Annotated in this window: 104 protein-coding genes (2 of these 104 running past the window's edge); 30 read left to right on the top strand and 74 right to left on the bottom strand. The window is 42.8% G+C overall.

The genetic code is table 11. From position 1 onward, the window contains the following. Positions 1-739: the 3' portion of a LysR family transcriptional regulator gene (locus tag DBZ36_RS00590; RefSeq protein ID WP_120352981.1), read on the top strand. The gene continues 218 nt to the left of window position 1, outside the view; 739 of the gene's 957 nt are visible here — the last part of the coding sequence; the start codon falls outside the window, past its left edge; it ends in the stop codon at positions 737-739. A 100-nt stretch (positions 740-839) separates the two neighbouring features. Here DBZ36_RS00590 and DBZ36_RS00595 read toward each other — a convergent pair whose 3' ends face one another. From DBZ36_RS00595 to DBZ36_RS00630, 8 genes are all read right to left on the bottom strand, one after another. Beyond that, positions 840-1,169 carry a DUF3316 domain-containing protein gene (locus tag DBZ36_RS00595; protein ID WP_120352982.1) on the bottom strand — a complete coding sequence of 110 codons (330 nt, stop codon included), beginning with the start codon at positions 1,167-1,169 and terminating at the stop codon, positions 840-842. A gap of 138 nt (positions 1,170-1,307) precedes the next feature. Then, on the bottom strand, positions 1,308-2,501 hold the full coding sequence (locus DBZ36_RS00600) for a BaiN/RdsA family NAD(P)/FAD-dependent oxidoreductase (RefSeq protein ID WP_120352983.1): 1,194 nt from the start codon (positions 2,499-2,501) through the stop codon (positions 1,308-1,310). An 11-nt stretch (positions 2,502-2,512) separates the two neighbouring features. After that, positions 2,513-3,985 carry a hypothetical protein gene (locus tag DBZ36_RS00605; protein ID WP_120352984.1) on the bottom strand — a complete coding sequence of 491 codons (1,473 nt, stop codon included), beginning with the start codon at positions 3,983-3,985 and terminating at the stop codon, positions 2,513-2,515. Between the two features lie 34 nt (positions 3,986-4,019). After that, positions 4,020-4,811, bottom strand: coding sequence for a Cof-type HAD-IIB family hydrolase (locus DBZ36_RS00610; RefSeq protein ID WP_120352985.1), 792 nt, complete (start codon positions 4,809-4,811; stop codon positions 4,020-4,022). A 43-nt stretch (positions 4,812-4,854) separates the two neighbouring features. Beyond that, positions 4,855-5,928: an alpha/beta fold hydrolase gene (locus DBZ36_RS00615; RefSeq protein ID WP_120352986.1), complete on the bottom strand. Its 1,074-nt coding sequence runs from the start codon at positions 5,926-5,928 to the stop codon at positions 4,855-4,857. A gap of 34 nt (positions 5,929-5,962) precedes the next feature. Continuing rightward, positions 5,963-6,424, bottom strand: coding sequence for a DUF2214 family protein (locus tag DBZ36_RS00620; RefSeq protein WP_120352987.1), 462 nt, complete (start codon positions 6,422-6,424; stop codon positions 5,963-5,965). A 104-nt stretch (positions 6,425-6,528) separates the two neighbouring features. Next, positions 6,529-6,912, bottom strand: a complete 384-nt coding sequence (locus DBZ36_RS00625; RefSeq protein ID WP_120352988.1) for a DUF2500 family protein — start codon at positions 6,910-6,912, stop codon at positions 6,529-6,531. Between the two features lie 32 nt (positions 6,913-6,944). Beyond that, positions 6,945-7,973 carry an amidohydrolase family protein gene (locus DBZ36_RS00630; RefSeq protein ID WP_199711741.1) on the bottom strand — a complete coding sequence of 343 codons (1,029 nt, stop codon included), beginning with the start codon at positions 7,971-7,973 and terminating at the stop codon, positions 6,945-6,947. A gap of 19 nt (positions 7,974-7,992) precedes the next feature. On the opposite strand from DBZ36_RS00630, the gene DBZ36_RS00635 reads away from it, so the two are divergent. The 3 genes from DBZ36_RS00635 to DBZ36_RS00645 are packed head-to-tail and all read left to right on the top strand — an operon-like array spanning position 7,993 to position 10,196. Then, positions 7,993-9,693, top strand: coding sequence for an intermembrane phospholipid transport protein YdbH family protein (locus DBZ36_RS00635; RefSeq protein ID WP_120352989.1), 1,701 nt, complete (start codon positions 7,993-7,995; stop codon positions 9,691-9,693). Further along, complete coding sequence (locus tag DBZ36_RS00640; RefSeq protein ID WP_120352990.1) at positions 9,669-9,866, top strand: YnbE family lipoprotein; 198 nt, start codon at positions 9,669-9,671, stop codon at positions 9,864-9,866. The genes DBZ36_RS00635 and DBZ36_RS00640 overlap by 25 nt, the downstream gene beginning before the upstream one ends. A gap of 9 nt (positions 9,867-9,875) precedes the next feature. Then, a complete protein-coding gene (locus DBZ36_RS00645; protein WP_120352991.1) occupies positions 9,876-10,196 on the top strand; it encodes a YdbL family protein in 321 nt (106 codons plus the stop codon). Between the two features lie 50 nt (positions 10,197-10,246). Here the strand turns inward: DBZ36_RS00645 and DBZ36_RS00650 are convergent, their stop codons facing one another. Continuing rightward, complete coding sequence (locus DBZ36_RS00650; RefSeq protein ID WP_120352992.1) at positions 10,247-10,435, bottom strand: hypothetical protein; 189 nt, start codon at positions 10,433-10,435, stop codon at positions 10,247-10,249. Positions 10,436-10,785: 350 nt separating this feature from the next. On the opposite strand from DBZ36_RS00650, the gene DBZ36_RS00655 reads away from it, so the two are divergent. After that, positions 10,786-11,172: a SirB2 family protein gene (locus DBZ36_RS00655; protein ID WP_233558064.1), complete on the top strand. Its 387-nt coding sequence runs from the start codon at positions 10,786-10,788 to the stop codon at positions 11,170-11,172. A gap of 255 nt (positions 11,173-11,427) precedes the next feature. Here the strand turns inward: DBZ36_RS00655 and DBZ36_RS00665 are convergent, their stop codons facing one another. From DBZ36_RS00665 to def, 5 genes are read right to left on the bottom strand one after another with little or no spacing between them, the layout of a single operon-like run. Next, a complete protein-coding gene (locus DBZ36_RS00665; RefSeq protein WP_120352994.1) occupies positions 11,428-12,876 on the bottom strand; it encodes a TrkH family potassium uptake protein in 1,449 nt (482 codons plus the stop codon). 9 nt (positions 12,877-12,885) lie between these two features. Continuing rightward, entirely contained in the window at positions 12,886-14,262 is a 1,377-nt protein-coding gene (gene trkA / locus DBZ36_RS00670) for a Trk system potassium transporter TrkA (protein WP_120352995.1), read from the bottom strand. 37 nt (positions 14,263-14,299) lie between these two features. After that, positions 14,300-15,622, bottom strand: coding sequence for a 16S rRNA (cytosine(967)-C(5))-methyltransferase RsmB (rsmB, locus tag DBZ36_RS00675; RefSeq protein WP_120352996.1), 1,323 nt, complete (start codon positions 15,620-15,622; stop codon positions 14,300-14,302). Beyond that, on the bottom strand, positions 15,619-16,578 hold the full coding sequence (gene fmt, locus DBZ36_RS00680; protein ID WP_120352997.1) for a methionyl-tRNA formyltransferase: 960 nt from the start codon (positions 16,576-16,578) through the stop codon (positions 15,619-15,621). The genes rsmB and fmt overlap by 4 nt, the downstream gene beginning before the upstream one ends. Before the next feature lie 7 nt (positions 16,579-16,585). Further along, the gene (gene def, locus DBZ36_RS00685) at positions 16,586-17,098 is read right to left on the bottom strand and encodes a peptide deformylase (RefSeq protein WP_120352998.1); all 513 of its coding nucleotides are present in this window, start codon (positions 17,096-17,098) and stop codon (positions 16,586-16,588) included. A 103-nt stretch (positions 17,099-17,201) separates the two neighbouring features. Between def and DBZ36_RS00690 the strand changes: the two genes are divergently transcribed. The 4 genes from DBZ36_RS00690 to DBZ36_RS00705 are packed head-to-tail and all read left to right on the top strand — an operon-like array spanning position 17,202 to position 20,481. Continuing rightward, a complete protein-coding gene (locus DBZ36_RS00690; RefSeq protein ID WP_120352999.1) occupies positions 17,202-18,275 on the top strand; it encodes a LysM peptidoglycan-binding domain-containing protein in 1,074 nt (357 codons plus the stop codon). A 58-nt stretch (positions 18,276-18,333) separates the two neighbouring features. After that, positions 18,334-19,431, top strand: coding sequence for a DNA-processing protein DprA (dprA, locus tag DBZ36_RS00695; RefSeq protein ID WP_120353000.1), 1,098 nt, complete (start codon positions 18,334-18,336; stop codon positions 19,429-19,431). A 1-nt stretch (position 19,432) separates the two neighbouring features. Continuing rightward, positions 19,433-19,906, top strand: a complete 474-nt coding sequence (locus tag DBZ36_RS00700; RefSeq protein WP_120353001.1) for a DUF494 family protein — start codon at positions 19,433-19,435, stop codon at positions 19,904-19,906. A gap of 2 nt (positions 19,907-19,908) precedes the next feature. Next, on the top strand, positions 19,909-20,481 hold the full coding sequence (locus DBZ36_RS00705) for a DNA topoisomerase family protein (RefSeq protein WP_120353002.1): 573 nt from the start codon (positions 19,909-19,911) through the stop codon (positions 20,479-20,481). A 17-nt stretch (positions 20,482-20,498) separates the two neighbouring features. On the opposite strand, the gene glnG is transcribed toward DBZ36_RS00705, so the two are convergent. The 4 genes from glnG to glnA all read right to left on the bottom strand — a co-directional run bounded on the left by glnG (position 20,499) and on the right by glnA (position 25,176). Next, the gene (glnG, locus tag DBZ36_RS00710) at positions 20,499-21,908 is read right to left on the bottom strand and encodes a nitrogen regulation protein NR(I) (RefSeq protein ID WP_120353003.1); all 1,410 of its coding nucleotides are present in this window, start codon (positions 21,906-21,908) and stop codon (positions 20,499-20,501) included. Positions 21,909-21,921: 13 nt separating this feature from the next. Then, positions 21,922-22,944: a nitrogen regulation protein NR(II) gene (glnL, locus tag DBZ36_RS00715; protein WP_120353110.1), complete on the bottom strand. Its 1,023-nt coding sequence runs from the start codon at positions 22,942-22,944 to the stop codon at positions 21,922-21,924. A gap of 109 nt (positions 22,945-23,053) precedes the next feature. Further along, positions 23,054-23,602, bottom strand: coding sequence for a DUF4124 domain-containing protein (locus tag DBZ36_RS00720; protein ID WP_120353004.1), 549 nt, complete (start codon positions 23,600-23,602; stop codon positions 23,054-23,056). Positions 23,603-23,769: 167 nt separating this feature from the next. After that, the gene (gene glnA / locus DBZ36_RS00725; protein WP_120353005.1) at positions 23,770-25,176 is read right to left on the bottom strand and encodes a glutamate--ammonia ligase; all 1,407 of its coding nucleotides are present in this window, start codon (positions 25,174-25,176) and stop codon (positions 23,770-23,772) included. Between the two features lie 467 nt (positions 25,177-25,643). On the opposite strand from glnA, the gene typA reads away from it, so the two are divergent. Next, the gene (gene typA / locus DBZ36_RS00730) at positions 25,644-27,473 is read left to right on the top strand and encodes a translational GTPase TypA (RefSeq protein ID WP_120353006.1); all 1,830 of its coding nucleotides are present in this window, start codon (positions 25,644-25,646) and stop codon (positions 27,471-27,473) included. A gap of 92 nt (positions 27,474-27,565) precedes the next feature. Here the strand turns inward: typA and DBZ36_RS00735 are convergent, their stop codons facing one another. The 8 genes from DBZ36_RS00735 to DBZ36_RS00770 form a co-directional block, all read right to left on the bottom strand. Beyond that, positions 27,566-27,784 (bottom strand): hypothetical protein, encoded by a 219-nt coding sequence (locus DBZ36_RS00735; RefSeq protein ID WP_120353007.1) that lies wholly within the window; start codon positions 27,782-27,784, stop codon positions 27,566-27,568. A 43-nt stretch (positions 27,785-27,827) separates the two neighbouring features. Beyond that, complete coding sequence (locus tag DBZ36_RS00740; RefSeq protein WP_120353008.1) at positions 27,828-28,274, bottom strand: HIT domain-containing protein; 447 nt, start codon at positions 28,272-28,274, stop codon at positions 27,828-27,830. A gap of 193 nt (positions 28,275-28,467) precedes the next feature. Then, positions 28,468-29,067 (bottom strand): thiol:disulfide interchange protein DsbA/DsbL, encoded by a 600-nt coding sequence (locus tag DBZ36_RS00745; RefSeq protein ID WP_120353009.1) that lies wholly within the window; start codon positions 29,065-29,067, stop codon positions 28,468-28,470. 96 nt (positions 29,068-29,163) lie between these two features. Then, positions 29,164-30,810, bottom strand: coding sequence for an AMP-binding protein (locus tag DBZ36_RS00750; protein WP_120353010.1), 1,647 nt, complete (start codon positions 30,808-30,810; stop codon positions 29,164-29,166). A 269-nt stretch (positions 30,811-31,079) separates the two neighbouring features. Continuing rightward, complete coding sequence (locus DBZ36_RS00755) at positions 31,080-32,072, bottom strand: serine/threonine protein kinase (protein ID WP_120353011.1); 993 nt, start codon at positions 32,070-32,072, stop codon at positions 31,080-31,082. Continuing rightward, entirely contained in the window at positions 32,069-33,481 is a 1,413-nt protein-coding gene (ccoG, locus tag DBZ36_RS00760) for a cytochrome c oxidase accessory protein CcoG (protein ID WP_120353012.1), read from the bottom strand. The genes DBZ36_RS00755 and ccoG overlap by 4 nt, the downstream gene beginning before the upstream one ends. A gap of 32 nt (positions 33,482-33,513) precedes the next feature. Beyond that, the gene (locus DBZ36_RS00765; protein ID WP_407641473.1) at positions 33,514-33,786 is read right to left on the bottom strand and encodes a YihD family protein; all 273 of its coding nucleotides are present in this window, start codon (positions 33,784-33,786) and stop codon (positions 33,514-33,516) included. Next, positions 33,749-34,921, bottom strand: coding sequence for a GGDEF domain-containing protein (locus tag DBZ36_RS00770; RefSeq protein WP_120353013.1), 1,173 nt, complete (start codon positions 34,919-34,921; stop codon positions 33,749-33,751). Before DBZ36_RS00770 ends, DBZ36_RS00765 begins: the two co-directional genes overlap by 38 nt. Positions 34,922-35,118: 197 nt before the next feature. Here DBZ36_RS00770 and pgi point away from each other — a divergent pair, with 197 nt between their 5' ends. Both pgi and DBZ36_RS00780 read left to right on the top strand, forming a co-directional pair. Then, positions 35,119-36,771, top strand: coding sequence for a glucose-6-phosphate isomerase (gene pgi, locus DBZ36_RS00775; protein ID WP_120353014.1), 1,653 nt, complete (start codon positions 35,119-35,121; stop codon positions 36,769-36,771). A 42-nt stretch (positions 36,772-36,813) separates the two neighbouring features. Next, a complete protein-coding gene (locus tag DBZ36_RS00780) occupies positions 36,814-39,174 on the top strand; it encodes a DNA polymerase II (RefSeq protein ID WP_120353015.1) in 2,361 nt (786 codons plus the stop codon). On the opposite strand, the gene glgX is transcribed toward DBZ36_RS00780, so the two are convergent. Beyond that, the gene (glgX, locus tag DBZ36_RS00785) at positions 39,171-41,246 is read right to left on the bottom strand and encodes a glycogen debranching protein GlgX (protein ID WP_120353016.1); all 2,076 of its coding nucleotides are present in this window, start codon (positions 41,244-41,246) and stop codon (positions 39,171-39,173) included. The genes DBZ36_RS00780 and glgX overlap by 4 nt on opposite strands. Before the next feature lie 175 nt (positions 41,247-41,421). Then, positions 41,422-42,576, bottom strand: coding sequence for a 1-acyl-sn-glycerol-3-phosphate acyltransferase (locus tag DBZ36_RS00790; protein ID WP_233558065.1), 1,155 nt, complete (start codon positions 42,574-42,576; stop codon positions 41,422-41,424). Positions 42,577-42,802: 226 nt separating this feature from the next. Between DBZ36_RS00790 and DBZ36_RS00795 the strand changes: the two genes are divergently transcribed. Further along, the gene (locus tag DBZ36_RS00795; RefSeq protein ID WP_158589002.1) at positions 42,803-44,152 is read left to right on the top strand and encodes an MATE family efflux transporter; all 1,350 of its coding nucleotides are present in this window, start codon (positions 42,803-42,805) and stop codon (positions 44,150-44,152) included. Positions 44,153-46,081: 1,929 nt separating this feature from the next. Here the strand turns inward: DBZ36_RS00795 and DBZ36_RS00800 are convergent. Both DBZ36_RS00800 and nadE read right to left on the bottom strand, forming a co-directional pair. After that, on the bottom strand, positions 46,082-46,681 hold the full coding sequence (locus DBZ36_RS00800; protein ID WP_199711742.1) for a trimeric intracellular cation channel family protein: 600 nt from the start codon (positions 46,679-46,681) through the stop codon (positions 46,082-46,084). A 156-nt stretch (positions 46,682-46,837) separates the two neighbouring features. Next, the gene (gene nadE, locus DBZ36_RS00805) at positions 46,838-47,668 is read right to left on the bottom strand and encodes an ammonia-dependent NAD(+) synthetase (protein ID WP_120353019.1); all 831 of its coding nucleotides are present in this window, start codon (positions 47,666-47,668) and stop codon (positions 46,838-46,840) included. A 139-nt stretch (positions 47,669-47,807) separates the two neighbouring features. Here nadE and pyk point away from each other — a divergent pair, with 139 nt between their 5' ends. Beyond that, entirely contained in the window at positions 47,808-49,244 is a 1,437-nt protein-coding gene (gene pyk, locus DBZ36_RS00810; RefSeq protein WP_120353020.1) for a pyruvate kinase, read from the top strand. Here the strand turns inward: pyk and DBZ36_RS00815 are convergent. Next, on the bottom strand, positions 49,237-49,929 hold the full coding sequence (locus DBZ36_RS00815) for a DUF2786 domain-containing protein (protein WP_120353021.1): 693 nt from the start codon (positions 49,927-49,929) through the stop codon (positions 49,237-49,239). The genes pyk and DBZ36_RS00815 overlap by 8 nt on opposite strands. Before the next feature lie 42 nt (positions 49,930-49,971). Next, on the bottom strand, positions 49,972-50,121 hold the full coding sequence (locus DBZ36_RS20495; RefSeq protein ID WP_158589003.1) for a hypothetical protein: 150 nt from the start codon (positions 50,119-50,121) through the stop codon (positions 49,972-49,974). 215 nt (positions 50,122-50,336) lie between these two features. Here DBZ36_RS20495 and speA point away from each other — a divergent pair, with 215 nt between their 5' ends. From speA to speB, 4 genes are all read left to right on the top strand, one after another. After that, positions 50,337-52,253, top strand: a complete 1,917-nt coding sequence (gene speA / locus DBZ36_RS00820) for a biosynthetic arginine decarboxylase (RefSeq protein WP_233558066.1) — start codon at positions 50,337-50,339, stop codon at positions 52,251-52,253. Between the two features lie 68 nt (positions 52,254-52,321). After that, entirely contained in the window at positions 52,322-53,518 is a 1,197-nt protein-coding gene (locus DBZ36_RS00825) for a saccharopine dehydrogenase family protein (RefSeq protein WP_120353023.1), read from the top strand. 79 nt (positions 53,519-53,597) lie between these two features. Continuing rightward, positions 53,598-54,767 (top strand): carboxynorspermidine decarboxylase, encoded by a 1,170-nt coding sequence (nspC, locus tag DBZ36_RS00830; RefSeq protein WP_120353024.1) that lies wholly within the window; start codon positions 53,598-53,600, stop codon positions 54,765-54,767. Between the two features lie 15 nt (positions 54,768-54,782). Next, the gene (gene speB / locus DBZ36_RS00835) at positions 54,783-55,670 is read left to right on the top strand and encodes an agmatinase (RefSeq protein WP_120353025.1); all 888 of its coding nucleotides are present in this window, start codon (positions 54,783-54,785) and stop codon (positions 55,668-55,670) included. A gap of 43 nt (positions 55,671-55,713) precedes the next feature. On the opposite strand, the gene DBZ36_RS00840 is transcribed toward speB, so the two are convergent. Together DBZ36_RS00840 and DBZ36_RS00845 are read right to left on the bottom strand one after the other, a co-directional pair. Beyond that, complete coding sequence (locus DBZ36_RS00840; RefSeq protein WP_120353026.1) at positions 55,714-56,565, bottom strand: pirin family protein; 852 nt, start codon at positions 56,563-56,565, stop codon at positions 55,714-55,716. 41 nt (positions 56,566-56,606) lie between these two features. Then, entirely contained in the window at positions 56,607-57,206 is a 600-nt protein-coding gene (locus DBZ36_RS00845) for an FMN-dependent NADH-azoreductase (protein ID WP_120353027.1), read from the bottom strand. Between the two features lie 103 nt (positions 57,207-57,309). Here DBZ36_RS00845 and DBZ36_RS00850 point away from each other — a divergent pair, with 103 nt between their 5' ends. Next, positions 57,310-58,200: a LysR family transcriptional regulator gene (locus DBZ36_RS00850; RefSeq protein WP_120353028.1), complete on the top strand. Its 891-nt coding sequence runs from the start codon at positions 57,310-57,312 to the stop codon at positions 58,198-58,200. Positions 58,201-58,352: 152 nt separating this feature from the next. Continuing rightward, positions 58,353-59,120, top strand: coding sequence for a uridine phosphorylase (udp, locus tag DBZ36_RS00855; RefSeq protein WP_120353029.1), 768 nt, complete (start codon positions 58,353-58,355; stop codon positions 59,118-59,120). A gap of 143 nt (positions 59,121-59,263) precedes the next feature. On the opposite strand, the gene DBZ36_RS00860 is transcribed toward udp, so the two are convergent. From DBZ36_RS00860 to mioC, 21 genes are all read right to left on the bottom strand, one after another. After that, positions 59,264-59,914, bottom strand: a complete 651-nt coding sequence (locus DBZ36_RS00860) for a GyrI-like domain-containing protein (RefSeq protein WP_120353030.1) — start codon at positions 59,912-59,914, stop codon at positions 59,264-59,266. Between the two features lie 46 nt (positions 59,915-59,960). Next, entirely contained in the window at positions 59,961-60,761 is an 801-nt protein-coding gene (locus tag DBZ36_RS00865; protein WP_120353031.1) for a MerR family transcriptional regulator, read from the bottom strand. A 228-nt stretch (positions 60,762-60,989) separates the two neighbouring features. Beyond that, a complete protein-coding gene (locus DBZ36_RS00870; RefSeq protein WP_120353032.1) occupies positions 60,990-62,342 on the bottom strand; it encodes a ferredoxin reductase family protein in 1,353 nt (450 codons plus the stop codon). Between the two features lie 129 nt (positions 62,343-62,471). Next, on the bottom strand, positions 62,472-63,152 hold the full coding sequence (locus DBZ36_RS00875; protein WP_120353033.1) for an SDR family NAD(P)-dependent oxidoreductase: 681 nt from the start codon (positions 63,150-63,152) through the stop codon (positions 62,472-62,474). 8 nt (positions 63,153-63,160) lie between these two features. Next, the gene (glmU, locus tag DBZ36_RS00880) at positions 63,161-64,525 is read right to left on the bottom strand and encodes a bifunctional UDP-N-acetylglucosamine diphosphorylase/glucosamine-1-phosphate N-acetyltransferase GlmU (RefSeq protein ID WP_120353034.1); all 1,365 of its coding nucleotides are present in this window, start codon (positions 64,523-64,525) and stop codon (positions 63,161-63,163) included. 67 nt (positions 64,526-64,592) lie between these two features. Further along, positions 64,593-66,089, bottom strand: a complete 1,497-nt coding sequence (gene viaA, locus DBZ36_RS00885; protein ID WP_120353035.1) for an ATPase RavA stimulator ViaA — start codon at positions 66,087-66,089, stop codon at positions 64,593-64,595. Positions 66,090-66,098: 9 nt separating this feature from the next. Further along, positions 66,099-67,736: an ATPase RavA domain-containing protein gene (locus DBZ36_RS00890; protein WP_120353036.1), complete on the bottom strand. Its 1,638-nt coding sequence runs from the start codon at positions 67,734-67,736 to the stop codon at positions 66,099-66,101. Positions 67,737-67,895: 159 nt separating this feature from the next. Then, entirely contained in the window at positions 67,896-68,321 is a 426-nt protein-coding gene (locus tag DBZ36_RS00895; RefSeq protein WP_120353037.1) for a F0F1 ATP synthase subunit epsilon, read from the bottom strand. Positions 68,322-68,351: 30 nt separating this feature from the next. Then, positions 68,352-69,731, bottom strand: coding sequence for a F0F1 ATP synthase subunit beta (gene atpD, locus DBZ36_RS00900; RefSeq protein WP_120353038.1), 1,380 nt, complete (start codon positions 69,729-69,731; stop codon positions 68,352-68,354). Between the two features lie 36 nt (positions 69,732-69,767). Next, positions 69,768-70,631, bottom strand: coding sequence for a F0F1 ATP synthase subunit gamma (atpG, locus tag DBZ36_RS00905; protein WP_120353039.1), 864 nt, complete (start codon positions 70,629-70,631; stop codon positions 69,768-69,770). Between the two features lie 26 nt (positions 70,632-70,657). Next, positions 70,658-72,199 carry a F0F1 ATP synthase subunit alpha gene (gene atpA, locus DBZ36_RS00910; protein WP_120353040.1) on the bottom strand — a complete coding sequence of 514 codons (1,542 nt, stop codon included), beginning with the start codon at positions 72,197-72,199 and terminating at the stop codon, positions 70,658-70,660. A gap of 14 nt (positions 72,200-72,213) precedes the next feature. Then, on the bottom strand, positions 72,214-72,744 hold the full coding sequence (gene atpH, locus DBZ36_RS00915; RefSeq protein ID WP_120353041.1) for a F0F1 ATP synthase subunit delta: 531 nt from the start codon (positions 72,742-72,744) through the stop codon (positions 72,214-72,216). 18 nt (positions 72,745-72,762) lie between these two features. After that, entirely contained in the window at positions 72,763-73,236 is a 474-nt protein-coding gene (atpF, locus tag DBZ36_RS00920; RefSeq protein ID WP_120353042.1) for a F0F1 ATP synthase subunit B, read from the bottom strand. Between the two features lie 28 nt (positions 73,237-73,264). Further along, a complete protein-coding gene (atpE, locus tag DBZ36_RS00925) occupies positions 73,265-73,519 on the bottom strand; it encodes a F0F1 ATP synthase subunit C (protein ID WP_120353043.1) in 255 nt (84 codons plus the stop codon). A 48-nt stretch (positions 73,520-73,567) separates the two neighbouring features. After that, a complete protein-coding gene (gene atpB / locus DBZ36_RS00930; protein ID WP_120353044.1) occupies positions 73,568-74,386 on the bottom strand; it encodes a F0F1 ATP synthase subunit A in 819 nt (272 codons plus the stop codon). Further along, positions 74,376-74,780, bottom strand: a complete 405-nt coding sequence (locus DBZ36_RS00935; protein WP_120353045.1) for an ATP synthase subunit I — start codon at positions 74,778-74,780, stop codon at positions 74,376-74,378. The genes atpB and DBZ36_RS00935 overlap by 11 nt, the downstream gene beginning before the upstream one ends. A gap of 292 nt (positions 74,781-75,072) precedes the next feature. After that, complete coding sequence (locus DBZ36_RS00940; protein ID WP_120353046.1) at positions 75,073-75,996, bottom strand: ParB/RepB/Spo0J family partition protein; 924 nt, start codon at positions 75,994-75,996, stop codon at positions 75,073-75,075. Positions 75,997-76,010: 14 nt separating this feature from the next. Then, a complete protein-coding gene (locus DBZ36_RS00945; protein WP_120353047.1) occupies positions 76,011-76,799 on the bottom strand; it encodes a ParA family protein in 789 nt (262 codons plus the stop codon). A 13-nt stretch (positions 76,800-76,812) separates the two neighbouring features. Beyond that, on the bottom strand, positions 76,813-77,439 hold the full coding sequence (gene rsmG, locus DBZ36_RS00950; protein WP_120353048.1) for a 16S rRNA (guanine(527)-N(7))-methyltransferase RsmG: 627 nt from the start codon (positions 77,437-77,439) through the stop codon (positions 76,813-76,815). Positions 77,440-77,795: 356 nt separating this feature from the next. Then, a complete protein-coding gene (gene mnmG / locus DBZ36_RS00955; protein ID WP_120353049.1) occupies positions 77,796-79,685 on the bottom strand; it encodes a tRNA uridine-5-carboxymethylaminomethyl(34) synthesis enzyme MnmG in 1,890 nt (629 codons plus the stop codon). A gap of 370 nt (positions 79,686-80,055) precedes the next feature. Then, the gene (mioC, locus tag DBZ36_RS00960; protein WP_120353050.1) at positions 80,056-80,496 is read right to left on the bottom strand and encodes an FMN-binding protein MioC; all 441 of its coding nucleotides are present in this window, start codon (positions 80,494-80,496) and stop codon (positions 80,056-80,058) included. A gap of 351 nt (positions 80,497-80,847) precedes the next feature. Here mioC and DBZ36_RS00965 point away from each other — a divergent pair, with 351 nt between their 5' ends. Beyond that, complete coding sequence (locus DBZ36_RS00965; protein ID WP_120353051.1) at positions 80,848-81,780, top strand: exopolyphosphatase; 933 nt, start codon at positions 80,848-80,850, stop codon at positions 81,778-81,780. 48 nt (positions 81,781-81,828) lie between these two features. Here the strand turns inward: DBZ36_RS00965 and dbpA are convergent, their stop codons facing one another. The 9 genes from dbpA to DBZ36_RS01010 form a co-directional block, all read right to left on the bottom strand. Then, the gene (dbpA, locus tag DBZ36_RS00970; RefSeq protein WP_120353052.1) at positions 81,829-83,214 is read right to left on the bottom strand and encodes an ATP-dependent RNA helicase DbpA; all 1,386 of its coding nucleotides are present in this window, start codon (positions 83,212-83,214) and stop codon (positions 81,829-81,831) included. Between the two features lie 108 nt (positions 83,215-83,322). Further along, entirely contained in the window at positions 83,323-84,687 is a 1,365-nt protein-coding gene (gene mnmE, locus DBZ36_RS00975) for a tRNA uridine-5-carboxymethylaminomethyl(34) synthesis GTPase MnmE (protein WP_120353053.1), read from the bottom strand. 70 nt (positions 84,688-84,757) lie between these two features. Then, positions 84,758-86,386: a membrane protein insertase YidC gene (yidC, locus tag DBZ36_RS00980; protein WP_120353054.1), complete on the bottom strand. Its 1,629-nt coding sequence runs from the start codon at positions 86,384-86,386 to the stop codon at positions 84,758-84,760. Between the two features lie 7 nt (positions 86,387-86,393). Further along, a complete protein-coding gene (yidD, locus tag DBZ36_RS00985; protein ID WP_120353055.1) occupies positions 86,394-86,648 on the bottom strand; it encodes a membrane protein insertion efficiency factor YidD in 255 nt (84 codons plus the stop codon). Further along, positions 86,615-86,938: a ribonuclease P protein component gene (gene rnpA, locus DBZ36_RS00990; protein WP_407641474.1), complete on the bottom strand. Its 324-nt coding sequence runs from the start codon at positions 86,936-86,938 to the stop codon at positions 86,615-86,617. Before rnpA ends, yidD begins: the two co-directional genes overlap by 34 nt. Before the next feature lie 36 nt (positions 86,939-86,974). Continuing rightward, entirely contained in the window at positions 86,975-87,109 is a 135-nt protein-coding gene (rpmH, locus tag DBZ36_RS00995; protein WP_055733490.1) for a 50S ribosomal protein L34, read from the bottom strand. A gap of 211 nt (positions 87,110-87,320) precedes the next feature. Next, on the bottom strand, positions 87,321-88,067 hold the full coding sequence (locus DBZ36_RS01000; protein WP_120353057.1) for an amino acid ABC transporter ATP-binding protein: 747 nt from the start codon (positions 88,065-88,067) through the stop codon (positions 87,321-87,323). 2 nt (positions 88,068-88,069) lie between these two features. Beyond that, positions 88,070-88,738 (bottom strand): amino acid ABC transporter permease, encoded by a 669-nt coding sequence (locus DBZ36_RS01005; protein WP_120353058.1) that lies wholly within the window; start codon positions 88,736-88,738, stop codon positions 88,070-88,072. Next, positions 88,738-89,481, bottom strand: coding sequence for an amino acid ABC transporter substrate-binding protein (locus DBZ36_RS01010; RefSeq protein WP_120353059.1), 744 nt, complete (start codon positions 89,479-89,481; stop codon positions 88,738-88,740). Before DBZ36_RS01010 ends, DBZ36_RS01005 begins: the two co-directional genes overlap by 1 nt. A gap of 268 nt (positions 89,482-89,749) precedes the next feature. Between DBZ36_RS01010 and dnaA the strand changes: the two genes are divergently transcribed. The 5 genes from dnaA (at position 89,750) to DBZ36_RS01035 (ending at position 96,418) form a co-directional block, all read left to right on the top strand. Continuing rightward, positions 89,750-91,147: a chromosomal replication initiator protein DnaA gene (gene dnaA / locus DBZ36_RS01015; RefSeq protein ID WP_120353060.1), complete on the top strand. Its 1,398-nt coding sequence runs from the start codon at positions 89,750-89,752 to the stop codon at positions 91,145-91,147. Positions 91,148-91,165: 18 nt separating this feature from the next. Further along, positions 91,166-92,275: a DNA polymerase III subunit beta gene (dnaN, locus tag DBZ36_RS01020; RefSeq protein ID WP_120353061.1), complete on the top strand. Its 1,110-nt coding sequence runs from the start codon at positions 91,166-91,168 to the stop codon at positions 92,273-92,275. A 5-nt stretch (positions 92,276-92,280) separates the two neighbouring features. After that, positions 92,281-93,366: a DNA replication/repair protein RecF gene (gene recF / locus DBZ36_RS01025; RefSeq protein ID WP_120353062.1), complete on the top strand. Its 1,086-nt coding sequence runs from the start codon at positions 92,281-92,283 to the stop codon at positions 93,364-93,366. Next, positions 93,359-95,776 (top strand): DNA topoisomerase (ATP-hydrolyzing) subunit B, encoded by a 2,418-nt coding sequence (gene gyrB, locus DBZ36_RS01030; protein WP_120353063.1) that lies wholly within the window; start codon positions 93,359-93,361, stop codon positions 95,774-95,776. The genes recF and gyrB overlap by 8 nt, the downstream gene beginning before the upstream one ends. 171 nt (positions 95,777-95,947) lie before the next feature. Next, positions 95,948-96,418 (top strand): Hsp20 family protein, encoded by a 471-nt coding sequence (locus DBZ36_RS01035; protein ID WP_120353064.1) that lies wholly within the window; start codon positions 95,948-95,950, stop codon positions 96,416-96,418. Positions 96,419-96,469: 51 nt separating this feature from the next. Here DBZ36_RS01035 and DBZ36_RS01040 read toward each other — a convergent pair whose 3' ends face one another. The 10 genes from DBZ36_RS01040 to fadB form a co-directional block, all read right to left on the bottom strand. Continuing rightward, a complete protein-coding gene (locus DBZ36_RS01040) occupies positions 96,470-97,723 on the bottom strand; it encodes a valine--pyruvate transaminase (RefSeq protein ID WP_120353065.1) in 1,254 nt (417 codons plus the stop codon). Positions 97,724-97,734: 11 nt separating this feature from the next. Next, positions 97,735-98,199 carry a hypothetical protein gene (locus tag DBZ36_RS01045; protein ID WP_120353066.1) on the bottom strand — a complete coding sequence of 155 codons (465 nt, stop codon included), beginning with the start codon at positions 98,197-98,199 and terminating at the stop codon, positions 97,735-97,737. Positions 98,200-98,425: 226 nt separating this feature from the next. Continuing rightward, positions 98,426-100,504: a glycine--tRNA ligase subunit beta gene (gene glyS, locus DBZ36_RS01050; RefSeq protein WP_120353067.1), complete on the bottom strand. Its 2,079-nt coding sequence runs from the start codon at positions 100,502-100,504 to the stop codon at positions 98,426-98,428. A 6-nt stretch (positions 100,505-100,510) separates the two neighbouring features. Continuing rightward, positions 100,511-101,425 (bottom strand): glycine--tRNA ligase subunit alpha, encoded by a 915-nt coding sequence (gene glyQ / locus DBZ36_RS01055; protein WP_120353068.1) that lies wholly within the window; start codon positions 101,423-101,425, stop codon positions 100,511-100,513. Between the two features lie 239 nt (positions 101,426-101,664). After that, positions 101,665-101,931, bottom strand: coding sequence for a sulfurtransferase TusA (gene tusA / locus DBZ36_RS01060; protein WP_120353069.1), 267 nt, complete (start codon positions 101,929-101,931; stop codon positions 101,665-101,667). A gap of 285 nt (positions 101,932-102,216) precedes the next feature. After that, the gene (locus DBZ36_RS01065) at positions 102,217-103,473 is read right to left on the bottom strand and encodes an ABC transporter substrate-binding protein (RefSeq protein WP_199711743.1); all 1,257 of its coding nucleotides are present in this window, start codon (positions 103,471-103,473) and stop codon (positions 102,217-102,219) included. Between the two features lie 23 nt (positions 103,474-103,496). Next, complete coding sequence (locus DBZ36_RS01070; protein ID WP_120353070.1) at positions 103,497-104,936, bottom strand: ATP-binding protein; 1,440 nt, start codon at positions 104,934-104,936, stop codon at positions 103,497-103,499. Further along, entirely contained in the window at positions 104,936-105,652 is a 717-nt protein-coding gene (locus tag DBZ36_RS01075) for a response regulator (RefSeq protein WP_120353071.1), read from the bottom strand. Before DBZ36_RS01075 ends, DBZ36_RS01070 begins: the two co-directional genes overlap by 1 nt. 141 nt (positions 105,653-105,793) lie before the next feature. Then, the gene (fadA, locus tag DBZ36_RS01080) at positions 105,794-106,957 is read right to left on the bottom strand and encodes an acetyl-CoA C-acyltransferase FadA (protein WP_120353072.1); all 1,164 of its coding nucleotides are present in this window, start codon (positions 106,955-106,957) and stop codon (positions 105,794-105,796) included. 16 nt (positions 106,958-106,973) lie between these two features. Then, positions 106,974-109,133: a fatty acid oxidation complex subunit alpha FadB gene (gene fadB, locus DBZ36_RS01085; protein ID WP_120353073.1), complete on the bottom strand. Its 2,160-nt coding sequence runs from the start codon at positions 109,131-109,133 to the stop codon at positions 106,974-106,976. A 533-nt stretch (positions 109,134-109,666) separates the two neighbouring features. Between fadB and DBZ36_RS01090 the strand changes: the two genes are divergently transcribed. From DBZ36_RS01090 to DBZ36_RS01105, 4 genes are all read left to right on the top strand, one after another. Beyond that, positions 109,667-111,373 (top strand): type I restriction-modification system subunit M, encoded by a 1,707-nt coding sequence (locus DBZ36_RS01090; protein ID WP_120353074.1) that lies wholly within the window; start codon positions 109,667-109,669, stop codon positions 111,371-111,373. Next, entirely contained in the window at positions 111,360-113,153 is a 1,794-nt protein-coding gene (locus tag DBZ36_RS01095) for a restriction endonuclease subunit S (protein ID WP_120353075.1), read from the top strand. Before DBZ36_RS01090 ends, DBZ36_RS01095 begins: the two co-directional genes overlap by 14 nt. 100 nt (positions 113,154-113,253) lie before the next feature. Next, positions 113,254-114,411, top strand: coding sequence for a PD-(D/E)XK nuclease family protein (locus DBZ36_RS01100; protein WP_120353076.1), 1,158 nt, complete (start codon positions 113,254-113,256; stop codon positions 114,409-114,411). Then, positions 114,408-115,343: the start of a type I restriction endonuclease subunit R gene (locus DBZ36_RS01105; RefSeq protein ID WP_120353077.1), read on the top strand. Its footprint extends 2,319 nt past the window's final position; only the first 936 of its 3,255 coding nucleotides appear in the window; it begins with the start codon at positions 114,408-114,410; its stop codon lies beyond the right edge, outside the window. The genes DBZ36_RS01100 and DBZ36_RS01105 overlap by 4 nt, the downstream gene beginning before the upstream one ends.

A 115,343-nucleotide genomic window follows, 5' to 3' on the forward strand; every position in this document is an offset into this window, starting at 1 on the left:
CTTAGAAGCCCCTTTAGACGTATTGCTGCAATCTATGCAACAGCTAGTCACGCAAATTTCGTTTAAACCCGAGCACTGTGACACTACTTTTTTACTATCACTGCCCCCATTAATGAGCCAACTGCTTTCGGTCCCCTTAGCCAAACAATTGATGAACCAAGCTCCACAGGCAAGTTTAGTTGAATACCCGACAGCCAAAGATCCCACTCGCCAGCTGAGTGAACGTATTGTTGATTTCACCATTCATGTACAAATGCCAAATAATCTAAAAGAATTCCCTACTCATATAATAGGTGAAACGTTCCCGGTATTTTATGGATCAACTGATCATCCTTTGTTGAGCATCAAGAATCCATGTATTGAAGACTGCCTCAACTTTCGCTTTGTTGATCTAAGTTTAGATATTCGATCAAATGAAGGGATACAAAATCCAATAGACCTGTATTTGAATCAGCGTGGTTTACATCGGGATATTGCTTATCGAAGCGGCCAGCTCAGTAGTTTAGTAGAGGTGATGCAAGACAGTAATTCAATTTTGGTATCGTCGCATCACTTGGCCAATTTGCCTCGATTCAAACAAAGCATCCGGCCAGTTTTACGATTAGGCGACATAGAAGAACTGATTACTCCTATCTACTTAATTGAACACAAGCGCAGCGCTGATAGCCAAGCCCACCAATGGTTTGGAGCCTTAATCAAAAGCACTTTAAAAGACCTTATTTCGCATCCGCGAAATTGAGACTCTCACTGCATTTTAGAGCTGGCTTACGCAACAGAAGGCGAAGACTAGGACTGTCTTCGCCTATTACTATTTAAGAATCTAGCGATAGGTTCTCGGACTAATTGTCATTATCATATTGGTAGTTCACATCCACTACCGCACGATATTGTAGCTCATCACGAACCTGGGCAAATTCTTCAATTTTTACTTCTGCGCCGGCATACTCAAAGGAGTACTGATCAACCCCCAGCATGTTCATGTTAAGCGCTTTACTCAACTCAACTGCGGATAATTCTTGATATTGGTCGATAACATCGAAACCAGCTTCATATGCTTGCGCTTGGCTAGTGTAGCCTTGTGTTAATACCGCTTTGCTGGCGTTGACAGTTGTAGCTAAGGCGCTGCCCGAAAGGAGTATTGTTGCTGCTATAACGATTAACTTTTTCATATTGTTACCTTTTTTTTTGCTTGGGAAGTAACATTAGATTAATGAATTAAACGTAAAGTGTCCGTCACGCAAGGTAAGTTAGAGTAAATACTCTGTAAATAATTATATTAATAGTATTCCTCACTAATACCAACACAACTAACAATCCAAACCACACGCCACACCTGAAGCCCAGGCCCACTGGAAATTAAAGCCGCCCAACCAACCGCTAACATCCATAACTTCACCCACAAAGTACAAACCTGGGGCTTTTTTACTTTCCATGGTCTTTGAGCTTAGTTCATCGGTGTCCACACCGCCCATAGTCACTTCGGCAGTGCGGTAGCCTTCTGTACCATTAAGCAACAACTGCCAATGTTTAAGTTGTGCTTCAATTGCATCCAATTCGGCATGTTCAAGCTGATTAAGGGATTTACTACTGAGTTGTTCGTCAAACAATGCTTCGACTAAGCGTTTGGGTAGCAGTTGTGACAAGGCACGTTTTAAGCTTTGTTTAGGGCTCGCTTCTCTTGCGTTTATTAGTAATTGCGCAACATCGCTATCGGGAAGTAAATCGATCTCAATGGTTTCACCAGGTGTCCAATAACTGCTCGCCTGCAGGGCTGCGGGCCCAGAGAGACCTCGGTGAGTGAATAACAATGCTTCTTTGAATGCCGGGCCATGCTGAGCCTTAACATTGGCATCCACTGCGATGCCTGACAGTTCTTCAAAACGCTGTTTTTGATCTGCGTGCCAAGTGAAAGGTACCAAGCCGGCGCAGGTATCGAGGACTTTAAGTCCAAATTGCTCTGCAAGTTTGTAGCCAAATGGAGTTGCGCCAAGTTTGGGCATCGACAATCCACCAGTGGCAATAACCAGTGAATCACAACTGAGTTTTCCACTCACTAAGTTCAGTTCAAACCCTTGTTCATCAATTTGTCTAACACTTTGTATTTCTTCGCGTAGTCGTACTTGTACGCCAGCCCACTCACACTCGGTGAGTAGCATCTCAACAATCTCTTTAGCGCTGTCATTACAAAACAATTGCCCATGCTCACGCTCGTGGTATTCGATACCGTGACGTTCCACCAGCTCAATGAAGTTCTGAGATGGATAGCGAGCAAGCGCTGACTTTACAAAATGGGGGTTTGAGCAAACAAAATTCTGTGGTGCAACCTGCTGATTGGTGAAGTTACATCGTCCACCGCCACTAATAAGTATTTTTCGCCCTGCTCGTTTAGCATGGTCAAGCAGTAACACGCGTCGACTACGATAGGCTGCGGTCGCAGCGCACATTAGCCCAGCTGCGCCTGCGCCGATAATAATGACGTCATAATCTTTAGGTGTGGACATAGTAACTCGCGTTAGCGCAAACGGGCCGCATTTTTAAATCCAGAGCTTGGCATTGTAAATTGCACGCCACTAGATTGAACAGCCATATTCGCCGAAGATAATTGCGCTGAAACAGGGTAACTTAAACCATCAAATTGCAGCAATTTTTGGGCGGCGATAATGTCATACCAACCCCGGCTACTACTTTGCGCTAGCTCAAAGCTCATTGGCATTTGTAAAATTTTAGCTAAAAATTGATGCGTTTTACCTGCTACAGGCTCGAAGATAAGAAGCTCACAACTTGCTTTATTGCACCAATTTAAATAAGTCAGAATTTCTTGACGGCCGTCACCATTAAGATCGAACTTCCACCATAGGTAACGTTCGCCACGAGGCCTTGTCCGATGTAATTTGAAATAGCGTTGCAGTGCTTGCTCAACTTGCGGATCGTATTGATTGCTAGCTACCAGCGTTTGCGCTGACAATACTGGTAAATTTATCTCGCCGCTGCTGTTTGGTCTTGAGCTAGGTTGGTCTACCCGCATCAGCGTTTGTTGCCACGGTAGTACGGCTAAACCAAGGCTTAGGTCCTCAAGAGGGCTAAGCTGTTGGCCATCCCAACGCATTCTGAGACGCTTATCGATACTCCCGTCAGAATTGAGTAGTACCAAATCAATATCATCTACCGACACCACATACCAAAAGCCTTGTGCACGATATGCCTCATTATTTGCTCTGCTTTGCAGCTCCCAGGACATACTCCAGTCATCATTTAATCGAAGTTGATGCCAATCTAATTCATCACCGGGAAAACTCTGATAAACCCCTTGCCATTGTTTCCCAACAGCATTGATTGGCAAACTTCCGCAACCACTAAAGGTATCTAAATCCAGCTTAAGCTCAGCGCGGTGTGCAAAGAAACTGCCAGCCATTGTGTCATAACAAGCACCTGGCGAAATGGTAAAGCTATTGCCTTCAGTTAGCTTCCAGCTGGTAACTCCTTGTGCAGTCTTCTGTTCAAGCACCTCAAGGTTACGACTTCTACTGATGCTACTGTACTTAAGCTCACTAGCATTAACCTCAACGTTCCATGCAGGCTCATTTCCAAACGCAACAATTTGCTGATTATTATGACGGCAAGTATCCACTTCATTGGAAATAAAGTGCCAATAATTAGGTTGTATAACTGCTTTATCTTCGAGGACTGAAAACTGCCCTTTTAATTTGACAAAAGCTGGTCGCGCTTCGAAATTTTGCAGAACTTTCTGGTCTTTTTCACTCAGTAATAATTGGAATTCGAGCGCATTGTCTTGCCTAGTACTGCAACTACGGAAATACCATTTCCCTTGCTCATAGTTGAGCTGCCCAAACAAATTCAGCACTGCACTTTCTATAGCTGCAACATTTGGCATTGAATCGTCTGGAGAATTGTCACTTTTAGGCTCACTAGTACACGCACTTAGTAAGCTTGTCGCGACAACAAGCAAGGATAAAAGTAATTTCATCAAAACGTTCCTTGTAATTTAAGACATATAAGCATCAGAATTGGTGCTGGTTTAGATACCAAGCAACACCATCTTCAGTGTTACTTTTAGTGCGCTCTAAATAGGGTAAGGCTTCTTTGAGTTTATAGTGGGCGTTTTCCATAACAATCCCCTTACCCGCAACTTCCAGCATTTCTTTGTCGTTAAAACCATCACCAAAGGCAATACAATCTTGCAAAGATAAGCCTTTAGATTCAACAACTTTACTTAATGCTATTCCTTTATTTGCACTAACATTCATCACTTCTAAACAGTGCGGCAAAGAAAATGCAATGTTGAGACTTTCTCCGAATACAGCTTTTGCAGCCGCTTCAATATTCATCAGTTCGTCATGATCACCAACAAAAAAGAGTTTAAGCACATTTGAGTGTTCAAATGTATCAAACGATGTGAGCTGGTATGCAAAGCCAGATTCGGTATGAAAAGTCTCCAAGCGACTATCGACTTCTTCAACAAACCAGGCGTCATCAGTGTAGAGATTACGGTGTGATTTAAAAGGCTTAGACAACTCTAGTAACTGACTGACTTGCGCTTGATCTAAGTTAGAGGAATAGAGTATTTCACCATCTTTATTATGTGCTTGAGCGCCATTAGAAGTAATTAAGTACATTGGAAAGCTAAAGTTTTTAGCGATTTCTTTGACATCCAAGTAGTGGCGACCGGTGGCAATTACAAATTTGTCACCTTGTTCACGGCAACGTTCAACCACTTCTCTTGTAGCTTCGGAGATCCGATGTTGCGGGTTAAGTAAAGTGCCATCGAGATCGGAAGCAATCAGTTTATACATAATTTGACCTTAAGTTTATGCATCCAGTCATAGTAAAGCCGAGCTACTTCCTGTGCTTAGCATAGAATTCAAATGTTAAATCTAAAACTTGAGAACGAATTGGATCGGTTTCAAAATACAGTTCATGCCATGCGCCTTCAATTACTGTGGCTTTTCCACCTTCACAAGCAGTACCAGCGTCCACAACGCTTTGGCAAAATCGGTCTTGTGCCGCATTATCAACGACTGTATCTAGCTGCGCTTGCATAAGCAGTAACGGCGTTTTTTGTTGTTGTACTTGATCATAAATAGTCCCCATGGCAGCAATACAATTCTTTAACCAACGGTTACTAGGCCCACCAATTTGCAGTAAAGGCTGTTGATCGTAAATATCTTTAGAATATTCGTATCTCACTTTGCTGTGAGACAATTGATTATCTTCGAAGGCTGCTCGCTGATAATCAGCTTGACCAAAGGCATATCCGGTCTGACTTTCAAACCAACTATCCCAAATGCTCATCACACTGCTTAATCCAGAGACCAACCATTTAGGTAAGTTTCCAAAGTCGATACCATACATTGGAGCGCTCAAAACTGCTGCATCGAAAGTATCTGGATTTTGTTGCATGTAACGGGTACTTATTGCCCCCCCTAAACTATGACCAAGTAAAAATGTATTAGTGTAGTTTAAAGGGCTTACTTGGGTTTCAATGAGCTGTGAGAAATCGTCAACATAGTACTGAAAATCAGCCACATCACCGTATTGTCGATAAGCTGTTTCTCTATCCGAAAGACCTTGACCGCGATGATCGATAATAAAAACGTCAAAGCCTTGCATAAATAAATCGTAAGCAAGTTCGGTGTATTTTAAATAGCTTTCAGTACGTCCGGGAGAAACAACAATGGCACTATCAGCTTGCTCAGGATGGGAGATTACAACGAAATGGATGTTGAGCTCTTGTTGCCCAACAAAGCTATCGGCTCTAGCGTGTTGCTTCCAAAACTCATCAATTTTTAATAACTGGTGTTCGAATTGTTGTTCACTGGAGTATTGCTGAGAATTTGAGGCTAAACCAAGCATAGGAACTCCAATACTAAACACTAAAGCAATAAGGCTATTTCCGATCCATGGACGCATGTTGTTTACCCTTGCGAAAAAATGAATCTATAGTTTAACTGGAAATACCGAATCCAACACGTGCAAAAGCCGCCAACATTGGAATTAACATCAACGCAGCGAGTTCAAATCGGATGCACCATAGTACGGCAGTATGTTGTCGATAGCTTATCATCGACGGTTGGCCCTGTTTTAGCTCTTTTCGCCAACGATAGAAAGTAAAGGCTGGGTACAGCGAACACAGTACAAAAACTATGAAAATCTGCAACTTAAGCATAAACACACTGCTTTCGAGTAATCTCAGCATTTCGGGTTCAAAGACGTACAAGCGGAGCATCCCTGAACTGGCAATCAGAAGTAGGGAAAAGGCATGCACACTGGCTGAAGTGAGTAAGCGCCGCACGTCGGTTTCACTTAAGCCACTACCAAATAGAAAAAATTGCGCATACAAAGAACCCGATAACGACACGATTGCCGTAACGTGTAAGCCCTCGTTAATTGCCGCAGCTATGCTCATGTATTGCCGATCTCCATGGTCTAAGAATCACGTCAGTGATAGCCTTTGCAAATTAAGTTGACGCAAGCTACCAGAACTTTCCGACAAAGCCAATAGCCACACATCTAGAGCGGTGAATTAAACTCAATCTCTAATTCGGGATTAGTGAACAAAATTAGTCGACTGCCTTGTAGATGAAGCTGGCCTTGTACTCCTTCATCTATAGATTGATACTGCTGTTCATTAACTTCGAATTTTCGCGTTTCACCACCTTCAGCTGGCGAAAAAAACAAATAAAATGGACCAGCACCTTGCCTGGAGTCCTTAGAGAATAAATGTTCTACATTGTCGCGTTTAGATTGCCCATAACACTGTTTGTTACTTAACACTGCTTCCACGATTCGAAGTTCTTGATTGGCGTCCCACTGGCGCTGCTTCTGTTTTCGTCGAGCATGAACCAAGCCAAAAGCAACGAAAATAACCGCGAGTCCAATAAACCATCCAGGCATCTTGTATCCTTATTATTAGTTACGCTTAGGCATCACTTCGGTGTTTGTGCCGCTGGAAGCAAACGTAAAAAGTTAGTGTGAGCAAGCTGGTTAGCTACCTCACTTGAAAGCGCGTCCAGTAAAGTATTAAACGTACGCAGCTCTTTGCCAATATTGCTGAAGTTTCCAACTAAATCAGATCCCAAAACGAAGCGATGAGGGTATGCGTTTATCAGTTTAAGCCACTCGTTCTTGGGCCGCCCTTTGCTATCCAAAATATAGTCATCCAATACGCTCCAAGACAGATCAATATACAAATTAGGGTACTGATTTAACAAGCGAGCAAGCAGCTTATCCAAATCATCCAAAATAACGCCTCGATTAACCGCAGCTGATGTTCCAGCATGTGCCCAAATAAATATCGTTTGGGGATGACGTTGTAATGCTCGCTCCATCTCGGACAGGTACTGAGGTTCATGGATACGCGAACTGGTGAGATTGCTGTGTATATTTACTGGCATTCGATGCTTTGCGGCTAAATCAAACACGGCTCGCAATGCTTCATGGTCAGCCGTTGCAGTCTCGCCGTAAGTTAACGCGGTTAAATCATCATGCCGTGTTATTACTTCCCCAATACCTTGCCAAAGCCCAGGGTAAAGCTCTAGCATAAGCTCTACATGGTTCACTGCATTTAAATCACTAGGGTTGAAGCCAGTAATAAAGGGGTGAAACCGTTGCTGCTGTGACTTTGGTAGAGATAGAACTGCCCGTGCTACAATAACGTCGGTTGCGCTATACCAATATACAGCGCCATCATCAGCCATATAGTATTTGGGTTTTCGTGGTGACTTTTGGTCCCATTTTTTTATCGGACCAAGTCCTGTCAACATCGCGCTGCTCACATTGTTTTTATCCATGGCCTTTATTAGCGCTTGGATCCCTTCACTTTCTTGGAAAAAATTCACATAGTGAAGGTGAGCATCGGTATATTGATAACTTCGGGCTTGGGCCTGAACACTAGCAAGGTTTAATCCAAACCAAGCGATAAAAAGAAAGCAGGAATATCGAATTAAAGGATTCACGCCAAGGTCTCCGTATAAAATGTGGGCCAGAGTTCTACTCTGGATACTGTGCCTTGTTTCAACACCCACGCTTAATGCTCAGAATGTATTCTCATTAGAGAACTTTGAATGGGCTGATTGCCCTGAGCTGCAAATAGATGGCATAACTACTCAGTTAGCAACAAGTCTACAAATCCACATTACAAATCTCAATCTCGATACACAATGTTTGCAAAATTCAACCAGCAATCAGCCCTTAAACCGAGAAACCCTAAAAGCTTTAATTCAAAGCTCGCTGAATCAGATCCAAAACCTCGGTAGTCAGCTTCCAGACTTTAATCTTAGCATTGAAAACCTAAGCATCGTTGATGCTACGCGCAGTTATCACACAAAACTGTATCTAAGCCATGATGCCGGGCACTTCGATTTAAAACTTAATAGCAAACAAGGTTTAGAGCTTGAAGCCCTTATAGACGCGCAGCAATTGTCAATCAACAAGCTTCGTGTAGACGAGGGCTTTCTAAAGTCCTTTGGCTTCAGCCTTGCTGACGAACTAAGCAGCATTGCGCTTCAGGGGTCACTATGGCCTCAATTATCGCTCAAGGCGCAAACCCGTTTAAGAAAACCTTCTCAGTCCATCAACCTTAGTATCAAACACTGGGAAAATAGTCTTATTAAACTTGAGAGTAAAACAGATTTTAATTTTCAACAATGGTTACTGCCGGTTTTTAGCATCTCTATAAAAGAGCAAGGAACTTGGTCCGCCTCTGCCCCAGAACTGCAACTCAGTGCTCAAGGAACTTGGCATTGGCCGACTATGGGACACATCAACACACTTAAAACTACGGGCACTCTAAAAGCAAACTACAATCCGCTATGGTTGAATTACATACCTAATTTAGAGTTCCCTAAAGCGCTGCAACTGTTAAATGCTGCCATCAATGGATCATGGCAGAGTCAAGGACTTCATCTGCCTGAACTCAAGCTTGCGTTATCCGATGGACATGCGCTTTGGGACGACATCAGTATTGATGGCTTAAACATTGAATCTAAAGCAACACAAAACTCTCAAGGTTTGTGGACTCATCAAGGACAACTAAAACTTCATCAGCTTGATATTGGTGTACCCGTTACAGATATTCACGCCCAATGGTGGCAAGCTCTAGCACGCCCCATTGATGATATCAGCGCTTTACGTGTGCAAGCCTTAAAGTTTGAAGTCTTACAAGGCATATTTAGTATTCCTAGCTTACATCTTCCACTTCCGAGTCAAGCTTCTCTTAGTTTTCGTAACTTAGAGATGAGTCAGCTCACTCAATTGTATCCTGATTTGTCCTTAGCGGCTCAGGGTACACTGCGGGGTCAACTTCCACTGGAACTTAGCCAACAAGGCCTGAGCATACACGATGGACATGTAAGGCTCGATCCAGCACGTGGTTATGTGCGTTTAAGCCATCCCAGCGTACTAGAGATGAAGACTCAACATCAAAGTTTGGATTTTTCCTTAAGTTTGCTTGAAGATTTTAGCTTTGAACAGCTGCACGCAGATGTTAGTTTAAGTACAGAAGGTGAAATGAGTTTTGCAGCGCGTATTCAAGGATTTAACCAAAGCGTGACACCGCGGCGTATTGACTTGAACTATACTCACCAAGAAAACATCTATCAGCTGATGCGCAGTTTGCGAATTGGCGATGAACTATCAGGAAAACTTCAAGAATGGATCGATCGCTATTCAAATTAGGAATAATTGCAAGCCTACTGGCTTTGGCAAGCGTTGCCTGTGCACCTCGCGTTGAAGTTGCAGTAGACAAACCAATAACCGTTAATCTCAACGTGAAAATAGATCACGAAATTCGAGTTCGAGTTGATAAACAGCTTGATGATATCTTCAGTGACGACAGCGGACTGTTTTAGGAGGCAATGATGCATTTTAATAAAATTTTAGCTTTTTTACTTCTGGCACTTAGCCTTCAAGCTCATGCTTTAAGCCTTGATGAAGCGAAGCAAAATGGCTGGATCGGCGAACAAACTAATGGCTTATTAGGGATTGTGAGTCATTCCAAAGAAGTCGGTAGCCTGGTCACTGATATAAATACCAAACGCCTAGCTCAGTATCAGAAAATAGCTCAGCAAAACGGCTTAAGTATTGATCAAGTCTCTGTTTTAGCCGGTAAAAAGGCGATAGAGCGCAGTGACAGTGGTGAGTATATACAAAATGCTGCTGGGGATTGGATTAAGAAGTGATTAATACTATAAGGGCTTGTTGTACAACAAGCCCTTATGAAAATTACTAATTAAAGGTGCTGTTGAGAAAACCCTTCAGAGTGATGTAATTGGCTCTGCACTTGCTGCGGATCTAAGCCAAGCTCTACGCAGGCTTCACTAAACGATTTACCCGCATGACACATCAGCATATCGATGGCGGGCATCATCTCATTGAGGCCACGCTGCGCACCTAGCCCATGTATTTGTTCCTTGTCCATTGCTAGCCCCTCAGCTTTTTATACGTTACCCATCACTTTGGCACACAATCCATGATCATATGGGTGATCAATCTCACATTAGACGGTCAGACCATACCAATGTCTAATCTTCGGTGAACTTATACCAATCCCATTATATTTTTGGTCTTTTACTTGTTGTACTAAAACGCTTAGCTTTAGGAAGAACTCGCGGTTATTAGACTTCTAATGACAAGAGTTATGACGACAAGATTGGTGTTTTAGTCAAACAATAGTGATCAATAAATTACTGTGATTGGTATTAGATTTGTCTTGAAGCAAACGCTAATTTACGGCACTTTATGCAGCATTGTCATTTACAAAGCATGGTTATGTCTTTCTACTTACCGATAAAACATCTACACATGACTCTGGCGCTACTGAGTATTGCCGGTTTTATCTTTCGTTGGGCTCTGGCCCTGCAAGGTTCAAGCTGGTTGCAAAAGCGCTGGATAAAAGTACTACCGCATATCATCGATTCTTTTTTACTGTGCGCGGCTATTTATTTGTGTTGGGTTCTCAATCAAGCGCCGTTTTATAACCACTGGTTAAGTGCCAAACTGCTATGGTTGGTCATTTATATTGGTTTTGGGGTTTTTGCCTTAAAACGAGCCCCTACTAAACTTGGGAAGTTTATCTGTGGGATCGCCGCCATTGCTTCGTTCAGCCAAATCTATAAGATTGCAATAACACACAATGCCTGGGGATGGCTGGCATGAATCTAATTTGGGCGTTGTTTCGCCCTATTTTGACAAGCCTTTGGAACCTATCAGTTTTGTATGGGTTTTGGGTTATTGCTTGGGTATATAGTGCGTTTATTCAAACACCTATGTACCAATTTGACGAAGGAGTAAACGCCCACAAGTTTGCCATTGTAGTGTTATATATCTTGTATATTTGTCTGTGGAAATGGCTCAATTGCAACGCTTTGCGCTTGTACCACACGCATCGCACTTAAATTTTCCCGCCTCTAATCAGCTATAACGCCAAAACGCAGGAATAAATAGAACCATCACGGTTAATATTTCTAAGCGGCCCATAAGCATACCCATCGAGAGCACCAACTTTGAAGCGTCGCTTAGACTCGCAAAGTTTGAATCGGGTCCAATGACGTGGCCAAAACCTGGGCCAACATTAGCCACAGCAGTAATCGCTCCCGAAATTGCAGTCACAGGGTCTGAGCCTAACAACGACAGCAAACAAGCAATCACCACAATGCTCAGCACAAAACCAAAACTAAATGCGACCAGTGAGCGAATATGCTGGTCATTAACTTTGCGCCCATTGTAACGAATTGGATAAACGGCTGCCGGATGGATCAGTTGCTTAAGCTGGCGGATAAACAACGCAATGGCGAGTTGAAATCTGAAAATCTTATAGCCGCCGGACGTCGATCCCGAACACGCACCAACCACCATCAAGAAGGCAAATACAACGGTGCTAAAGAAGGTCCAATGGTCAAAACTCCCCAACCCAAAACCAGTGGTCGTTACAATGCTGAGCACATTAAATATTGCAATACGCAAGGCATCCCAAAACTCGAAGCGGTGCTGTACATAAAGCCATAAACAGATGCTCAAACTAGTAACGAGAACAAGCTTAATAAAACCGCGTATTTGTTGATCATGAAAAAGCACTTTTAAATCACGATGACTAAATGCCCGAATGAACAACAAAAAGGGTAAACCGCCAAGTAACATAAACAAACTGGCTACCCAGTGACTTGCCGATGAAAAATGCGACATGGATTGGTCAGAGGTAGAAAACCCACCAGTGGAAAGAGTCGTCATCGCATGATTAATCGCTTCAAAGTTACTCATACCGCTAAATCGATACGCCACCGCGCATGCAATGCTTAGTCCCACATATACAGCTAGCATGTTTGTTGCAACTTGCTTCATACGAGGAGCACTTTTGTCCGACCAGTCCGAAGACTCGGACTGAAATAACCGCATTCCACCGACATTCAAAAACGGCAAAATGGCGACTCCAAGAACAATAAAACCTATGCCGCCAATCCATTGCAAGCACGAGCGCCAAAGCAATACGGTACTTGGATGGCTATCCAAGTTTGATAAAACAGTTGAGCCCGTGGTGGTGAGGCCTGACATGGTTTCAAAAAACGCATTGGCAAAACTGATGTGTTCAATGAATATGAATGGTAGCGATGCGAAGACACTAGCAGCTAACCAAACCACGCAGGTTAGTAAGAACACATCTCGTACTGAGAGGCGAAATGACGCATTTCGCCCATATTGAATTAGCAGTACCCCAACACTTTGGGTCACTACAATGGTATATACGAAATAAATATAGCTGGATTCATCATTAAGCAGGCCGCTTATCAGCGGCACCAACATCACCACTGCCAATTTACTTAATACCAAACCGGTACTAAATGCTATTGGCTTTAGGTTGAGCATTGGTTTTTCCTACAAAAAGAAAGGGCTAGGTTGAAAAAGGCGCTCTATTTCTGGAATATGTTTTTTGTCCATCAAGAACATCACTACGTGGTCGTCTTGTTCGATAACGGTATTGTCGTGGGCAATATGTACCTGATCTTGTCGAACAATCGCTCCAATAGTGGCACCGGCCGGCAATTTAAGCTCGCCAATGGTTTTACCAACAACCTTCGAGGAGTTTTGGTCGCCATGCGCAATCGCTTCAATGGCTTCTGCTGCGCCACGACGCAGTGAATAGACGTTAACAATATCGGCGCGACGGACATGGGTCAAAAGTGCTGATATTGTTGCTTGTTGTGGTGAAATAGCAATATCAATTGGGCCACTTTGAACCAAATCAACATAAGCACCACGCTGGATAAGCACCATGACCTTTGTTGCCCCCATACGCTTTGCGAGCATGGCAGACATGATATTTACTTCATCATCGTTAGTTACCGCAATAAACACATCAACTTGTTCAATATTTTCTTCATGAAGCAGCTCTTGATCAGATGCATCACCGCAAAATACGATGGTATTATTTAGTTTTTCAGCGAGAGCTTCGGCGCGTTCTTGTCGATGCTCGATCAACTTGACGCTATAACTGCTTTCTAGCTGCTTAGCTAGCGCTGCTCCAATATTACCGCCCCCAACAATCATTAAGCGGCGATACGGTTTTTCTAAGCGTTGCAGTTCGCTCATAACTTCACGGATATGCGCTGTAGCAGCAACAAAGAAGACTTCGTCATCAGCTTCAATAACCGTGGTTCCTTGCGGGCGGATCGCACGACCTTGGCGAAAAATGGCAGCAACTCGGGTTTCAATATTAGGCATGTGCTGGCGCAATACTGACAAAGCATTACCGACCAGAGGTCCGCCATAGTAGGCTTTAATTGCTACTAAGCTTACTAAGCCATGGGCAAATTCCATCACCTGCAGTGCACCCGGATAATCGATCAAACGGCTAATGTACTGGGTCACTAACTGCTCAGGGGCAATTAGATGATCAACAGGGATAGCTTTATTACAAAACAAGGTGTCTTTCTCACCGAGTAGCTCTTCCGAGCGGATCCGTGCAACTTTATTGGGCGTATTAAACAATGTATATGCAACTTGGCAGGCCAACATATTGGTTTCGTCACTATTAGTGACCGCCACTAGCATATCGGCATCTTCAGCGCCGGCTTCACGCAAAACATTGGGATGAGTTGCATGTCCAGCAACCACTTGGATATCAAACTTGTCCTGCAATTCACTTAACCGAGCGGAATCTTGATCAACAACAGTAATATCTGACTTTTCTCCAGCCAAGTTTTCGGCTAAAGTGCCGCCAACTTGACCAGCACCAAGAATAATAATTTTCATACCGTCTCGCGTTGTTTAAGCATCACTAAGTTACCCACTAAGCTTTTGCTTTGACTAGTTTTGCGTAATAAAATCCGTCGCTATGCTCAACTCCAGGTAGCAATTGCCAACCGATAGAGCTTGGATCACTTTGGTATTCAATGGCCTCTAGGCTCGCATCGCTTTGACGCGCTAAAAACGCTTCGACTTGCTGACTGTTTTCATCCGGCAATATCGAACAGGTTGCATATACCAATGTTCCGCCAGGACGTAAAAAATGCCACAAGTTATCTAGAATTTTTGCCTGAAGCGCTACTAACGCAGCAATATCAGACTCGCGACGCAACCATTTAATATCAGGATGACGACGAATAACACCCGTTGCACTGCAGGGGGCATCAAGCAAGATCCGATCAAAACACATATCGCTAAAAGCGTCTGCGCTAGCCGCATCAACGGCCATCAATTTAGCATCTAAACCAATGCGGTCTAAATTTTGTTGCACCCGCTCTAGGCGCTGAGCATCAACATCAATAGCAAGCATTGATTTAAGTTGCCCTTGTCGCTCCATAATATGGCAGGTTTTACCACCAGGTGCGGCGCAGGCATCGAGTACAGCATCTCCGGCTTGCGCATCTAGAATATGAGCAGCAAACTGAGCCGCAGCGTCTTGAACTGAGCTTACACCGAGTTCAAATTCAGGCAAACTACCTACACCACACGGCTTTTCAAGACGCAGTGCATCAATTGCAAAGGGGTGGGTATAGCTATCAATTTCAAGCTCGGTGAGTTGTTTTTTATAATCAGCAACAGATGATTTGTTTGAATTAACTCGCAGCCACATTGGAGCTCGTTGATTATTTGCATCAACAATGTTCTTCCAAGTATCCGGATAAGTCGCTTGTAGACGTTTGCGTATCCAAGAAGGATGACAATCAATCAACGCTTGCGGGCCCGATTCAAACTCTAGGTCTGGGTATTCACGTTCAATTGAACGCAGTACGCCATTTAGCAGCTTTTTAAGATTGGCATAACCCAAGCTATGACACGCTTGTACCGTTTCTGAAACGGCGGCGTGGGCTGGGATCCGCATAAAGTAGAGTTGATAAAGCCCAACCATTAATAGGAAGTGTAGGCAGCGAATCTTGCCTTTAAGTGGCTTTTCCATGCGTTCTTGTATGCAGTGCTCAAAGCGAGGTAACCAGCGAAGCACCCCATAACAGAGCTCTTGCAGCAACGCGAACTCGCGCATTTCAACTCGAGCTTGATAGCGAGCTAACATCTGACTTAGGGATTGCCCTTGATCAACAACCTGGAACAAAATTTGAGCTGCAGCGGCACGAACAGCTAACGTTTTGCCTGGTCGATCAGCATTGCTCATTGCGATTCACCAATATTGAGAGTGCTACCTACGGCAAACATTTCTCTACGAGAATTCAGAACATCTTGCGCTGACATTGCTTTTTTCCCAGGCAATTGCAGGCTCTCAATCAACAACGATCCGTCACCACATTTGATTTCAATACCTTGCTTGTCGGCTTTAACAATCGTTCCGGGCTTAGCATTTGAATCATTACTTAGGGTTTTTCCACGCCAGAGTTTAATGGCCTGATTTTGATGTTCAAAATAGCTCATTGGCCAAGGGTTAAAGGCTCGTATACAGCGCTCAATGTGTTGCGCTGAATCACTCCAATCAACCTTAGCCTCAGCTTTGCTCAATTTTTTAGCGTAATTAGATAAGCTATCGTCTTGTACCACTGCCTCCAATTGACCAGCGCTTAGTTGATTCATTGCATCGACCAAGGCACTTGGACCCGCTAGAGCTAGTTTTTCGTACAAGCTGGCGCTGGTTTCATCGTTACTAATAGCACAACGTTGTATCAATAGCATGTCTCCGGTATCAAGACCCTCATCCATTTGCATGATAGTCACACCCGTTTCGCTATCTCCAGCCCAAATTGCGCGTTGAATAGGAGCGGCGCCGCGCCAACGAGGCAAAATGGATCCATGCACATTGATGCAACCCAAGCGAGGTGTATCAAGCACCGCTTTAGGCAGCAGAAGACCATAAGCCACAACCACCATTACATCAGCATTTAAAGCTGATAAATGGGAAATGTCGTCAGCGTTCTTAAAGTTTTGAGGCTGATAAATGGGTAAGTTATGGCTTTGTGCGAGCAGTTTAACCGCGCTAGATTGCAGTTTTTTCCCACGCCCAGCGGGCTTGTCCGGCGGGCTATATACAGCGACAACTTCATGCTTACTTTCGATCAGAGCTAATAAATGCTTAGCCGCAAAATCTGGCGTACCAGCAAATACAATACGTAAGGGTTTCAAATTAAGGCTAACCTTCTTGTGCTTCTCTACGAGCCATCTTTTCAAGTTTGCTGCGAACACGTTGGCGTTTTAACGGTGACAGGTAATCAATAAAAAGCTTACCTACAAGGTGATCAAGCTCGTGCTGAATACAAATAGCCAATAGGCCATCCGCTTCCAACTCAAAAGCTTCACCTTGTGCATTTAAAGCTTTAACTTTTAAAGTTTCAGCGCGCTCGACCTGAGCTCGATACTCAGGGACAGATAAACAACCTTCCTCGTTGAGCATACTGCCGTCTTTCTCTATAATTTCTGGATTAATCAAAACGATACGTTCATCACGTTGTTCTGAAACATCGATTACAACAAGACGATAATGAAAATTAACTTGGGTAGCAGCAAGGCCTACACCTTCTTCGGAATACATGGTTTCAAACATGTTTTCGATTATACTGTGTAGTTCATCATCAAATTTTGTAACATTTTTTGCTACGGTTCTTAGGCGTTCATCTGGGAAACGCAATACTTCCATGGCTGGCATGACTTTATTCAATTCATATTTTGCTTTAGATTAGCGGTAATTCTAGTCATTTCTGAAGCTAATTGACAGTTTTACGAGCATTTGCATAAACAGGGAAAGTTTAATGAAAAAAATCTTGGGTGTTGTCCTAGCTATTTCTATGGCTTGGTCCAACTTTATCTTTGCTGATACCTTGCAGCTCAGAGACGATTTCCCGGAGGTATATATCGTCAAAAAAGGCGATACTTTATGGGATATCTCTAGTTTGTATCTTCGCTCTCCTTGGCTGTGGCCTCGTTTATGGCAAGCAAATAGTCAAATTGAAAACCCTCATTTAATCTATCCTGGCGACCGTCTCAGCCTTATTTACGTTGACGGAGAGCCCCGTTTGGTGAGTAAACGCGTGGTGAAAATGGGCCCAAGTGGTCGTATTAAGCCTAAAGAAAGTGCGATTCCCACCTTGCCGTTGTCAGCAATAAAAGCCTTCATCAACAAAGATCACATTACAGATCCAGAAATGTACCTTAATTCGCCTTATGTCTTGGGCGACAACGAAGCTCAAACGCGTTTAGTAGGTAATCGTACCGCATACGCGCATGGCGACTTAGAGTTGGGACGCTTTTATGGTATTTACCGCGGAGGCGAAATATACATTGACCCCGAAACTAAAGAAGTGCTCGGACAGTCGATGTCGTTTTTGGGTGTCGCTGTTGTAGAAAAAAACTTAGACCAAGACATTAATCAGTTAAGCATTACACAGTATGAACGAGAGATTCGATTGGGTGACCGTCTATTACCCGTGCCTAAAGAAGAATTACTACCCGCCTACTTTTCACCGCAGCCTGGGCATCTTGACGGACACGGCTTGTTACTAGCCAACGCAAATGATATTTCCGTTGCCAGCGTTAATGATGTTATTATCATTAACAAAGGTGAGCGAGATGGATTAGAACCGGGTCATGTGTTTGCGATAAACCAGCCAGGTCGTGAAGTCTTAGACACCAGCAAAAGAATTTCGTATTTGGAAAACGGCTCTGCTTACGACAAATTGTTCTCTGGAGACACCGTTAAAAAATCACTTCCAGACGAAAAAGTTGGCGAATTAATGATCTTTAAGGTTTACGAAAAAACGGCTTACGCCTTTGTAATCGAGTCAAAAACACAGATTCGTTTGCATTATCAAGTCAAAAACTTGTAGTGCTGCTTAGTTAAGTTGTCGGGCAGCAACACCCGACAACTTAGATAAGGAACAAATCATGGCTCTAGCTAATCTAGAGCTCTGGTTACGCATTGATGCAGTAGCGCGACTCGGAGTCACACAACTTACAGCTCTAATCGAGAAAACCGGAAACATCGCAGCACTTTATGACTGTAGTGACCAACAATTAACAGCCTTTGGTTTAAGTGCTAAGCAAATTACAAGTCTTCGGCAACCTAACACTAAGCGGATCGATCGCGTCTTACGTTGGCTTTACAACCCCCGACACCACTGTATAAGTTATTTCTGCCCCACATACCCTGAACAATTGCGCCATATAGATAAGCCACCACTTTTACTCTTTGTTAAAGGAAATCTAAGTTGCTTGCAAGGTACGCAAGTTGCGATCGTCGGTAGTCGCAATGCTAGTTATAGCTCCCAACAACATGCTTATTGCTTTGCACATTACTTAGCACGGTCACTTACAATTACCAGTGGATTGGCGATCGGTATTGATGCCAAAGCTCATCAGGGCGCTTTAAGTCAGTCCAAAGGGCTTACCTTGGCCGTGCTAGCGAGTGGTTGTGACATCATTTACCCCAAACAGCACCATGATCTTGCTGAACATATTTGCGAGCACGGTGCCTTAGTCAGTGAGTTCAGGCCAGGGACGCCACCCAAAGCGGGATTTTTCCCACGTCGCAACCGAATTATTAGCGGACTGAGCCAAGGGGTTATCATGATAGAAGCCGGCTTACCTAGCGGTACAATGATCACCGCTAAATATGCCTTAGAACAAGGACGAGAAGTGTGGGCCTTACCCGGGGAAATTAGTAATCCAAACACAAAAGGTTGTCACCATTTAATCCGAGACGGTGCTACATTGGTCACTGAGCCACAGCAAATCCTTGAAGATTTGAGTTTGTGTCCCCATATAAGCACTAAGAACGAGAAAAATGCTCCATCTTGCGTAAATCATGCCCAACAAAAATTGCCATTTAACCCAATGTTGGATAACGTAGATTACGCCGTCACTCCAATTGATGTTATTGCTATTCGCAGTCAACACCCAATTGCTGAAGTGCTCACGCAGCTTGTAGAACTTGAACTCGCTGGTTTGATTCAAGCCGTACCCGGTGGTTACATTCGGAGGTGATATGTTTGACATCCTCATGTATTTATTTGAAACCTACATCCACAGCGAAGTAGAGTTAATGATGGATCAAGAAGAGCTCACTGAAGAGTTAAGTCGTGCTGGATTTCGCAAGGCTGAAATCTACAAAGCTTTAGATTGGCTAGAGCAGCTCTCTAGCTTGCAAGACAATGAACAAAACCCATACTTAAATTCATCGAACCTAAGCTCGATGCGCATCTATACAGCTGCTGAAGGCGCCAAATTGGATGTCGCTTGTCGTGGTTTTATCTTGTTCCTTGAACAAATGCAGGTATTAACTGCTGATACCCGTGAAATGGTAATAGACCGAGTCATGGAATTGGATATCGTTAATATGGAACTCGAAGACTTGAAATGGGTCATCTTGATGGTTCTGTTTAACGTACCAGGCAGTGAAAGTGCTTATGCGCAAATGGAGGATTTAATCTTCGATATGGGTGAAGGACTGATTCACTAACCATGAGCAAAGACGACAAACCACTATTTTCAGCGCATGAACATGCGCTGGAGCAAGCCTTTGACACCTGCCCTAAATGTGGTCAGCCACTCGTTCATAGAAGTGGTAAGTCTGGTGCCTTTCTTGGATGCAGCGCTTACCCCAGTTGCGACTATATTCGTAGCAGCCACCCCCATGATTCAAGCGTCGAGAAAGTACTTGAAGGCAGTGAGTGCCCTAAATGCAAAAGTGAATTGATGATACGCCAAGGGCGCTACGGCATGTTTATCGCCTGTAGTAACTTCCCTGAATGTCATCACATTGAATCGCAGCAATCCCAAACCAATACAACAGCAGAACCAACATGCCCAAGTTGTGGTAAGGGTAAGTTGGTCAGCCGTAATTCTCGCTTTGGTAAAACCTTTTACGCCTGCGATGGTTATCCTAAATGTAAATATGCACTCAACGATAAGCCAATAGAACAGGCCTGTCCGGAGTGCGATTGGCCGCTTTTAATCGAAAAAAAAACCGCCCAAGGGCGGCGTTTACAATGTGCACAAAAAAACTGCGCATATAAAGGTCCAATTCTCGACTAGACCCACTAACCTTATTGCTATTCCTGAACGTCTAACTCTTTAAGTTTACGAGTTAGCGTATTTCGGCCCCATCCCAGCAAACGAGCAGCCTCTTGTTTATGCCCATGCGTATGCTCTAGAGCTGTGGTTAACATTATTTTCTCAAATTCGGGTAAGGCATCGTCTAGTAATGCTGTTTCGCCTTCCCTTAGTTGCGCCTCAACCCATGTCTTTAACAAATCTTGCCAATGTCCAGCGCTACCCTCGGTGGCTTCACTGAGACTCGGTTGACTAAGCTCGGGTGGTAGGTCACTGATCAAAATTTCTTGACCGCTCGCCATCACCGTTAACCAGCGACAAACATTTTCAAGTTGCCTAACGTTGCCAGGCCATGCCAAGTTCATTAAGAAAAGTCGGGTGTCTTTATGAAGTATCTTAGTTTCTACGTTAAGTTCTTTGGCGGCTCTGTCCAAAAAGTGCTGCGCGAGTTCACCGATATCTTCACGTCGCTCTTTAAGCGAGGGCAAGTGAACTCGAATCACATTAAGCCGATGGAACAAATCTTCTCGAAAATCCCCCGAAGCTACTTTTTGTTCAAGATTCTGGTGGGTTGCAGCAATAATACGTACATCTACCAGAACCGGGGAATGACCACCTACGCGGTAAAACTGGCCATCTGCAAGCACTCGCAATAAACGGGTTTGGATGTCCAGTGGCATGTCGCCAATTTCATCCAAAAACAAGGTACCACCGTTGGCTTGCTCAAAGCGTCCATGGCGTACAGAGTTTGCGCCGGTAAACGCTCCTTTCTCATGGCCAAATAACTCTGACTCAATCAAGTCTTTAGGAATTGCAGCCATGTTTAATGCGATAAAACTTTGCTCAGAACGTGGACTATGTTTGTGCAGCGCATGCGCCACAAGCTCTTTACCGGTGCCACTTTGACCATTGATTAATACACTTATGCTAGAGCGCGATAACCGACCGATCGCACGAAACACTTCCTGCATTGCAGGTGCTTCACCAATAATTTCAGGTACCGGAGAACTGTCTTTAATAGGTCGGCTTTTACTTTTTTGCTCTTTGGCAACACTCTCAGCGCGGCGAACCAATGCAACGGCTTCGTCAATATCAAATGGTTTAGGTAGGTACTCAAACGCGCCTTTTTGATAGGCGTTAACGGCGCTATCTAAGTCCGAGTGCGCAGTCATTATGATGACAGGAACCCCTGGTGCTTGTACTTGTATTTTGGCCAGTAAACTTAAACCATCGATTCCTGGCATTCGAATATCTGATACCACGACATCGGGCTGGTCAAAATCGAGCTGCTGCAACATCAAGTTACCATCGGCAAAACTTTCACATTGGAAGCCTTCGGATTTTAATGCTTTCTCAAGTACCCATCGAATAGAACTGTCATCATCTACAATCCAAACATTTGCGGCCATAGTTGTCGCTTCCTTAACGTCGCAGTGGAATTTGTATTGTGAATTCAGTGTGGCCTGGCCAAGAACTGACCTCAATTTTGCCTTTATGCTGATTCACCAAATTCTGAGAAATTGATAGTCCTAAACCATTGCCGCCGTCCCTTCCGGTAACCATGGGATAAAACAGAGTGTCGGCTAATTCAAGGGGGATCCCAGGGCCGTCATCTTGGATTTTTATTTCTGCCGCCAAACGAAAACGTTCGCCAGCAATGGTAACTTGATGTGCAGTACGAGTGCGGATAAACACATTGCCACCCTTTGCTCCTAGGGCTTGTACCGCATTTTGAACAATATTTAGAAACGCTTGTTGTAGTTGCTCATGATCCATTTCAAAGTCTGGAATACTTGGATCATAATCGCGCTCAATACTGACATTTTCAGGCAAATCCATACGAACCAATTGCCTAACTTTCTCTAGTACAGAGTGCACATTGTGGACTTCATGTTTGCCTGGCCGCTGCGGTCCTAGCAGCCTATCAACCAAATTCCTTAGCCGATCGGCTTGTTCTATAATGACGCCTGTGAATTCTTTAAGATCTTCATTATGCAGTTCTTTTTCTAATAACTGCGCCGCCCCTCTAAGACCGCCTAAAGGGTTTTTTATCTCATGGGCTAGCCCTCGAACGAGTTCCTTGGCGGCTTGTTGTTGCGCGTGCTGATAAAGCTCTTGGGTAATACGCTTTTGTTGCCCTATCGGCCGAAGCTCAACCAAGATGCACAACTGTTCCTCGAAGGAAAGACGCGTAGCCGAAAGCTCGACTAAGACGGACTTCGTGTCGAATACAAGGGTGACTTCGTTATCAGTAAAGCTTTGCCCTGACTCACATAGCTGCGCTAACTTTTCTATATTAAGACTGCTATGCACCATAATGTCAGGAAAACGTTTTTGACTTAAGCGCTTGGCACTTTGAGCAATCAGTTGCTCCGCAGCTGCATTGAGATAGGAAATTTTGAGTTCACTATCGAGCAATACCACAGCCGAGACCTGATTGGCCATAATGGTTTCTAATAATGAGTTGCTGTGCACGATAAAGCCCCTTAGTTATGCACCAAATTAGTGCACTGGCAATCATACCTTCATCACAACTCAAGTGAAATTGAATTGTTTAGCCCGCAAATGGAGTCGCAACGGGTTGGCTTGTACCAGTACGGTGCAAAAACACAGTAATTGTAGGGGTAGATGCAATTTCCTTGCCTGCTCGATCAACTAATTGCACCTGCAGCTGATGTTCTCCGCGATCAACATTGTGCAACACAAATTGAGGCTGCGCCTGAATGGATCCTTGCGGTACTCCGTCCAGTACAATCCGATACCCGTGTTCAGCACTAGGTGCTTGATTACTAGACACTGAGACATTCATAATGCCTTCATTATTGCGCACAGAGCCCTCATCCTGCGGACTAACAAAACTTAATTTGTAATTATTATTTTGCTTAAGATCTTCAGCTTTTTTCAGCGGAGCACGAGCTTCTACAATAGGGCCTTGGCTTGCGGGAGGAGCAACAGAGACTTTGATCTGCTTGGCCCCACTTTGTGCTTTATCACTATAATGAGTCACGCCGCTTTCATCGGTCCATGTGTAGACTTTGTCAGCAAAACTTTGGGCACTAAGCATCATCAGCGAGATAACTAAAAATATTTTTTTGGCTTTCATATGCACATCAACTCTTATACTAAACAATGAATTATATTGGACTAAAGCTTAGGGCTTATCATCTCTCGAAAGCACAGGCTTCAATTCTAACTTGATATAGAGCATACCGGATTGGAAGCAAAAAAAAACCCACTGCAAAGAGTGGGTTTTAAATCATACGCTTAAGATTAAACGCTGTAGTACATTTCAAATTCAACAGGGTGAGTAGTCATGTTTAGACGCTCAATGTCTGCTGATTTTAGTTCAATGTATGAATCAATATAATCATTGCTGAATACACCGCCAGCGGTCAAGAAGTCACGGTCTGCATCAAGAGATTGCAGTGCATCTTCAAATGACGTTGCTACTTGTGGAATTGCAGCTGCTTCTTCAGCAGGCAAGTCATACAAGTCTTTATCCATCGCGTCGCCAGGATGAATTTTGTTTTTAATTCCGTCAAGGCCAGCCATCAACATAGCAGAGAACGCTAAGTATGGGTTTGCCGTTGGGTCAGGGAAACGCACTTCAATACGGCGTGCTTTTGGTGATGGAACCACTGGGATACGGATCGAAGCTGAACGGTTACGCGCTGAGTAAGCCAACATAACAGGGGCTTCAAAGCCAGGTACCAAACGCTTGTAAGAGTTGGTTGAAGCATTGGTAAAGGCATTAATTGCTTTAGCATGCTTAATAATACCGCCAATGTAGAACAACGCCGTTTCAGAAAGACCACCATAAAGGTCTCCTGAGAACAAGTTTTCGCCGTCTTTCCAAATTGATTGGTGCACGTGCATACCGCTACCGTTATCACCAACGACAGGCTTAGGCATAAAGGTTGCTGTTTTTCCGTAAGCGTGAGCTACGTTATGAACAACATACTTAAGCACTTGAGTTTCATCGGCTTTTTCAACAATCGAGTTAAAGCGAGTTGCAATTTCGTTTTGACCGGCAGTCGCCACTTCGTGGTGATGCGCTTCAACAGTTTGGCCCATTTCTTCAAGAACCAAACACATTGCACTACGTAAGTCTTGCGACGAATCAACAGGAGCTACAGGGAAATAACCACCTTTTACACCTGGACGGTGACCGGTGTTACCATCTTCAAAATGCTTGTCTGAATTCCAGCTCGCTTCATCTGCGTCAATTTTGTACATAGAGCCTGACATGTCAGACTTGTATTTAACGTCATCAAAAAGGAAGAACTCTGGTTCTGGACCGAAGAAAGCAGCATCAGCAATACCAGTAGAACGCATAAACTCTTCTGCGCGCTTTGCAACAGAACGAGGATCGCGGTCATAGCCTTGCATTGTTGCAGGCTCAAGAATATCACAGCGAATATTGAGTGTGGTTTCTTCAGTAAATGGGTCTAGAACAGCAGTTGCAGCATCAGGCATCAAAACCATGTCTGACTCATTAATTCCTTTCCAGCCAGCAATTGATGAACCATCAAACATTTTTCCGTCTGCGAAAAAATCTTCATCTACTTGGTGAAATGGAATAGAAACGTGCTGCTCTTTACCTTTAGTATCTGTAAAGCGAAGATCTACGAATTTAACATCTTCTTGTTCAATCAAAGCTAATACTTCAGCTGACATATTTATAACCTCCAGTGTCATCAAAATTTGATGGCTCGTTCGACGTAAGTGATTAATTGTCATGTGTCGAGCAGAATACGACCTATAACGACTAAACGCTTAAATGCCAAAAACGTGCCAAATAAAATTACCACCTTTAAATCAACGATATAGCTCATAGAACGCAAAAATAACGTGCAAAAGTTCCGCTTTGGTGCAATCGAATGCACCAAATAAGGTCGTTAGCGCACACTTATGGTGCATCACTAATTAGGTAACTCTTAGCAGCCATCTTAAAAGAGCTGAAGATCACAATCCAGTCCGCATTACTAAAATGTCAAAACCGTGATCTACTTAAAACTATTTTCTTGTGTCGTTTAATTGTACAATACCGCACTTTTTGCTTTCGCCCACCGTAGGCGAAGATCAATACGCTTGGTGTTTTGATTTACTAAGTGTGAAAACACCTTTATAAGGCCCTATGAAAAATGAGTAATCTCAACAAGTTACGCAACATTGCGATCATCGCGCACGTTGACCATGGTAAGACAACTCTCGTTGACAAGTTGCTACAACAGTCCGGTACGCTTCAGTCTCGTGGCGAAGCACAAGAACGCGTAATGGACTCGAATGACTTGGAAAAAGAACGCGGAATCACAATTCTCGCAAAAAATACCGCTATTGAGTGGAACGATTACCACATTAATATCGTAGATACTCCCGGACACGCCGACTTCGGTGGTGAAGTAGAACGCGTACTATCTATGGTCGACTCAGTTCTATTGCTTGTGGATGCTCAAGAAGGGCCAATGCCACAAACACGTTTCGTAACCCAAAAAGCATTTGCTCAGGGCCTAAAGCCTATTGTTGTGATTAATAAAATCGACAAGCCTGGTGCTCGCCCTGATTGGGTGATGGACCAAGTATTCGATTTGTTCGACAACCTAGGCGCGACCGATGAACAACTAGACTTTAAAGTCGTTTATGCATCAGCACTAAATGGTTGGGCTAGTAATGATGAAGACGTTGCTTCTGAAGACATGACGCCATTGTTCGAAACAATTGTTGAGCACGTTCCATTGCCTGTTACTCACGAAGGTGATGGCCTGCAAATGCAAATCTCGCAACTGGACTACAACTCTTATGTTGGTGTTATCGGTGTGGGTCGTATTGTTCGTGGTAGTGTTAAAACCAATCAACAAGTCACTATTGTTGGTGACGACGGTAAAACCCGTAACGGTAAAGTTGGTCAAGTTCTTGGGTATTTAGGACTAGAGCGCCATGAAATCGATGAAGCAACTGCTGGCGACATTATAGCAATCACCGGTTTGGGCGAACTTAAGATTTCTGACACCTTGTGTGACGTCAACAAAGTTGAAGCCTTGCCCCCACTTAGCGTTGATGAACCTACCGTTACCATGACTTTCCAAGTCAACACTTCACCGTTTGCAGGTAAAGAAGGTAAGTATGTTACTTCGCGTAATATCCTTGAGCGTCTTGAACAAGAGCTTGTCCACAACGTAGCACTACGTGTTGAAATAACTGACGATCCAGATAAATTCCGTGTTTCTGGTCGCGGTGAGCTCCACCTCGGTATCTTAATCGAGAACATGCGTCGTGAAGGCTTCGAGCTAGCAGTATCTCGTCCAGAAGTTATCATCAAGTATGAAGATGGCAACATGCTTGAACCCTATGAAACGCTAACCATTGATGTTGAAGAAGAGCACCAAGGTAGCATCATGGAACAAATTGGTTTGCGTAAAGGCGACTTAACCGATATGGCTCCAGATGGTAAAGGCCGTATTCGTATGGACTTTATGATCCCAAGTCGCGGCTTAATTGGTTTCCAAACTGAATTCATGACGATGACCTCAGGTTCAGGTTTGCTTTACCATACATTTGACCATTACGGTCCGCACAAAGGCGGCGAAATTGGCCAACGTAACAATGGCGTCTTAGTTAGTAATGGCCAAGGTAAAGCCTTGACCAACGCCTTGTTTACCCTTCAAGAACGTGGACGCTTGTTCATTGGACACGGTAAAGAAGTATACGAAGGTATGTTGATCGGGATCCACAGCCGCGACAACGACCTAACCGTGAACCCGCTTAAAGGTAAGCAATTGAACAACATTCGTGCTTCAGGCACCGATGAAGCTCAAATTTTGTCACCACCAATTGTAATGACACTTGAGCAAGCTCTTGAGTTTATTGATAACGATGAGTTGGTAGAAGTGACACCTGAGAGCATTCGTTTGCGTAAGAAGTTGCTAAGCGAGAACGATCGTAAGCGTGCAGGTCGTCCGCCTAAAGCACCATAGGCGCGGACTTAAGCATGATCAAAAAAAGGAGCCTCGGCTCCTTTTTTGTTTTCTTTGATTGCTACAACTAACTTTTAACTAAGTAATACTCATCAGGTGCTAAAGCGCGCCGCATCAATAATGCACCATAAATGTAGACACGCACCGATAATTGCTGGAACAACTAAAACCCACGACCAATAACAAACGCCGATCAATACGAAAAACACAATTGCTGCTAACAGACGCCCTTGTATCAATTGTCCTAGTCCAGGTATAAACACATTACATAATGCCGCAATCACATTGCCGCCAGAGCCTTGAGAAGCCATCGCCATCTCCTAAGTTAACCAGTTATTATGGGGTGATTTAGTCTTAAAGTTCTAACTCAGAGTTACTTGGAACTGATTCTAATCGTTCAGATAGTTTATCTCGAATTAGATCCAGACGAGCTTCAGCTTCTGCCATCGGGTAATCAAGACTAGGACGTTGTCCCCAAATTGGCGCAGGCCATACTGGGTCTGTTTCGTAACGTGCAATATGGTGAACATGCAGTTGCGGTACTACATTGCCAAGTGAAGCCACATTAAGCTTGTCTGGCGAGAATACGTCTACCAAGGCTTGGCTTAGCCATTTTGACTCACGCCAAAACTGAGAGAGATCACAACTGTGTAGTTGGTAAAGTTCAGTTTCTTCACGCTTGGGCACCAAAATAAACCATGGGTATTGATGGTCATCCATCATTAATACTTGGCATAATGGGAAATCACCAAGAACGTAGCAATCTTTCTCTAGTCGAGGGTGAAGCTTAAAGTCTGACATCTTCTAAATCCGTAATCCGTTGGCATAGCAGCATAAAACGTTGTTATGCCAAGTACAAGCCATCCACTCTCAGTTTAGTCGTATAGCTTTATTTGTAGGTCGCTATTGCTACAAAATGTGAGAAATGTCATTTCTGGTTAAACAAAAAAAGGGCCCGAAGGCCCTTTGAACTTACACCAGCTTTCGCTGCTACTTAAGGATTTTTACTTAAATAGACTAATAAATCTTGAAGTTCGTCAATGGTTGTAATTGAGCTTAAAGTAACCAAGTACTTCTCGTTGACCAATAACGAAGGGGTACGACGTATGTCAAATTTTTCAGCGTCTTTGTTCATTTTAGTCGTCATACCACTAACGATGAAACTCTTGTTAGCTGAATCGTATTGGTCGTTATCAATACCAATCGACAAAAATATCTTACGTAAGTCATCTTCTGATTTTATTGGAAGACCATGACCACCTAGCATTGAAAAAACAACTTGGCTAAATTCTTCTTCAACCTTCAATGATTTTGCAACAGCATATGCACGCACCAACTCAGCACCGTAATCACCTAAAAACTTAACATGGCTCTTTTTGAATGCCACGTTATCAGGTAGGTTTTGTTCAATTTGAGCTGCTGCACCTTCAAAGTTTTTACAAGCAGGACAGTAGTAAGAGAAAAACTCTACAATTTCAGGGCTTGCACTAGCTTGGGAATTAACGACCTCGTAATGAGTTCCCTCTTTAAAACTTGCCGCTTGAACCCATGGGCTCAAACAGAAAACTAAGGCTGCAATCATCAGCTTTTTCATTTCAAATCCTTTCTACATTAGAGATAGCGCCAAGCTTAAAGCCATGCAAGTCGCTTAGCAATGTCTGTTGTTAGTAATTGACGTAACTTTACGTTGTTACTTTGGCTCAAATACCACTTTATCGTCGCTTTGTTGAGCGATGAGTTCAGCAAACTTATTCTCAATGTTTTCACGAATAATCTTAAGCGTTGGCGTTAATAAACTGTTTTCTACGTTCCATTCTTCGTTTAGAACCACGATATGCCCCAGACGTTCATGACTTTCTAGTTTCTTATTCACAATCTCCAGAGTGCGCTCCAAACTAGATTTTACTTGTGCTTGGCTATGTGATTTGACCTCTGGCGCCATAACGACCAAAGCGATTGGTTGAGTTAAGGCCGCTCCAACCACGCAAACTTGCTCAATCATCGAGTTACGCGAAACTAATTGCTCAATCGGAACCGGAGCTACGTACTTACCTTTAGTCGTTTTAAAGCTTTCTTTGATGCGACCGGTAATCGTCACATAACCGTCGTCATCAAGCTGGCCTTTATCACCGGTATGCAACCAACCATCAATAATGGTTTCTTCGGTTTTCTCAGTATTAAGGTAGTACGAACTCATGCTGGCTTCGCAACGGCACAAGATCTCACCATCATCACTAATTTTCAGTTCGACACCAGGTGCGGCCTTGCCGATAGTGCCAACTTTATCGCTGCGAAATGGAATATTTAAGGTTCCATAAGCTAGATTCTCTGTCATGCCCCAAGCTTCTGAGATATTAAGACCAATTCGCTCATACCAGCGTAACAAACTTGGTGCAATTGGCGCACTGCCACATCCCAAAATCCGTGCTTGATCTAAACCAATACCTTTATGGATTTTAGCTTTAATTAAGCCACTAATAACTGGAATGGAAAGTAAAATATTTAGCTTCCGAGGCGGCAGTTTCTCAAATACGCCATGCTGAAACTTCGCCCAAAGACGAGGAACAGAGATAAATAGGGTAGGCCGTACTGAACGCATGTTATCGGCAAAGGTATCTAATGATTCAACAAAAGAGACCGACATACCGCCATGGAAAATACTACTGCCTTGAATAAACACGCGCTCGGTAATATGCGCCAAAGGTAAGTAGGACATCAAACGCTCGCTGGCCTGCGCTCCTAATAACACAATGATGTTTTCACAGGCATATTGATAGGCATTGAAGCTGATCTCTGCACCTTTAGGGTCACCTGTTGTACCCGAGGTATAGATTAGAGTCATGGTTTGCTCAGGGCTCCATTGGAAAGGCTGAGAGGCTTCTTCGTTTTCTAACCATTGTTGCCACTGAAACTGGGCCGGCATCGTTGGGTAAGGCATAGCAACCATCGGGATATTACTAGGCACCCCTTCATGCTGTATTTCCCAATTATCCAACTTCCCAACAAACAACATCCTTGCGCCGCTGTGGGCAAGTACATAACGAATCGTTTTCGCATTGGCGGTTGAATATATCGGCACGCTAACAGCACCGATGTAAGTGATCGCCATATCGACGATAAACCATTCAGCGCTATTTTTAGCTAAAATGGCAATTCGATCTCCAGCTTGCACACCTTCATTAAGCATACCTTGCGCCATTTTACGAACCATGGAGGCCACTTGCGACCAGGTATATTCATGGTAGCTACCTTCAATTGGTTGACGTAAATAAACTTGAGTTGGGACAGTTTGTTCCCAATGCAGCAGGGCATCAACGGGCGTTCTAAATGTGGTCATGTGGGTTCCCATTTTAAGGTGTTTATATAACTCTTTGGTTATATTTAACGTTTTGTTTACAAATTTAGACTAACTAGGAAGCCAAATAGGTACAACAAATTTAGACGCACTAACACCAAAAACGGGATCAAGCTCTACAAGTCCAACCAGTTACAGTCTTAAATAGGGGTTTGTTGAAACAAGCCGCAGGCTTCTTTGGACATATTACCCATTGAAGCTTGCGGCTTTATTTACATTAATTTCACATGTTTTTCGTAGAAACTAGAGCACTAATAGAGAGGAATTAATTGCAGGGGAGCTTGCTGTAATCGAGACAACTGTTCCTTTAGACTTAAGATCTGTTGTTCCCAATAATTTTGAGTATTAAACCACGGAAACGCTTGCTGAAAAGCTAAGTCTTCCCAACGCAACGCCAACCACCCCATATAATGAATCATTCGCATAGCTCGAAGAGGTTCTATTAACTTAAGTTCGCCACGGTCAAACTCAACGAACTCTTCGTAACCTTCAAGCACCGTTTCCATCTGCAAGCGCTGTTCAGCATGCTCGCCGCTAAGCAACATCCATAAGTCTTGAATCGCTGGACCCGAGCTACAGTCGTCCAAGTCAACAATGATTGGACCATCACGCCATAGGACGTTTCCCGCATGGCAATCGCCGTGTAGACGCATCATAGAACTTGGATGGTATTGTTCTCGGCATGCTTGAGCAACGTGTTCAGCAATCGTGAAAAATGCCAACGCTATGGATTTAGGCACCCATTTACGCAATCGTTCAAGTGGAATTTCTACATATCGCTCAAGATCAATGGCTAAACGATGTTCAAAGGGCTTAGCGAGACTCACCTGGTGCATTCTGCCTAAATGCTGCCCTAAACGCTCTAAGTGCTCTAAGTTATCGAGCTCAAACGAACGCCCTCCCATGCTAGGAAACAAAGTAAATTGATACCCTTGGTATTCAAAAAGGCTTTGGCCATCGAGTAATAAAGGAGCAACAACAGGTACTTCAGCGGCTTGTAGCTCCAAACTATATTGATGCTCTTCTAATATCTGTTCGCTGGACCAGCGCTGCGGTCGATAAAACTTGGCCACGTAACGCAGGCCATCTTCAGCGATAAACTGATATACCCTATTCTCGTAACTATTGAGAGCCAATAAACCGCTACTGGCATAGATGCCTTTAGATTCAATGGCATCTAGCAGTAAGCTTGGATTTAGGCCGGTAAAATCAAAAGCATTTGTCTGCGTTCCATGAGTACTCATTGCCCACCAATAAAGCGGCTAGGTGAGACCAATCGATAGTCTTCAGATTCAAGTACAAATTCTATATCTAAAATTGGCAATTCTAGATCGTAAGGGTCAACAGCAATGCTTATCGGTAAGCTACTAATTTCACCCGCATTGATTTTAATGACTTGCGGACCTATCCATTCATAATCTTCTGGTAGTCCAGTCACACTCAAACGCATTTCACGCGGGTAATCTGACTTGTTGATAAGTTTTAAGGTAAAGGTGTTTTCAATCAAACCTTCGTTAGTTTCGGTATACAGAGCCTGGCGATCTCGAAGTACATCAATTTGCATCGGATTTACATTAATGATGGTCATCACAAATGCAACTAACATGACTATCAGAACTATTCCGTAGCCAATTAGTTTAGGCCTTACCACATCCGTTTTCTCGCCCGCCAAGTTATGTTCTGTGGTGTAGCGAATTAAGCCTTTTTCATAATTCATTCGCTCCATGGTCATATCACAGGCGTCAATACAGGCCCCGCAATTAATACATTCATATTGCAACCCATCGCGAATATCGATACCGGCCGGACAAACTTGCACGCACAGATCACAATCAACGCAATCACCTAGACCTAAAGCTTTCGGGTCATCTTTACGTTTGCGGGGACCTCTACTCTCACCACGCTTAGAATCGTAACCAACAATAAAGGTGTCTTTATCGAACATTGCAGACTGAAAACGTGCATAGGGACACATGTGAGTACACACAATGGTACGCATCCACCCGGCGTTCGCATAAGTTGCCACGGTAAAAAATGCAACCGTCATATACAAAGCCACTGAAGATGAGCCACTGAAGAAATCAAAGAACAAACTACGAACCGGTACAAAATAAGCGACAAAAGACAATGCAGTAAGCACGGATATAGCCACCCACGCGCTATGCTTCGCAGCTTTTTTGGAGAGTTTTTTGGCGCTCCATGGGCTTTGATCAAGTTTTCGCCGCTGATTCGCTGTTCCTTCAATTTTTTCTTCGAACCAAATGAAAATAAAAGTCCAAACGGTTTGGGGGCAGGAATAACCACACCAAACTCGGCCTAAAAAGGTGGTGATAAAGAAAAGTGCGAAGGCAGCAATAATAAAGATCCAAGCTAACAGTAATAGATCTTGTGGCCACAACGTTAAGCCAAAGATGTGGTATTTTTGCCCAGCAATATCGAATAAAATCGCTTGGCGACCGTCCCAATTAATAAATGGGACGAGAAAAAATCCAACGATAAGCACCCAACCCATCACTTTTCTCAACTTCTGGAAAAGGCCAAACTGGGCGCGAACATAAATTTGTTCGTTAGGATTGTAACGATCGACCGGTGTTTTATTTTTTTTCTTACGTGGCTTCGGTGTGATGTCCTTGATAGGTATATTCTGGCTCATGTTTCCCTCCAAATAAATTACATACTATAAAGCTACGATTGAATGCCACGCGCCTTTAATAATGCGGTGCGAAAGTCGTCTTCACAGTCTTTGGCTATACCAGGAATCATCTGATCTTTGTCTAAAGGATCCATCTTTAATTGATAGATAAGCACGTCATCGGTAATTTCTTTAAGCGGACCTTCAAATCCACTTTGTTGTGCTAATTGAGCAAGTAATTCACACAAATTACTATCAGGCTGTTTTTTCCACACAGGGGTTAGTAACTCAATTAACTCTTCTATTCTGTGTTCTTGCATGCTCATGCTGTTCTCCTCGGCCAGAAATAACGAAGCAATTTCGGCCTGTTTCTTTTGCTTTATAAAGGGCTTGGTCGGCTTTTTCGACGAGTTGTCGAGCACTTTGTTGTGCACTAGGTATCATACAACAAACCCCCATACTTACGGTGACTTGATTCGATACCTTTGAATATTGATGTTGAATATGGGCTTCAAAGATTAGTTTCTGAATACGCTGGATTAGGGTTTGCGCACCTATGGCATCGGTATTAGGCAACACAATTACAAATTCCTCCCCACCGTAGCGTGCTAATACATCATGACGACGAATCATCGCACGCTTTAATAAGGCTGCAATTTCAGACAAACACCGATCGCCAGCCACATGCCCATAGGCATCATTAAATGGCTTAAAAAAATCAACATCGATGAGTATAACGCTAAGCGGGCTATTTGCGCGCTGACACAGGCTCCAATAATGCTCCAATTGCTCTTCATAGTGATGGCGATTATGCAATCGGGTCAGTTGGTCATACTGACTTTGAAACAACATTTTTTGTTGAGAGCTTTCCAGTTCCTCAACCTGAGCTTGATGGCGAAATAGGCGCTGCATATTGTCATCTAACAACAACATGGCTCGACGGGTAGAGAGTAAAATGAAACTATAATTAAACAGCACCACCATCATCGCTGCCAGTTCAAGTCGGTTGCTATAATCCAAGCAAATCAAAAGGGCTAAAAGCGGAGGCAAGCAAAACCCGTTGATTGCTCGCCGACTTAAAGTGAATGCAAATACAACTGAACTTAACAAAGCCAAGCACATCAGTAATAACATCAATCGCATGTCACCACTTAAAGCTGGCATCAGAATCAAAATCCCAATTGCCCATACCAATCCGCTACTACACGCAATACCAAAAATAGGGGTTGATACATCATTTTTAAAGCTTCGGGCACGCTTAACAATAAAAATACGCAGTAAAGAAACTACAAAAATGCCTAGTAACCACAGCGTGGGGGCAGCCATTAAATCGTTATTACTAAACAATAACCACCAAAGTAGCGCATAAACTAAATGAATCAACGAAGCCAAGCGACCGTTCACGTCTATGTGCCGGTAACGCTCCTGCTGTACTTGATTTTCAACGATAGTTTGGGCCATTTTACTCAGTTTTCATCGATGTTGATTATGGACAAAACACACTCAATGCTAGCATCCATAGCCCAAGTGGCTAGAATACGGCGTCGGATACAAAAAAGTTCTCTAGAAATTGATCTGCTTCGTTACTAATGTCTTGAATCGCAGTAAAGTTTACGCAGTTTAAATCGTCAACAAAAGTTAAGTCGAGGAATCTCTAAATGATGGAAAATATTAATCCAACCCAAACCCAAGCTTGGAAAGATCTTCAAGCGCATTTCGAAAGCCAACAAGGTACTTCGTTAGCCGAGCTTTTTAAAGCGGACCCACAACGTTTTTCTACCTTTTCACGCGATTTTGAGAAGCAGATCCTACTCGACTTCTCTAAAAACCTTATCACCAGCGAAACCTTCGATAAATTAATTGCACTAGCAAAAGAGACTAAGCTTGAGAGTGCCATCAAAGCGATGTTCGATGGTGAAAAAATAAACCGGACTGAAGGCCGCGCTGTTCTACATACTGCGTTACGTAATCGTAGCAATACCCCGGTAATGGTCGATGGCGAAGACGTCATGCCAAAAGTGAACGCTGTACTTGAAAAGATGCGTGATTTTTGCGGGCAAATCCATAGTGGTAGCTGGACCGGTTTCACTGGCAAAGCAATCCGCTCTATCGTCAATATTGGCATTGGCGGTTCAGATCTTGGTCCAGTGATGATTACCGAAGCCTTGAAGCCTTATCAAGTTGAAAACATAGAATGCTTCTTCGTATCCAATGTCGACGGTACTCACATCGCCGAAACACTTAAAAAAGTAGACCCGGAAACAACACTTTTCTTAGTCGCTTCTAAGACGTTTACCACTCAAGAAACCATGACCAATGCGCACTCAGCTCGAAGCTGGTTCCTAGAGCATGCCAAAGACGAAGCGTTTGTTGCTAAGCATTTCGCAGCACTATCGACCAACGCCACTGCTGTTTCTGAATTTGGTATTGATACCAATAACATGTTTGAGTTCTGGGACTGGGTAGGCGGTCGTTATTCTTCATGGTCTGCTATCGGTATGCCAATCGCACTTTGCGTAGGATACGATAACTTCGTAGAACTTCTTAGTGGTGCCCATTCAATGGATAATCACTTTGCCCAAACTAAACTTGAAGATAACTTCCCTGTTATTTTGGGCTTATTGGGTATTTGGTATAACAACTTCTATGGTGCACAAAGTGTAGCGATATTGCCATACGACCAGTACATGCATCGCTTTGCCGCTTACTTCCAACAAGGTGATATGGAATCCAACGGTAAATGCGTAGACCGCAATGGCGAACAAGTTGATTATGAGACTGGACCTATCATTTGGGGTGAGCCCGGTACGAATGGACAGCACGCGTTCTACCAATTGATCCACCAAGGAACGAAGCTCATTCCATGTGACTTCATCGCTCCTGCACAAAGCCATAATCCAATTGGTGACCATCACTCTAAGTTGATGTCTAACTTTTTTGCACAAACCGAAGCACTGGCGTTTGGTAAGAGCAAGGCCACCGTTGAAGCCGAATTTGTTGCCGCGGGTAAAGACTTAACTGAGGTTGCTGATTTAGTTCCCTTTAAAGCTTTTGAAGGTAATCGTCCAACCAACTCAATGTTGGTGAAAAAGATTACTCCCTATACACTTGGCGCACTTGTCGCCATGTATGAGCACAAGATTTTTGTGCAAGGTGCAATTTGGAACGTATTCACCTTCGATCAATGGGGTGTTGAACTTGGTAAGCAATTAGCGAATCAAATTTTGCCTGAGCTCCAAAATGATAGTGAAGTGTCTAGCCACGACACCTCAACCAATGGCTTGATTAACGCGTTTAAAGCTTGGTCATAAGAGCCTAAGGCCAGCGCTGTTTATAGCGCTGGCTTACACCTCATGCAAAACACAACTCAAAACTACCTCGGACAAGGCTTCCTACTGACGCGGCATAGTTTTGAGTCCTCACGGAAACTGCAGCTAAGTTACTGGTTAAGTACTGATAATGGGCCCGTAAAACTCAACATCAGCGACCAACGTTGTGTCTTGTTTGTCCATAGCGATCAACTAACCCAAATCCAGTTAGTTTTAGCCAAACACCACATTGATTATCACGCCACTGAACTCGAACTCAAAGACTTTGAGCACCAGTCAATTGCCGGCCTATATTTTGAAAGTAGCGCCCAACTTTACGACAGTCAAAAACTCCTTAAACAGGCCGAAATCACCTATTTTGAAGGCGATGTTCGTCATGTCGACCGGTATTTGATGGAACGATTCGCTAATGCTGGTGTTGAGTTCTCGGGCCAAGCACAACAGCGCCAAGGCTTTATCGAAATACACCAAGCCAAGCTCAAAGCTTGCGACTATCAAGCAAAACTAAGCCTATTGTCACTCGACGTCGAATGCTCTCGCCATGGTGAATTGTTTTCCATCGGTTTGTACAGTGACACCCAAAGCATTGTTTTAATGATCGGTGCCGCGCAAGTTTGTGACACGCCAGTGCATTGGCTCGACAATGAAGAACAACTGCTTCTCGCACTCAATGACTGGATAAACCGACTTGATCCCGATCTTATTATTGGGTGGAATGTGGTTGGATTCGATTTTAAATTATTGCTTAAACGTGCAGAAATCTACCAGCTAAAACTCAAACTTGGGCGCAACCAAAGCCCCATCAATTGGAGAGAAGCACAGAATTCACAACAAGGTTTTGTAAATATTGCCGGACGGGTAATCGTCGATGGTATCGATGCGCTAAAGACGGCCAGTTATAGCTTCGAGAGTTTTAGCCTAGACTTTGTATCACAACAGTTACTTGGCCGAGGAAAAATAGCCGAGGATGTTGAAAATCGTTTGTTCGAAATTGAACATAATTTTCGCTATCAGAAAGCGAAGCTTGCAGCCTATAATCTTGAAGATTGCCGCTTAGTTCTAGACATTTTTAAACATACACAAATTGTCGACTTTCTGTGTTTGCGTAGTCAACTCACTGGGCTTGCATTAGATCGTAGCGGAGGCAGTGTCGCTGCCTTTAGTAATTTGTACTTACCTCGTCTGCATCGTGCCGGCTATGTAGCACCAAATCTAAACCGAGATTTTGTGGCCGACAGCCCAGGCGGCTATGTTATGAGTTCACGCCCTGGCTTGTATCAGCATGTGTTGGTCTTAGACTTTAAGAGCCTCTATCCGTCTATTATCCGCACTTTTAAAATAGACCCAGTGGGTTTACTCGAAGGCTTAAAGAGTCCCGAGACAGCCATTGAAGGATACCGTGGTGGTCTTTTCAGTCGCGATCACCATTACTTACCTAACATCATCGACACCCTTTGGCAGCAGCGTGATGAAGCCAAGCGCAATAAGGATGCACCACGCTCACAAGCCATCAAAATTTTAATGAATTCCTTTTACGGTGTATTGGGTTCCACGGGATGTCGTTTTCACGACCCTCGATTAGCCAGTTCCATTACCATGCGCGGGCATTGGCTAATGAAGCAAACGGCAAGCTGGATTGAAGAAAACGAGCATTATCAAGTCATCTATGGCGATACTGACTCGACATTCGTATGGCTTAAAACCGTGGAAGGCGACCATGATGCTCAAGCGATAGGCCGTGAACTAGCTCAAAACATCAATCAGCTTTGGGACAATTATTTACGCGAGCATTTCGACTTAGAAAGCCATCTCGAGATAGAATTTGAAACCCATTTTAAACAGTTTTTAATGCCCACCATTCGCCATTCGGAATTGGGTAGCAAAAAGCGTTATGCGGGACTAGATCAAAACGATGAAATAATTATCAAAGGACTGGAGACTGTACGTTCAGATTGGACCCAACTCGCAAAGCAATTTCAACGCGGTTTATTAGAACGTGTATTTGCAGGAACTGATACCACTGAATTCGTACTATCGAGCGTTGCAAATCTACTAGAGGGTCAATGCGATGAATTACTCATCTATAAAAAGCGCTTGCGCCGTAAGTTGGATTTGTATCAAAAGAATATTCCACCGCAAGTTCGCGCCGCTCGTGGTGCGGACGAAAAGAACCAAGCCCTAGGCAAGCGTTTGCGCTATCAAAATCGAGGTTCGATTCGATACATTATGACAATGGACGGACCGCAAGCGATTGAATATCAAGATAGTGCCATTGATTATCAGCACTATCTCGACAAACAACTTAAACCCATTGCTGATGCTATTTTGCCTTTTGTCGACCTCGACTTTGGCGCTTTAACTGATCAGCAATTGGGATTATTTTAACGCAATCGCTTTTCTATCATTGGGTTTGCCACCAGCACAACAACTGAGCGAGCAGCAACTTCAATGGTTTCGCTATCCACCAACGGTGCATTAGAGAAATTGTGGATGTCGTTGGGAGAAGCGGCAGCCGTATTAATCAATTCAAACCAATGCCCATCAATATGCGGTATTTCGAACTCTAAATCTTCCCAAAACGCGTTAAACACCATATACATTTGGTCAGATGAGAGCGGATCGCGCATTGTCATCGCAATAGTACGACTTGAGTCAGACCAATCCGGATTTCCTCTACGCACTCCATGCCACTCAAAATTAGAATCATGAATAACTTCTGACAGCGTGGAATGGATTTTCTCTTCCAGTACATCATCGTAACGACGAAACTTAATCAGCTCTTGAACAAAACGTAAAAGTTCTTGGTTCTTATTCACTAAACCCCAGTCAAACCACGATATCTCGTTGTTCTGACAATACGCATTGTTATTGCCACCCTGGGTTCGCTTCACTTCGTCACCCATGGTGATCATTGGTGTACCTAGGCTGACCATCATGGTTACCAGCATATTTTTCATTTGCTGTTCGCGTAATTTGGTAATTCGCGGATCTAAGGTAGGACCTTCGACACCATAGTTGGCGCTAATATTATGGTTATCACCATCACGATTATTTTCGCCATTGTGTTGATTGTGCTTCTCGCTGTACGAAACTAAATCGTTCAAGGTGAAACCATCGTGTGCAGTCACAAAATTAATTGAGCGCTGCGGGGCATGGTTGTCCTTATAATAAATATCTGGACTGCCTAGTAATCGATCAGCAAATCGTCCGACAAAACCTTCATCGCCCCGAAAAAATGCGCGTACATCGTCGCGAAACTTACCATTCCACTCATTCCAGCGGTCACCCACAAACTCACCGACTTGATAAAGACCCGCTGCATCCCAAGCTTCAGCAATAATTTTTGTACCAGCCAAGTGAGGATCGCTATCGATAGACCACAACAAAGGCGGCTCTTTCATGACATGCCCTTGTGAGTCGCGCGAAAAGACTGAGGCTAGGTCAAATCTAAAACCATCGATGTGCATTTCGCTAACCCAGAATTTTAATGAATCCCGGATTAAACGGCGCATTACAGAATGATTGGTATTACAGGTATTGCCGCAGCCAGAATAGTTACTATACCAACGCTGCTCATTCTCAAGCATGTAATAGGTATCGTTTTGTAGGCCTTTCATCGACAATACAGGCCCATCGTGGCCACCTTCTGCGGTATGATTAAACACCACATCCAGAATCACTTCGATACCCGCTTTGTGCAGTTCACGCACCATTAAACGAAACTCGTCGAACACTCCGGTCACGCTTTTATCGGAGCTATATGCTGCATGTGGCGCGCAGAATCCGATAGGGCTGTAGCCCCAATAATTGAGTTTTGCATTGGGGGCGTCTTGAACATCAAACTGCTGCACAGGCATTAATTCAACAGCAGTGACCCCTAATTCTTTAAGATAAGGTATTTTTTCGATGACACCGGCATAAGTCCCGCGCTTATCTGCGCTCACTCCCGATGATTCATGGCTAGTAAATCCCGCCACATGCATTTCATAAATAATGGTATCGCTTAACTTTCGATTGATAGGCTTCGTACCTTGCCAATCGAAGCCACTGTGATCGACCACTGCAGCTTTTATACATTGGTCGACATTGTCACGACCGTGGCGAGCGGCATATGTACGGCGATAATTACTTGGAAAATGGACAACTTTTGCATAAGGATCGAGCAAGACTTTGCTTTTATCGAAACGTAGGCCACGCTCAGGCATCCATGGTCCGTCGACGCGATAGCCATATAAAGCTCCGGCTTCCAAGTTTTCAACTTTTAGATGCCAGTAGAAATCGGTACGATTTACCTGAGGATCGAGATCGATGACTTGATAAGGCTGTTTCGCCTCAATATCATCAAATAGAAGTAATTGAACAGCGGTAGCACCTTTACTGTACAAGCAAAAGTTAACACCGTCTGATAGTTTTGTAGCCCCAAGTGGAAAGGACTTTCCCTGTTTAATTATTAGCATGTTTGGCTCTTATAGTATCCCGCTGCTGACTTGGTTTTATTATGTAATGCGAAACCAATATCGATTGCGTTTGCTAGTTTAGCCTAAACTTACACTAAATAGTTGGATTTATAGCGTCTTAAGCATTAAGCGGTTGATTGTTCGGTGCGCTCAATAACCATACCTTTAGGTTTAACTAAAGACTAGTACCGGATTGGCGTTGAGATTGCAAAATTGGGTTCGCATACATTTGCAGCAATTGGTCACGTACCGAATTCGGCAAATCCTGACAAATGCTTTTAAAGTAGCTTTCACTCAATTTTTCACGACTTAACTCTGGTTGTTCAGACTTCGCTTGAGTATCTAAGTGAGATAAAGCTAACCAATTGCTATCCATCAAACGATAGTTATGAATAACCTGTTCGTCAATTGCTTCAGCCACTTGTTTAGCATTGTCATAGCTGCCGCGAAGCACTTCTCCAAAATGCAAATGAACCTTACCTTTACGGCCGACAATCCCAGTTTTAATGCTGTGAATATCTTCATCTTGCTCTTTGGCATAGCTACCCGTTTCTCGCAGAGCAACCATTTCTTGGGCTTTGGCTACATCACAAGGATCGAACTCGTAAGAAATAGACACTGGAACAATATTTAAACTATGGATATAACTACTAAAATCACTTTCACGGTCACGATTAATACCCAACATTGAGATCAACGCTGAATTTGTGCGATCGATACCATCTTTAGCACGTCCTTCACGTTGGGCAATCCAAACCGAATCGCCTTGTTCACCCAAAGTATTGGCAATATACGCAGACAATTGCTTCGAGTTAGCCAATTTTTCTCGTTTAGAATCAGCACCACGCTTAACGATGAAACACCGATTTAAACGCATGATATCAGCGATCCAAGTTTTACTGAGTAAGTTATCACCAATAGCAATTTGCAGCGTATCTTGGCCATTAATATGCAAGATATAATTTACAAACGCGGGATCTAAAGCGATATCTCGATGATTACTGATAAATAGGTGGGGTTTGCTTAGATCTAGTTTCGAAAGACCGCTACTGCTAAGACCATCGGTCGTAGTTTTAATCATGCGCTGCATGTAGCGTTCAACTAAGCACTGAAAATCAAATACGCTATTTAGGTTTCTGATTTTATAACGAAGCCATAAACGGATAGGCGCCTTCATGAGTTTACGCTGCCAAAGTGCCGATTTTGGAAAGCGAAATTTCAATAACATGGAAACAAGCTCATCCTCTTGAAGCAATTTGCTTAAGACAACTTTAACTTCGTCATCACGATAAGGACGAATATCTTCAAAGGAACTCATACTACGGCTCAATCCAAACTCCACTTAACAATGCAGGCGCACCTTACCTTGTTGCGCATTTTTTAACAATAAAATTGCAGTACTCTATGATCATCAGACTATTTATCTACCATACCTAGCTATTGTATCCCGTTAATTTTTAATAGCCACGCAAGAAGCCTCGCAAAAGAAACATTAGGTGAATTTCCGCCTCACAATGCGTAAAATGTTGTCATACTTCGCTGTGAAACGGACTTTCGTGCAAGCAGAACTACTCTCAGCACCACTTGCGCCATTGATTATTCGAAAAACGCTACCGGTCATGCTTGGAATTTTAAGCATTATTTTTTTCAATTTGGTCGACACGCTATTCATCGCAATGCTGGGCACTGAAGCGCTAGCAGGGATCTCTTTTACCTTTCCGGTTACCTTTGCCCTGACGAGTATAGCCATGGGTCTTAGTACCGCTGTAGTGGTGGTGGTTGGACAAGCTCTAGGGGCCTCAGATCCCAAATTTGCCGCACGCTTTACCCGTAATAGCTTATATTTGGCCTTACTGGTCATGGTGTTGATATCAAGCTTAGGCTTTGCCAACATTCAACGCTTGTTTTTTAGCATGGGGGCTGAGCTAAAAGTACTGCCCTTTATTGAATCTTACATGCGGATATTTTACCTCAGCATTCCCTTACTCGTAATGCTCATGGTTGCTAGCGCCGCGCTGCGCGCTAGTGGAGACACCAAAACTCCAAGCATCATAATGCTTACATCTGGAATACTAAACGGTCTGTTAGATCCACTATTTATTTTTGGCCTTGGACCTTTCCCGCAATGGGGAGTTGCTGGAGCAGCCATCGCTTCAGCCTTAAGTTGGTCAATTTGTTTAATCGCATGCTTATTCATACTTAAGCGACGAACGCTGTTAGTGAAGTCGAGTACGTTTTTGTCTAAAAGCACTCTTTCAGACTGGAGAAAACTACTCACCTTTGCAATTCCGGCTTGCTTGTCACAACTTATGGCACCGCTGGCTAATTTTATTATCTTAACGTTACTGGCAAGCTTAGGCACCCACGCCATCGCAGCTTACGGTCTTGCTAGTCGAATTGAAGCTTTATTACTCATTGGGGTGATGTCTATTTCTTCTGTCGTCGCAATGCTGATAGGGCAAAATGTTGGTGCGGGTAATATTAAACGGGCGCAAATGGTCATGAGTACATCAGTGACGATAGCCTGTCTTTGGCAGTTAAGCTTAGCACTTATCATGTTTATATTAGGTCCATGGATTGCAAGCGGTATAAGCAGTGACCCACAGGTGATATGGCTTAGCGGCTACTATTTGAAATATGTACCATTTTGTTATGCTTTAGTTGGCGTTGCTTTGATATTGGCGCAAACGCTGAACGCCTTGCAAAAACCAATTTGGGGCATGCTAGTCAACGCTGTTCGGCTATTTGCCCTATTGGTACCTGCAGTGTATTTAAGTGTACAGACGCAATTCATTCAATTGGTATTTCTGAGTATGAGTAGCGCTCACTTGCTGGCCGGTATCGCAGCGTTAATAGCGATGCTAAGTTTGTATAAGCAACAATCATGGTGGCAAAGAATTAGGTAGATTTGAAGGCGGTTGTTAGATTAGATAATTTCATATTTTAGAAAAAGTCGGGGCGACTCTATTGAGTCGCCCCTGGTAGTCAATTCGCTCTGCTCCGTGAACGTTTGATGCTCCTTGCAATCCTTTTTGACTAGTTACTACTTCCTGTAGTTATCCTTTTCTCAAATCCTTTGAGCTGTCCTTTAGCCTTCATTGGCATAACCAGTTATCCGTACCGGTTGCACGTCTCCTTCCTAGGAGGTGTCCTTTTGTTACATCCTGTAACTGTCCTTTGGCTCCTGCCTCACCTTCCATCCTGAATGGTGGTTCATTGCCTCCGTGCGACATTCATAATACGCTTAGCAGAGCCGGATAAAACCTACTTCTAGAAAAAAGATCACTTTTTTTTATTCACTTAGGCCACCCACCGCACTAAACCACTGATTAAAAAGAATAAGTTTATTAATTATACAGAGCTAGATAATCTTCTATCCTACAGGTTTGTGCGAGATCTCTTACAAGGCTAAGGAGTAATAACTAATAAGCATCCCCTAATGGTGTACCGGTTTTCCAATATCTGTACGATAATCGAGCAGCACAATCATTTCAGAGCGGTGTTTTATTTTCTATCGTTAGCCAGTCACCAAAAAGTACGGTACTTAAGCCACGTCATTTATCTAAACCTGATGACTATTCTTATCAATCATTTCAGGTGGCTTAGGGTTGAACTTAATTAATAGAGAACTAGATACCAAGTTAATACCTAGCAATATAAGTCGCGATTATGCCACTCGAAAAAGAATCGATTAATTGGAGCCAGAGTTGCTCAATTTTGGTTTTAGTTTACTGCGCGGTAATTTAGTCATAGCAGAAGGTGATGAAGCATAGAATAGATAACCCTGACAAGGCCGTTTATACCCTCAAGTCTAATGCTAAATCTAACACTTAGTATCGATTTAACGAGGACTTCAAGATTTTGCTTGCTCAAGATCAGCAAGGGCGACACCGAAGTGTCGCCCTTATGCAGTCAATTGATTCTTAGTCCTTGAATCGTTAGTGCTCCATGCACTCCATTAATGACTGAACATCCTGTCGCAATTCCCCTTTCCAAATTCCATTTGGGTGTCCTAAGCCATCCTAGCATGGCCTATCATCCTGAAAGACCGCTCATCTCCATCCTGGAGGTATCCTTGTACTACTCCTACATCCTGTAAGCCGTACTCCAACGCATCCTTACTCTGACATCCTGTCGCAATTCCTTAAGCCAAACTCCGTTGGTGTCCTATGCTTCCTAGCTAATCGATCGTCCCGAGCGATTAATGCGCTTCATCCTAAAGGCTTCCATCTATTAACTTACCATCCTGTAAGCTATTTTTTTCGATTCCTTTCGCTGACATCCTGTCGCTTTTCCTACGCTAAATTCCTTTTTTTTCCTTAGCCATCCTAGCTTGGTCTTTCATCCTGAGAGACCGCTCATCTCCTTCCTGGAGGTATCCTTGGTACTGCAATTACGTCCTGTAAATTGTTCTCCAAAGCATCCTTACTTTGACATCCTGTCGTTACTACATCCTGCAGTAAGTCCTGACACATCCTTTTAAGTCCTAGTTACTCCTGCAACTACCTGACTAAACAATACACTTGGCATCCTTACCTGCGCTGTTCCTTGTGCGCCGTATCGTGTGTCGATGGAGTCATAATACGTATCTACAAGCGCTCCAAACAGATGCTTTCACTAAAAAATAGCTCAACGAAGGATAAACCCTCACCACCAAAACAGTAACTCATTGTTTTTATTTAAAATATATAAACACGGATGTAGTTCTTTTGCGGTATTACGCACATATTTGTGCGAGATCTCTTACAGCTTGATCAGACATGCCTCGAAAGGAATAGCTTGAAGAGGAGATGAGAATAAAAACGTTTGATTTATCTGGCTATTATTTAAGCAAATCAACCTAACCGAGGTAAAGAAAGATGATATTTTATGGCGATAAGACGAATTGTAAGTGCTGTTATGATGCCCGAAAGGTTTGCAATGTTATCGTTTAAGTTCAAACCTAAAGCACATGCCCAGACTAATCCACCAGCTAAACAAGCTGTAGCATAAACTTCACGACGCAACACTAAAGGCATTTGGTGGGCGAGCACATCACGGATAATTCCGCCGCCACAAGCCGTGAGGATCCCCATAACCATGGCAGCTATCATCGGAGCACCATATGCATGCGCTTTGCTGGCACCGATTATCATAAATACAGCCATTCCTATCGCATCTGCGATTGCGAGCAGCCCTTGTTTGGCAACAAAGCCTCTGCCAAGCAAAAGCATCGTTGCTAAGCTTGTTAGTACGATAACCCATAAATACAAGGGATCTTGGACCCAAAACACCATACCCGCGTCTAAAGCCATATCACGGATAGTACCTCCACCAATTGCAGTCACACTAGCGAGCACCAACGCACCAAACAAATCCATGCGACAGCGACTCGCGGCTAAAACGCCCGTAATTGCAAAAACAGCGGTGCCAAAGAGATCCAGCCAATAAATCAATATGAAGTCCAAAAGTCCAACTAATGCGGCAGGTTATACACCTAGAGGTTTCATTTTTCTAGGGGGATGATTAAAGCTATTGTCACTAGCGCGCAGCTACTTTTAACTGCGGCAATACCAAACTAGTATTGCCGTGTTGAATGACTTCGTCTGCGCTTAATCGTAAATACTTGGCGCAGCTAAGCGTTTGTGCTGAGTGCGTTGATAAATTGCGATCAGTTTTTGTTCAACATCCAGGCTAACCGTTTTACCTTCAAGAAAATCATCGATTTGCGTATACGTTAGCCCTAACGCTACCTCATCAGGTAGTTGGGGACGGTCGTCTTCAAGATCGGCAGTTGGTGCTTTTTCGATTAAGGTTTCTGGCGCTCCCAAATAGCGAGCCAGCTGACGTACTTGACGTTTACTCAATCCGAAAATAGGAACTAAATCACAAGCTCCGTCACCATGCTTGGTATAAAAGCCGGTTATGTTCTCAGCTGAGTGGTCAGTACCGATCACCAAACCTCCAAGTAAGCCTGCAATTTCATATTGGGCAATCATACGCATGCGCGCTTTAACATTACCTTTAGCAAAATCAATGCTTGCTTGCTCGCCAGGCCCAATATCGGCAGTACTTAAAGACTGCAAAACGCTTGCATGGATGCCGTCTGCCCCATCTTTTATATTGGTACTAACAGTGTGGCTAGGCTGGATAAATTGCAACGCTAATTGAGCATCCGCTTCATCTTTTTGCGCACCATAGGGTAAACGCATGGCCACAAACCGATAATCACTGGTGTCAAAGCGCTGGTTCAGCCCATCAACAGCAAGCTGAGCTAAACGCCCGGTTGTGGTGGAGTCGACCCCGCCACTAATCCCTAAAACTAAAGTTTTTAGGTTCGCGTCTATCAAACGCTTTTGAATGAATTCTATGCGTCGTTGCGCTTCAAACTCTGGATCAATTGAAGCTTGTACTCGCATTTCTTGCAAAATATGCTGTTTCATTGTCTATCCTTAATACTGCACCTGCATTCACTTTACACAAGCATACCTTTCGGAATCAATGTTTGTTGTGTATTTCGCTGTAGCTTATTGCATCAGCCAGTTATGCTAAGTGAAGTCTATTAATGTTTAAGGAACTCGCATGCTACGTCGTACAAAAATTGTTGCCACTCTTGGTCCTGCTACTGACTCACCAGAAATGCTCGAAAAAATTCTTCTGGCCGGCGTCAATATGGTTCGTCTTAACTTCTCCCATGGCACCGCCGATGACCAAAAAGCTCGCGCTCGTTTGGTACATCGATTAGCTAAACAGCATGGATTAAGTGTGGCGATACTTGGTGATCTTCAAGGTCCAAAAATCCGAGTGTCTACTTTCAAAGATGGCAAAGTTGAACTAAAAATTGGCGACCACTTCACCCTCGATTCTAGCCTAGAAAAAGGTGAGGGTACCCAACAAGCAGTCGGCCTAGATTATAAAGAACTGGTTAGTGAAGTCGTTGCAGATGATATGCTTTTACTCGATGACGGACGTATTCAACTCAAAGTATTAAAGGTGCAGGGCACCAAAGTGCTTACCGAAGTTACTGTCGCTGGCTTTTTATCAAATAATAAAGGTATTAACAAAAAAGGCGGTGGGCTTAGCGCCGAGGCTCTTACAGAAAAAGACAAAGCCGACATAATGACCGCCGCTGAAATTGGCGTTGACTACTTAGCGGTGTCTTTCCCACAAAGTGGGCGCGACATGGAGTATGCTCGCAAATTATGCAAAAAAGCCGGTCTTAAAACCCATTTGGTCGCAAAAGTGGAACGAGCCGAAACCGTGGCATCTGACGACGCTATGATTGATATCATTCTGGCCAGTGATGCTGTAATGGTGGCTCGTGGTGACTTGGGTGTTGAAATTGGCGACCCTGAGCTGGTGGGCGTACAGAAAAAACTAATCCGCCTTACTCGTAAATATGACCGCGCCGTTATTACTGCTACTCAAATGATGGAATCAATGATTAGCGCGCCACTACCAACCCGAGCAGAAGTCATGGATGTGGCTAATGCAGTGCTTGATGGCACCGACGCGGTGATGCTCTCTGGCGAGACAGCGGTTGGGCAATTCCCACAAGAAACCATTGAAGCGATGGCAAACGTTTGTGTTGGAGCTGAAAAAGAGCGCAGTATTAACGTCTCTAAATATCGAATTAATGATACCTTTGAAACGATCTCTGAAACCATGGCCATGGCAACCATGTTTGCTGCGAACCACATGCAGGGAATGAAGGCTATTATTTCTTTAACTGAGTCTGGCAACAGTGCTTTACTTGCATCACGTCTGAGTTCTGGCTTACCTATTTTCGCATTGTCGCGTCATCAAAATAGCTTGCGTCGATGCGCATTATACCGCGGCGTCTACCCGATTTACTTTGATTTTGTGAATGCCGACATTATTCAAGTAGCGAACAAAGCCATTGAAACACTGCGTGAGCAAGGCTACTTAGCGAGTGGGGATTTAGTCATTCTGACTCATGGTGACAGCATGGACTTAACCGGTAGTACCAATACCTGCAAAATACTTAAAGTTAGCTAGAACCAATTTGCGCTTTTGCGCGAGCACCTTCAACAGGGCGACTAACACTGATTTTTCGCCCTTTTTTTATGCCTTTTTCAAAATCTGGTGTGACCTTCGCCATAGACGCTTTAAGCTGAGCTTTAAAGGTTTCTCTATCTAATTTTTCAAACATCTCATCAAGGTAGTCATCCATATGAGAGCTGCGATCACCACTGCGTAAGTCCGGTAGTTTCTCTAAGGCTCCTTCAAGCCAGCCTGCTGTAAATGAGGCTGTTCGACGAGAGACCGTTAAATTATCCGTACCGCTGCCCGCAAAACTATTACGAAAACTCCCCACTTGTTGGTTCATTTCTCGATAGACAATATCAAAAGCAAAAGCCGCAAAAATAGCGCGATCAGCGTTGCCGACAAATTCAGCACGCTTTAGACCCTTGTGATTAACTAAAACGGCTTCAACGCCAAATCGAGAATTAATCCCGCGAATTATCCGCAAAATATTTTGCCCAACATCGCTTGGAAGTAAGGTTTGAGTTGAGGTTTTACCCATTTGGATAAGTTCAATATCGGTTTGATCCAAACCGTGCTTACGCATCAAGCTTTGCGCCATACGGATTGCTTGCGCCGCTTCATGTACATTGGCGGAGTTCCCTAGCTCCAAACATTTTGCAATCTTTTGCAAAGCTTTTTGACGAATTTCAGACATCTTAGGGAATCACCTTTAGCTAGACTCTATAGAGCTTCACTGTTAATTTTCGAACAATATAGGGATAAAATACGACACGATAATCGCAGCTACATAAACTGAAATAAACGTCTCGATTAAAGCGACTTGCGCTACACGACCGTCTATTTTACCCAACACTGGCTTAGCATCCAAGCTTTTGCTGATACTCATAATTAAAACCAAAAACAACGTGCATTCTAGGCTCACTAGGTGTTTGTTCTAACAACAGTTTTCTTTGCATATTTATTATCCATAAAAAAGTTCACTATAAGGCACTTTGAATTACACTATTGTCTTGACTCAAATTCGGCAATCAAGTACAAAACGCGCCGCATTAGAATTTAGATCTTTGCATGGCATTGATTGGCGATAACTGGAGAGAAAGATTGAATAAACCCAACTTCGAGAACTGGAATAGTCAGCGTTCAGCGGAACTTTATAACGTCCGTGAATGGAGTGCTGGTTATTTTGACGTCAACCAAGATGGTTTGGTCAATTGTAATCTTTCAATTGACGGCAATAAAGTCGAAGTTCCGCTTTTGGATATCGTGCAGGGTTCGCGCGAGCGCGGTATGGATATGCCAATGCTATTGCGCATTGAGAATCTACTTGATGAACGCATCGGCAAACTCAACCAAGCATTTGCCCATGCTATCGATAAAACTGGATATCAAAATCATTACCGTGGTGTGTTTCCAATCAAAGTGAATCAGCAGTGCCACGTTATTGAAGAAATCGCCAATTTTGGTGAAAAATATCACCACGGTCTTGAAGCTGGAAGTAAAGCTGAACTGATGATAGCTATATCAACCTTGGAAGATACCCAGGCTTGTATTATTTGCAATGGCTACAAAGACGAAGAGTTCATCACTTTAGGTCTGCATGCTCGTCAGCTTGGTTATCAATGTTTTTTCGTACTCGAAACGCCGGCTGAATTACCAATCATTATTAAACGAAGCCAAGAAATGGGTATTCGACCATTAATCGGGGTTCGTTTAAAGCTGTCTTCTAAAGTTGATGGCTATTGGAAAGACGATAGTGGCGACCGCAGTATTTTTGGATTAAGTACCAGTCAGTTAGTCGATGTTATTGACGATTTGCGCCGCGCAGATATGCTCGATTGTCTGCAGCTTCTGCACTTCCATCTAGGCTCGCAAATCCCGAACATTCGAAATATTCGTACTGGCGTTCTTGAAGCATGTCGCTACTACATTGATATTGTTCAAGAGGGAGCACCTTTAGGTTATATCGACTTGGGTGGGGGTTTAGCTGTTGATTATGAAGGGGCTAGAACCAACGATACCCATAGTATGAACTACAGTTTAGACGAGTACTGCATTGACATAGTCGAAGCGATTAAAGAGACGCTAGATTCCGCTGATGTTGCACACCCGGTTATTGTTTCTGAAAGTGGGCGTGCTACTGTCGCTTACTCATCGGTACTTCTATTTAATATTTTGGATGTGAACCGTTTTGAACCGAAGTTTATCCCTGAATCTTTAGACCCAGAATGCGACGAAAACCTAGTCGGTCTAGAAGCGGCTTATAAATCATTGAAGCCACGAAATGTTCAGGAGTGCTATAACGATGCTATCTACTATCGTGAACAGGTTCGGACCTTATTTGCCCGCGGCCTAGTCAACTTACGAACGCTAGCCCAAGCTGAAGACTTCTATCTTGCTATTTTAAATAGAATTAAAGCTTTATTGCCCCAAGTGAAGCGAATTCCACAAGAGCTTGAAAGCTTAAGTGAACAGCTGGCTGATATTTACTACGGCAATATCTCAATATTCCAATCACTTCCTGATGCGTGGGCAATAGATCAAATTTTCCCAATAATGCCAATTCACCGCCTCAATGAAGCCCCTGTTCGCGACGCTATCATTGCTGATCAAACCTGTGATTGTGATGGGAAAATCAATAAGTTTGCCGTTAATGGCAATACCCAAAACACACTCCCTTTGCACCCTTTAAGTGGTGATGACGAGTACTTTTTGGGCGCCTTTTTAGTCGGCGCCTATCAAGAAACGCTTGGCGATCTTCACAACCTTTTTGGAGATACTAACGTTGTTAGTGTGCGTATTCACGCAGACGGAAGTTTTGACTATGTTGACGAAATTGAAGGCGATACCATTGGTGACGTCTTGAGTTATGTGGAATATTATCCAAAACAAATCATGGATAACTTTAGACGTAATGCCGAACGAGGTGTCCGTAGTGGCTTAATCAATGCTGCGCAACGACGCCAAATGATGAGCGATTTCAACGCCAGCTTAAGCGGCTATACTTACTACGAAAAATAGGTGTGTTTAGCTTGCAGATATTGTAGTGCTAGCAGACCCAAAAAATACAAACATTAGAGGAACAATCAATGGCAAAGGTCATGATTATTGGTGCTGGTGGTGTTGGCGGTGTTGTCACACACAAATGCGCGCAACTAGGTGAAGTATTCACAGACATTATTTTAGCCAGCCGTACAGAATCCAAATGTATTGCGATTGCGAAAGAAATTGGTGGTGGCAAAGTTCGCACCGCTCAAGTCGATGCAGACAACGTACCTGAACTCACCGCTTTGCTAAAGCAAGAGCAACCCTTGTTGGTGATTAACGTTGCACTTCCTTATCAAGATTTGAGTATCATGGATGCTTGCTTAGAAGCAGGCGTGCATTACATGGATACCGCAAACTATGAGCCATTAGATACCGCTAAGTTTGAGTATCACTGGCAATGGGCCTACCAAGAAAAATTTGAAAAAGCCGGCTTAATGGCACTATTGGGATGTGGTTTTGATCCAGGCACAACCAACGTGTTTACCGCACATATGGCCAAGCATCACTTCGATGAAATTCATGAATTGGACATTATTGACGTCAATGGTGGCGATCACGGCTACCCCTTTGCAACTAACTTTAATCCAGAGATTAATATTCGCGAAGTAACCGCTGAGTGTCGTCACTGGGAAAATGGCGAATTCATTACTACGCCAGCTATGTCTAAGAAAGCTAGTTTTGAGTGCCCCGAAGAAGTTGGGAACTACAACATCTATCGTATGTACCACGAAGAACTAGAGTCTCTGAGTAAGCATTACCCGAGCTTAAAGCGGGCTCAGTTTTGGATGAGTTTTTCTGAGAGCTACCTAACCCACTTAGAGGTTTTGGGTAATGTCGGAATGACAGGCATTGAACCCGTTGAGTTTAATGGGCAGCAAATAGTTCCTATCCAGTTTCTACGAACTCTTCTGCCTGATCCCGCAAGTCTTGGTCCTCGCACGGTAGGGCGCACATGCATTGGTTGTGTGGTTAAAGGCGTGAAAGACGGTCAAGAAAAAATTATGTACACCTACAACATTTGTGACCATCAAGAATGCTACAAAGAAGTTGGCTCACAAGCAATTTCTTACACGACCGGTGTACCGGCCATGATTGGTGCAAAAATGATTGTTGAAGGTACATGGCGTAAAGCGGGTGTTTTCAACGTCGAACAACTCGACCCCGATGCGTTTATGGCAGATCTTAATAAATATGGTCTACCTTGGACCGAAGTTGAATTGAGTGACTTCGCGCTTTAACGAAAACTAAACGGATTAAGTTATGCACCTCGCAAACTTAAGCCGTTTCAATACCAATTGAATCCATCAGAGAATAGCCATGCCCGCAGCCTCAAGCTTTCACTCATTTGATCCCAATAGCGTTCCTTCGCCTTGTTTTGTGGTTGACGAAGTCGCTATAGAAAACAATTTAAAGATACTCAATGATGTGCAACAGCGCAGCGGTGCTAAAATTCTCGCAGCGCTTAAAGCGTTTTCTATGTGGGAGTTAGGACCATTAACGGCTAAATATTTAAGCGGAACTTGTGCTAGTGGCCTAAATGAAGCACTGCTCGGGCGCGACTACTATGGCGGAGAAGTCCATGTTTTTTCAGCGGCATTTAAGCCTGCAGAATTAGAAACCTTACTTGAGTTTGCTGACCATATTGTTTTTAATTCTTGCTCGCAATGGCAACGCTATCAGTCGCAATGTCTAGCCGCCAAGGAGCTTCGTTCGAATCTCGAATTTGGCCTAAGAATAAACCCAGAGCACTCTGAAGGTACCACCCCGATATACGACCCATGTAGCCCCTGTTCAAGACTAGGTATACCGCTTACACAACTTGATGAAAGCCAACTAAATCATATTAGCGGTTTGCACTTCCATACCTTGTGCGAACAAGGTTTTGAGCCCTTATCGAGAACCTTAGACGTGGTTGAGGCCAAGTTTGGACACCTACTTCATCAAATGAAATGGCTAAACTTTGGAGGCGGTCATCATATTACAGCCCAGGGCTATGATACCGAGGCTCTGATTAACCGTATTCGAGAAATTAGCCAACGCTACCAGCTACAAGTTTACTTAGAGCCAGGCGAGGCAATTGCGATCAATAGCGGCGTACTCGTCACTGAAGTACTGGACTTAGCCGTTAATCAAATGAATTTGGCTATTCTTGATACATCCGCAACATGCCATATGCCTGACACTCTAGAGATGCCCTATCGTCCTGATATTTTTGGCGCTGGCGAGGCTCATGAATTTGAACACCAGTATCGATTAGGCGGGATGACCTGTTTAGCCGGTGATGTCATTAATGATTACAGCTTTGAAGACCCGCTTACTGTAGGTCAACGGATCGTGTTTGATGATATGGCCCACTACACCATGGTTAAAACATCGACTTTTAATGGTATAAATCTTCCTTCATTAGCGATTTATAACAGTGAAACTCAGCAGGTGCGGGTGATTAGAAACTTCGACTATTCCGATTTTAAAATGCGCCTTTCGTAGGCTTATAGGACAATTATGCAAAAACCAGACTACCCTATATTTTTAGGCTCAGAGATAGAGCAACCGGAAGCTAGCCAAGCATTTTTTCACGTTATCGCCGCTCCTTTTGAAGCCAGTGTTAGCTATGGCGCAGGAACCGCTCTTGGCCCAGCATCCATTATAGAAGCTTCCGATCAACTTGAACAATGGGATGGTAAAAGCAAACCTTGTGACTTAGGGATCTATACTCACCCAACGGTCGAATGTGGTTCAAAGCACAGTCCACTGACATCACAACAAGCTGTCGCTAACATAGCCGAGGCAACCCGAAAAGTTGCCAAACTTGGTAAAATGCCAGTTGTATTAGGTGGAGAACATACGGTTACTTGGGGCGTCATCCAAGGCTTAGTTGAAGCAGGTATAACGGACTTTGGCGTCGTTCAAATTGATGCACATGCCGACTTACGAGAAGCCTATGAAGGTGATATCTATAGTCACGCCAGCGTTATGAAACGAGTGGTAGATATGGGGATCCCCCTGTACCAACTTGGTATTCGTGCTTTTTGCGAGGAAGAAATAGACATCCGCGAGCAACACGGTGTGTATTTCCAAGATGCCGATGAACTAGTACCCAATAACATCAATCAAATACAACTGCCTGAGGACTTTCCATCAAAAGTGTTTTTCACCGTTGATATAGATGGTCTCGATCCATCAGTATTTCCGTCAACTGGTACGCCGGTACCCGGCGGCTTATCTTGGTATCAAACACTACAACTGTTTGAGTCAGTTGCAAAGCAACGAGAAATCATTGGTTTTGATATTATGGAGTTCGCACCAATTAATGGTTTCCACGCCTACGATTTTTCCGCAGCACTGCTAACCTATAAATTAATGGGTATCGTGCAAAGAAACCTGAAGTAAAACCACGCTCAAACACCAGAAAAGGGCTTGAGCGACATCAGTCTTAGGCTTGGGTTAATGTGCCCGCTTGATAGTCCCGAATGGCCTCTTGGATCTGTTCCTGAGAGTTCATTACAAAGGGACCATATTGGGCAATAGGCTCATTCAAAGGTTTACCACTAAGCAGCATTATTTTGCTCTCTGGTGCCATCTCTAAATCAAGTTCACCTTCGTCACTAAAGCGCAGTAAGGTTTTTGCACCGTAAGACCTACCTTCGAATGTAAGCTGTCCTTGCGCTACATATACTAGCGCGTTATGCCCTTGGGGAATCGAGGCGCTGAGGTTAGTACTCAGCTCAGCTTCGGGGTTAGAAATATCCCAGTAACAACTTTCTACGTCAGGGATAATCTTATGACTGAGAACGTTTTGGCCATTTATAACACCAGCTCCCATGACCGACTTGATGACTAAGTCATCAATGCGGGTCAGCGCTATGTCTTCAGACTCAATGTTTTCGTAATCTGGATCCATCATTTTATCTTTGGCTGGTAAATTCAGCCACAATTGGAAACCCCTTAGCTTGCCACCAGTCTGTTTAGGCATTTCGGAATGAATTACTCCGCGACCGGCAGTCATCCACTGAACGCCACCATCTTTAATCCCCCCAACATTCCCCATGTTATCTCTATGTTCAAAGTGTCCCTCAAGCATATAGGTAATGGTTCTAAATCCACGGTGTGGATGCGCTGGAAAACCCGAAATGTAATCATCAGCATTATCTGAGCCAAAATCATCCATCATTAAAAATGGGTCATAGCGCTGCAGATCAGCCCCACCAAAAACTCGGTTTAGCTTTACCCCGTCGCCATCGCTAGTGGGAATGGCCAAGCTTGATTCAATTAAGCTACGTTTCATTACGTATCTCCTTACATGTATTGAACAATCAAAGTGTCTGCCTAAATCACAGCGTTTAACTCTAATTGAGCTTGATTAATGCCCGACTCACGTGCTTCATCACCCATCGCTAGCCCTTCAGCATATATAACATGTACCTGATCTAAGCCCACAAAATTTAACATGGTACGAATGTAGGTTTCCATGGTGTCATATGCTGCGCCACTATGCTTACCGCCGCGAGTGCTAATCACATAGACAGGAATATTTGCTAACAAGCCTTTAGGACCTTGCTCGGTATAACTAAAGGTTTCACCTGCTCGAGCAATATAATCAAACCAAGATTTGAGCATCGATGGAATGGTGAAGTTATACATGGGGGCTGTGATGATCAAGGCATCCGCATTTTTGAGCTGCGCGATCAGATCATCTGCATAAGCCACCAGCTGCTGTTGCTCTTGGCTTCGTTGCTCTAACTCAGTTGATAATGCACCAATAAAATCCCCCGCTAAATGAGGCACAGGGCTTTGGCTAAAATTTAACAATTGAGTTTCCAAATCAGGGTGTTTTTGCTCGAGTTGAACTTGTAAATGCGACGCCAATTGACTGCTGACACCATTTTCACCAAACAAGCTTGAATCGATTCGTAGTAGGTTTTTCATATTGGGTCTCATCTTTATTGATTAAGTTAAACCCATAATAAACTTTATTTTCGATGGATTAATGCTAATAATAGGCCTTAAACATCAGAAAATTAGATGAATAATGAAAATTCCGAGTATAAGTATTGAACAGTGGGCTATTTTTAAGACCGTGATCGATAGCGGTTCATTCGCCCAAGCCGCCATTGAATTAAATAAAAGCCAATCGGCTATTAGTTACGCAATTGCCAAGCTTGAGCAAAGTTCGCCAGCCCCTCTTTTACAGAAAGATGGTCGACGATCAAGTTTGACCGATGCCGGACAGGTGATGTATCGCCACGCAAGCAACCTGTTGGCGCATGCTCAAAAAGTTGAGGATCACGCACTTTACCTCGCCAGTGGTTGGCAAAGCGAAGTCACCATAGCGGTCGATGCAGTGGTGGGAATGCAGGCCATTATCTGCGGCTTGAGAGCATTCTCTATTGAGCATCCCGCAACCCGCGTGAGAATACTCGAGACCTCCCTTTCATCGAGTGACGATGCCTTGTTAGAACGACAAGCTGATATCGTCTACGGTCCACGCGTACCACCTGGATTTTTATCTAGTACCGTTGGAACATTTGAAATGCCCTGTGTTGTCAGTCCAGATCACGTGCTAGCGCAATTGGACAGGGCTGTAACTTCTGATGAATTACAAGACCATCGACAGATTGTTTTGCGCGACTCAGGCACAAAGCGTAACCAAGATGCTGGTTGGTTAAAAGCAGACCAGCGATGGACTGTAAGTTACTTTGGAACCACCATTCAGATCGTAAAGCAGGGACTTGGCTTTGCATTTATTCCTATTAGCCACATCAAACATGAACTTGAGCACGGTTTGCTGAAGGAAGTCAGTTTGAGTATGAGTAGTCGACGCAGTGCTACTATCTATCGGATCTTCAGCGCCCAGGAGCAAGCAAATCCAGCAGTGCAAAGCATTGCTAGCTTTATTGATGCACAGCTCATGTCGAATTAACTCATTCATCACTATTTGTGTTCGCTTTAAATGATTTTTTGTGCGTTTGGTCAGGATTTTGTACTTTATTGTCTAAATCTTGGTATTCAGATTTTTTCTTTTTGTCGCGATAAGCTAAGCTGAGCGATTATTAAGCCAATGCGAAGACAAACATGGAAGCATCCTCAGTATTTCACCTCGGATTAAATCAAACCCAACTTGAAGGCGCAACGCTAGCAATTATCCCTGGTGATCCTAAGCGAGTCGACAAAATTGCGGCCCTTATGGACCAACCCAAAGCCTTAGCTAGCCATCGCGAATTTACGAGTTACTTAGGTAAGCTTGATGGGCATAGTGTGGTTGTATGCTCAACGGGGATCGGTGGTCCCTCAACATCTATTGCTGTTGAAGAGCTTGCTCAGCTTGGTATTACTACCTTTTTACGCATTGGAACCACAGGGGCTATTCAGAGTCACTTAAATGTCGGTGATATCATTGTCACAACCGCTTCAGTGCGACTTGACGGGGCTAGTCAGCATTTTGCCCCCTTGGAGTTCCCAGCCGTTGCTGATTTCGAAGCAACCACAGCGATGGTACAAGCTGCAAAAGCAACTGGAGCAACCGTGCATATTGGGGTAACTGCATCTAGCGATACCTTTTATCCCGGTCAAGAACGTTATGATACGGTCTCAGGTCGCGTAACCCAACGCTTCCAAGGAACGCTTAAAGAATGGCAATCTATGGGGGTTCTGAACTACGAAATGGAGTCTGCAACTTTGTTTACTCAGTGCAGCTCACAAGGCTTACGCAGCGCCTGTGTTGCCGGCGTGATTGTAAATCGAACTCAGCAAGAAATCCCAGATGAAGCTTTAATGAAGCAAACCGAAAACCACAGCATTAAAATTGTGGTTGAAGCTGCAAGAATACTACTGCAAGCATAATACTTAGCGCTATGGAGCTAAGCTTAAGGCTTTGCTCCATAGTTACAAACTGTATCCCATCAATACAGTGATCGAGGTTTTTCTCTAAGGTTTAGCAAGTGGCTAAGCATGACGTTTTTAGCTACAAAATAAACTAAAGGCATTCACTCGCTGGTGGAGCTGTCTTGAACGCAAAACCTAAGTACTGTTTTATACTTGTCAGGACTAACTCGCCTTGCATCTGAGAGATAAATTTCTCGGTGTACTTTAGAGTTGCGCGAAAATCCTTGTTGCTCAGCAAAGCTTTCCATCAGTGCAAAGCTTACCGACTCGTTCTCATAGCATCCCAAATGAAGCATTTGAATACATCGACCTTCCTCGATTTCTTCAAAGGATATCGACGATATATACGGCGATGGTTTCTTGGTTTGAACACAGTCTCGCAGCTGATTAAAAAGCGATTCATCTACAAAATCGGGTTGTCTAATCATCAAGGTATAGCTTAAATCATCTTTATTGACTACACCGTTAAATCTGGCTTTAGCTTCTTTGTTAATATCCCACACACCTTCTAGAGGGTATACGCTAAAGTCACAATAAGTAGCTGGTTTTTCTTCAGCTTTCTTTAACTGCATTTTTATCGCATAGGCTAATGAGAACAAAGCCTCAACTCTTTTAGAAAAAGCTTCGCTATTGGGATTACCTTCTCCTTCAAGACAAATGAACTTGAAGCTTTTCAGCTCTATGAGTTCCGGCTTATTTTTTGGCAAATACCTAGATTTTTCGTGCTTACGCCACTGTTGTTTTTCAGTCATAACTTCCCTATAGCTTGTTGAAATGTTTAGCCACTCTCTAATAAAACTAATCAAGCACAGGAACGAGTATTTGCGTGCGATACTTTTTGCTATTGCCTTTAAAGATCATACCTGGGCCTTTTAAATAAACTTCTCGTATAGGCAGCTCGGTCTTCAAGTCCTGCTCTTTGATGTAATCAAAAACCCTCTTGTAAGCGATACCTATGCTTTCATAGGAGCCTTCATGAACAAGAGACACAAAGCATCCACCAACCAACAGGCTTTGAGCAGTATCTGTGTCCATTGGTTTTTTAATAGGCAAACAGCTTTGAAACTTAGCTCGCTCTTGAAACTCAGCTCGGAAATATTGGTTAAACGGTGCGCCATTTAACTGTCGACCAGCGACCCGATAAAGTTTTGCCATCGCTTTACCCGTTTCCCTGTATTCACCTTCCCAATCACAGATAAGTACCTGTTGTTGTCCCAATTCTTCGATTGTGATTTGATTAGAATAGGATAAGCCTTTTTCTACAGAGTTCTCTTTAACCAAGACTTGATCAATTGCTTCTGAAATGAGGCTAAGTTTTACAATATCCTGGTCTATTGAATTCTTTTTTTGTTCAAGCAAATCTCTTAAATCAGACTCATCTTTAACGCTTTTAAGCAAATCCGTAATTTCCGCGAGCGTAAACTTCATCGACTTCATGGTACTAATCACTTTCGCAAGCTCAATCTCGCGCTCAGAATAAAAACGGTAACCGGAATCCATATCAATATGGGCTGGGACTAACACACCTTTTTCATGGTAATGACGCAAAGCTTTTATTGTTATTGCTGTGATTTTAGAAAACTCACCAATCGTATACATCCTTAAGTCCTTATCGTCATTGCAAACAGGAGTTTGCAGCCTCCTGTATGGGGAGAGTCAAGCATGCACCTCATAAAATAGACAAGAGTGGTATTCGTTATTTTCAAGCCCAGTTTAAGCTTGCATTAAAAATGCTGATCAGGTTTTGATAAATCTCAATCATACAAAAAGCCGCTTCCTTTGGATTAGCGGCTTAGGTGTCTTATTATTCGTTAAAGTGAGACTTAGTTAACGCAGGTTAAAGTTCTCTGAATAAATAGCTTCTGGCAAAATTCTATTTTCCTTCAAACCTTTACTTAGTTGTTTTAGACGCTGGTTTGGCCCGCAATAACTTAAGCTATATTGCTCTCCCGCAAGTTCCTTTTTAAGCAATGCTGCATCAACGCGTTGCCCCTGAGCAGAATACAGAACGTGAACTTGAATGTTGTTAAACGCTTTAGTGAGAAACTCGATACGCTCTAAAAAGTAGGCTTGATCACGAGTACCAGGACAATAATAGAGATCAATCTGACTGTGCTTTAATTTTTGCATCTCACGTTCGTTACGATAGTTTGCCTCTAACCAAGCAATAAACGGGGCAATACCGATCCCAACCCCCATCCAAATTTGCCTTTCTTCGTTAGGTGCTTGAAAACGTCCATAAGGCCCTTCTATTTGCACCGCAGCACCAACACTTAAATTTTTCACTAAACCTGCTGTATAATCACCAAGCGCTTTGATTGAGAACTCATATTCATTCTTAGCTTGAATGAAATTGCTCAAAGTAAAAGGATGAGCCGCTTCACCATCTTCAAATTTAACGAAATAAAACTGACCCGCTTTAGGTGACTTACTACTTTGAGTTTTTGGGGTAATCGTTACTTTTAAAGTATCACCATAAGATTGAATCGCACTCACTTGCCCTGGCTGCTGACGACTTCGGCCAATACGGCCACTCATAGAAATTAAAGCGCAAACACTACCAATAATAGTAAAGACGATAAGCATAGCATCTAAAGGAATAGAGGCAAACGTCTGATCCATAAGCAATAAAGCGTGTATTGCGCCAATAATAAATACCACACCAGATATTTTGTGCAGCCAACGAAAACGCTTATAGTTAATCACCTGTAGCAAGCTAACAAGTACCAAGGCGATCAGCAAATACATTGATATTTCACCTAATTGGTTGCCAACAGCATGCCAATTGATGCCTTCAATACTAGATCTTTGGCCTCGCCGCTCTGGGCGAGCGAACCACTCAAAAGCGAAGACAACTTTAACCGACTTAATTGCCAACCAATGCAAGATGACAGCCACCAATGCACCAATCCCAAATCGTTTATGCTGAACATACATTCGATCGAGACCCTGGAAAAAGTTTTCCAAAAAACCGGGCCGAACAGCGAGTAGCATGCACACCGCCATATACCCCAAAGCAAGTGCACCGGTTAATAGCGTTATTTGATGGCGCCAGAACAGAAAACTGTGTTCCCCAGGAAGCTGGAACATCAGACAAAGGGCCCAAAACCCAACGATAACGGCACTAAATTTACTAAAGAAATACTGCATAGCTGATAAACTTTTTACTACTAAAGACATAGTCAGCTTACGCTTCTAGGTTTGCTTTACGAGGGGATTTACCTTGGCTTGCTTGCTCTTACATTCTTTTACAAAAAACGGGCTCAAGGCCCGTTTTTTATAGTATCTGAGTAAAAAAATCCTCAGTGCTTACCAATCAATCGCTTTTTGGTTTCTAAAGAAGCCGCCATTGGGGCCATCTTCTTCAGCGTTAATAAGCCAGAGTGCAGTTTTGGCGGCTTCTTCGGGTGCCAATTCAGCATCATCTCCGCCCATACGGGTTTTAACCCAACCTGGACACATACTATTAATTAATACGCCTTTTTCCGAAGATTTAGACCAACTAAGCGTTAAGGCATTTAAAGCCGCTTTGCTTACACTATACGCAGTTGGCCCTTGCAAGCCCTCATTAAAACTACCCCAACCAGAACTCACGTTAACCACGCGGCCATATGCTCTTTGGTTCATCAGTGGGACTAACTGGCGCATTAATTCATGTGCCGCAAAGCAGTTCACTTGCATGGACGATACCATTTGAGCCGCATTTAGTTCACTGGTCTGGGTTTTATCAAGCACCCCAGCATTGTTCACAAGTCCATCAATACGTGGATGAATAGAAAGCAGCTTCTCAACTTGTAGGCTTAAGTTAACTGGATTACTGAGATCTAGGTGTACTGGAAACACAGAACCACGGATATTTGCTGCCGCTTGAACACCTTCAAGGATGTCGCGGCAACCCAGTAACACTTCATATTCTTGTTCAGCTAACGCTGTGGCAATCGCAAGCCCAATGCCACGGTTGCCGCCAGTCACTAATATTTTTGCTCGCATATTCTATCCTAGGATTTTTTTGTTGGTCGTTTCCAACCTTGAATATTTCTCTGTTTAACTCGTGATATAGCCAGTTCATCAGCAGCTATATCACCCGTTACAGTCGTGCCTGCCCCAATAGTTGCGCCGCGACCAACGCGTACCGGCGCCACCAATTGAGTATCGCTACCAATAAAAACGTCGTCTTCAATAATCGTTTGAAACTTATTTATACCATCATAATTACAGGTGATGGTGCCCGCACCAATATTAACCCCTGCACCGACAGTACTATCACCAAGATAACTTAAGTGTCCGCATTTAGAGCCTCTACCCAAAGTAGATTTTTTCATCTCAACAAAATTACCAACTTGCGCACCTTGCTCTAGTTTTGCGCCAGGTCGTAAACGAGCAAAGGGGCCAGCCGCGCTGTCTTTATCAAGCAAAGCATTTTCAATAATAGAGTTAGCTTTAATTCGGACACCATCGCCCAAAACTGAATTGCGAATAATACAGTTCGGTTCAATATGCACAGCTTCACCTAACTTCACATTCCCTTCAAACAAAGCGTTAAAATCTACAAAACAATCATTCCCAAATTCAAGCTCACCTCGAATATCAAAACGAGTAGCGTCGCTTAAGCTCAAGCCTTCTCTTAAGGCCTTATTTGCAAGTTGCAATTGATAAGCCCGTTCGAGACGATTTAGTTGAACTCTGTCGTTCACACCTTCAACTTCAATAGTGTCAGCGGGTTGAACTGCAACTACAGATTTGCCATCACCAGCTGCCATCGCAATTAGGTCTGTGACATAGTATTCGCCTTGAGCATTGTTATTACTCAGTTTCGCAAGCCACGCTTGAAAGTCTTCTGCCTTCGCTACCAGCACACCGGTATTTACTTCGGTAATGGTTAACTGCTCAGCGCTAGCATCTTTGTGTTCTACAATGGCTTCTACTTGTCCGTTGCCACTGCGAATAATTCGCCCATAACCGCTTGGGTCGTCTTGCTCTACGGTCAATAAACTAATACCACCCTCTGGGAGCGCTTCTAACAAGGAGTTAATCGTTTGGCTGGTAATCAATGGCGTATCACCATAAAGCATTACCACAGCTTGATTAGGGGTGAAATACGGTGCAGCTTGCTGCATGGCGTGACCGGTACCGAGTTGCTCGGCTTGTTCAACCCAGTTGAGACTAGGATCGGTCACTTTTTCTTTTAGAAGCTCAGCACCATGGCCATAAATGAGGTGAACTTGTTGCGCTTGCAAGGATTTAGCCGTATCAATAACGTGCTGAACCATAGGTTTACCCGCTAAAGGGTGTAAAACCTTTGGCAAATTTGAACGCATCCGTGTGCCTTTTCCTGCAGCTAAAATTGCAACATCAAAACTCATCTATTTTCTCTCTGTTATTTAAATTGATTGATCAGCCAAAACAGCATTCCTTTACCGTTATAGCTTTTTAGAACTTGCGTTGACGTTCATTAAACAAGCGATGTAGCTTATTTTTACCAAGTTTAGACTTCGTTTTAGCGCGTTCCATTATCGAGGGGTGATACTGCCATATATGATCAAATACATCCATTAAGGCAGGGTTCCCATATCGCGATAAATTTAGCCCATGAAAGCGATTACTTTTAGTCTTAAGCGCTTCAATAAGAGTCTGTAGTTTAGCCGGGGGCGTTGGTGCAATAAAATCTGATAAGACCACTAGATCGGCGTTTTCAAATTGTTGGGTGCTTAAGGTCGATATTGCGTTTTCAAACACAGCATTAAAATCAGTTCCACCGAGAAAGCTATAGTTAAGAAAGCTTAAGGCTTCTTTTAGTCCATCTTGGCGGGTGAGTTGGTATTCAATCAACTCACTGGAAAATATTAACACCCGACAGTCACGCTCTTGTGCCAAAGCGATTTGCATAAGTCCATAAGCGAAGGCCTTAGCGCACTTTTCAGGAAAACCTTGCATAGAACCAGAAGCATCAATTGCTAAGATAAAGGGTCCCGGATGGATAAGTTCATGACTTGCTTTAACAGTCACTGTTTTTACCCGTTTTAGGGTTCGGCTTTTACCTTGGCTGCGGTAATTAAGTAGTTGTTTATCTGCCAAATGCTTGTAAAAAACCACTTCCAGTTCTGGATAAGCTAAAAACATTGTTTCACTAGGTAATAACTTCGATAGATCGTCACTTTCATGAATGCCAACAATATCGTCAATGGCCATATCACTTTGTTCTTCGACCATTTGTAATTCTTCGTGTTCCGGTTCTTTAATTTCGCTAGGCGCTTGATCAAGCGCCATTCGACCAAGACTCTCTGCTATTTCCAATAGCAAGGGTTGGTCTTTTAAAAACTGAGTGTAGAAGTGCAAGTGATTGACGTCGCGACGACTCAGTTTGGCCGCCGCCATATCCCACAGACGTCCTAGATGGTTTTGATCGCCAGTTTCACTGATCCCTTCTAAGTCTTGCATGGTATCAATACGCTGGTATAAGTCGGTCAACAGTTGCTCTTTTTCATTCTCAACTTCAGCAATCTGGGCCTGCTTTAAATCGTTTAGTATTGAATCAAACCACTGATTACAAAAATAGTTTTGGAACATAGGGCTTTTACGATGATTGGGATCATCACAGAGTTTTTTAGCCTCAATGTAGTAGCTTGAGCTCCCTTCTAGGCCTAAGGTTATAATATCCACTTGCTCAACAAACTGGTCTGCTGACATTTCTATTGCGCGTTGGTATTGTACAATTTCATCGGCAAAGCGCTGCTCATTTGGTATTTCGCTTACTTGTTCCATAACTTGAGAACGCCAACGTGACAGTTGGCTTTTCATTGAACGCTTAATATTACTACTGGACTCGGCAGCTGCGATAAGTTGAGGACGCACCATCATCTCTCGAACAACCTCGTCGATGACACCTGATTCAATCAGCATTGCGCCTAGCTGCAAGCTATCAATCATGGTTTTAGCCTAGCTAAAAAATTCAGGTAACTGGGACAAACGAAATAATTCTGGCTGACTATGACTTTGTAATTCACTCAATTTGGTTTGGGTTTCGACTAAACTTGTCTCAATCACTTCAGCAAAATGCGAATCAATAAACAAATGCGGAAGCGCCGAATTAAAATGGCTACGAGCTTGGCGAAGAGAGTATTCTAAACTCTTTAGCTCTTGCTCCAATTGATTAACTTGAATTTGATTTTCTTCGATAGCTTGTTCAGCTTTAGGATCCCCCACTAATGCTATGGCTAGATCTCTGTTGGCAATGTCTTTAATCACCAAGCGCGAATCAACATCAACTTCAAATACTAATCGCGACAATTCTTTACTTTGATCGATGTATCCTAAGAGTTCAAATTGACCATCCTTGAGCTTTTTCTGTAGCTCTTTGGCGATTACATAAACCTGTCTGCTATCGCCCCGTACTTTTTCGTTCACTGAAAGGTTTGAATCAAGTATGACTAACTTAATTAAATCATGCGTTGGACCAACACTAAACATTTTAGCGTCTTTCAGATTAAGCTCTAAAGTGTCCTTACGCCGGCTGCTATCCGTAATCGCTTTAATAGGTAGAGCTTGCTTTATCTTCGTTTGTACATCAGTTAGCTGCTCTAGTATTTGATAGCATTGTTGACTTATTTGTTCTTGCTTAAATGCGCTATTTTTTGCAAATCCTTCCATTAATACTCGGATCTGCTGACGTTGATTGGGCGTTTGCCACACGCAATCTTCAAGCAAAAATAGATCAAGCGGGCTGACACTATCGCGACCATTAAAAAAGGCGCTAGCTTTAAGTAAGCGTAATGATTTTTTCCAGCGTCTATCCGATACAACCAAGCCATCTTTGGAGTCTTCAAACGACTCTGAACTCTCAAAAGTTTGCTTAATCGAATAGATTTGCTCGAACACAGACTCATCAACTTTTATTTTCTCGATTAGGGATTGCCAGTCGAAATATTCTTGATCGGTTATTCTCAGTTGATGCGGTACGTCTACACTCTGGCTCTCTCCAAGAAGCATCGACTTAAAGTTTTTCTTATCTTGTATACGATTCACATACACACGCACCAACATCCGATCATATAGAGCCTCTAATCCAGAGTCTTCATCGGGTAGTTCATTGGACGCGGTAACCAATAAACGAAGTGGTACTTTATCCACACTGGTGCTGTTGCGAAAAGTGCGCTCATTTATAACTGTTAGTAAGGTATTTAGTATCGCCGGCCCGGCTTTCCAAATTTCATCCAAAAAAACGACTTCAGACTTAGGCAAGTAACCTTCTGTTAAGCGCAAGTAACGACCATTGTCCTTTAACTCTTGAATCGACAAGGGCCCAAACACTTCTTCTGGTGTAGAGAAACGTGTCATCAAATAGTCGAAAAAACGAGCACTATCAAACGCTTGAATAATTCGCTTGGCTAGCATGCTTTTTGCGATACCAGGGGGCCCTAGTAGAAATACACTTTCACCAGATAACGCAGCAAGCAAGCACAAACGAATGGCTTGTTCACGTTCAAATATGCCATGACTTAGGGCCTGACTTAGTGATTGTATGCGCTGCGCAAGTTGCGCTTTATTAGGTTGGGAAATGGAGAGGGAGTCGGGCATTAATTATTAGCCTTGTTCATGGGCTGAAAAGAGTAGAGACAAGCAAAAACCTTATCTTTACTGGGTTAATTTACAATATCTAATACCTCGACTAATTCCAAGTTTTCAAGACAAAAAAAACGCCCCAATTAAGGAGCGTTTTTTGACTCTCGCTATAAATTAGCGCTGAGCTTTACCTAACAATGCAATGACTTGTAGCTGTGCCATTGCTTTGGAAAGCTCAACTTGAGCCCTGGTAAAGTCGATATCACTACTTGGATTTGTAATTGCATCCAAGGCAGCGGCTCGAGCTTCTTCAGCTTTGGCTTTATCAAGGTCGTCACCACGAATAGCTGTATCTGCAAGTACAGTTACATTATTGGGTTGGACCTCAAGGAAGCCACCGGAAAGATAAATAACTTCTTCTTTACCGTGCTGTTTTACTAGGCGCACCATACCAGGTTTGATGGGAGTTAATAAAGGTGCGTGACCATACATCACACCTAACTCGCCTTCTTCACCTGTCACTCGGAGATGTTCAACTTTACCGGAGAAAATTTTCTCTTCGGCGCTTACCACATCCAAATGTACAGTTATTGCAGCCATATTAGCCTCCTGTTATACCTTTAGGCTCAATTACATCTTTTTCGCGCGTTCTAGCACGTCATCGATGTCGCCGGCATAAAGGAATGCTTGCTCTGGGATATCGTCGTAGTCACCAGCTAACAGACCTTTAAAGCTACGAATAGTATCTTTAAGAGCAATCAGCTTACCTGGGTTACCAGTGAATACTTCAGCTACGTGGTAGTCTTGAGTCAAGAATTTCTCAACTTTACGAGCACGAGAAACAAGCTGTTTATCTTCTTCAGATAGCTCATCCATACCCAAAATAGCAATGATATCCTTCAACTCTTTATAACGTTGAAGTACACCTTGTACGCCACGTGCTACATCATAGTGCTCTTGACCAACAATCAATGGATCAAGCTGACGAGAGTTTGAGTCCAGAGGGTCAATTGCTGGGTATAGACCCATTGCAGCAATACTACGGTTCAAGGTAACTGTAGCATCCAAGTGAGCGAAGGTTGTCGCTGGCGATGGATCCGTCAAGTCATCTGCAGGTACGTATACCGCTTGAATTGAGGTAATAGAACCACTTTTAGTTGAAGTAATACGTTCTTGTAGAACACCCATTTCTTCAGCCAAAGTAGGTTGATAACCAACCGCTGATGGCATACGGCCTAGCAGTGCAGATACTTCAGTACCGGCGAGGGTATAACGATAGATATTATCGATAAACAATAATACGTCTTTACCTTCATCACGGAAACGCTCAGCCATTGTTAGACCCGTAAGTGCTACGCGCAAACGGTTTCCTGGCGGCTCGTTCATCTGACCGTAAACCATGGCTACTTTATCAAGTACGCCGGCTTCTTTCATCTCGTAGTAAAAATCGTTACCTTCACGAGTACGCTCACCTACACCAGCAAATACTGATAGGCCCGAGTGTGCTTTTGCGATGTTGTTAATTAATTCCATCATGTTGACGGTTTTACCAACACCAGCACCACCAAACAAACCAATTTTACCACCCTTAGCGAATGGACAAATTAGATCGATGACTTTTACACCGGTTTCAAGCAACTCATTTGAGTTTGATTGTTCTTCATATGAAGGTGCTGCGCGGTGAATACCATAACGCTCTTCAGTTTCAATCTCGCCTTTGCCATCAATAGATTGACCAAGTACGTTCATGATACGACCAAGCGTTGCTTCACCTACAGGTACGCTAATTGGAATACCTGTATCAACAACTTCAGTTCCGCGACGAAGGCCGTCAGATGCACCCATACAGATGCAACGTACTACGCCGCCGCCAATTTGCTGTTGAACTTCAAGTACGAGTTTTACATCGTTTTGAACTTCTAATGCACTGTATACTTTAGGTACACTGCCTTGTGGAAATTCAACGTCCACAACAGCGCCAATAACTGTGACGATGTTACCGTTACTCATGTTGATTCCTCTAAATTACTTTGCAAGCTGCTTTGCCTATACGGCTGCAGCACCCGCAGAAATTTCACTAAGTTCTTGGGTAATTGCAGACTGACGTTCTTTGTTGTAAATCAACTGAAGATCGTCAATTAAGTTACCCGCATTATCAGTTGCAGCTTTCATTGCAACCATACGAGCCGCTTGCTCAGAAGCGAGGTTTTCAACCACACCCTGATACACTTGAGACTCAATATAGCGACTCAAAAGACCGTCGAGAATCTCTTCGGCTCCTGGCTCGTATATGTAATCCCACGAGTGATTTGCAATTTCCTGATCATCTGCCTTCGGCAGCGGTAAAATCTGATCAATGACAGGAGTTTGAACCATAGTATTTTCGAATTTGTTATATACCAAAAATACGCGATCCAATTTACCCTCATCATAAGAGTCCAGCATCACTTTAACGGTACCAATAAGCTCTTCAATACTTGGTGCATCACCAAGTCCTGAATTTTGAGCTACAACATTACCGCCATTAGCATTAAAGAAAGCTGTCGCTTTACTGCCAATTACTGCTAGTTCAACTTGAACTCCTTGTTGTTTCCAATCTTGCGCAGCATCTAGTGTTTGCTTAAACAAGTTAATGTTTAAGCCCCCACACAAACCACGGTCCGTTGAAACAACAATATAACCGACTCGTTTCGCCTCACGTTCAACAACATACGGATGTTGATACTCAAGACGTCCGAGAGCGATATGACCAATTACCTTGCGCATTGCAGTTGCATAGGGACGGCTGTGCTCCATACGCTCTTGCGTACGGCGCATTTTACTTGCGGCAACCATCTCCATCGCTTTGGTGATCTTCTGCGTATTTTGTACGCTTGCGATCTTACCTTTAATCTCTTTAGCGCCGGCCATATCTGTATGCTCCTATAACTGGTTGATTACCAAGATTGACTTGCTTTGAAGCTTTCAAGCAAAGCTTGAATAGAGCTAGCAATCTCGTCGTTGTAATCACCTTTTTCGTTAATAGTCGCTAACAGATCGGCGTATTCGCTGCGTGCATACGAAAGAAGTGCTTCTTCGAATGCTACTACTTGAGCAATTTCTACATCGCCAAGGAAGCCTTTTTCAACAGCAAATAAAACTATGCCTTGCTCAGCAACTGAAAGCGGGCTGAATTGTTTTTGCTTCATCAATTCAGTAACTTTCTGACCATGGTCTAGCTGCTTGCGAGTTACTTCATCTAGATCAGATGAGAACTGAGCAAATGCCGCTAATTCACGATACTGTGCCAATGCAGTACGAATACCGCCGGATAGCTTTTTAACAATCTTAGTTTGTGCAGCACCACCAACACGCGATACCGAAATACCTGGGTCAACAGCAGGACGTACGCCTGAGTTAAACAACTGACCGGTCAAAAAGATTTGACCATCGGTAATCGAAATAACGTTGGTCGGTACGAAAGCAGATACATCGCCCGCTTGCGTTTCAATGATAGGCAATGCCGTCAATGAACCTGACTGACCTTTCACAGCGCCGTTTGTTAGCTTTTCTACATACTCTTCGTTAATTTGAGACGCGCGCTCAAGTAGACGAGAGTGAAGATAGAAAACATCACCAGGATAAGCTTCACGACCCGGTGGGCGACGAAGTAGTAGTGATATTTGACGATAGGCTACAGCTTGCTTGGACAAATCATCATAGATGATTAGAGCATCTTCACCACGGTCGCGGAAATACTCACCCATTGCACAGCCAGAATAAGGTGCAAGATATTGAAGCGCCGCTGAATCAGAAGCAGTTGCCGCAACAATGGTGGTGTATTCCATTGCGCCGTACTCTTCCAATTTGCGAACTACGTTAGAGATGGTCGACGCTTTTTGGCCGATCGCTACGTAGATACACTTAATACCAGATGCTTTTTGGTTAATGATGGCATCGATAGCGATAGCCGTCTTACCCGTTTGGCGGTCACCAATAATCAACTCACGTTGACCTCGGCCAATTGGAATCATTGAGTCAATTGCTTTAATACCAGTTTGAACTGGCTTATCAACAGACTTACGTTCCATTACGCCCGGTGCAATCACCTCTACAGGTGAAAAACCGTCATTGTCTACAGCACCTTTGCCGTCAATTGGTTCACCCAAGGTGTTAACCACTCGACCTAGCAATCCGCGTCCAACTGGAACTTCCAGAATACGCCCGGTACTTTTAACTTTATCGCCCTCTGCCAAATCGGCATAAGGACCCATAACAACAGCACCTACAGAGTCTCGCTCTAAGTTGAGTGCGATGGCATAGCGATTGCCAGGTAGCTCGATCATTTCGCCTTGCATTACTTGTGCAAGACCATGAACACGAATGATACCGTCACTTACTGAGACGATAGTACCTTCATTCTGAGCTTCACTAACAACTTCGAACTGCGCTATGCGTTGTTTAATCAGTTCACTAATTTCAGTGGAATTCAGTTGCATGCTCCGTTCCCCAATTACGCTTGCAGTGTATCGGCCAGTTTGGCCAATTGCCCTTGAACAGAGCTATCAATTACCAAGTCACCGGCACGAATAATAAATCCGGCTACAATGCTTGGATCAACACTACAGTCCAGCTTAACCTTGCGTTCTAAACGCTGTTCTAAAGAAGCAGTTATTTGCTCTAGTTGCTGTGCATTTAACTCTGAGGCAGAAACAATTTCAGCGGTTATTTCGCGATCATGATCTGCTTTAAACTCTAAGTATAATGTTAAGACTTCAGGCAATGCTTCTAGACGTTCGTTTTCTGCCATAAGCTTAATTAGATTAAGCCCCTGCTCAGAAAGTTGCTCCTGACAAACTGAAGCAATAACTTCCACAACAGTTGTCGGTCGCTCCGATTCAATAATTGAGGCGATTTGCGAGTCTTGTACGATTTGCGCACTAAAACTTAGCATTTCGGCCCATTTATCTAACTCAGAGCTTTCGAGAGCGAATTCGAACGCCGCTTTGGCGTAAGGACGAGCAATGGTAGTTATTTCAGCCATAAGCTCTTACCTATATCCTTATTTCAGCTCAGCGACTAGCTTGTCAACAATATCTTTGTTGGCTTCTTCGTCGATTGAACGCGCAATAATTTTTTCTGCTCCAGCAATAGCTAGCGCAGCAACTTGTGCACGCAATTCTTCTCGGGCGCGATTTCGCTCAGCTTCAACTTCCGCTTGGCCTTGGGCAATAATTTTGTCACGTTCGACATTTGCCAAGTCTTTAGCTTCATCAACAATTTGAGCTTTGCGTTTATTCGCCTGTTCGATAATAGCCGAAGCTTCTAGCTTGGCGTCTTTCATAGACTCGCTAACTTTGGCGTGGGCAAGCTTAAGATCTTTACCAGCACGCTCTGCGTTCGCTAGACCATCAGCAATATTCTGTTGACGGTCTTCAATAGCTTTCATCAGTGGCGGCCAAACGTATTTGACACAAAACCAAACGAAAAGCGCGAACGAAATTGCTTGTCCTAACAGGGTTGCATTGATACTCACAACGAAACCTCCTTAATTCAGGACTCGATTAGCCTAAAAGCCCTATGAATGGGTTCGCAAAAACGAAGAACAAAGCAATACCAACAGCAATCATTGGAATCGCATCCAATAGACCAGCAACAACGAACATTTTAGTTTGAAGAGCAGGGGCCAATTCAGGCTGACGTGCTGATGCTTCAAGTAGCTTACCACCAAGTAGCGCAAAGCCGATTGCCGTACCAAGTGCAGCAATACTTAGCATGAGTGCTACACCAATGATTGTAAAACCAACTACTGTTTCCATGATTTACTCCAATTTAACTTTCAGGTTATTTATTAATAAATAGGTTAATTAATGATCTTCATGTGCAAGAGCCATATACACGACTGTTAGCATCATAAAGACGAACGCTTGTAGCACAATCACCAAAATGTGGAAAATTGCCCATGGGACTGACATAGCCCATTGCAACCACCATGGTGTAAGTGCGATTAGAATAAAGATCAACTCACCTGCGTACAAGTTACCGAACAAACGAAGCGCTAACGAAAAAGGCTTCGCAACCAAAGTGACAGTTTCTAACACAAAGTTAAAAGGAACCATCGACCAATGATTGAAAGGCGTAAAGGTAAGCTCGCGAGCAAAACCTTTAAATCCTTTTACCTTAACGCTGTAGAACAACATTAATGCAAACACACCAAGCGCAAGGCCAAAGGTAATGTTTAGATCAGTTGTCGGTACAACTTTTAGGTAAGGAACACCCATAAGTGCGGCGGCATGAGGTATAAAGTCAACAGGCACCAAATCCATAACATTCATCAGGAAAACCCAGACGAAAATAGTTAAAGCTAGTGGTGCAATGACGGGATCTTTACGGTGCATTGTGTCTTTGACGATATTATCGACAAATTCAACGACCATTTCGACAAAACATTGAAGTTTTCCCGGAACGCCATCCGTTGCTTTTTGCCCAACCTTGTAGAAAACCCACAAGAATAGAGCCCCCAAGCCAACTGAAAACAGGAGAGAGTCAATGTGCCATGTCCAAAATCCGGCATCCTCACACGCATGATTAAATGCAATACTGCCATCGACAGAACACATTTTTGCGTTAGTAAGGTGATGCTGGATATAACCCGAAGCGTCTAACACTTCACCTTCAGCAGCCATTTATCATCCCATTTTTGTTGCTTAGAAATATAGAGGCAGTCCATTGCGTAAACGTACTCAGAACGTAACCTATTAATACTGCTGGTGCGACTATATCAAGATATACAAACACCAACGTAAATAATAAAGCTGTTAAAAACATTTTGAAAAACTCACCGACAAAAAAGCTTACAACAACCAAACGCCGTGCTCTAGCCCCTACAAATAGGAAAGCCATAGCGGTAAAAACAGCACTTGGAATTAAATAAACAACTCCACCGATTAACACTGAACGAGCAACTTCTTGATCAAAAAAGAAGCCGCTTTTCAGCGATAGAAGTCCTACAAAACACGTCTGAAACGCCACAAAGTACAACGCTTTTTTGCGTATACCAGTTGACAATGAACCAGACATAAAACCTCTTCTAGATTGTATTGACTAATGATTCACATTAATTAAGTAAAAGTTGATGTGTATCATAGCCAGCGAAAAGCACTACGATTATACGTAGCTTGGAGTGCAATGCAATGCCTTCGATACCACGACATAAGTCGCACTTAATGTAGGTTTATAGCTTAGTTAAATTCAGCATCATAATTGAAACAAAATTCTAGCAAAAACCCCATTTTTCAGCACAAAAAAACGCCAGTTCGAAACAATATTACGAAATCATGGCGTTTTGTGTAATAAAACTATATTTAGCGGTCTATTCAGGCTCAGAAAAAGTTGCTAAAAGCGCTTCTAGTTGTTCCAGACTACTGTAATTTATAAGCACTTTACCGCGTCCTTTGCCGTTATCACTGATTTTTACAGTTGTCCCTAGAGAATTGCTAACGCGCTGCTCTAATTGTTCAATATTGGGATCAACTAAAACAGGGTCTTTACTTGGTTTAGGATTAAGTAAATTTTTAACTAGTTTTTCGGTATCTCTTACCGTTAAGCCTTTAGCAGCAACCACGCGCGCCGCATCAACTTGTGACTCGCCTTCCAAAGCTAACACAGCCCGTGCATGTCCCATGTCAATGTCACCATGTTCCAAAAGCACTTTAACTTCTTCATGAAGGCTATTGAGTCGCATTAGATTGGTAACAGTGGAACGAGATTTACCTACTGCTTCAGCAACTTGTTGATGATTAAGCTCAAACTCCACCATGAGTCTATCTAGTGCAACAGCTTCTTCCATAGCATTGAGATCTTCACGTTGGATATTCTCAATTAACGCAATTGCAACTGCGTTTTCGTCGCTCACGTTTTTAATTAAACACGGAACTTCATGCAAATGAATTTGCTGAGCAGCACGCCAGCGTCTTTCTCCCGCTATAATTTCATAACGGGACTCGTCGCCTTCAGGGTCAATTTCGCGAACCACAATTGGTTGTATAACGCCCTGTGCTTCAATTGAGCGAGCAAGATCATCAAGTGCTTCGCTCGACATGTCTTTTCGAGGTTGATATTTACCAGGACTTAGCCATTCGATCGGAAGTCGACGAAGATCTCCACGATTATCGTCAACTGTTTGTTGTGCTGATTCAGCCCTCACATCCTCTTGGATCTGACGCTGACGAGCATTAGTACTGGTGCTTAGAAGAATATCTAGGCTTTTGCCTAATCCTCGCTTTTTACTATTCATTTTGCTTTGAGCTCCTAACTAGCGGTTGCCAAGCGTTGTTGTTCATGGCGACGCAATATTTCACCGGCCAGCGCAAGGTAAGCTTTAGCGCCACTAGATGCTTTATCATAGTACATTGCAGGCTTACCAAAACTTGGAGCCTCTGCCAAACGTACGTTTCGAGGAATTACACTGCGATAAACGGTTTGTCCGAAATGCTGCTTAAGTTGGTCACTAACATCAGCAGCCAATCGATTACGAGGGTCAAACATGGTTCGCAATATACCCTCAACTTTAAGATCTGGGTTTACCACCGAAGCTAATTTTGAAATCGTATCGATAAGTGCAGTAAGCCCTTCAAGTGCATAATATTCGCATTGCATCGGAACCAATACAGAATCAGCTGCAGCCATCGCATTTACGGTCAACATATTTAGCGACGGTGGACAGTCAATAAAAATATAATCGTAATCATCACGGATTGGAGCCAAGGCTGCTCTTAACTTAACTTCACGAGCGAACATCGTCATTAATTTAATTTCAGCAGCAGTTACATCTGCATTCGCAGCAATTAAGTCATAACCACCGGACTCTGAAAATTGCATTACTTCTTCAATTGGCGAGTCATCAACAAATAAATCATAAGCTGTTTTTTCAGCTGAATATTTATCAATACCACTACCCATAGTAGCATTTCCTTGCGGGTCCAAATCAATCAACAAAATTTTACGTTTGGTAGCAGCCATTGAGGCTGCCAAATTGATACTGGTCGTGGTTTTACCGACACCGCCTTTCTGATTGGAAATTGCGATTACTTTGCCCACAATAGGATCCTAGTTATTTTGACTTGTCGCGAATGATAACCAAATGACGTTCACCTTCTAAGGTGGGAACTTGCAGCGCAATAGACTGCTCTAATTCCAAGTGATCTGGAAGATTTTCGAGCTCTTCACGAGGAAGTTGCCCTTTCAATGCATAGAATTTACCATTTTTTGAGCTTAGGTGAGAACACCAACTCAACATATCATCTAAAGAAGCAAAGGCTCGGCTTAAAACACCATCAAAACCATGTTCATCTTGAAACGCTTCAACGCGGCATTGTTGCGTTTGAACATTATCAATTTTTAGTTCAAAACAAACCTGCTTAATAAAACGAATCCGTTTACCTAAACTATCGAGCAACACGAACTGTTTATCAGGATTGATAATGGCCAACGGTAAGCCTGGTAAACCAGGTCCTGTGCCCACATCAATAAATCGTTCACCTTGTAAGTGTTCGCTAACGACTAGACTATCAAGTATATGCTTAACCAGCATATCTTTAGGATCACGGACAGAGGTCAAGTTATACGCTTTATTCCACTTATCTAGCAAGCCAACCAAAGCCAGTAATTGTTGCTTTTGGTCTTCAGTAATCACTAATGACGTCTGTGATACAAGGTGATCAAAATGAGCTTCTAACACGCCCTTTCCTTTAATATTTTGCTGTATTTAAAATATGTAGGCAGTTTAACATTTAAAATTTGTCTACATTCTAAGTAATTTTGATCTGAAAAAACGGTTAGCATCGACAAATATAATTCGAAGACAGTCTTAACTCCATATCAGTATAGATACCATCAGCAAACGATGGCTTACTAACACAATTAAATTAAAGCAGATCTCCATCATTCGAATTTGTTTAATTTAATACTATCAATTAGATAGAGAAAGGGTTTTATACCAAATGTTAGGATGCATAGGAATAGATAACGATGCCAAGATCAGATAGCGTTATAAAACAGCAGGAATAAAAACTAGGTTCTATTCCTGCTTGCTAGCTAGGCACTCTTTTTTAATAAATCATGTTTTTTCATATACACCAACAGCAATGAAATAGCCGCAGGAGTAATGCCAGAAATTCTAGAAGCCATCCCTATCGTTTCTGGTCGAGCTTGTTCAAGTTTTGCAACAACTTCATTCGACAAACCACTAATCTTACCGAAATCTATATCGAGAGGGATCAAAGCCATCTCATGACGTTTGGTTTTTGCTATTTCGTCTTGTTGACGCTTGATGTATCCATCGTACTTAATTTGTATTTCAACTTGCTCTGCAGCTCGTACATCCTGCAAACCAGGCCCAAAACCTTCTATGTTCATCACACCTGCATAAGAAAGTTCTGGTCGTCTGATCAATTCTTCAAGACTATGCTCTTTTGAAATAGGATTTTTCAAAAGCGGATTAAGTTGTGTTAAACAATCCGATTGTGTATGTACCCATGTTGATTTTAGCCGTTGTCTTTCAAGTTCGACCGATTCCAATTTTGTATTAAATAGCTCCCAACGAGTATCATCCACTAACCCATATTTTCGGCCGGCTTCGGTTAGGCGAATATCGGCATTATCCTCACGCAACAACAACCGGTATTCGGCTCTGCTAGTGAACATACGATAAGGTTCTTTGGTACCTAAGGTTGCAAGGTCATCAATCATAACCCCCATATAGGCTTGATCGCGTCGCGGTGACCAGCTTTCTTGATCGTTTGCAAATAATGCGGCATTCATACCAGCAACTAAGCCCTGTGCTCCGGCTTCTTCGTATCCTGTTGTTCCATTGATTTGACCAGCAAAAAACAACCCTGATATATATTTGTTTTCTAGTGAGTTGCGAAGATCTCGTGGGTCAAAATAGTCATACTCAATGGCATAGCCTGGACGAGTAATATGCGCATTTTCAAGTCCTTTCATTGAATGAACTAAAGCCACTTGAACATCAAAAGGCAGGCTTGTCGATATACCGTTTGGATACACTTCGTGTGTCGTTAAACCTTCTGGTTCAATAAATATCTGGTGAGAATTTTTATCTGCAAAGCGAGTAACTTTGTCTTCTATCGATGGGCAATAACGAGGCCCTATCCCTTCAATTACACCGGTAAACATTGGACTGCGATCTAGACCATTTTTGATAATGTTATGGGTTTGATCATTGGTATGCGTGATGTAACACGAAATCTGTTCTGGTTGCTGATCTCTAGAACCAACCAAGGAGAAAATTGGGGTTGGATTATCACCTGCTTGCTCTTGCATAACACTAAAATCGATACTTCGAGCATCGATACGTGGCGGTGTACCTGTTTTAAGGCGGTCCACACGCAGTGGGAGCTCTCTCAAGCGATCAGCAAGGGCAATGGATGGCGGATCACCTGCGCGTCCTCCAGAGTAGTTATCAAGCCCAATATGAATACGGCCACCTAAAAAGGTTCCTACCGTAAGCACCACTGATTTGGCGCGGATTTTTAAACCCGCTTGTGTCACTACGCCTACAACGCGATCGTTTTCAACGATTAGATCATCACAAGCCTGCTGGAAAATCTTTAGATTTTCTTGGTTCTCTAGGGCTGTTCGAATCGCTGCTTTGTAAAGAATTCTATCGGCTTGGGCTCGGGTTGCACGTACCGCTGGACCCTTGCTCGAATTGAGTGTTCTGAATTGGATCCCTGAGAGATCTGTAGCTTTGGCCATTAAGCCGCCAAGCGCATCAATTTCTTTTACCAAATGTCCTTTCCCAATCCCACCAATAGCCGGATTACATGACATTTGCCCTAAAGTTTCAATATTGTGAGTTAGTAAAAGTGTATCGCGTCCCATACGTGCAGCCGCACTAGCGGCTTCGGTTCCTGCATGACCGCCGCCAATGACGATCACATCAAAAATTTGTTGATAAAACATAGTGTGCCTGTTTACCGGTCGAAGCCGTTGAATTGGGGGAGGCGTATTCTACAGCGAATGGCGAGCAGATGGAACAAGAGATCCGTTTTGATCTTTAGGTCGATTTACTAATTATATATAGATCTTTTTTAAAGAGATCTTTTATTAGATCTATTATTAGGATCGCTTAGATCTGTGTATAAGTGATTTTATTTATGATCAATCATGAGCTTAGCTTTGATCAAACCTTGTGTGAAAAGGATGATCTATCTGCGTACATCCTGAGTATTAAACAGCTACTTATACACAGGCTGGTATGGGAGTAAAGTTATACCCTTGGATAAACACCGGTTGTTCTGGTGTTAATTCAATACTTATACACAGGACGATCTTAGTTTAATTTGTCTTTCCATTGATCTAACCAGATGATAGCCGGCTCTTCAGGCACTGGTTCTTGGTCAACATCTATACAAAGTGGATCAATAAATGCGGTAGCACCTTTGTGTTTTAGTAATTGATCAATAGAAAGTCCAGCTTGGCAAAAAGTGTCATAGCTTCGACTACCAATAGCGACAACCGCATAGTTTAGATTTAGATTTTTTGCGTCATTTTTGATGGACTCAATAAAAGGAGCTAGATTATCGGGTACATCCCCGGCTCCATGAGTAGAACAACAGAACAACCAGAAACTGTCTTGTTGTTCCATTAGTTGCTGGTAACTGGCGTTGAGATGAATGTCTACACTATGATTTGTTTCAAGTGAAGCGGCTAATTCATCAGCTACGTATTCAGCAGCTCCCATGGTAGAACCAACAATAATCTCAATTTTCATGCATTTAATCGTTATTCTTTGCTTGTTTGATACATATTAGCGTTTATCAACTCTATTTAAAACCGTGGGATTAAATGTGGGTATGCTTTGTATAACTGGTCTTGTTATTTCAATAATTACACTCGGTCATCATAATTAAACCCATAAAAACAGTTAGATAAAGGATCTTTAAAATGTGGACAATACTTATACCCAAATATGATCTTATTTGAGGTTTTGATCTATATTGATTGACAGTTTTACACGAAGTTGATCCATACTAGGTTAACTAGTGCACGCGGCTTTTAGCCTGCTTAAAGATATAGTATCGTGCTTTAAGTATTAAAGTTTACGTACAAAAAGGAAGCAACAATGTCGAACAATAGCTATCGATTGGTAACCCGCAGTGATTTCGACGGACTCGTATGCGCTGTTTTACTAAAACAGTTAAATCTGATCGATGAAATAACCTTTGTACATCCTAAAGACATGCAGGATGGTAAAGTTCAGATCACTAGCCAAGATATCGTGACGAACTTGCCTTATGTTGAACAAGCTCATTTAGTGTTTGATCACCACTCTTCTGAAGCGCTTCGCAATACTGGCAACCGAGATAACCATATCCTTATCCCAGAGGCACCGTCGGCAGCCAGAGTTGTATGGGAGCATTATGGTGGTACTGATACCTTCCCAGAGCAATGGCTGGCAATGATGGAAGCTGTCGATAAAGGAGATTCAGCCCAATTTAATCGCGATGAAGTACTTAACCCTGACGGTTGGAACTTGCTCAACTTTTTAATGGATGCGCGAACCGGTTTAGGTCGTTTTCGTGAGTTCAGAGTATCAAATTACAACTTGATGATGGATTTAATTGAGTACTGTAAAAATCATACGATTGAAGAAATATTGGCGTTGCCAGATGTTCAAGAACGCGTTGATCTATATCGTTCACATGAGCAAAAATTTAAAGATCAAATTCTGCGCTGTGCACACGAATATAACAACTTGGTAGTTCTGGATTTGTGTGATGAAGAAGTCATTTATTCAGGTAATCGTTTTATGGTTTACGCCCTGTTTCCCCAATGTAATATTTCGATTCATAAAATGTGGGGCTTTCGTCAACAAAACATTGTTTTTGCTACTGGAAAATCGATATTTGATAGGGGGAGTAAAACCAATGTGGGCGAGTTGATGCTTAAGTATGGTGGCGGGGGGCATAATGCGGCAGGTACCTGCCAAATTGCAACCGCAGAGTCAGAACAAGTACTTACAGACCTAATCAATACAATTAATAACGATGGTTAGTTGATAAAGAGGCATATCAAATGATATGCCTCTTTATTGTGTATTGTTTTAGCCCCTGATTACACGAACTCGGAACTTTTTACCTTTCATTCGTCCTTGTTCAATACAAGCTAAAGCTTTTTTAAAGCTTTCTCTTTTTACAGCTACATAAGCAAAATTAGCTAATACTTTTATTTTACCGACTTCGTCACCAGCAATACCTTGATCACCTGTTAGAGCACCAAGTATATCTCCTGGACGCAATTTTTGACGTTTGCCACCGTCTATTTGCAAAGTCATCATCGGAGCTGTCATTACTTTTTGACGTAGTACTGAGTCGTCGGGTAGAGGACTTGGATCTATATCATGACCTAAGTAGTCTGATAGTAGAGCCATTTTATAGCTGTCGCGATCGCTAAATAGTGTACAAGCCAAGCCTTTTTCTCCAGCACGACCGGTTCGACCTATTCGGTGTACGTGAACTTCAGTATCGTGAGCAATTTCAAAATTAAAAACTGCGTCAAGTTTGTCTATGTCCAGTCCGCGAGCAGCGACATCAGTAGCGACTAGAATGGATGCACTCTTATTGGCAAATCTGACTAAAGTTTGGTCGCGGGCGCGTTGCTCCAAATCGCCATGTAAAGCGAGGGCATTAAAGCCCATATTTATGAGTTCGTCGGCCACGTCTTGAGTTTGAATTTTGGTATTACAAAAAACAATGCTAGAGCCTGGCTGATAGGATAGTAAAAGGCGACGTAAGGTCTCTAAACGCTGCTCTGGCTCTACTTTATAGAAATGTTGGTCTATGGATGCATGTTGATGCGTTGCTTCAACCTGTATCCGTTGAGCTTGTTTCATAATTGAATTTGCAATTGTTTCTATTTGTTTTGGGAAAGTTGCACTAAACAATAAGGTTTGACGTTGACTTGGGCTGTGTTCAACAACCGTATCTAAGGCGTCTTGAAAACCCATTTCAAGCATACGATCGGCTTCATCTAAAACTAAAAGTTTAAGTTCTTCTAAATTTAGACGCCCTTTTTTAAGGTGATCTTCTATTCGACCTGGTGTACCCACGATAATATGAGCGCCATGTTCCAAAGAACCTATTTGTGGGCCAACCGGAGTGCCTCCGCACAAAGTCAGTACTTTAATGTTATGAACTTGTCTTCCTAAGCGGCGGATCTCAATTGCAACTTGATCCGCAAGTTCACGAGTAGGGCACAAGACTAGCGCTTGGACTCGAAAACGTTTTACTTCTAAGTGACTAAGTATGCCCAAAGAAAACGCGGCGGTTTTGCCTGAACCGGTTTTTGCTTGTGCAATTAAATCTTTACCTTCAAGTACTATAGGTAAGCTTTGTTCTTGTACTGGCGTCATATCGTGGTAACCCAGTGTTTCTAAGTTATCCAGCAATGCCTTAGGTAGTTCTAAATTTGAAAAATGAGTTGAACTCACGTTATATCCTAGTGGCCGATGGCCAGGTAAAAAAATGTATACCAATCGTACTCACTAGTGTTTGTATCTAGTTGATTACAATAGTCTGTATCTAGTTAATTATTAGTACTATTTACCAATGCAGAAGCTTCCAAAAATTTCCCCAAGTAGGTCATCGGAGCTAAACTCCCCGGTTATTTCACTTAAGGCCAATTGGCTAAGCCGTAGTTCTTCAGCTAGAAGTTCACCGGCTTGATATACTTCTAATTGAGTTAGACCAAAATCTAAATGTTGGGCTGCAAGTTCTAAAGCAATTAAGTGGCGTCTACGGGCCATAAAACCGCCTTCATTACCGCCTTTAAAGCCCATAATGTCTTTTAAATGAGCTTTGAGATTATCTAGACCTAGACCTGTTTTTGCTGATATACGATAAACTGGGTGGCCATGGTCGAGAATGATATCTAAGCTTTCTTGGCTTAGATCTGCTTTATTTCTAACGACGGTCATTCCCATATTCTTGGGCAATTTAGCGACAAATTCAGGCCATATTTTAAGAGGGTCAAGTTGATCGGTTGTGGTTGCATCAACCATAAACAATACTTGATCGGCGTTTTGAATTTCTTGCCATGCGCGCTCGATACCAATTTGTTCTACGGTGTCGGCATCATCACGCAAACCTGCGGTATCAATAATGTGAAGCGGCATACCATCGATATGAATATGCTCACGCAGGACGTCACGCGTTGTTCCTGCAATATCCGTTACAATTGCAGCCTCTTTTCCAGCAAGTGCGTTAAGTAAGCTTGATTTCCCGGCATTAGGCCGACCCGCAATAACCACTCGCATACCCTCGCGCAGCAATGTTCCTTGTTGTGCTTGAGATTGGACCTGTTTTAATTCTAGTTGAATGCTTTTTAAATCACTTAAAATTTTACCATCTGAGAGAAAATCTACTTCTTCATCAGGAAAGTCGATGGCTGCTTCTACGTACACGCGTAAATGAGTCACACTAGAAACAAGTGCGTTAACTTTATTTGAAAATTCGCCTTGTAGTGACAACATTGCACTTTTCGCTGCTTGTTCTGAACTCGCTTCGATTAGATCGGCAATCGCTTCAGCTTGAGCCAAATCGAGTTTGTCGTTCAAAAATGCTCGTTCACTGAACTCACCTGGTTTAGCCGCCCTTAGTCCATCAATCTGACTAATTTCTTGGATTAGTAAATCTAGAACAACGGGACCACCATGACCTTGCAGCTCTAATACATCTTCGCCAGTGAACGAGTTCGGCCCTTTGAAAAAGAGCGCAATACCTTGGTCGAGAATTTGTCCATCAAGTTGTCTAAAAGGTAAATAGTCTGCATAACGAGCTTTAGGTATTTTGCCTAGTATTTTGCTCGCAACAAGTTCTGCTTTAGGACCAGAAATTCGAACGATACCAACACCACCGCGACCAGGTGCTGTCGCTTGCGCGACGATAGTGTCCATTGTTTGCATTTTATTTCTCTCAAAAAAAAGCCACTCCCAAGGAGTGGCAGTTTATCACTTGTAGGTTTTTTCAGCAGCTTTAGCGGCTATGAAGACCTTTTTTCTCAAGGTTACGATAGATCAAAGTCTGTTGGATTAATGTCACAATGTTGCTGACTAACCAGTATAGAACTAGACCTGAAGGGAACCACAAGAAGAAAACTGTGAACATAACAGGCATGAATTGCATGATTTTTTGTTGCATAGGATCGGTAACCGTTGTCGGTGACATCCGTTGAATCATGAACATACTTGCACCCATTAGCACAGGTAAAATGTACAATGGATCTTGTACTGATAAGTCAGTAATCCAACCAAAGAACGGTTGATGGCGTAGCTCGACACTTTCCATCAATGACCAGTAAAGTGCGATAAATATAGGCATTTGCAACAAGATAGGGAAACAACCACCAAGCGGGTTAACTTTCTCTTTTTTGTACAACTCCATCATGCCTTGCGACATTTTTTGACGGTCATCACCATGCTTTTCGCGAAGCTCGGCCAATTGCGGTTGTAGCATGCGCATTTTAGCCATTGACGTGTACTGAGCTTTAGTAAGCGGGAACATTAGGCCTTTTACCGTAAAGGTAATCATGATGATAGCCAAACCCCAGTTTCCAACAATACCGTGGAAGAAGTTCAATAATTTGAACATCGGTTGGGCAATAAACCACAACCAACCATAGTCGACGGTTAAATCAAGATGGTTAGCAACTTTAGCCATTTCAGATTGTGTTTTCGGACCAACCCAAATTGTTGAACTAAGAGTTGTGCTGTCACCAGCTGCTACTGTGGCCACCGATGATTTGTAGCCAATATAAGCGAAGTTACCGACAACTTTAGAGTATAACTCGTTACTTTCTTCAGCTTGAGGAACCCATGCAGATACAAAGTAGTGCTGCATCATAGCAACCCAACCACCTTGAGTAACAATACTTAGCGGGTTTTTCTGCATGTCATCGAAGCTGTATTTTTTATAGCGAGTTTCGGCTGTGCTATAAGCACCGCCACGGTAAACCGGCATCATCATGCTCGACTCACCTTCACTCATAGTTTGCTTAAATTGAGCAAACACCTGCACTGAAGCATTAGTTGAACTTTGGTTATCAACATTATATTCAACATCCACAGCGTAGCTGCCGCGTTTAACAACAAATGTTTTTGTGAACACGATTCCATCGCTGTTAATAAACTGCATGGGTACACGCAACTCATCTGCAGTCTCTCCAATAACAAAGCTGTCTTGAGCTACTTTGTATACTGGACGCTCTTTAGCGTCTGAACCGTTAGCACCGATTAGACCGCTTTGCGCAATGTAAGTTGTGCCGGCCAAATCGTTTAACAGTTGGAATGATTCTTCAGAGTCTTCTTCTAATCTATGTTCTAGAAGTTTAGCTGAAACAATATCACCGCCTTGAACACTGATTTCTAAGTCTAGTAAATCACTTTTGACCGAAATTAGTTTGGTTTGAGACGCTGATTCGATAAGTTCAGATTCGGCTTGATTAGCGCTAGGTACATCGCCAGTTAGTGAGCCGGAGCTTTGTGTTTGGCTTTGCTGTGCAATCGCTGCTTGCACTTGGGGATTGTTATCATTTTGCCATTGTTGATATAGCAAGAATGTAACGAACAAAAAGCCAATAATTAATATATTGCGCTGAGATTCCATAGTCCAGTTAATCACTTTTTTGTTGTTTGGGGTCTGGGACTGGGTCGTAGCCGCCAGGGTTTAGAGGTTGGCATTTTAATAGACGTTTGCTAGTTAACCAACAACCTTTTGCCAAACCGTGAGTTTTAATTGCCTCTATTGCATAAGTGGAGCAAGTTGGTGTAAATCTACAGCGTGGGCCAATCAATGGACTGAGCGTCACTTTATAGATTTGTATTAATCCAATTGCTAACCAGCGTAACGGCGCAGTAATCGCTGCCATGACTTCTCCAGAAGTTTAGCTAACTCGGCATTACTTAATTGTGCAGCACCAGGTTTCGATATTGCGACAATATCAACATTGGGTAGTTGTTGTTGATGTAAGCGAAAGCTTTCACGAACCAAACGTTTTACTCGGTTACGTCCAACAGCTAATTTTATGCTTTTTTTGGAAATAGCGAGACCAAGACGAGGATGTTGTTCTTGATTAGGTTTAGCTAGAAGAAGTAGCTGGGGGGTTCCGACACGAAGAGGGTCACTAAAAACATGTTTGAAATGCATGGGAGTTAACAAACGTAACTCCCTGCCGAACGAATGTTCTGCCACTAACTAAGCAGACAAACGAGCACGACCTTTGGCACGGCGACGAGCCAATACCTGACGGCCGTTTTTAGTTGCCATACGTGCGCGAAAACCGTGTGAGCGTTTGCGCTTTAGTACGCTTGGTTGAAAAGTACGTTTCATATTATTACTACCGTTGCTAGCAAGTATTAAATTGTGTTGGAAAGTCTAAAAACTAATGTTTAAGTCTGACCAAGCAAAAAAGAGGCGAAATTCTAATCATTCCACGTATCAAAGTCAACTCATTTGAAACATAGATATGTCATTTCACCTAAGAGTGATCATCACTGATCAAGCGCCGCAATTATAGGGGCTAAGCGCGTTGTTGCAAGTTCTATCTTGTTTGATTTTTAGTAGCTCTGGCTAAAAATTGTTGAGTTCGTGGATCTTTTGGATTGGTAAACAGTTGTTCTGGCGATCCTTGTTCGACGATTCTGCCTTCAGACATAAAAATAATGCGGTCTGCAACATCGCGAGCAAACTCCATTTCATGAGTGACGATGAGCATAGTTTGTTGCTGGTTCGCAAGCTTTTTTATCAGACCTAGTACTTCGTCAACCCATTGTGGATCGAGCGCTGATGTAGGCTCATCGAAGAGAATGGCTTGGCTAGGGTAGGCCATGGCTCGTCCTATTCCTATACGCTGCTGTTGTCCACCTGATAACTGGCTTGGAAAACTTAAGGCTTTGTTTTCCAATCCAATATCTTTAAGAATTTGCATTGCTTTGGAATGTGCACCTTGTTTGTCTTGCTTATAAACCGTTTGTAAAGCTTCAGCGATATTGTCGCGCGCATTAAGATTTGCAAACAATGCATAGTTTTGGAAAACGAATGCAAATTGTTTACGCAATTGTGTAATTTGCGCGGCCTTTATAGTTTGAACATTTATTTTTAGTTCACCAACGGTAAAATCACCCGTATCTGGTGTTTCCAAAAAATTTAGGCATCGGAGTAATGTGGATTTACCGGTGCCAGAAGGCCCAATAATAGCGACAATCTCACCTTTTTTAATCTCGATATCAATGTTGTCGAGGACTTTAGTACCATCGAATGCTTTACTGAGATTACTTATTTTGATCATGTTTAATAAGCCTTAGCCAAGCGCTTTTCCATGTAAGTCTGAACATGGGTGAATACAGCTACCATTGCCCAGTATATGAGAGCGACAGCTAAAAAGGCCTCAAAAAATCTAAAACTGCTGGCTGCTTCCATTTGAGCTTTGGCCATTATTTCGGTTACCCCCAAGGTAAAAGCAAGCGAAGTGCTCTTTATCATATCGATAAAGTAATTCATCAACGAAGGCAGGGCGATGCGAAACGCTTGGGGTAACACTATACGCCTCAGAGCTTGCATACGCGTCATGCCGACAGCAAAACTGGCTTCCCATTGATTTTTTGATACCGCATCAATAGCAGCGCGTATGCTCTCTGCCATGTAAGCTGAAAAATGTAGACTCAGTCCGATAATAGATGCTGTAAATGCATCTATTCCTATCAGTACTGGGAATACTTGCGGTAAGCCGTAGTAAAGTAAAAATAATTGAACTAAGAGTGGCGTTCCTCGAAAGAAGGAAATAAACACCACAGCAAACTGATTGAATCCCCAGATTTTAAATACGCGGAAAATAGACAAAACTAATGCTAAACCTAACGCAAAAAATAGACCAATAAAGGCCATTTCTAGGGTTGTCCCCAAATACTTAAACAGTATAGGGAACAAACTAAACATGTAGTTGAAATCAAATCCGCTCATTAGCGAGTGATATCTGCATCAAACCAACGCTGCGAGATCGTCGTTAGGGTGCCATCTTCGGCCATAGACGCCAGGGTTGCATTTACTTTTTGTTGTAGTGCAATGCCTTGCTCATTATTTAGAAATGGCATAGCGTTTTGTATTGTTTCAAAGGGTTCACCCGCTAGCTGCAAGGGTAAACCAGACTCTTTTATAAGTGCTAAAGAAGAAACTCTATCCATAACGAAAGCATCAGAACGACCTAATGCGACGTCTTGTTCAATGCCAGTATCATAGGTAATAATGTTAATTTCTTGGTTTACGTCATTTTTTCTAAGAAGTTGTTCAAAGTTTGAACCCAAGTTAACGGCAACTTTTTTACCGTATAAATCTTTTAGCTCGGTTATTTCGTCATTACCTTTACGAACCACGATTTGCGCGCCATCTATAACGTAAGGACTAGAAAAAATATATTGATCGAGGCGTGCCTGAGTAATGGTTATTTGGTTGGAGATCGTGTTTATGCGGCCGGTCTCTAACATGCCAAACAAACCCGAAAAGTTTGATGTTACATATTCCACTTTCCAATCATTACGGGCTGCTATTTCATCCCATATATCGACTTCAAATCCTTGCAGCTTATCTTGTTTAACAAAGGTAAATGGAAAATATCGACCCGACATACCGACTTTAATTAATTCTTGGGCGCTTATCGTAGTACTGCTTAGCAGCAGTCCTATGGCTAGTAAAAGTGACTTATTCATAGTTTCCTCGGTATCTAAAGCTGCAATATTGGCTTTTGTGTGGGTGTATAATCTAATTGATATATAAACGCATTACAAAAATCCTTTGGTTCTAAGATATAACGATATAAAAAACTTATATTGATGGGTAAAAAATCGACATAGTTATTATTATAGGCCTTATAAATAGAAAGGCGTCATTAAGCGCTGTTTATCCCTTTCTTCGGTTCATTATTGAACCCCATTGTTATACAATAGACGGTCTTTTTTGTTCTTGCAGGGGTCGCGGGTGAGTGGTTCACTTTGGCAACAAATCTCAAGTCGTTTACAAGATGAATTGCCAGCAACTGAATTCAGTATGTGGATACGTCCACTGCAAGTGGATCATGGTGATGACTCATTAACCTTATATGCCCCAAATCGTTTTGTGTTGGATTGGGTCAAAGATAAATATGTGCTTGGAATCAATTCCTTGCTAGAAGAGTTTTGTGGCAATGACCAACCAAGCTTACGCTTTGAAGTTGGTAGTCGACCTATTGCAACCAAAGTAAAAGCACCAATTAAACCGGCGTCTAGTGAGTCGCCAACTCGGCAAAGCAGGGCTGAAAAAGCACCTTCTCGTTCGTGGGATTCCCAGGCTAGAAATGCTGAAGTGAATATTGTTCACCGTAACAATATTAATGCTACTTATCAGTTCGATAACTTTGTCGAAGGTAAATCCAATCAATTGGCTAGAGCTGCTGCTACACAAGTCGCTAATAATCCTGGTGGGGCTTATAATCCATTGTTTCTTTACGGTGGGACAGGCTTAGGTAAAACGCACTTGTTACACGCTGTTGGTAATGGAATTATCAATAGTAAGAAAAACGCTAAAGTTGTCTACATGCATTCAGAACGATTTGTTCAAGATATGGTAAAAGCCTTACAAAACAATGCGATAGAGGACTTTAAGCGTTATTATCGTAGTGTAGATGCTTTGCTAATCGATGATATTCAGTTTTTTGCTAACAAAGAACGATCTCAAGAAGAATTCTTCCATACCTTCAATGCATTACTTGAGGGTAACCAACAAATTATTTTGACTAGTGACCGTTACCCAAAAGAGATAAACGGTGTAGAGGATAGACTTAAAAGTCGATTCGGTTGGGGCTTAACGGTAGCAATTGAACCACCAGAGTTGGAAACACGGGTTGCCATTCTTATGACCAAAGCTCATGAGAATAATATCCGACTACCTGACGAAGTTGCATTTTTTATTGCAAAACGTTTGCGGTCAAATGTACGCGAACTAGAAGGTGCGTTGAATCGAGTCATCGCAAACGCCAATTTCACTGGGCGAGCCATAACTATTGATTTTGTACGCGAAGCTCTTCGAGATCTACTTGCGCTACAAGAAAAATTAGTCACGATTGACAATATCCAGAAAACTGTTGCAGAGTATTACAAAATTAAGATGGCTGATTTGCTGTCTAAACGTCGTTCTCGTTCTGTTGCTCGTCCTCGCCAAATGGCGATGGCTTTGGCTAAAGAATTGACCAACCATAGTTTGCCTGAGATTGGTGATGCTTTCGGAGGACGTGATCATACTACGGTGTTACACGCGTGTCGTAAGATTGGTCAACTCAAAGAAGAGAGTCACGATATCAAAGAAGATTATCAAAATCTCATCCGTACCTTGTCGTCTTAAATCAAAGAGCCTGTAATCATGCATTTTTCGATGAATCGTGAAACTTTATTGAAACCACTACAATTGGTCGGCGGCGCAATAGGAAGCCGTCCTACAATTCCAATATTAAGTAATATATTGGTGGTGATCAAAGACGGCTTTTTGTTTTTAACTGGCACAGATATGGAAGTGGAATTGGTAGCAAGTTTAGCTATTTCTTCTGATTACAGTGAAGGAGAGATTACAATTCCTGCTCGTAAGTTTGTCGACATTTGTCGCGGCTTGCCAGACGGTTGCGAGATTTCTTGTAAGGCCGATGACAATAGATTGGTTGTTAGATCTGGTCGCAGCCGTTTCAGTCTGGCAACCTTACCAGCTAGTGATTATCCTAATATTGAAGATTGGAATTGTGAAACTAATTTGCAGTTGCTTCAAGGACAGTTAAAACAACTCATCGAAAAAACTCAATTTTCAATGGCTAGTCAAGATGTCCGCTATTATCTCAATGGCATGCTGTTTGAGACCGATGGTGGTACCCTTAAGACTGTTGCAACAGACGGACATCGTCTTGCATTAGCTGAACTCAAAATCGATGCTGACTTGCCTCAGAACCAAGTCATTGTTCCTCGCAAGGGTGTATTAGAACTTCAGCGATTACTTGAAAACGAATCTGAAAGTATAGAGCTTCAAATTGGTGATAATAACCTTCGAGCCATCGTTAATGGCTATAGTTTTACAACTAAACTAGTAGATGGTCGGTTCCCTGATTATCGACGTGTTGTGCCTCGAGGTAGCGATAAGTTGGTGATATCTGGGCGTGAAGAACTTCGCCAAGCATTTGCCCGTGCTGCAATTCTTAGTAACGAGAAGTTTCGAGGCGTAAGAGTCGTTTTATCAAGCGGACTATTGAATATTACTGCAAATAATCCTGAGCAAGAAGAGGCTGAAGAAGTAGTCGATGTTGCCTATGAAGGCGAGGATTTGGAGATTGGCTTCAACGTTTCGTACGTACTCGATGTTTTGAATACTTTGAAGTGCGAGCAAGTTAAGTTTTCGATGAGTAATAGTAATAGTAGTGCGCTGATCGAAGACAATACCGAACATGAACTTAGTAGTGCAATGTACGTTGTTATGCCTATGCGATTATAGATCGTATGGGTATTGCACAACTTAGGCTTAACCAGTTTAGAAATATAGAACAGGCTCATTTGGAATGCTCACCACAGTTAAATGTAATTGTCGGTGAGAATGGTAGCGGAAAAAGTAGCTTGCTAGAGGCAATCTACGCGATTGGTGTTGGACGCTCTTTCCGTAGTCGTCGCGCACAGAATATGATTAGACATGAACAAGATGCGCTAGTTGTATTTATCGAAAGTGAAGGGCAGCGATTTGGTTTGCAACGGCAACGTAATGGCGAATACCAAATTAAGATAGACGGAGAGATTGTCAAAACTCAGTCTGCTTTGGCAATGCGCTTTCCGATGCAATTGATTCACCCTGATGGGTATCGCCTGGTAACGGAAGGTCCCAAAAATAGGCGTTCGTTTATTGATTGGGCTGTGTTTCACGTGGAACAATCATTTTTTAAGAGTTGGGCAAATTACAAAAAAGTTCTCCAACAAAGAAATGCATTATTACGTATTAAGGCAAACTCGAAACAGTTGGACTATTGGACCAAGTCATTAGTGCAGCATGCTTACGAACTAAACAAGTATAGAACAGCTTACGTAGAAGACTTTGAACCTGTTGTAATGCGAGTACTAGGGCAGTTTCTTCCCGAGTATAGTTTCAATTTGGGTTACTACGCAGGTTGGAATCAAGACTCAAAACTAGCTGATTTATTTGAATCTAGTTTGAGTAGAGATCAAATCTTGGGATATACACAAGTTGGCGCACATAAAGCTGATTTGAAAATCAAAGCTAATGGTATTGCTGTAAATGACATTTTATCACGCGGTCAAATAAAGCTTCTTGTATGTGCACTTTTAATCGCACAAGGTGAGTACATATACAAGAAACTTGGTAAAAGGACTATATATTTAGTCGATGATTTTGCCGCAGAACTGGATTTGAATAAAAGAAAACTGTTTGCAGAGTATTTGCAAAGAAATGAGTCTCAAGTATTCATCACAGCGATCGAAAAGGATATGCTTGATGGATTTGATTTATCCAAATGCAACATGTTTCACGTGGAACATGGTCGCGTTTTGAACACAACAGCGAGAGCGGAACATGGCTGAAAGCAATTATGATTCTTCTAGTATTAAGGTCCTTAAAGGACTTGATGCCGTAAGAAAACGACCTGGTATGTATATCGGTGATACTGATGACGGAACAGGTCTACACCACATGGTATTTGAGGTCGTTGATAACTCGATCGACGAAGCTTTAGCCGGACACTGTAAAGATATTGTAGTCACAATCCATGCGGATACATCCGTATCAGTGACAGATGATGGTCGCGGAATACCTGTTGATCTTCACCCTGAAGAGAAAATATCAGCGGCTGAAGTTATTATGACAGTACTTCACGCTGGCGGTAAGTTCGATGATAACTCATACAAAGTCTCTGGTGGATTACACGGAGTAGGGGTTTCAGTAGTTAACGCACTATCGACTAAGCTTCAACTTACGGTTCGACGTAATGGTCATGTACATGAGCAAACATATACGCATGGAGTGCCAAATGCTCCAATAGCTATTGTTGGCGATACCGAAAAAACCGGTACAATAATTCGATTTTGGCCTAGCGATGAAACCTTTACTAATATTGATTTTCACTACGAAATTCTAGCTAAGCGTTTACGAGAGCTGTCATTTTTGAATTCCGGTGTATCAATTATCTTAAAAGATGAGCGAGATGACCGCACTGACCATTTCAAATATGATGGTGGCATCCAGGCTTTCGTGAACTACTTAAATACCAATAAAACAACGATACACGATAAACCGTTTAGTTTTTGTCTTGAGCGAGAAGATGGGATTTCTGTTGAAGTTGCTATGCAATGGAACGACGGCTATCAAGAAAATGTATTTTGCTTTACCAATAATATTCCGCAACGCGATGGTGGTACACACCTTGCTGGCTTTAGATCTGCACTAACACGAACTTTAAATACCTACATGGACAAACAGGGTATAAATAAGAAAGAGAAGTCAAACGCTTCTGGTGATGATGCTCGTGAAGGTCTAACAGCGGTTATCTCTGTAAAAGTACCAGATCCTAAGTTCTCTAGCCAAACTAAAGACAAGTTAGTGTCGTCAGAAGTTAAAACTGCAGTTGAACAAACGATGGGCGATCAATTGGGTGATTACCTTCTAGAAAACCCAAATCAAGCTAAGATCATCACGGGTAAAATTATTGATGCAGCACGAGCACGTGAAGCTGCTCGTAAAGCTCGTGAAATGACGCGACGTAAAGGTGCATTAGACTTAGCGGGTCTTCCAGGTAAGTTAGCTGACTGCCAAGAAAAAGATCCTGCTCTTTCTGAACTATATATAGTGGAAGGAGACTCTGCGGGCGGATCTGCTAAGCAGGCTCGTAACCGTAAGAATCAGGCTATTTTGCCTTTGAAAGGTAAAATCCTTAACGTAGAAAAAGCGCGTTTTGACAAAATGCTTTCTTCTCAAGAAGTAGCAACGCTTATTACAGCAATGGGCTGTGGTATCGGACGTGATGAGTATAATCCAGATAAAACACGCTACCATAACATTATCATCATGACCGATGCGGATGTGGATGGTTCACACATTCGTACTCTATTGCTCACATTCTACTACCGTCAAATGCCAGAGCTCATAGAACGCGGTTACATCTATATCGCTCAACCACCTTTGTATAAAGTTAAAAAAGGTAAGCAAGAGCGCTATGTTAAAGACGAGCCTGCTTTAGAAGAATATCTAACATCATTAGCATTGGACAATTCAGCGCTACATGTAAATGAAAGTGCTCCAGGTATTCAGGGTGAAGCATTTGAATCACTCGTGGTTCAATATCGTCATGGCATTCGTACAATTGAGCGTTTAGCTCGTCGCTACCCAATGTCACTATTAAGTCAAATTCTGACGATTAAATCGATTGATCCTTCCGAGCTGAGTAATGAAGCGCGTGTACTCGAATGGGCTCAAGAACTTATTGCAGAAGTAAATATAGAGATGCCAAGTGGTAACTTCTTTTCGGTCGAAGTACTACATGACGAAGAGCGCTCAAGCTACTATCCTAAGTTCACCTTGCGTCAACACGGTATCGATCATGATTATCCATTTGAAACTCCGTTCTTTACCTCTACTGAATATGTAGATCTAGCTAAACTAAGTGACGTACTTAGAAACTTGCTAGAAGAGGGAGCTTATGTTCAACGTGGCGAAAGAGTTAAGCAAGTACAACGATTTGAAGAAGCGCTTAATTGGGTTATGTCAGAATCTAAACGTGGTTTGTATATTCAACGCTACAAAGGTCTTGGTGAAATGAATCCTGACCAATTGTGGGAGACTACAATGGACCCAGCAGTAAGGCGTATGCTTCAAGTTACTGTAGCAGATGCAGTTGCTGCAGATCAGCTTTTCACAACGTTAATGGGTGATCATGTTGAGCCAAGACGTAACTTTATCGAAGATAATGCGCTCAATGTTGAAAACTTAGATGTGTAAAAATACGTAATAGATGAAAAAAAGAGCCCTTTAGGGCTCTTTTTTTTGTCTATAGTATTGAAAGTGAAATGAGTGTCCCCATCTATATTAATGAGCCGCCGAAAGGGGTTCAAATACAGAGTGCAGATTAACTGGCTCACTACAATTATTGCTCAAATGAGGATATATACTATGCGTTCACAAATTGATTTTTCACCTCTATTCCGTACTTCGGTTGGCTTCGACCGTTTAGTCAACATGATTGAAACTGCTTCAAGCAACACTACAGCTGCAGGCTATCCACCATATAACATCGAATCTATTGACGAAAACCACTATCGCATTACCTTAGCAATAGCGGGTTTTGCGGAAAATGATCTAGACATTACTAGTCATTCCAATACTTTGATTGTTAAAGGAAACAAAGAAAAGCCGGAAACTGCTAAGTCGTTTTTGTACCAAGGTATAGCAGAGCGAGGGTTTGAGCGTCGTTTTCAGTTGGCTGATCATGTAAAAGTTCAAGCAGCAAATCTAGAAAACGGTTTGCTACATGTTGACCTAGAACGAGAGGTTCCAGAAGAATTGAAACCGCGTAAAATTAGTATAGGCTCTAGCAAAGAAAGCTTATTGCAAGCAGCCGAGAAAAAACTAATCGACGCGTAACAAGGTAAGTGATCACATAGCCAGGCTTAAGCCTGGCTTTTTTGTTTTTGGCTAATCCAAAAGTGGATTAATAATGCTGGCTAAGGTTTTAATCCCGCGGATCATATCGTCATCGCTTTGGGCGAAGTGTAATCGGATGCACTGCTGACGATGTTTCCAATCGCCCGCTAATCCTGGGAAGAAATAGCTTCCAGGAACAATTAGCAAACCATTTATCTTCAAGCGCTGGTATAACTGCATATCATCGATGGGGAGACCGTCGAACCACAACCACAAAAACATAGCGCCTTCGCTAACATGAATGTTGAAGCGATCAGATGGTATTGCAGCTTGCAGCAACTTTACTGCTTGTTGAGATTTCTTTAGGTAAAAAGGTCTGATTATGTCGTTGCTGATACGGTCAATATCATTACCTTCTAACATCGGCGTAAGTATCGCTGGCCCAATACTTCCAGGAGCCAAATTGATAATACCGCTTAGGTTGGTCATGGCCTTAATGGTTTTACTATTGGCGACGACTATTCCGCAACGAGTTCCAGGTAAACCAAGTTTAGAAAGACTTAAACACAAGATCGTATTCTGATTCCAAAAGGCTTTTACTGGTTTAAAAATTAGATTTGGAAATGGTGCGCCATAGGCATTGTCGATGAGTAGAGGAATGCCACGTTCTTGGGCAATAGCATCAAGTTTGAACAGTTCTTCGTCACTTATAACATTGCCTGTAGGGTTTGTCGGACGAGATACACAAATAAGCCCTACGTCGTTAAGCGTACTATTGACCGCTTCAAAATCAACATGATATTTGTAACGACGGTTTTCCAATTTTTCAATAATTGGTCGGCAAGCTACAAAATGTTCTTTGGATAAGCCGCTATCTGCGTAACCTATATATTCAGGAGTTAAAGGTAGAAGAACTTTCTTGCAAATGCTCTGATGCGAAGATGCCCCAGCAAACAGGTTAAAAAGATAGAAAAATGCACTTTGGCTTCCATTTGTAAGAGCAATATTTTCAGGGCCGATATCTGTGCCATAAAAACCGGACAAATACGTAGCCAAGGATTCGATGAGCTTGCGATTGCCTTGAGGCCCATCATAGTTACAAAGTTGATTGAGTAACTCTCCAGATTCTAGTAGTTGAGCTAGGTAATTGGCAAAAACTTCGTCAAGTGCTGGAATTGACGCAGGATTTCCGCCACCGAGCATAATTAGTTCATCACCGGCTCGTATACCTTGATCCAAATCGTCCATCAAGCGAGTTATACCGCTATCACCACCAAACTTGTTACCAAACTCCGAAAACTGCATCCAAAGGCTTCCTAGTTATTATCAGCGCGCTTAATAAAAGCTTTTGCTTGATTGGGATTACGTAAATCCAAATAGAAGTCATAGTATCCGTCTTCTATTGGTGTAAAGCTGAGATTATTAAAAGGCGAACAATTGTCTAAAGCAACCTCTTGACCGAGCTCTATCGTTGAACTTTGTTCTTTATGACCAAAATTACTTCCGCAAGTCCAATCTGCGTCGACAAACTTCCACTCATAAGGCTGACCGTCGGCAATTAAAGGCTCTACAGTGCGGGTTCTAAATAAGCCAGGGTCTGAGGAGAGCTCTTGTAAACGATTTTCTTCTATAGCCTCCCACCAGTTAAATACACCGCGTAAATAGATGGCCTTGCTTGTATCTGTGCTAGTAACGCTTGGAGTATCACTGATGATTGGTGACGTAGAACAAGCACTTAATGCCGCTAGCGAAAGAACAAGTAAACTTAACTTTTTGGTCACAAGAAGCTCCTTCTAGAGTTATTACTATTTTCCTTTAACATAATATGCGTGCCGATTGTTAATGGAAATGGTCAGTTTTTAGCTTTATATAGATGAAAGCATGTTTATAAACATGATAGGGGTATTGATAAGCAATACCAAGTACTGTTGCTTATCAGAAATTGGTATTTTCGATACAAAAAAGCCGAGCAGTGCTGCTCGGCTTGATTATATAGCGATAGACAAACTATTGAATAATTGAGATATCTGCTACTTGTAGAAATAAGCCTTGTAGGCTGGCCAGTAACGCCAAACGATTTGCTTTAATAGCAGAGTCGTCAGCCATAACCATCACACTTTCGAAGAACAGGTCAACCGGTTCTCTAAGTGTTGAAAGCACCTGCATACCTTGCCCATATTCACCTGCTTCAAATAACGGAGCCACTTGTTGCTCGGCGGCAACGATTGCTTTCGATAACGCAAGTTCTGCTGGTTCCACTAACAGAGCCTGATCTACTTTGTTTGCTATATCTTTTGCGTTTTTGCTAAGGATATTTGAAACGCGTTTGTTAGCTGCTGCTAACGAATCAGCTGATTCATGGGTACAAAACTCTGCAACACCTTTTACCCGACGTTCAATATCAAGCGGGTTGGTAGGTTTGCGAACAAGTACTGATTGTATCATCGTAGCATCGACACCTTGGTCTAGGTATTGTGCTTTAAGGCGCGCGTGGACGAATTCAATGAGCTGGTCGATTAAGGTTTCTGTTTGAGCTTGATCAAGTTTGATTGGAAGCAAATTTAGTGCATTTGTAAACAGAATGGTTAAATCAAGATCCAGGTTTTGTTCGATAGCAATTCGCAAGATACCTGTTGCCGCGCGTTTTAGTGCAAAGGGGTCTTTATCACCTTTAGGCAAGATACCTGCTGCGAAGATACCGACCAAAGTATCCAGTTTATCGGCAATAGCAACAGAACTGGCTTCTTTGCTCTCTGGCAACTTATCACCGGAAAAACGAGGCCAATACTGCTGACATAAGGCTTGGGCTACAAGTTCGTGCTCACCGTCGTGCTGAGCGTAATACATGCCCATCACACCTTGAATATCGGGAAACTCAAGTACCATTTCACTCATTAAATCAGCTTTACAAAGCAATCCAGCACGTTGTGCATGTTCGCTGCTTGCGCCAATGCTTGCTGCAACAAATGCGGCAAGTTCTGAAACACGTTTAGACTTATCGAGAAGGGTTCCAAGTTTTTGTTGGAAAACAACTTTATTCAACGAATCTAAACGTTGCTCAAGGGTGAATTTACGATCCGTTTTATAGAAAAACTCAGCATCTGCAAGGCGAGGGCGTACGACTTTCTCATTGCCTTCAATGACCTGAATAGGGTCTTTGGATACAATATTTGAAATAAATATAAAGCGCGGTAGCAAACCACCATCTTTGGCCAAGATAGGAAAATATTTCTGATTATCTTTCATGGTGTAAATAAGCGCTTCAGAAGGAACCTCGAGATATTTCTCTTCAAAGCCGCCGACCATAGCTACTGGCCATTCTACAAGTGAGTTAACTTCCTCTAGTAGGTCCTCATCAATTTGGGCTATACCATTTTCACGAACCGCTTCGGCTTCTACTTGCTCGCGGATAATTGCTAGGCGTCTTTCGTAGTCGACAATAACTTTTCCGCGTTGGTCTAGGTCTTGAATATAGTTGTCAGCATGCGCCAATTCAAATTCAGCTTCGCCCATAAAGCGGTGCCCGCGTATGGTGCGTGCTGACTCAATACCTAAGATAGTGCCTTGAATTAGTTTATCGCCATATAACATGGTAATTGTATGCACCGGACGAATAAACTGCGTGCTTTTATTGCCCCAACGCATTGGTTTTGGGATCGGTAGTTTGTTAAGGGCTTCACTTACAATTGTCGGAAAAACCGCTGACAAGGCTTGACCACTAACCAACGAGCGGTGAAGTAACCATTCGCCTTTATCGGTAGCCAAACGCTCCGCTTGTGCTACTTCAATTCCATTAGAGCGAGCCCAGCCTTGTGCTGCTTTGCTAGGATTGCCTTGCTCATCAAAAGCAACTGAAACTGCTGGACCACGTTTATCGACCTGTTTGTCGGCACCCTTAGCGGCTGCTTGCTTAATGATAAGCGCTAAACGACGTGGAGCAGCTAACCATTGAACACTATCAAATTCGATCTCTGCATTAGAGAGGCCTTGCTGTACATTGTCGGCAAATGACTGAGCAAGTCGACGCAGAGATTTTGGTGGTAACTCTTCAGTACCAATTTCTACTAGTAGATTTTCAACCATCATTTTCTGTTAAGCCTTTTGTTTTGCATCTTTGCACATTGGGAAACCGAGCGATTCGCGAGCAGCGTAGTAAGATTCAGCGACTGCTTTAGACAGGGCGCGAACCCGCAAAATATAACGCTGGCGTTCTGTTACTGATATCGCATGGCGAGCATCAAGCAAGTTAAAAGCATGACTAGCTTTCATGACTTGCTCATATGCAGGTAACGGTAACCCGGCTTCGATAAGTTTTTGACTATCTTTTTCACACTGGTCAAAACTTGCAAAAAGCGCATCAATGTCAGCATGTTCAAAGTTGTATGTTGATTGCTCGACTTCATTTTGATGGAAAACATCACCATAGGTAACGCGGCCCATAGGACCATCAGTCCAGACTAAGTCATAAATACTATCTACGCCCTGGATGTACATCGCTAGACGTTCTAATCCATAGGTGATTTCACCGGTAACTGGTGCGCATTCTAAGCCACCCACTTGCTGGAAGTAGGTAAACTGAGTGATTTCCATGCCATTTAACCAGATTTCCCAACCCAGTCCCCAGGCTCCAAGTGTGGGGCTCTCCCAGTTATCTTCGACAAATCGAATGTCATGAACTTCAGGATTAATACCTAACTCAACTAATGAGCCTAAATACAATTCTTGAATATTGTCTGGAGACGGCTTTAACACAACTTGAAATTGGTAATAGTGCTGTAGGCGATTTGGATTTTCTCCGTAGCGTCCGTCAGTTGGTCGTCGGCAAGGCTGTACATAAGCACTGCTCATAGGCTCAGGGCCAATGGCGCGCAAGAATGTTTGGGGATGGAATGTTCCTGCGCCTACTTCCATATCTAATGGTTGAATAAGCACGCAACCTTGGCGTGCCCAATAATCCTGGAGGGCCAAGATTAGACCTTGAAATGTTTTTATATCGTATTTATGCATCGTGGCTTGTCACGCTATTGGATTAGTTAGGGTTCATCAAACGTCAAAGTATACCTTAGCCTAACCGTTTTGTGTTTGAATTAGCTGCAATTAGCAGCGCATTTGAGCGTTTTTTTAGATTTGTTGGCGATGATTCTAAGAGAAGTCAGATTTAAGGGCGCTTATTGAGACAACAAGCGCTTGAAAACGAATTTTTGGCAATAACACAGACACAGTAAAGTAATAAGTTACGTATAGCCTCAGTTGCCTTTCTTTACCACATATTGATAGGGCTTATTTTCAATTTGTTGGCTGACTAAGGTGTGGTCCATAAACATACAAAAACTGGCGATGTCGCGAGTTGTAGACGGGTCGTCGGCCAAAATACTTAATGTATGCCCTGGCTCCATCGAGCGCATGGCTTTGCGCAGCATCATTACTGGTTCCGGACAACGCAAACCTATCGCATCTAGATGATGATCGCAGTCGATTTCAAGTTTTTGGATTGATATATTTTCTTGGCTCATAACAACAGGCCTAATCAACTAGTAGTTAGTAATTGTAGGACTAGCGCTTGGTATAGTCTAGGGTATGTTTGATTTTGATGAATACACGCCTAGCGAATCGTATGTTTGTTGATAGCAGATTAACCGCTGTAAGTACTTGAAATTCTATTGAGGAATAACAAAACCTTAAACTGTAACAAAATGCCGCGAGCGATGTTCAGACGCATTGATCTGTACCAAATGTCGGAGTTACTAAATAGTTTCAGCCAATATATTGTCAAAATGTCAAAGATGATTTTGTTATGATTAACGTACTGCCTTAACAGCCCGCGACAATTGTAAAACAGTTTGTTCTGGGCTTGCTTCCGGGTTATTGAAGTAGCGGTTAACGATATCAAAAATTGCATTTTGAACGGCGCTAGAATTCGCTAGGCCATGGGCAAAACTTGGGACTAAAGCCCCGGTAAGTTCGCCTTGTTTGAAAGCGCGAGACGACTCTTGAGAACAAGTATCAAAATCAGACAAATCGATATCTTGGCGTACAGGAATAGATCCCTTATGGCGATTGAAATCAATTTGGAAATCTTTATCAAGAACGGCTTTAGCTAGGGCCAATTGCATAGATGAGTCTTCGCCTTTACCCCCTTTAAAAATGGCTAAGCTATCAGAGTTTAGGCTAAACATATCATCGGTACCAAAAACCGCAGCACAAACGATATCTACGCCAGGTACTTTTCCAGATGCTGTGAATTCGCCTTTAGCCCAATCTCCCATAATTTGCATCCCTGCTTTACCTTGAATAAGCAATTGAGAGGCTTCGTTCCATTGTCTATTTCTGGCACCTTTATCAATATAAGAACGAATTTGTTTAAAGTACTTAAAAACTTGAACCATATCTTCACTTTCGATAATTGAAGCATCAAGTTCGAAGAAGGCTTTCAAATACTTTTCATGACCAAGTACTGATAGCGCAATGGCTTCGAAAATCGTGGCGTTTTGCCAGTCTTGCAAACCATGGGCTAGGGGAATAAATCCGGCTTGTTCTAGCTTGTCAGCAGCGACAAAAAACGCCTCAATGGAGTGGGGGATCTCAGCGCCTGCTTGCTCAAATACCATCGGGTTGGCCCAAAGCCAATTAACCCGATGGATATTAAATGGTACCGCATAAAAATGGTCCTCAAAGCGAGCTCGCTCGAGAATGATGGGTGGAATTATAGCTTCCCAATCTTGTTCTGCCGCGATTCCATCAAGTGGCATTAAGAAGGAAAGTTTGGCCCATTCCTTAATCTCGTCGCCTTTTATTTGCGCCGCAGTAGGCGGATTCCCCGAAATGGCTCGGGTTTTTAAAACCGTCATGGCGTTCTCACCTCCGCCACCGCTAATAGAGAACGGTTTCCAGGTATATCCTTGCTCGGTTATCGCTTTTTCTAAAGCGAGTACGGCACCGGCTTCACTTTTCGAAGTCCACCAATGTAAAAGCTCTATTTCGTCGGCCATAGGGCTTGAAATGAAGCTAACACCGCATATTAATAACGATAGTTTTTGAATGACTGTTGTTTTCATCTCGAGCACCTCCTAGAGCGGAATCAGTGAATATGCGGTAATTGTAATTTCACTTCCAAGCCACCTTGAGGCAAGTTTTGTAGGGTGATTTCTCCCCCATGTGCGTGGGCGATATTGCGAGCGATACCTAAACCTAAACCTGAGCCAGGTTTGTTTTCGTTTAGTCGGACATAGGGGTTAAAAACGTCCGTTAGACGTTGATTTGGTATTCCAGGACCTATATCTACGAACAACAAACAAAGTTCAAGAGGTTCATCAAGCACAAATATGTCGACACGTTCGCCGTACTTAACTCCATTTTCGAGCAAGTTAGCCATACAACGTTTTATCGCTAAAGGCTTGCCGTAATATGGCCCATTAGTGTGGCCTATAATCGTCACGTTCTTAACATGAGGCTCACAAATGCGTTGTAGATACTTCATAATATCTATATCCGCTAAGTTCTCGTGTATATCAGTATCTTTTACGGTTTGTAGAGCACCTTTGGCCATAATTTCTAGCTCGTCAAGATCATGATTGAAATCATCGATAACTTCTTCTTCGTCGAGTAATTCAGCACGCAGGCGTAACCGAGTTATTGGGGTTTTGAGGTCGTGAGAAATTGAGCGAAAAAGTTGTTCTCTATCTTCAATATAGCGTTTTAGTTTGCTTTGCATGGTATTGAAGGCTCGAGTTGCCTGAACAATTTCGCTACTGCCTTCTTCAGCTAGGGGCTTTTGGAATAGATCGATGGTTAGCGAGCTGGCAGCCTTCGCAAGGTTACGCATCGGCTTAGTTTGTCTTCGCACGATTAGATAGGTGAATACAAGTAAGAAACCGGTCATCAAAATGATGAACATCCAATGTTGCGTCGTTAAAGTCGTATCTTCAAGCGTCAAATAGGGTGCAGGAAGTAAGGCAGCCAAATAAATCCATTCTCCATCGCCGACATGAATTTGGGTAACCAAGATAGGCGGATTGATCGGCTCTAAAGATAATGTATGGCTTGCCCACGACGGTGGAAGATCTTGCATTAATATGTCGTTGTTAAATACGCGAAGTGTTTCAGGCGGCGAAAAATCAACATAAACCTGCTTATAGCTTGGCAGGTTTTCATGCAGCGTTTGTTCTACTTCATTTATGATGAGTTTTTTCTTATGGGTGTCAGGTACCGAATCATTCATTAAATATTCGGTATTGAGTGATACAAAAAATCGTGTTCCTCCCATATTTCGCAACTGATCGAGCACAATGTGGCGATATTCTGCTGGCAATGACTCAAAAAAGGTCACAGTAGAGGCCAAACTCAAAGCAAGGTTGTGAGTGGTTGCTTTAAGTCCTTGGTCTTCACTTATACGAAACTGATAAGACCATATTGAACTACTAATTCCTTGCGCGAGAGCAATAGCTAACAGCATCAGCAATAGCATTCTTGAAAGTAGCGACTTTGGTTTGAGTCGCTCAATGAACTTTCTAATAGTCATTAACGTTCGAAACTAACTTTAGCAACCAACATGTATCCAGCACCACGCACCGTACGAATGATGCGCGGGCTTTTGCCATCATCTTTGAGGCGTTGACGTAAGCGACTGATTTGCACGTCAATGCCACGTTCCATGGGTAAGCTTTCTCGGCCGCGTGTTGCATCGCTAATTTGATCGCGATCTAGTGCTTCATTGGGATGCTGTAGGAACAATTGGAGCAGTCGGTAATCACTACTGGATAACTCAAATGATTCCGAGTCATCATGATGAAGGTGTTGGGTTTGGGTATCTAAACGCCATTCGTTAAATCGGATATAGCGTGTCGCCTGCGGCTCCGGACTCATAATTTGAGTTCGTCGTAACAGCGCCTTAATGCGGGCTAAAAGTTCGCGCGGGTTAAACGGTTTTCCAATGTAATCGTCAGCGCCTAGCTCTAAGCCAACAATGCGATCCATTTCGTCACTATTGGCGGTAAGCATAATAATAGGAACATTAGAATGGTGACGAATACGCTGACAGAGAGTAAAGCCGTCATCACCAGGAAGCATAATATCCAAAATGATAAGATCAGGATCGTGTGCTTCAAGTTGTTCAGCCATTTCAATACCGTCGTTTGCGGTAATTACATCAAAGCCATTCTTACTTAGGTATTTATCAAGAAGGGTTCTAATTTCTACGTCGTCATCAACAACGAGTAACTGCTTGCTCGCGATCATCGTTTAATAGCTACCTTGTTCGGCGAATTTATGTTTTGCAGTGGGTAGCATACCGCAAACATAGGCGAGGCAACATCAACGCAATAAAAAAGCGTGGCACAACTAACGTTGTACCACGCTTAAAGTACGTAAAACGGTGATTTAAGCGCGTTCAAACACCGTTGCAATACCTTGACCAAGGCCGATACACATGGTGGCGAGACCAAGATTCACATCTTTTTCCTCCATCAAGTTGAGCAAGGTTGTTGAAATACGTGTACCCGAACACCCTAATGGGTGGCCAAGTGCAATTGCACCGCCATTGAGGTTAACTTTCTCATCAATGACATCAGCCAAACCTAAGTCTTTTGCAACCGGTAAGGCTTGAGCTGCGAACGCTTCGTTAAGTTCGAACAAATCGATATCGCTGATGTTTAGTCCGGCACGTTTTAGTGCTTTTTGACTAGCTGGAACCGGTCCGTAACCCATGATGGATGGATCACAGCCAGCAATAGCCATAGAACGTACTTTGGCACGTATTGGTAAGCCTAAGTCTTTGGCGCGTTGCTCCGACATCATTAACATCGCTGAAGCTCCATCACTTAATGCAGATGAAGTCCCTGCTGTCACTTTACCATTAGCAGGATCAAATACTGGGCGCAGTTGGCTTAGTGTTTCAATGGTTGTTTCTGGTCGAATTACTTCGTCGTTTTCAATCAACTGCAACACGCCATCGGCGTTATGACCTTCAATGGCTACAATCTCTTTGGCAAAACGACCTTCTACTGTGGCTGCATGGGCTAAGCGATGTGAACGTGCTCCAAATGCGTCCATCTGTTCACGACTAATGCCGTGCATTTTAGATAGCATTTCTGCGGTTAGACCCATCATACCGGCAGCTTTAGCAACATTACGGCTTAGGCCAGGATGAAAATCGATGCCGTGATTCATAGGGACATGCCCCATGTGCTCAACGCCACCGACAATAAATACATCACCTTGGTCGCATGCGATAGCGCGTGCCGCATCATGAATCGCTTGCATCGACGAACCGCACAGGCGATTTACAGTTGTTGCACCAATGGTGTGGGGTAATCCAGCAAGTAGCGCAGCGTTACGCGCAACGTTAAACCCTTGCTCCAAGGTTTGTTGTACACAACCCCAGTAAATATCTTCGATTTCATTTGGGTCAAGTTGGCTATTTCGGCTCACTAGTGCGTTCATGAGGTGAGCAGATAAGTCTTCAGCGCGTACGTGGCGAAAACATCCATTTTTAGAGCGTCCCATTGGGGTGCGGATCGCATCAACAATTACAGCTTGTTTCATTTTAGTCATCCTTTTCTTAAGCCTGTGAACCATAATACGACTCGCCTGCAGCTGCTTTCGCGCGCAGTGCATCGGTCACGTGGTAAAGCGGGCCTAAATCAGCAAATTTGTCAGCTAGTTCAACGTAGTTAGCAAGTCCCATATTATCTAGATAGCGGAAAACGCCACCTCTAAAGGGAGGGAAACCTAAACCGTAAACCAATGCCATATCCGCTTCTGCAGGGGTTTGTACGATACCCTCTTCTAAACAGCGAACGACTTCATTCACCATTGGAATCATCATTCTGGCAATAATCGTGTCTTTGTCGAAATCTTGCGCTTTACTGCGTAGAGTTTCTAACAATGTGTAGCTTGCAGGATCTGCGGTTTTCTTTGGTTTTCCACGGCGATCTTTCGTATATGCGTAGAAACCAAGTCCGTTTTTCTGACCAAATCGTTCTGCTTGGTACATTGCGTCAATCGCATCAGGGCCAGTTTTAGTCATGCGCTCAGGGAAACCTTGCTCCATTACTTGCGCAGCATGGTGACCGGTATCAATACCAACAACGTCTAGCAAGTAGGCAGGACCCATTGGCCAACCAAAAGTTTTCTCCATCACTTTATCAACAGCAACAAAATCTGCGCCATCTGCAACCAAGCTAGAAAAACCAAAGAAGTAAGGGAATAGCACTCGGTTAACGAAGAAACCAGGGCAGTCGTTTACCACAACGGGGGTTTTACCCATTTGGGCAGCATAGGCCACCACAGTATCAATGGTGGCTTGGCTAGTATGTTCACCGCGGATAACTTCAACCAGTGGCATACGATGTACGGGGTTAAAAAAGTGCATACCGCAGAATTTTTCTGGGCGTTTTAGGCTTTTAGCTAACAAACCAATTGGAATAGTTGAGGTATTTGATGCAATGACAGTGTTTTCGCTCACTTGGTCTTCAACTTCAGCAAGCACCGCTGCTTTAATCTTTGGATTTTCTACCACCGCTTCAACCACAACATCACTGCGAGAGATATTGGCATAATCTAAACTAGGGGTGATAGAGGCTAGAATTTTACCAAACTTGATCCCATCAATACGGCCGCGATCGAGTTGTTTGTTGAGCAATTTACTAGCTTCATTCATACCGAGTTCAAGTGCAGCTTGATTGATGTCTTTCATCACTGCTGGAACACCGCGACTGGCGCTTTGATAAGCAATGCCGCCGCCCATAATACCGGCGCCGATAACTGCTGCTGTTTTCACTGGTGCTGCATTTTTAGATGACTTTTTAGCCAGTGATTTAAGGTATTGATCGTTTAAGAAAATGCTAACTAGACTGGTTGATACTTCTGTCTTGGCAAGTGTAACAAAGTTTTTAGCTTCTATTTCCAAAGCGCCTTTGCGATCCAAACCCGCTGCTGCTTCGATGGTTTTAACTGCCATGATGGGAGCAGGGTAGTGCGGACCGGCCTTGGCCGATACCATACCTTTAGCGACGTTAAAACTCATCGCTGACTCAATTTGATTCATACTAAGTGGCGCAAGTTTAAGTGCGCGGCGCGAACGCCAGTCTACTTTGTTGTCGATGGCTGATTGCAGCATCAATAATGCAGAGTCATAAAGCTTTGTCGGTTCAACGACGGCATCAACTGCGCCAACTTTGAGTGCGGCGGCAGCTTTATTGTTACTGCCGGTAGTGATCCACTCCATGGCGTTATCAGCGCCAATAACGCGCGGTAAACGAACGGTGCCACCAAAACCGGGCATAATCCCCAATTTGGTTTCAGGCAATCCAATGACTGCAGTGGTGTCGGCTATGCGAAGGTCAGTAGAGAGAATGCACTCGCAACCGCCACCGAGGGCATAACCATTAATGGCAGATATAGTAGGAACAGGCAGATCTTCGAGTGCGTTGAAAAGGTCATACGCTTTATTCAACCATGCGCTAAGCTCTGATTCTGGCAAGTCAAAAATGTCGAGAAATTCAGTGATGTCAGCGCCAACAATAAATGCATCTTTAGCTGAGGTAAGCATCAAACCTTTGAGTGAGCTCTCTTGTGAAAGCGTTTGGATAGCTTCAGTAAGCGATACCAATGTAGAGCGGTCTAGTTTGTTGACGTTCCCATGTTTTGCATCAAAGCATAGCTCGGCGATACCATCGCGAACATACTTAACATGCAAGTTTTCTCCCTGATAGATCATTCTTTTCTCCTTGCGGTGCTAGCTTTTACCGCACCATTTGTAGGGGTGTTCGATTGTCACCGCAAACGGCGATTCGAAACTTATGTTTAACAACTGAATTATTAAAACAAATATAACACTAGTTTTAAACACTTGTTTAACATTATTTGTCACAAGTTCGAAATGTTTTTGTTAATCGTAGTTTTCGATGAGATCGATCTCACTCATGCTGTTTTTTATTTCCCATTATTTATTAGCTAGTTACAGATCTTAAAAATAATAGAGTCAATAAAAACGTAGAATCTGGTGAGATCCTTTTTGAAAGAGATTTCGGACTGACAGTGGGCAATTGCTAAAGTGTTTGTTGTTTGCTGAACCCTTGAATAGATTTAGTGATTTTAAATGGAACAGTCAATTTGAATATTGGAGGGATAAGGCATACCGAATTTGGGCATAGATGGTTAAAAATTCACTTTTAAATTAGATATCTATCAGGAATGCGTTTAGTCGATTTGCTATGATTGCTGCAATATTTTTCTAAGTAGATAATCTAAATGAATCAAACCGAACAGCAGTTTTTGAAAGACCTTGAAACCAAGCTATGGAATGCTGCCGACAAATTGCGTGGTTCTTTAGACGCTTCACAATATAAACACGTTGTTCTAGGTCTTGTTTTTGTTAAATATGTTTCTGATGCTTTTAAACTGCGTCAGGATGAAATTAAAGCTGATATAGCTAACCCAAAACATGAATACTACTTAGATCCTACTGATTACACAGCAGAAGAGCTAGCGGCAGAGATTGCCATCGAGCTTGAACAACGTGATTTCTACACCGAGAAAAACGTGTTTTGGCTACCCATTGAATCTCGCTGGCAGTTTCTGCAAGACAATGGCCCGTTGGTTATTGGTGGTGCAGAGTTAGAAATTGACGGTAAAACTAAAAAAATAAGCTCTGTTGGACACCTCATTGATAACGCGCTTGAAGGCATTGAGCGGGACAATAAAAAACTTAAAGGCGTTCTGAATAAGTTTTATTCGGGAATGAAAATTGACCAAGCCAAGTTGAACGAGTTAATCAACTTAATCGCTACCATTCCCTTCGACCACGCCTCCCTAAACAGTAAAGACATCTTAGGTCACGTATACGAATACATGCTTGGTCAGTTTGCGCTTGCAGAAGGTAAAAAAGGTGGGCAGTTCTATACCCCAGCATCAATCGTAACGTTGATTGTTGAGATGATTGAACCCTTCGAAGGCCGCGTATATGACCCAGCAATGGGTTCTGGTGGTTTCTTTGTTCAATCAGAGAAGTTTATTGAGCGCCATGCAAACGAGAAGAAGGTAGATGCCGTCACGCAGAAGCAGAAGATCTCTATCTACGGTCAGGAATACAACCATACAACGTGGCAGTTAGCGGCGATGAATATGGCTATTCGTGGTCTTGATTACGATTTTGGTAAAGAGCCAGCAAGTACCTATACCAACGTACAGCACCCTGATCTTCGTGCTGACTTCATCATGGCAAACCCTCCATTCAACATGAAAGAGTGGAACACGGGTGTTGACGATAACGACCCTCGCTTCAAATACGGGCAACCGCCATCTGGTAATGCGAACTTCGCATGGATGCAGCACATGCTTCACCACCTAGCACCTGAAGGCTCTCAGGCGCTGCTGTTGGCAAATGGCTCTATGAGTTCAACAACTAACAACGAAGGCGCTATTCGTCAGGCATTAATTGAGAATGATTTGATTGAATGTATGGTCGCACTTCCGGGTCAACTGTTTACCAACACACAGATCCCTGCCTGTATTTGGTTCTTAACTAAGAATAAGAACTCTCGCGTTGATAAGGCAGGTCGTAAGCTGCGCGGTCGTATAGGTGAAGTGCTGTTTATTGATGCGCGTAACCTTGGCTTCATGAAAGACCGTGTACTACGTGATTTCAGCTTTGATGATATCAAGAAAGTGGCTGATTTATTCCATGCTTGGAAAACAGGTGGAGAAGTCCACGGTGTGGCTTATGAAGACCAAGCAGGTTTCTGTAAATCAGCAACGCTTGAAGAAATCACCAAACATGACTTTGTGCTCACTCCGGGTCGTTACGTGGGTGCGGCTGAGGAAGAGGATGACGGTGTTCCGTTTGGTGAGAAGATGAACGCACTGACTTCTAAGTTGAGTGAACAGTTTGCTCAATCAACAACACTAGAAGCTGAAATCAAGAAGAACCTAGCGGGGTTGGGTTATGAACTGGATTGATTCAACCGTAGGTGAATACAGCCCGTTTGTGTATGGCAAGGGGTTACCCAAAACAAAGCGACAAGTTGGTGAGCACCCAGTATTTGGTTCAAATGGTTGTATAGACTATCACAATGACTTTTTTATAGATGGCCCCGGACTTATTATTGGTCGAAAAGGTAGTGTCGGTGCCGTTCATTTATCAGAGGTTTCATTTTGGCCTATAGATACAGCCTTCTATGTTAAGAAAGAAACTCTAGGAGAGCTAAGGTTTACTTATTACCTACTTCGTTCATTAGGTTTGGAAAAAATGAACTCTGATAGCGCCGTGCCGGGGCTGAATAGAGATAATGCTCACGCACTTTCAATCAGAATTCCTGGTACTGAATCAGAAAGAGAAGCATTAGGAAATAAGCTTGCACTACTTGATCACAAAATAGGATTGAACAATAAAACTAACCAAACCCTAGAACAAATGGCACAAGCCATCTTCAAATCGTGGTTTGTCGATTTTGATCCAGTTAAAGCCAAAATGAACGGTCAGCACCCAGAGGGGATGGATGCTGTTACTGCCTCGCTATTCCCAGAAAAGCTCGTTGAGTCTGAGTTGGGTTTGATTCCTGAAGGATGGGAAGTTAAGCCATTTAAGAAGGTTATCGACAAGTATGTTGATAATCGAGGAAAGACACCACCAATCGTTGAGAATGGAATACCTCTCGTTGAGGTGAAACACTTACCTGAAAGTTCTGCATTTCCAAAGTTGAACACAGATAAACGAGTTACTGAAGAAACATTTAATACTTGGTTCAGAGTCCATGTGGAACCTAAAGATGTTCTTATCTCAACAGTTGGTACGATAGGTCGGACATCATTTGTTAAGAACACAAATTTTGGTATAGCTCAGAATGTGTTAGGCCTACGCTTCGGCAAAATCGTTGAGCCTGAATATATGTTTTACACAATCAAAGCTCACCGTTTTCAACATGACATGGATGCAAGGTTAGTTACAACAGTACAATCAAGTATCAAGCGTAAAGATCTCGATACGATTGACATTTTGGTTCCACCTTCAAATGTTCAAAAAGAGTTCTGTAAGCTAGTTGGTAGTTTACTCGATGGGCAGTACAGCAAAAATGCTGAAAATATTGATTTAGCCAGTCTACGCGATACCTTACTCCCTAAATTGCTTTCCGGCGAAATCGAGCTAAACGATGAAGGAAAAATCCTAGATACTCTGGCTGATAATTTACTAAACGCCATAGGCTTTGAACCTGAACATGATGATAAGTATAGCGATCTCTCTCAATACCTAAATGAATCAAGCTCGGCCAATCGCGATATTGCTTGCTTTATGAGTACCAAAGGACCTTATGGTTCTGAAGGGGGAACTTTTGTAAGACTCCCCAAAGCAATAAAAGCACTGAATAAGCTTACTAGTATTGACGGTGGATATAATGAGCTAGCAGGAAATGCTGCTGTCGGAGTTATTCTTGATGGCAGTAGCTTTATTGTAAACAATGTGATTCCGCTTGGATTGCTAAACAAAGTATGCCAAGGCATTTTCGGTACTAAAATTGCTATTGAACCAAGAGATTGTGTTTTATTAACTTCAATACACTATGCAAAATCCAGCACTATAGATGAAATTTTACTATCGCAACGACGGAATTTTGAACACCTGAACCTAAAAACCATGGACGAACAAGAGGTCGGAGAAAGGTTGCAGTATTTGGAGTCGTTGGGTCTGGTCAAATTGGATGGGGCAAATGTCTACTTGCTAGATACGATTGTTCAACATTAAAACCATAAATAAGCGATGAGATAAACAGGGATTTGTACACAGACATTTCTGTTAGATATTGAGCTACAAAATGAGTTAAACACATTTGTGAAGGATTTCTATGAGTAACAGCCTACTTGTCAATATTAGTAAATATGCTTCAAGTCATCAGACATCGCCAATAGAGAATTTTATTACCGAAGCTTTCGCATGGCTTTTGAGAAACGACGAACAGGTTCGCGAAGCACTTTGTATAATTTTACAATCTAAAGGAAGCGATCAAGGCTTGTCGTTTGAACAGCTTGCAGAATCAGATTCGCTTGATACCCAAGTCAACTTTAATGGCAAATATCCAGATATGCTTTGGTACTCAAAAGACGACCAATTTTGTGTCATCTTTGAACATAAGGTTTGGTCTGAGCTTCACCATAAACAACTTCACAATTATAGAGCATATGCTGAAGAGCACTTGAATAAAAGACATGCCATTGTCCTAATTTCTGCGCATGTTGGGCAACATAGGCAGAACCCTAATATAGCGTTATGTTGGCATGAGGTTGCCCAAGAAATACAAAAAATTGATAGTAAAAATGGCAAATTGGATTGGATTAGAAGTGAGTTTGTAGACCTCTTAAAGAACAATGGATTGGTAGATGTTTCCCCAATAAATCCACTATCTGTCGCGTACTATAACGAAGTAAAAAGACTAGATAAGCAACTCACGAATATTTCGGAACGTTCTAGAAATCTGTCGTGGCCTCTTTTGAATCAAGAAAACGCAACGGTTTTCACTATTCCCGAGAATCGTAAAATAAACCAATGGGGGCGCGTCGGTTTAACATTTTCTTCGTTTGTCAAAGATAATCCCCCAGCTTGGAAACCCGGATTGTTTTTTGGTTTTGTTATGGATGGCTCTGATCACTTGATTGAAGATTTATTGAAAGAGGGTCCTATCGCAGCGGTAGTTCTCAGTATTAACCAAAAACACTTTCTTTCTCTAAAAGATAAGGGCTATTACGATAGATTTGTAGCCCACTTAAGAAAACAAATTCCCAAAGGCTGGCATATTAGCGATCGTACAGAGAAAGGAAATCGAATTAACAAGTGGCACCCTCTAATAATCTATAGAAACCTGTCAGAATTTATTGGTGATGCCAATACATTAGATAAACAGCAACAGACCTATTTTCGTCAAATGTCTGAAATGCAGGAACTAATTCTTGGGTGTGATTCGTTCCAATCGTTTTGTAATGAATTGCAAGATAGGAGCATGGGATGATCACCGAAGACAAACTCGAACAACAATGCTTAGATTGGTTCACTGGCCAAGGGTACCTTTATAAAAATGGTTATGAAATTGCGCCAGACGGAGAGTCTCCAGAGCGTGATAATTACCACCAGGTCGTGCTTGAACACCGCTTATTCAATCAATTGGAAGTCCTAAATCCTGAGTTGTCGGCCGACGCAATCAATGAAGTGCTTAAAGTGGTTTCAACGCCAGACACCCCTGTACTAATAAAAAGTAACCGATCTTTTCACAAATACCTGATTGAAGGTGTTCCTATCGAATACACAGTATTCGAAGATGGTGAATCCAAGACCAAGCATACGCATGCTCGCTTGATGGATTATAACAACCCGGATAACAATGAGTTTCTAGTGGTCAATCAGTTTACGATCACCGGTAGCAAAGGAAATCGACGACCTGATGTGGTGGCTTTCATTAATGGTTTGCCCATCTCAGTTATCGAACTAAAAAACCCAGCAGATGAACATGCGGATATTTGGAGTGCTTACAATCAACTGCAAACCTACAAAGATGAAATATCTGACTTGTTTGTGTTTAATGAAGCGTTGGTCATTAGCGATGGTGTGAATGCTCGTGTAGGCTCTTTAACAGCCAATAAGGAGCGATTCTTACCGTGGAAAACCATCACGAGCGAAGATGATAAGCCTCTGTTTGAATTTCAGCTTGAAACCATGGTGAAAGGCTTTTTTAAGCAAGACCTGTTACTTGATTACATCCGCTATTTTGTTCTCTTTGAAACCGACAGCGATAAACTTATTAAGAAGATAGCTGGTTATCACCAATTCCATGCTGTCCGCGCTGCCGTTGAAGCGACCGTAAAAGCGAAGCAAGCAGATGTTCATTTGCCGAAAGTGGCCGATAACAGTCCTAATTATCGAACGACTTCAACCAAAGGTTTAGAA

The organism is Alginatibacterium sediminis, from assembly GCF_003610775.1.
Taxonomy (GTDB): Bacteria; Pseudomonadota; Gammaproteobacteria; order Enterobacterales; family Celerinatantimonadaceae; genus Alginatibacterium; species Alginatibacterium sediminis.

Excerpts from the sequence above, each read along its gene's own strand:
- DBZ36_RS00595 (WP_120352982.1), bottom strand. The coding sequence starts at position 1,169 with ATGAAAAAGTTAATCGTTATAGCAGCAACAATACTCCTTTCGGGCAGC.
- DBZ36_RS00600 (WP_120352983.1), bottom strand. The coding sequence starts at position 2,501 with ATGTCCACACCTAAAGATTATGACGTCATTATTATCGGCGCAGGCGCA.
- DBZ36_RS00605 (WP_120352984.1), bottom strand. The coding sequence starts at position 3,985 with ATGAAATTACTTTTATCCTTGCTTGTTGTCGCGACAAGCTTACTAAGT.
- DBZ36_RS00610 (WP_120352985.1), bottom strand. The coding sequence starts at position 4,811 with ATGTATAAACTGATTGCTTCCGATCTCGATGGCACTTTACTTAACCCG.
- DBZ36_RS00615 (WP_120352986.1), bottom strand. The coding sequence starts at position 5,928 with ATGCGTCCATGGATCGGAAATAGCCTTATTGCTTTAGTGTTTAGTATT.
- DBZ36_RS00620 (WP_120352987.1), bottom strand. The coding sequence starts at position 6,424 with ATGAGCATAGCTGCGGCAATTAACGAGGGCTTACACGTTACGGCAATC.
- DBZ36_RS00625 (WP_120352988.1), bottom strand. The coding sequence starts at position 6,912 with ATGCCTGGATGGTTTATTGGACTCGCGGTTATTTTCGTTGCTTTTGGC.
- DBZ36_RS00635 (WP_120352989.1), top strand. The coding sequence starts at position 7,993 with ATGTGGGCCAGAGTTCTACTCTGGATACTGTGCCTTGTTTCAACACCC.
- DBZ36_RS00640 (WP_120352990.1), top strand. The coding sequence starts at position 9,669 with ATGGATCGATCGCTATTCAAATTAGGAATAATTGCAAGCCTACTGGCT.
- DBZ36_RS00645 (WP_120352991.1), top strand. The coding sequence starts at position 9,876 with ATGCATTTTAATAAAATTTTAGCTTTTTTACTTCTGGCACTTAGCCTT.
- DBZ36_RS00650 (WP_120352992.1), bottom strand. The coding sequence starts at position 10,435 with ATGGACAAGGAACAAATACATGGGCTAGGTGCGCAGCGTGGCCTCAAT.
- DBZ36_RS00655 (WP_233558064.1), top strand. The coding sequence starts at position 10,786 with ATGTCTTTCTACTTACCGATAAAACATCTACACATGACTCTGGCGCTA.
- DBZ36_RS00665 (WP_120352994.1), bottom strand. The coding sequence starts at position 12,876 with ATGCTCAACCTAAAGCCAATAGCATTTAGTACCGGTTTGGTATTAAGT.
- trkA (WP_120352995.1), bottom strand. The coding sequence starts at position 14,262 with ATGAAAATTATTATTCTTGGTGCTGGTCAAGTTGGCGGCACTTTAGCC.
- rsmB (WP_120352996.1), bottom strand. The coding sequence starts at position 15,622 with ATGAGCAATGCTGATCGACCAGGCAAAACGTTAGCTGTTCGTGCCGCT.
- def (WP_120352998.1), bottom strand. The coding sequence starts at position 17,098 with ATGCCAGCCATGGAAGTATTGCGTTTCCCAGATGAACGCCTAAGAACC.
- DBZ36_RS00690 (WP_120352999.1), top strand. The coding sequence starts at position 17,202 with ATGAAAAAAATCTTGGGTGTTGTCCTAGCTATTTCTATGGCTTGGTCC.
- dprA (WP_120353000.1), top strand. The coding sequence starts at position 18,334 with ATGGCTCTAGCTAATCTAGAGCTCTGGTTACGCATTGATGCAGTAGCG.
- DBZ36_RS00700 (WP_120353001.1), top strand. The coding sequence starts at position 19,433 with ATGTTTGACATCCTCATGTATTTATTTGAAACCTACATCCACAGCGAA.
- DBZ36_RS00705 (WP_120353002.1), top strand. The coding sequence starts at position 19,909 with ATGAGCAAAGACGACAAACCACTATTTTCAGCGCATGAACATGCGCTG.
- glnG (WP_120353003.1), bottom strand. The coding sequence starts at position 21,908 with ATGGCCGCAAATGTTTGGATTGTAGATGATGACAGTTCTATTCGATGG.
- glnL (WP_120353110.1), bottom strand. The coding sequence starts at position 22,944 with ATGGCCAATCAGGTCTCGGCTGTGGTATTGCTCGATAGTGAACTCAAA.
- DBZ36_RS00720 (WP_120353004.1), bottom strand. The coding sequence starts at position 23,602 with ATGAAAGCCAAAAAAATATTTTTAGTTATCTCGCTGATGATGCTTAGT.
- glnA (WP_120353005.1), bottom strand. The coding sequence starts at position 25,176 with ATGTCAGCTGAAGTATTAGCTTTGATTGAACAAGAAGATGTTAAATTC.
- typA (WP_120353006.1), top strand. The coding sequence starts at position 25,644 with ATGAGTAATCTCAACAAGTTACGCAACATTGCGATCATCGCGCACGTT.
- DBZ36_RS00735 (WP_120353007.1), bottom strand. The coding sequence starts at position 27,784 with ATGGCTTCTCAAGGCTCTGGCGGCAATGTGATTGCGGCATTATGTAAT.
- DBZ36_RS00740 (WP_120353008.1), bottom strand. The coding sequence starts at position 28,274 with ATGTCAGACTTTAAGCTTCACCCTCGACTAGAGAAAGATTGCTACGTT.
- DBZ36_RS00745 (WP_120353009.1), bottom strand. The coding sequence starts at position 29,067 with ATGAAAAAGCTGATGATTGCAGCCTTAGTTTTCTGTTTGAGCCCATGG.
- DBZ36_RS00750 (WP_120353010.1), bottom strand. The coding sequence starts at position 30,810 with ATGACCACATTTAGAACGCCCGTTGATGCCCTGCTGCATTGGGAACAA.
- DBZ36_RS00755 (WP_120353011.1), bottom strand. The coding sequence starts at position 32,072 with ATGAGTACTCATGGAACGCAGACAAATGCTTTTGATTTTACCGGCCTA.
- ccoG (WP_120353012.1), bottom strand. The coding sequence starts at position 33,481 with ATGAGCCAGAATATACCTATCAAGGACATCACACCGAAGCCACGTAAG.
- DBZ36_RS00765 (WP_407641473.1), bottom strand. The coding sequence starts at position 33,786 with ATGAGCATGCAAGAACACAGAATAGAAGAGTTAATTGAGTTACTAACC.
- DBZ36_RS00770 (WP_120353013.1), bottom strand. The coding sequence starts at position 34,921 with ATGGCCCAAACTATCGTTGAAAATCAAGTACAGCAGGAGCGTTACCGG.
- pgi (WP_120353014.1), top strand. The coding sequence starts at position 35,119 with ATGATGGAAAATATTAATCCAACCCAAACCCAAGCTTGGAAAGATCTT.
- DBZ36_RS00780 (WP_120353015.1), top strand. The coding sequence starts at position 36,814 with ATGCAAAACACAACTCAAAACTACCTCGGACAAGGCTTCCTACTGACG.
- glgX (WP_120353016.1), bottom strand. The coding sequence starts at position 41,246 with ATGCTAATAATTAAACAGGGAAAGTCCTTTCCACTTGGGGCTACAAAA.
- nadE (WP_120353019.1), bottom strand. The coding sequence starts at position 47,668 with ATGAAACAGCATATTTTGCAAGAAATGCGAGTACAAGCTTCAATTGAT.
- pyk (WP_120353020.1), top strand. The coding sequence starts at position 47,808 with ATGCTACGTCGTACAAAAATTGTTGCCACTCTTGGTCCTGCTACTGAC.
- DBZ36_RS00815 (WP_120353021.1), bottom strand. The coding sequence starts at position 49,929 with ATGTCTGAAATTCGTCAAAAAGCTTTGCAAAAGATTGCAAAATGTTTG.
- DBZ36_RS20495 (WP_158589003.1), bottom strand. The coding sequence starts at position 50,121 with ATGAGTATCAGCAAAAGCTTGGATGCTAAGCCAGTGTTGGGTAAAATA.
- DBZ36_RS00825 (WP_120353023.1), top strand. The coding sequence starts at position 52,322 with ATGGCAAAGGTCATGATTATTGGTGCTGGTGGTGTTGGCGGTGTTGTC.
- nspC (WP_120353024.1), top strand. The coding sequence starts at position 53,598 with ATGCCCGCAGCCTCAAGCTTTCACTCATTTGATCCCAATAGCGTTCCT.
- speB (WP_120353025.1), top strand. The coding sequence starts at position 54,783 with ATGCAAAAACCAGACTACCCTATATTTTTAGGCTCAGAGATAGAGCAA.
- DBZ36_RS00840 (WP_120353026.1), bottom strand. The coding sequence starts at position 56,565 with ATGAAACGTAGCTTAATTGAATCAAGCTTGGCCATTCCCACTAGCGAT.
- DBZ36_RS00845 (WP_120353027.1), bottom strand. The coding sequence starts at position 57,206 with ATGAAAAACCTACTACGAATCGATTCAAGCTTGTTTGGTGAAAATGGT.
- DBZ36_RS00850 (WP_120353028.1), top strand. The coding sequence starts at position 57,310 with ATGAAAATTCCGAGTATAAGTATTGAACAGTGGGCTATTTTTAAGACC.
- udp (WP_120353029.1), top strand. The coding sequence starts at position 58,353 with ATGGAAGCATCCTCAGTATTTCACCTCGGATTAAATCAAACCCAACTT.
- DBZ36_RS00860 (WP_120353030.1), bottom strand. The coding sequence starts at position 59,914 with ATGACTGAAAAACAACAGTGGCGTAAGCACGAAAAATCTAGGTATTTG.
- DBZ36_RS00865 (WP_120353031.1), bottom strand. The coding sequence starts at position 60,761 with ATGTATACGATTGGTGAGTTTTCTAAAATCACAGCAATAACAATAAAA.
- DBZ36_RS00870 (WP_120353032.1), bottom strand. The coding sequence starts at position 62,342 with ATGTCTTTAGTAGTAAAAAGTTTATCAGCTATGCAGTATTTCTTTAGT.
- DBZ36_RS00875 (WP_120353033.1), bottom strand. The coding sequence starts at position 63,152 with ATGCGAGCAAAAATATTAGTGACTGGCGGCAACCGTGGCATTGGGCTT.
- glmU (WP_120353034.1), bottom strand. The coding sequence starts at position 64,525 with ATGAGTTTTGATGTTGCAATTTTAGCTGCAGGAAAAGGCACACGGATG.
- viaA (WP_120353035.1), bottom strand. The coding sequence starts at position 66,089 with ATGATTGATAGCTTGCAGCTAGGCGCAATGCTGATTGAATCAGGTGTC.
- DBZ36_RS00890 (WP_120353036.1), bottom strand. The coding sequence starts at position 67,736 with ATGCCCGACTCCCTCTCCATTTCCCAACCTAATAAAGCGCAACTTGCG.
- DBZ36_RS00895 (WP_120353037.1), bottom strand. The coding sequence starts at position 68,321 with ATGGCTGCAATAACTGTACATTTGGATGTGGTAAGCGCCGAAGAGAAA.
- atpD (WP_120353038.1), bottom strand. The coding sequence starts at position 69,731 with ATGAGTAACGGTAACATCGTCACAGTTATTGGCGCTGTTGTGGACGTT.
- atpG (WP_120353039.1), bottom strand. The coding sequence starts at position 70,631 with ATGGCCGGCGCTAAAGAGATTAAAGGTAAGATCGCAAGCGTACAAAAT.
- atpA (WP_120353040.1), bottom strand. The coding sequence starts at position 72,199 with ATGCAACTGAATTCCACTGAAATTAGTGAACTGATTAAACAACGCATA.
- atpH (WP_120353041.1), bottom strand. The coding sequence starts at position 72,744 with ATGGCTGAAATAACTACCATTGCTCGTCCTTACGCCAAAGCGGCGTTC.
- atpE (WP_120353043.1), bottom strand. The coding sequence starts at position 73,519 with ATGGAAACAGTAGTTGGTTTTACAATCATTGGTGTAGCACTCATGCTA.
- atpB (WP_120353044.1), bottom strand. The coding sequence starts at position 74,386 with ATGGCTGCTGAAGGTGAAGTGTTAGACGCTTCGGGTTATATCCAGCAT.
- DBZ36_RS00935 (WP_120353045.1), bottom strand. The coding sequence starts at position 74,780 with ATGTCTGGTTCATTGTCAACTGGTATACGCAAAAAAGCGTTGTACTTT.
- DBZ36_RS00940 (WP_120353046.1), bottom strand. The coding sequence starts at position 75,996 with ATGAATAGTAAAAAGCGAGGATTAGGCAAAAGCCTAGATATTCTTCTA.
- mnmG (WP_120353049.1), bottom strand. The coding sequence starts at position 79,685 with ATGTTTTATCAACAAATTTTTGATGTGATCGTCATTGGCGGCGGTCAT.
- mioC (WP_120353050.1), bottom strand. The coding sequence starts at position 80,496 with ATGAAAATTGAGATTATTGTTGGTTCTACCATGGGAGCTGCTGAATAC.
- DBZ36_RS00965 (WP_120353051.1), top strand. The coding sequence starts at position 80,848 with ATGTCGAACAATAGCTATCGATTGGTAACCCGCAGTGATTTCGACGGA.
- mnmE (WP_120353053.1), bottom strand. The coding sequence starts at position 84,687 with ATGCAAACAATGGACACTATCGTCGCGCAAGCGACAGCACCTGGTCGC.
- yidC (WP_120353054.1), bottom strand. The coding sequence starts at position 86,386 with ATGGAATCTCAGCGCAATATATTAATTATTGGCTTTTTGTTCGTTACA.
- yidD (WP_120353055.1), bottom strand. The coding sequence starts at position 86,648 with ATGGCAGCGATTACTGCGCCGTTACGCTGGTTAGCAATTGGATTAATA.
- rpmH (WP_055733490.1), bottom strand. The coding sequence starts at position 87,109 with ATGAAACGTACTTTTCAACCAAGCGTACTAAAGCGCAAACGCTCACAC.
- DBZ36_RS01000 (WP_120353057.1), bottom strand. The coding sequence starts at position 88,067 with ATGATCAAAATAAGTAATCTCAGTAAAGCATTCGATGGTACTAAAGTC.
- DBZ36_RS01005 (WP_120353058.1), bottom strand. The coding sequence starts at position 88,738 with ATGAGCGGATTTGATTTCAACTACATGTTTAGTTTGTTCCCTATACTG.
- DBZ36_RS01010 (WP_120353059.1), bottom strand. The coding sequence starts at position 89,481 with ATGAATAAGTCACTTTTACTAGCCATAGGACTGCTGCTAAGCAGTACT.
- dnaN (WP_120353061.1), top strand. The coding sequence starts at position 91,166 with ATGCATTTTTCGATGAATCGTGAAACTTTATTGAAACCACTACAATTG.
- recF (WP_120353062.1), top strand. The coding sequence starts at position 92,281 with ATGGGTATTGCACAACTTAGGCTTAACCAGTTTAGAAATATAGAACAG.
- gyrB (WP_120353063.1), top strand. The coding sequence starts at position 93,359 with ATGGCTGAAAGCAATTATGATTCTTCTAGTATTAAGGTCCTTAAAGGA.
- DBZ36_RS01035 (WP_120353064.1), top strand. The coding sequence starts at position 95,948 with ATGCGTTCACAAATTGATTTTTCACCTCTATTCCGTACTTCGGTTGGC.
- DBZ36_RS01040 (WP_120353065.1), bottom strand. The coding sequence starts at position 97,723 with ATGCAGTTTTCGGAGTTTGGTAACAAGTTTGGTGGTGATAGCGGTATA.
- glyS (WP_120353067.1), bottom strand. The coding sequence starts at position 100,504 with ATGATGGTTGAAAATCTACTAGTAGAAATTGGTACTGAAGAGTTACCA.
- glyQ (WP_120353068.1), bottom strand. The coding sequence starts at position 101,425 with ATGCATAAATACGATATAAAAACATTTCAAGGTCTAATCTTGGCCCTC.
- tusA (WP_120353069.1), bottom strand. The coding sequence starts at position 101,931 with ATGAGCCAAGAAAATATATCAATCCAAAAACTTGAAATCGACTGCGAT.
- DBZ36_RS01065 (WP_199711743.1), bottom strand. The coding sequence starts at position 103,473 with ATGAAAACAACAGTCATTCAAAAACTATCGTTATTAATATGCGGTGTT.
- DBZ36_RS01070 (WP_120353070.1), bottom strand. The coding sequence starts at position 104,936 with ATGACTATTAGAAAGTTCATTGAGCGACTCAAACCAAAGTCGCTACTT.
- DBZ36_RS01075 (WP_120353071.1), bottom strand. The coding sequence starts at position 105,652 with ATGATCGCGAGCAAGCAGTTACTCGTTGTTGATGACGACGTAGAAATT.
- fadA (WP_120353072.1), bottom strand. The coding sequence starts at position 106,957 with ATGAAACAAGCTGTAATTGTTGATGCGATCCGCACCCCAATGGGACGC.
- fadB (WP_120353073.1), bottom strand. The coding sequence starts at position 109,133 with ATGATCTATCAGGGAGAAAACTTGCATGTTAAGTATGTTCGCGATGGT.
- DBZ36_RS01090 (WP_120353074.1), top strand. The coding sequence starts at position 109,667 with ATGAATCAAACCGAACAGCAGTTTTTGAAAGACCTTGAAACCAAGCTA.
- DBZ36_RS01095 (WP_120353075.1), top strand. The coding sequence starts at position 111,360 with ATGAACTGGATTGATTCAACCGTAGGTGAATACAGCCCGTTTGTGTAT.
- DBZ36_RS01100 (WP_120353076.1), top strand. The coding sequence starts at position 113,254 with ATGAGTAACAGCCTACTTGTCAATATTAGTAAATATGCTTCAAGTCAT.